Origin of the sequence: Streptomyces sp. NPDC019443, assembly GCF_044389785.1 — a bacterium.
Classification (GTDB): domain Bacteria; phylum Actinomycetota; class Actinomycetes; order Streptomycetales; family Streptomycetaceae; genus Streptomyces.
In genome coordinates, this window is sequence record NZ_JBIRYJ010000007.1 from 210,482 (window position 1) to 323,350 (window position 112,869).

General features: G+C 70.5%; 107 protein-coding genes and 1 pseudogene (1 of these 108 running past the window's edge). 63 read left to right on the plus strand and 45 right to left on the minus strand.

Going from position 1 to position 112,869, the window contains the following annotated elements:
* Positions 1–155 precede the first annotated feature (155 nt).
* Positions 156–827 (minus strand): response regulator transcription factor, encoded by a 672-nt coding sequence (locus ACH492_RS23460; protein WP_307664487.1) that lies wholly within the window; start codon positions 825–827, stop codon positions 156–158.
* Positions 828–841: 14 nt separating this feature from the next.
* Positions 842–1,702 carry a RecB family exonuclease gene (locus tag ACH492_RS23465; protein ID WP_398989526.1) on the minus strand — a complete coding sequence of 287 codons (861 nt, stop codon included), beginning with the start codon at positions 1,700–1,702 and terminating at the stop codon, positions 842–844.
* A 108-nt stretch (positions 1,703–1,810) separates the two neighbouring features.
* Here ACH492_RS23465 and ACH492_RS23470 point away from each other — a divergent pair, with 108 nt between their 5' ends.
* The 3 genes from ACH492_RS23470 to ACH492_RS23480 all read left to right on the plus strand — a co-directional run bounded on the left by ACH492_RS23470 (position 1,811) and on the right by ACH492_RS23480 (position 4,886).
* Entirely contained in the window at positions 1,811–3,061 is a 1,251-nt protein-coding gene (locus ACH492_RS23470; RefSeq protein ID WP_398989528.1) for a site-2 protease family protein, read from the plus strand.
* Between the two features lie 184 nt (positions 3,062–3,245).
* Positions 3,246–4,133, plus strand: coding sequence for a tRNA (adenine-N1)-methyltransferase (locus tag ACH492_RS23475; protein ID WP_142216178.1), 888 nt, complete (start codon positions 3,246–3,248; stop codon positions 4,131–4,133).
* A 183-nt stretch (positions 4,134–4,316) separates the two neighbouring features.
* Positions 4,317–4,886: a hypothetical protein gene (locus ACH492_RS23480; RefSeq protein WP_398989530.1), complete on the plus strand. Its 570-nt coding sequence runs from the start codon at positions 4,317–4,319 to the stop codon at positions 4,884–4,886.
* Positions 4,887–4,890: 4 nt separating this feature from the next.
* Here the strand turns inward: ACH492_RS23480 and ACH492_RS23485 are convergent, their stop codons facing one another.
* The gene (locus ACH492_RS23485; RefSeq protein WP_398989532.1) at positions 4,891–5,202 is read right to left on the minus strand and encodes a ferredoxin; all 312 of its coding nucleotides are present in this window, start codon (positions 5,200–5,202) and stop codon (positions 4,891–4,893) included.
* Positions 5,203–5,455: 253 nt separating this feature from the next.
* On the opposite strand from ACH492_RS23485, the gene arc reads away from it, so the two are divergent.
* The 6 genes from arc to prcA all read left to right on the plus strand — a co-directional run bounded on the left by arc (position 5,456) and on the right by prcA (position 11,584).
* Positions 5,456–7,222 (plus strand): proteasome ATPase, encoded by a 1,767-nt coding sequence (arc, locus tag ACH492_RS23490; RefSeq protein ID WP_307664492.1) that lies wholly within the window; start codon positions 5,456–5,458, stop codon positions 7,220–7,222.
* A 262-nt stretch (positions 7,223–7,484) separates the two neighbouring features.
* Entirely contained in the window at positions 7,485–8,996 is a 1,512-nt protein-coding gene (dop, locus tag ACH492_RS23495) for a depupylase/deamidase Dop (protein ID WP_398989534.1), read from the plus strand.
* Positions 8,997–9,133: 137 nt separating this feature from the next.
* Positions 9,134–9,352 (plus strand): ubiquitin-like protein Pup, encoded by a 219-nt coding sequence (locus ACH492_RS23500; RefSeq protein WP_215091412.1) that lies wholly within the window; start codon positions 9,134–9,136, stop codon positions 9,350–9,352.
* A 243-nt stretch (positions 9,353–9,595) separates the two neighbouring features.
* Positions 9,596–9,949, plus strand: coding sequence for an endonuclease VII domain-containing protein (locus ACH492_RS23505; protein ID WP_398989537.1), 354 nt, complete (start codon positions 9,596–9,598; stop codon positions 9,947–9,949).
* Complete coding sequence (gene prcB, locus ACH492_RS23510) at positions 9,901–10,746, plus strand: proteasome subunit beta (protein ID WP_398989539.1); 846 nt, start codon at positions 9,901–9,903, stop codon at positions 10,744–10,746. Before ACH492_RS23505 ends, prcB begins: the two co-directional genes overlap by 49 nt.
* 64 nt (positions 10,747–10,810) lie before the next feature.
* On the plus strand, positions 10,811–11,584 hold the full coding sequence (prcA, locus tag ACH492_RS23515; protein ID WP_398989541.1) for a proteasome subunit alpha: 774 nt from the start codon (positions 10,811–10,813) through the stop codon (positions 11,582–11,584).
* A gap of 74 nt (positions 11,585–11,658) precedes the next feature.
* Here the strand turns inward: prcA and ACH492_RS23520 are convergent, their stop codons facing one another.
* Together ACH492_RS23520 and ACH492_RS23525 are read right to left on the minus strand one after the other, a co-directional pair.
* Positions 11,659–12,714, minus strand: coding sequence for a hypothetical protein (locus tag ACH492_RS23520; protein WP_398989543.1), 1,056 nt, complete (start codon positions 12,712–12,714; stop codon positions 11,659–11,661).
* A gap of 67 nt (positions 12,715–12,781) precedes the next feature.
* Entirely contained in the window at positions 12,782–13,867 is a 1,086-nt protein-coding gene (locus ACH492_RS23525; RefSeq protein ID WP_398989545.1) for a LacI family DNA-binding transcriptional regulator, read from the minus strand.
* Between the two features lie 135 nt (positions 13,868–14,002).
* Between ACH492_RS23525 and ACH492_RS23530 the strand changes: the two genes are divergently transcribed.
* From ACH492_RS23530 to ACH492_RS23585, 12 genes are all read left to right on the plus strand, one after another.
* Positions 14,003–15,271 (plus strand): MFS transporter, encoded by a 1,269-nt coding sequence (locus ACH492_RS23530; protein ID WP_398989751.1) that lies wholly within the window; start codon positions 14,003–14,005, stop codon positions 15,269–15,271.
* A gap of 9 nt (positions 15,272–15,280) precedes the next feature.
* A complete protein-coding gene (gene pafA, locus ACH492_RS23535) occupies positions 15,281–16,642 on the plus strand; it encodes a Pup--protein ligase (RefSeq protein ID WP_215091400.1) in 1,362 nt (453 codons plus the stop codon).
* Positions 16,643–16,752: 110 nt separating this feature from the next.
* Positions 16,753–17,694, plus strand: coding sequence for an FKBP-type peptidyl-prolyl cis-trans isomerase (locus ACH492_RS23540; RefSeq protein ID WP_398989547.1), 942 nt, complete (start codon positions 16,753–16,755; stop codon positions 17,692–17,694).
* Between the two features lie 86 nt (positions 17,695–17,780).
* Positions 17,781–18,155 carry an FKBP-type peptidyl-prolyl cis-trans isomerase gene (locus ACH492_RS23545; RefSeq protein ID WP_005319531.1) on the plus strand — a complete coding sequence of 125 codons (375 nt, stop codon included), beginning with the start codon at positions 17,781–17,783 and terminating at the stop codon, positions 18,153–18,155.
* A 115-nt stretch (positions 18,156–18,270) separates the two neighbouring features.
* Entirely contained in the window at positions 18,271–19,227 is a 957-nt protein-coding gene (locus tag ACH492_RS23550) for a helix-turn-helix transcriptional regulator (RefSeq protein WP_398989550.1), read from the plus strand.
* A 17-nt stretch (positions 19,228–19,244) separates the two neighbouring features.
* Positions 19,245–20,201 (plus strand): helix-turn-helix transcriptional regulator, encoded by a 957-nt coding sequence (locus tag ACH492_RS23555; protein WP_398989552.1) that lies wholly within the window; start codon positions 19,245–19,247, stop codon positions 20,199–20,201.
* A 15-nt stretch (positions 20,202–20,216) separates the two neighbouring features.
* Positions 20,217–20,471 (plus strand): hypothetical protein, encoded by a 255-nt coding sequence (locus ACH492_RS23560; protein WP_307664502.1) that lies wholly within the window; start codon positions 20,217–20,219, stop codon positions 20,469–20,471.
* An 18-nt stretch (positions 20,472–20,489) separates the two neighbouring features.
* The gene (locus ACH492_RS23565) at positions 20,490–20,687 is read left to right on the plus strand and encodes a hypothetical protein (protein ID WP_398989554.1); all 198 of its coding nucleotides are present in this window, start codon (positions 20,490–20,492) and stop codon (positions 20,685–20,687) included.
* A 215-nt stretch (positions 20,688–20,902) separates the two neighbouring features.
* A complete protein-coding gene (tatA, locus tag ACH492_RS23570) occupies positions 20,903–21,196 on the plus strand; it encodes a Sec-independent protein translocase subunit TatA (RefSeq protein WP_215091382.1) in 294 nt (97 codons plus the stop codon).
* A gap of 101 nt (positions 21,197–21,297) precedes the next feature.
* A complete protein-coding gene (gene tatC, locus ACH492_RS23575; protein ID WP_398989752.1) occupies positions 21,298–22,197 on the plus strand; it encodes a twin-arginine translocase subunit TatC in 900 nt (299 codons plus the stop codon).
* Positions 22,198–22,241: 44 nt separating this feature from the next.
* Positions 22,242–23,156 (plus strand): diacylglycerol kinase, encoded by a 915-nt coding sequence (locus ACH492_RS23580; protein WP_398989556.1) that lies wholly within the window; start codon positions 22,242–22,244, stop codon positions 23,154–23,156.
* An 84-nt stretch (positions 23,157–23,240) separates the two neighbouring features.
* Positions 23,241–26,069: a DEAD/DEAH box helicase gene (locus ACH492_RS23585; RefSeq protein WP_398989753.1), complete on the plus strand. Its 2,829-nt coding sequence runs from the start codon at positions 23,241–23,243 to the stop codon at positions 26,067–26,069.
* A 76-nt stretch (positions 26,070–26,145) separates the two neighbouring features.
* On the opposite strand, the gene ACH492_RS23590 is transcribed toward ACH492_RS23585, so the two are convergent.
* The 6 genes and pseudogenes from ACH492_RS23590 to ACH492_RS23615 form a co-directional block, all read right to left on the minus strand.
* Entirely contained in the window at positions 26,146–26,541 is a 396-nt protein-coding gene (locus ACH492_RS23590; RefSeq protein WP_398989558.1) for a nuclear transport factor 2 family protein, read from the minus strand.
* A gap of 79 nt (positions 26,542–26,620) precedes the next feature.
* Positions 26,621–27,179 (minus strand): annotated as a pseudogene (locus tag ACH492_RS23595) (hypothetical protein).
* Between the two features lie 12 nt (positions 27,180–27,191).
* A complete protein-coding gene (locus ACH492_RS23600) occupies positions 27,192–28,847 on the minus strand; it encodes an allophanate hydrolase (RefSeq protein WP_398989560.1) in 1,656 nt (551 codons plus the stop codon).
* Between the two features lie 287 nt (positions 28,848–29,134).
* Positions 29,135–32,659 carry a 5-oxoprolinase/urea amidolyase family protein gene (locus ACH492_RS23605; protein WP_398989562.1) on the minus strand — a complete coding sequence of 1,175 codons (3,525 nt, stop codon included), beginning with the start codon at positions 32,657–32,659 and terminating at the stop codon, positions 29,135–29,137.
* On the minus strand, positions 32,656–33,249 hold the full coding sequence (locus tag ACH492_RS23610; protein ID WP_398989564.1) for an urea amidolyase associated protein UAAP2: 594 nt from the start codon (positions 33,247–33,249) through the stop codon (positions 32,656–32,658). The genes ACH492_RS23605 and ACH492_RS23610 overlap by 4 nt, the downstream gene beginning before the upstream one ends.
* Entirely contained in the window at positions 33,246–34,076 is an 831-nt protein-coding gene (locus tag ACH492_RS23615; protein WP_398989565.1) for an urea amidolyase associated protein UAAP1, read from the minus strand. The genes ACH492_RS23610 and ACH492_RS23615 overlap by 4 nt, the downstream gene beginning before the upstream one ends.
* Positions 34,077–34,237: 161 nt before the next feature.
* Between ACH492_RS23615 and ACH492_RS23620 the strand changes: the two genes are divergently transcribed.
* Positions 34,238–34,870: a TetR/AcrR family transcriptional regulator gene (locus ACH492_RS23620; protein ID WP_398989567.1), complete on the plus strand. Its 633-nt coding sequence runs from the start codon at positions 34,238–34,240 to the stop codon at positions 34,868–34,870.
* Between the two features lie 108 nt (positions 34,871–34,978).
* Here the strand turns inward: ACH492_RS23620 and ACH492_RS23625 are convergent, their stop codons facing one another.
* Positions 34,979–36,523, minus strand: a complete 1,545-nt coding sequence (locus ACH492_RS23625) for an amino acid permease (protein ID WP_398989569.1) — start codon at positions 36,521–36,523, stop codon at positions 34,979–34,981.
* A 235-nt stretch (positions 36,524–36,758) separates the two neighbouring features.
* Between ACH492_RS23625 and ACH492_RS23630 the strand changes: the two genes are divergently transcribed.
* Positions 36,759–37,991: a class I SAM-dependent methyltransferase gene (locus tag ACH492_RS23630; protein WP_398989571.1), complete on the plus strand. Its 1,233-nt coding sequence runs from the start codon at positions 36,759–36,761 to the stop codon at positions 37,989–37,991.
* Between the two features lie 10 nt (positions 37,992–38,001).
* Here the strand turns inward: ACH492_RS23630 and ACH492_RS23635 are convergent, their stop codons facing one another.
* The 5 genes from ACH492_RS23635 to ACH492_RS23655 all read right to left on the minus strand — a co-directional run bounded on the left by ACH492_RS23635 (position 38,002) and on the right by ACH492_RS23655 (position 42,945).
* The gene (locus ACH492_RS23635) at positions 38,002–39,372 is read right to left on the minus strand and encodes a cryptochrome/photolyase family protein (protein WP_398989573.1); all 1,371 of its coding nucleotides are present in this window, start codon (positions 39,370–39,372) and stop codon (positions 38,002–38,004) included.
* Positions 39,373–39,526: 154 nt separating this feature from the next.
* Positions 39,527–40,273: an anti-sigma factor domain-containing protein gene (locus ACH492_RS23640; RefSeq protein ID WP_398989575.1), complete on the minus strand. Its 747-nt coding sequence runs from the start codon at positions 40,271–40,273 to the stop codon at positions 39,527–39,529.
* Positions 40,270–40,854: a sigma-70 family RNA polymerase sigma factor gene (locus tag ACH492_RS23645; protein ID WP_398989577.1), complete on the minus strand. Its 585-nt coding sequence runs from the start codon at positions 40,852–40,854 to the stop codon at positions 40,270–40,272. The genes ACH492_RS23640 and ACH492_RS23645 overlap by 4 nt, the downstream gene beginning before the upstream one ends.
* Before the next feature lie 291 nt (positions 40,855–41,145).
* Positions 41,146–41,988 carry a siderophore-interacting protein gene (locus tag ACH492_RS23650; protein ID WP_398989579.1) on the minus strand — a complete coding sequence of 281 codons (843 nt, stop codon included), beginning with the start codon at positions 41,986–41,988 and terminating at the stop codon, positions 41,146–41,148.
* A 51-nt stretch (positions 41,989–42,039) separates the two neighbouring features.
* Positions 42,040–42,945, minus strand: coding sequence for a 5'-3' exonuclease H3TH domain-containing protein (locus ACH492_RS23655; RefSeq protein ID WP_398989754.1), 906 nt, complete (start codon positions 42,943–42,945; stop codon positions 42,040–42,042).
* A gap of 414 nt (positions 42,946–43,359) precedes the next feature.
* On the opposite strand from ACH492_RS23655, the gene ACH492_RS23660 reads away from it, so the two are divergent.
* From ACH492_RS23660 to ACH492_RS23670, 3 genes are all read left to right on the plus strand, one after another.
* Entirely contained in the window at positions 43,360–43,950 is a 591-nt protein-coding gene (locus ACH492_RS23660) for a helix-turn-helix domain-containing protein (protein WP_398989755.1), read from the plus strand.
* 11 nt (positions 43,951–43,961) lie between these two features.
* Entirely contained in the window at positions 43,962–44,687 is a 726-nt protein-coding gene (locus ACH492_RS23665; RefSeq protein ID WP_398989581.1) for a helical backbone metal receptor, read from the plus strand.
* 235 nt (positions 44,688–44,922) lie between these two features.
* Positions 44,923–46,185, plus strand: coding sequence for a S8 family serine peptidase (locus ACH492_RS23670; protein ID WP_398989583.1), 1,263 nt, complete (start codon positions 44,923–44,925; stop codon positions 46,183–46,185).
* 33 nt (positions 46,186–46,218) lie between these two features.
* Here the strand turns inward: ACH492_RS23670 and ACH492_RS23675 are convergent, their stop codons facing one another.
* Entirely contained in the window at positions 46,219–47,403 is a 1,185-nt protein-coding gene (locus tag ACH492_RS23675; protein WP_398989585.1) for a TDT family transporter, read from the minus strand.
* Between the two features lie 70 nt (positions 47,404–47,473).
* Here ACH492_RS23675 and ACH492_RS23680 point away from each other — a divergent pair, with 70 nt between their 5' ends.
* Positions 47,474–48,412, plus strand: a complete 939-nt coding sequence (locus ACH492_RS23680; protein ID WP_398989587.1) for a LysR family transcriptional regulator — start codon at positions 47,474–47,476, stop codon at positions 48,410–48,412.
* Between the two features lie 408 nt (positions 48,413–48,820).
* Here ACH492_RS23680 and ACH492_RS23685 read toward each other — a convergent pair whose 3' ends face one another.
* From ACH492_RS23685 to ACH492_RS23695, 3 genes are all read right to left on the minus strand, one after another.
* Positions 48,821–49,501: a gamma-glutamyl-gamma-aminobutyrate hydrolase family protein gene (locus ACH492_RS23685; protein ID WP_398989589.1), complete on the minus strand. Its 681-nt coding sequence runs from the start codon at positions 49,499–49,501 to the stop codon at positions 48,821–48,823.
* Positions 49,502–49,544: 43 nt separating this feature from the next.
* Positions 49,545–50,990, minus strand: coding sequence for an ethanolamine permease (gene eat / locus ACH492_RS23690; RefSeq protein WP_398989591.1), 1,446 nt, complete (start codon positions 50,988–50,990; stop codon positions 49,545–49,547).
* Positions 50,991–51,181: 191 nt separating this feature from the next.
* Positions 51,182–51,931: a FadR/GntR family transcriptional regulator gene (locus ACH492_RS23695; protein WP_398989593.1), complete on the minus strand. Its 750-nt coding sequence runs from the start codon at positions 51,929–51,931 to the stop codon at positions 51,182–51,184.
* Positions 51,932–51,988: 57 nt separating this feature from the next.
* Here ACH492_RS23695 and ACH492_RS23700 point away from each other — a divergent pair, with 57 nt between their 5' ends.
* The 4 genes from ACH492_RS23700 to ACH492_RS23715 are packed head-to-tail and all read left to right on the plus strand — an operon-like array spanning position 51,989 to position 56,502.
* The gene (locus ACH492_RS23700; protein WP_398989595.1) at positions 51,989–53,353 is read left to right on the plus strand and encodes a glutamine synthetase family protein; all 1,365 of its coding nucleotides are present in this window, start codon (positions 51,989–51,991) and stop codon (positions 53,351–53,353) included.
* Positions 53,320–54,729 carry an aldehyde dehydrogenase family protein gene (locus tag ACH492_RS23705; RefSeq protein WP_398989756.1) on the plus strand — a complete coding sequence of 470 codons (1,410 nt, stop codon included), beginning with the start codon at positions 53,320–53,322 and terminating at the stop codon, positions 54,727–54,729. Before ACH492_RS23700 ends, ACH492_RS23705 begins: the two co-directional genes overlap by 34 nt.
* Before the next feature lie 4 nt (positions 54,730–54,733).
* On the plus strand, positions 54,734–55,516 hold the full coding sequence (locus ACH492_RS23710) for a 3-oxoacyl-ACP reductase (RefSeq protein ID WP_307664525.1): 783 nt from the start codon (positions 54,734–54,736) through the stop codon (positions 55,514–55,516).
* 32 nt (positions 55,517–55,548) lie between these two features.
* A complete protein-coding gene (locus tag ACH492_RS23715) occupies positions 55,549–56,502 on the plus strand; it encodes a DUF2510 domain-containing protein (RefSeq protein WP_398989597.1) in 954 nt (317 codons plus the stop codon).
* 88 nt (positions 56,503–56,590) lie between these two features.
* Here the strand turns inward: ACH492_RS23715 and ACH492_RS23720 are convergent, their stop codons facing one another.
* Both ACH492_RS23720 and ACH492_RS23725 read right to left on the minus strand, forming a co-directional pair.
* Positions 56,591–57,793, minus strand: a complete 1,203-nt coding sequence (locus tag ACH492_RS23720) for an amino acid deaminase/aldolase (RefSeq protein ID WP_398989599.1) — start codon at positions 57,791–57,793, stop codon at positions 56,591–56,593.
* 226 nt (positions 57,794–58,019) lie between these two features.
* A complete protein-coding gene (locus ACH492_RS23725; RefSeq protein ID WP_398989601.1) occupies positions 58,020–58,319 on the minus strand; it encodes a hypothetical protein in 300 nt (99 codons plus the stop codon).
* A 631-nt stretch (positions 58,320–58,950) separates the two neighbouring features.
* On the opposite strand from ACH492_RS23725, the gene ACH492_RS23730 reads away from it, so the two are divergent.
* Together ACH492_RS23730 and mycP are read left to right on the plus strand one after the other, a co-directional pair.
* Positions 58,951–59,736, plus strand: a complete 786-nt coding sequence (locus ACH492_RS23730) for a hypothetical protein (RefSeq protein ID WP_398989603.1) — start codon at positions 58,951–58,953, stop codon at positions 59,734–59,736.
* Positions 59,733–60,923 carry a type VII secretion-associated serine protease mycosin gene (gene mycP / locus ACH492_RS23735; protein WP_398989605.1) on the plus strand — a complete coding sequence of 397 codons (1,191 nt, stop codon included), beginning with the start codon at positions 59,733–59,735 and terminating at the stop codon, positions 60,921–60,923. Before ACH492_RS23730 ends, mycP begins: the two co-directional genes overlap by 4 nt.
* Here the strand turns inward: mycP and ACH492_RS23740 are convergent.
* On the minus strand, positions 60,910–61,497 hold the full coding sequence (locus ACH492_RS23740; RefSeq protein WP_398989607.1) for a serine hydrolase: 588 nt from the start codon (positions 61,495–61,497) through the stop codon (positions 60,910–60,912). The genes mycP and ACH492_RS23740 overlap by 14 nt on opposite strands.
* 23 nt (positions 61,498–61,520) lie before the next feature.
* On the opposite strand from ACH492_RS23740, the gene ACH492_RS23745 reads away from it, so the two are divergent.
* Positions 61,521–62,252 carry an SseB family protein gene (locus ACH492_RS23745; protein ID WP_398989609.1) on the plus strand — a complete coding sequence of 244 codons (732 nt, stop codon included), beginning with the start codon at positions 61,521–61,523 and terminating at the stop codon, positions 62,250–62,252.
* 15 nt (positions 62,253–62,267) lie between these two features.
* On the opposite strand, the gene ACH492_RS23750 is transcribed toward ACH492_RS23745, so the two are convergent.
* A complete protein-coding gene (locus tag ACH492_RS23750; RefSeq protein ID WP_307664532.1) occupies positions 62,268–62,630 on the minus strand; it encodes a DUF1844 domain-containing protein in 363 nt (120 codons plus the stop codon).
* Positions 62,631–62,935: 305 nt separating this feature from the next.
* Here ACH492_RS23750 and infC point away from each other — a divergent pair, with 305 nt between their 5' ends.
* The 10 genes from infC to ACH492_RS23800 all read left to right on the plus strand — a co-directional run bounded on the left by infC (position 62,936) and on the right by ACH492_RS23800 (position 74,037).
* Complete coding sequence (gene infC, locus ACH492_RS23755; RefSeq protein WP_398989611.1) at positions 62,936–63,655, plus strand: translation initiation factor IF-3; 720 nt, start codon at positions 62,936–62,938, stop codon at positions 63,653–63,655.
* A 123-nt stretch (positions 63,656–63,778) separates the two neighbouring features.
* Positions 63,779–63,973: a 50S ribosomal protein L35 gene (gene rpmI, locus ACH492_RS23760; protein WP_142216133.1), complete on the plus strand. Its 195-nt coding sequence runs from the start codon at positions 63,779–63,781 to the stop codon at positions 63,971–63,973.
* Between the two features lie 109 nt (positions 63,974–64,082).
* Positions 64,083–64,475, plus strand: coding sequence for a 50S ribosomal protein L20 (gene rplT / locus ACH492_RS23765; RefSeq protein WP_307664534.1), 393 nt, complete (start codon positions 64,083–64,085; stop codon positions 64,473–64,475).
* Between the two features lie 157 nt (positions 64,476–64,632).
* On the plus strand, positions 64,633–65,469 hold the full coding sequence (locus ACH492_RS23770; RefSeq protein ID WP_398989614.1) for a TrmH family RNA methyltransferase: 837 nt from the start codon (positions 64,633–64,635) through the stop codon (positions 65,467–65,469).
* A 100-nt stretch (positions 65,470–65,569) separates the two neighbouring features.
* Positions 65,570–66,691 (plus strand): ATP-binding protein, encoded by a 1,122-nt coding sequence (locus ACH492_RS23775; protein ID WP_398989616.1) that lies wholly within the window; start codon positions 65,570–65,572, stop codon positions 66,689–66,691.
* Between the two features lie 115 nt (positions 66,692–66,806).
* Positions 66,807–67,961, plus strand: coding sequence for a phenylalanine--tRNA ligase subunit alpha (pheS, locus tag ACH492_RS23780; RefSeq protein ID WP_398989618.1), 1,155 nt, complete (start codon positions 66,807–66,809; stop codon positions 67,959–67,961).
* Positions 67,961–70,510: a phenylalanine--tRNA ligase subunit beta gene (pheT, locus tag ACH492_RS23785; protein ID WP_398989620.1), complete on the plus strand. Its 2,550-nt coding sequence runs from the start codon at positions 67,961–67,963 to the stop codon at positions 70,508–70,510. The genes pheS and pheT overlap by 1 nt, the downstream gene beginning before the upstream one ends.
* Positions 70,511–70,705: 195 nt before the next feature.
* Complete coding sequence (locus ACH492_RS23790; protein ID WP_398989622.1) at positions 70,706–71,818, plus strand: PP2C family protein-serine/threonine phosphatase; 1,113 nt, start codon at positions 70,706–70,708, stop codon at positions 71,816–71,818.
* A gap of 296 nt (positions 71,819–72,114) precedes the next feature.
* Positions 72,115–73,455 carry a transcriptional regulator gene (locus ACH492_RS23795; protein WP_398989624.1) on the plus strand — a complete coding sequence of 447 codons (1,341 nt, stop codon included), beginning with the start codon at positions 72,115–72,117 and terminating at the stop codon, positions 73,453–73,455.
* Positions 73,456–73,506: 51 nt separating this feature from the next.
* A complete protein-coding gene (locus tag ACH492_RS23800) occupies positions 73,507–74,037 on the plus strand; it encodes an NUDIX hydrolase (RefSeq protein ID WP_398989626.1) in 531 nt (176 codons plus the stop codon).
* 10 nt (positions 74,038–74,047) lie between these two features.
* Here ACH492_RS23800 and ACH492_RS23805 read toward each other — a convergent pair whose 3' ends face one another.
* Together ACH492_RS23805 and ACH492_RS23810 are read right to left on the minus strand one after the other, a co-directional pair.
* Positions 74,048–74,305 (minus strand): hypothetical protein, encoded by a 258-nt coding sequence (locus ACH492_RS23805; RefSeq protein ID WP_398989628.1) that lies wholly within the window; start codon positions 74,303–74,305, stop codon positions 74,048–74,050.
* 132 nt (positions 74,306–74,437) lie between these two features.
* The gene (locus ACH492_RS23810; RefSeq protein ID WP_398989630.1) at positions 74,438–75,298 is read right to left on the minus strand and encodes a 3-hydroxybutyryl-CoA dehydrogenase; all 861 of its coding nucleotides are present in this window, start codon (positions 75,296–75,298) and stop codon (positions 74,438–74,440) included.
* Positions 75,299–75,469: 171 nt separating this feature from the next.
* Between ACH492_RS23810 and ACH492_RS23815 the strand changes: the two genes are divergently transcribed.
* Positions 75,470–76,729, plus strand: a complete 1,260-nt coding sequence (locus ACH492_RS23815) for a glycoside hydrolase family 10 protein (RefSeq protein WP_398989631.1) — start codon at positions 75,470–75,472, stop codon at positions 76,727–76,729.
* A gap of 39 nt (positions 76,730–76,768) precedes the next feature.
* On the opposite strand, the gene ACH492_RS23820 is transcribed toward ACH492_RS23815, so the two are convergent.
* Both ACH492_RS23820 and ACH492_RS23825 read right to left on the minus strand, forming a co-directional pair.
* A complete protein-coding gene (locus ACH492_RS23820) occupies positions 76,769–76,960 on the minus strand; it encodes a DUF1918 domain-containing protein (protein WP_307664545.1) in 192 nt (63 codons plus the stop codon).
* Between the two features lie 68 nt (positions 76,961–77,028).
* Positions 77,029–77,925, minus strand: a complete 897-nt coding sequence (locus ACH492_RS23825; protein WP_398989633.1) for a DMT family transporter — start codon at positions 77,923–77,925, stop codon at positions 77,029–77,031.
* On the opposite strand from ACH492_RS23825, the gene ACH492_RS23830 reads away from it, so the two are divergent.
* Both ACH492_RS23830 and ACH492_RS23835 read left to right on the plus strand, forming a co-directional pair.
* Complete coding sequence (locus tag ACH492_RS23830) at positions 77,924–79,363, plus strand: PLP-dependent aminotransferase family protein (protein ID WP_398989635.1); 1,440 nt, start codon at positions 77,924–77,926, stop codon at positions 79,361–79,363. The genes ACH492_RS23825 and ACH492_RS23830 overlap by 2 nt on opposite strands.
* A 127-nt stretch (positions 79,364–79,490) precedes the next feature.
* The gene (locus ACH492_RS23835) at positions 79,491–80,066 is read left to right on the plus strand and encodes a histidine phosphatase family protein (protein ID WP_398989757.1); all 576 of its coding nucleotides are present in this window, start codon (positions 79,491–79,493) and stop codon (positions 80,064–80,066) included.
* A gap of 64 nt (positions 80,067–80,130) precedes the next feature.
* On the opposite strand, the gene ACH492_RS23840 is transcribed toward ACH492_RS23835, so the two are convergent.
* Together ACH492_RS23840 and ACH492_RS23845 are read right to left on the minus strand one after the other, a co-directional pair.
* Positions 80,131–81,369 carry an RNA polymerase sigma factor gene (locus ACH492_RS23840; RefSeq protein ID WP_398989758.1) on the minus strand — a complete coding sequence of 413 codons (1,239 nt, stop codon included), beginning with the start codon at positions 81,367–81,369 and terminating at the stop codon, positions 80,131–80,133.
* Between the two features lie 8 nt (positions 81,370–81,377).
* Positions 81,378–81,731, minus strand: coding sequence for a YciI family protein (locus ACH492_RS23845; protein ID WP_398989637.1), 354 nt, complete (start codon positions 81,729–81,731; stop codon positions 81,378–81,380).
* A 228-nt stretch (positions 81,732–81,959) separates the two neighbouring features.
* Between ACH492_RS23845 and ACH492_RS23850 the strand changes: the two genes are divergently transcribed.
* The 3 genes from ACH492_RS23850 (at position 81,960) to ACH492_RS23860 (ending at position 85,335) form a co-directional block, all read left to right on the plus strand.
* Entirely contained in the window at positions 81,960–83,207 is a 1,248-nt protein-coding gene (locus ACH492_RS23850; RefSeq protein WP_398989639.1) for a DUF6745 domain-containing protein, read from the plus strand.
* An 89-nt stretch (positions 83,208–83,296) separates the two neighbouring features.
* Positions 83,297–83,749 carry a hypothetical protein gene (locus ACH492_RS23855; protein ID WP_398989641.1) on the plus strand — a complete coding sequence of 151 codons (453 nt, stop codon included), beginning with the start codon at positions 83,297–83,299 and terminating at the stop codon, positions 83,747–83,749.
* Positions 83,750–83,955: 206 nt separating this feature from the next.
* Positions 83,956–85,335, plus strand: coding sequence for an MFS transporter (locus ACH492_RS23860; protein WP_398989643.1), 1,380 nt, complete (start codon positions 83,956–83,958; stop codon positions 85,333–85,335).
* Positions 85,336–85,366: 31 nt separating this feature from the next.
* Here ACH492_RS23860 and ACH492_RS23865 read toward each other — a convergent pair whose 3' ends face one another.
* The 4 genes from ACH492_RS23865 to ACH492_RS23880 all read right to left on the minus strand — a co-directional run bounded on the left by ACH492_RS23865 (position 85,367) and on the right by ACH492_RS23880 (position 89,265).
* Positions 85,367–86,551 (minus strand): 4-hydroxybenzoate 3-monooxygenase, encoded by a 1,185-nt coding sequence (locus ACH492_RS23865; RefSeq protein WP_398989645.1) that lies wholly within the window; start codon positions 86,549–86,551, stop codon positions 85,367–85,369.
* A 92-nt stretch (positions 86,552–86,643) separates the two neighbouring features.
* Positions 86,644–87,834: a thiolase family protein gene (locus tag ACH492_RS23870; protein ID WP_398989647.1), complete on the minus strand. Its 1,191-nt coding sequence runs from the start codon at positions 87,832–87,834 to the stop codon at positions 86,644–86,646.
* Between the two features lies 1 nt (position 87,835).
* Entirely contained in the window at positions 87,836–88,483 is a 648-nt protein-coding gene (locus ACH492_RS23875) for a CoA transferase subunit B (protein WP_398989649.1), read from the minus strand.
* Positions 88,483–89,265 (minus strand): CoA transferase subunit A, encoded by a 783-nt coding sequence (locus ACH492_RS23880; protein ID WP_398989651.1) that lies wholly within the window; start codon positions 89,263–89,265, stop codon positions 88,483–88,485. The genes ACH492_RS23875 and ACH492_RS23880 overlap by 1 nt, the downstream gene beginning before the upstream one ends.
* Before the next feature lie 157 nt (positions 89,266–89,422).
* Between ACH492_RS23880 and ACH492_RS23885 the strand changes: the two genes are divergently transcribed.
* Positions 89,423–91,081 carry an IclR family transcriptional regulator C-terminal domain-containing protein gene (locus tag ACH492_RS23885; RefSeq protein ID WP_398989759.1) on the plus strand — a complete coding sequence of 553 codons (1,659 nt, stop codon included), beginning with the start codon at positions 89,423–89,425 and terminating at the stop codon, positions 91,079–91,081.
* 142 nt (positions 91,082–91,223) lie between these two features.
* On the opposite strand, the gene ACH492_RS23890 is transcribed toward ACH492_RS23885, so the two are convergent.
* Together ACH492_RS23890 and ACH492_RS23895 are read right to left on the minus strand one after the other, a co-directional pair.
* Complete coding sequence (locus tag ACH492_RS23890) at positions 91,224–93,443, minus strand: NADP-dependent isocitrate dehydrogenase (RefSeq protein ID WP_398989653.1); 2,220 nt, start codon at positions 93,441–93,443, stop codon at positions 91,224–91,226.
* 148 nt (positions 93,444–93,591) lie between these two features.
* Positions 93,592–94,170 carry a YdeI family protein gene (locus ACH492_RS23895; RefSeq protein WP_398989655.1) on the minus strand — a complete coding sequence of 193 codons (579 nt, stop codon included), beginning with the start codon at positions 94,168–94,170 and terminating at the stop codon, positions 93,592–93,594.
* 225 nt (positions 94,171–94,395) lie between these two features.
* On the opposite strand from ACH492_RS23895, the gene ACH492_RS23900 reads away from it, so the two are divergent.
* Together ACH492_RS23900 and ACH492_RS23905 are read left to right on the plus strand one after the other, a co-directional pair.
* The gene (locus tag ACH492_RS23900; RefSeq protein WP_398989657.1) at positions 94,396–95,925 is read left to right on the plus strand and encodes a SpoIIE family protein phosphatase; all 1,530 of its coding nucleotides are present in this window, start codon (positions 94,396–94,398) and stop codon (positions 95,923–95,925) included.
* A 73-nt stretch (positions 95,926–95,998) separates the two neighbouring features.
* On the plus strand, positions 95,999–96,709 hold the full coding sequence (locus ACH492_RS23905) for an AAA family ATPase (RefSeq protein WP_398989659.1): 711 nt from the start codon (positions 95,999–96,001) through the stop codon (positions 96,707–96,709).
* Between the two features lie 158 nt (positions 96,710–96,867).
* Here the strand turns inward: ACH492_RS23905 and ACH492_RS23910 are convergent, their stop codons facing one another.
* Positions 96,868–99,258 carry an ATP-binding cassette domain-containing protein gene (locus ACH492_RS23910; RefSeq protein ID WP_398989661.1) on the minus strand — a complete coding sequence of 797 codons (2,391 nt, stop codon included), beginning with the start codon at positions 99,256–99,258 and terminating at the stop codon, positions 96,868–96,870.
* A 397-nt stretch (positions 99,259–99,655) separates the two neighbouring features.
* Between ACH492_RS23910 and ACH492_RS23915 the strand changes: the two genes are divergently transcribed.
* Positions 99,656–99,898 (plus strand): hypothetical protein, encoded by a 243-nt coding sequence (locus ACH492_RS23915; RefSeq protein WP_398989663.1) that lies wholly within the window; start codon positions 99,656–99,658, stop codon positions 99,896–99,898.
* A gap of 31 nt (positions 99,899–99,929) precedes the next feature.
* On the opposite strand, the gene ACH492_RS23920 is transcribed toward ACH492_RS23915, so the two are convergent.
* Both ACH492_RS23920 and ACH492_RS23925 read right to left on the minus strand, forming a co-directional pair.
* The gene (locus ACH492_RS23920; RefSeq protein WP_398989665.1) at positions 99,930–100,346 is read right to left on the minus strand and encodes a VOC family protein; all 417 of its coding nucleotides are present in this window, start codon (positions 100,344–100,346) and stop codon (positions 99,930–99,932) included.
* A 10-nt stretch (positions 100,347–100,356) separates the two neighbouring features.
* Positions 100,357–100,776, minus strand: a complete 420-nt coding sequence (locus tag ACH492_RS23925) for a helix-turn-helix domain-containing protein (RefSeq protein ID WP_398989667.1) — start codon at positions 100,774–100,776, stop codon at positions 100,357–100,359.
* 73 nt (positions 100,777–100,849) lie between these two features.
* On the opposite strand from ACH492_RS23925, the gene ACH492_RS23930 reads away from it, so the two are divergent.
* On the plus strand, positions 100,850–101,086 hold the full coding sequence (locus ACH492_RS23930; RefSeq protein ID WP_398989668.1) for a hypothetical protein: 237 nt from the start codon (positions 100,850–100,852) through the stop codon (positions 101,084–101,086).
* A gap of 43 nt (positions 101,087–101,129) precedes the next feature.
* On the opposite strand, the gene ACH492_RS23935 is transcribed toward ACH492_RS23930, so the two are convergent.
* Positions 101,130–102,302, minus strand: coding sequence for an epoxide hydrolase family protein (locus ACH492_RS23935; RefSeq protein WP_398989670.1), 1,173 nt, complete (start codon positions 102,300–102,302; stop codon positions 101,130–101,132).
* 82 nt (positions 102,303–102,384) lie between these two features.
* On the opposite strand from ACH492_RS23935, the gene ACH492_RS23940 reads away from it, so the two are divergent.
* The 7 genes from ACH492_RS23940 to ACH492_RS23970 all read left to right on the plus strand — a co-directional run bounded on the left by ACH492_RS23940 (position 102,385) and on the right by ACH492_RS23970 (position 108,085).
* Complete coding sequence (locus ACH492_RS23940) at positions 102,385–102,960, plus strand: CGNR zinc finger domain-containing protein (RefSeq protein WP_398989672.1); 576 nt, start codon at positions 102,385–102,387, stop codon at positions 102,958–102,960.
* Between the two features lie 183 nt (positions 102,961–103,143).
* Entirely contained in the window at positions 103,144–104,172 is a 1,029-nt protein-coding gene (gene argC / locus ACH492_RS23945; protein WP_398989674.1) for an N-acetyl-gamma-glutamyl-phosphate reductase, read from the plus strand.
* A complete protein-coding gene (locus ACH492_RS23950) occupies positions 104,169–104,291 on the plus strand; it encodes a hypothetical protein (protein ID WP_398989676.1) in 123 nt (40 codons plus the stop codon). Before argC ends, ACH492_RS23950 begins: the two co-directional genes overlap by 4 nt.
* Positions 104,288–105,442: a bifunctional glutamate N-acetyltransferase/amino-acid acetyltransferase ArgJ gene (gene argJ, locus ACH492_RS23955; protein WP_398989678.1), complete on the plus strand. Its 1,155-nt coding sequence runs from the start codon at positions 104,288–104,290 to the stop codon at positions 105,440–105,442. Before ACH492_RS23950 ends, argJ begins: the two co-directional genes overlap by 4 nt.
* Positions 105,443–105,448: 6 nt before the next feature.
* Positions 105,449–106,348 (plus strand): acetylglutamate kinase, encoded by a 900-nt coding sequence (gene argB, locus ACH492_RS23960; RefSeq protein ID WP_398989680.1) that lies wholly within the window; start codon positions 105,449–105,451, stop codon positions 106,346–106,348.
* On the plus strand, positions 106,345–107,541 hold the full coding sequence (locus tag ACH492_RS23965) for an acetylornithine transaminase (RefSeq protein ID WP_398989682.1): 1,197 nt from the start codon (positions 106,345–106,347) through the stop codon (positions 107,539–107,541). Before argB ends, ACH492_RS23965 begins: the two co-directional genes overlap by 4 nt.
* Positions 107,542–107,548: 7 nt before the next feature.
* The gene (locus ACH492_RS23970; RefSeq protein WP_398989684.1) at positions 107,549–108,085 is read left to right on the plus strand and encodes an arginine repressor; all 537 of its coding nucleotides are present in this window, start codon (positions 107,549–107,551) and stop codon (positions 108,083–108,085) included.
* Positions 108,086–108,105: 20 nt separating this feature from the next.
* On the opposite strand, the gene ACH492_RS23975 is transcribed toward ACH492_RS23970, so the two are convergent.
* The 4 genes from ACH492_RS23975 to ACH492_RS23990 all read right to left on the minus strand — a co-directional run bounded on the left by ACH492_RS23975 (position 108,106) and on the right by ACH492_RS23990 (position 111,869).
* Entirely contained in the window at positions 108,106–108,882 is a 777-nt protein-coding gene (locus ACH492_RS23975) for an FAD:protein FMN transferase (RefSeq protein ID WP_398989686.1), read from the minus strand.
* Positions 108,882–109,748, minus strand: coding sequence for an FMN-binding protein (locus ACH492_RS23980; protein WP_398989688.1), 867 nt, complete (start codon positions 109,746–109,748; stop codon positions 108,882–108,884). The genes ACH492_RS23975 and ACH492_RS23980 overlap by 1 nt, the downstream gene beginning before the upstream one ends.
* Before the next feature lie 38 nt (positions 109,749–109,786).
* The gene (locus tag ACH492_RS23985) at positions 109,787–111,154 is read right to left on the minus strand and encodes a ferric reductase-like transmembrane domain-containing protein (protein WP_398989760.1); all 1,368 of its coding nucleotides are present in this window, start codon (positions 111,152–111,154) and stop codon (positions 109,787–109,789) included.
* Positions 111,155–111,284: 130 nt separating this feature from the next.
* On the minus strand, positions 111,285–111,869 hold the full coding sequence (locus tag ACH492_RS23990; protein ID WP_398989690.1) for a pyridoxamine 5'-phosphate oxidase family protein: 585 nt from the start codon (positions 111,867–111,869) through the stop codon (positions 111,285–111,287).
* Between the two features lie 519 nt (positions 111,870–112,388).
* Between ACH492_RS23990 and ACH492_RS23995 the strand changes: the two genes are divergently transcribed.
* Positions 112,389–112,869, plus strand: partial view of an argininosuccinate synthase gene (locus tag ACH492_RS23995; protein ID WP_398989692.1) — the 5' end (the start) only. The gene runs 713 nt beyond the window's last position; 481 of the gene's 1,194 nt are visible here — the first part of the coding sequence; it begins with the start codon at positions 112,389–112,391; its stop codon lies beyond the right edge, outside the window.

The following is a 112,869-nucleotide window of genomic DNA, read 5'->3' on the forward strand; positions in this document are numbered from 1 at the left end:
TGCCGGGCGGGGGGCCCTCTCCCCCCCCGGGGCGCCGCGGGGCCCGGGGGGCCCGGGCGGCCCCCCCCCCCCCCCCCCCCCGCGGGGGCCCCCCGGCGGGGGGGGGGGGGCGGCCCCCCCCCCCCCCCCGACTGCGTTTCGTCAGGCCGGTGGGATCACTGAGCGCCGGGGCGCACCAGACCGCTCTCGTACGCGTACACCGCGGCCTGCACCCGGTCGCGCAGGCCCAGTTTCGTCAGCACATGGCCCACATGCGTCTTGACGGTGGTCTCGCTGACGAACAGATCCGCGGCGATCTCGGCATTGGACAGCCCGCGCGCGACCAGCTTGAGCACCTCCACCTCGCGGTCGGTCAGCGTGTGCAGCGTGTCCGGGACCGGCTCCTCGCCGGACGGCAGATGGTCCGCGTACTTGTCGAGCAGCCGGCGCGTGATGCTCGGTGCCAGCATCGCCTCGCCCGCCGCCACCACCCGGATCGCCTGCACCAGCTCATTGGCGGGCGCGTCCTTCAGCAGGAAGCCGCTCGCGCCGGCCCGCAGCGCCTCCACCACGTACTCATCGAGGTCGAAGGTGGTCAGCACCAGCACCTTCGCCGGGCCGTCGCGTCCGGGGCCGGTGATCTGCCGGGTCGCCTCGACGCCGTCCATCCGGGGCATCCGGATGTCCATCAGCACCACATCAGGCTGCAGCGCCCGCACCTGGTCGAGGGCCTGGAGGCCGTCCCCGGCCTCGCCGACGACCGCGAGGTCCTGCTCCGCCTCCAGGATCATCCGGAAGCCGGTGCGCAGCAGCGGTTGGTCGTCGACCAGTAGGACGCGGATAGCCACGGGTACTCCTTCGTTTAGACGGGGCCCATTCTGCCCTGGCCATCCTCGGCCGAAGTGGTCGGGGAAATGCTCAGCGGATACACCGGGGGAGTGCCGCCGAATTCCGGACACACCGCCTGGTGGTCGCACCAGCCGCACAGCTTCGTCGGCCGCGGTCGCCAGTCACCCGACTCGGTGGCCTGTCTGATCGCTTCCCACAGCGCCAGCAGCTTGCGCTCCATACGCTCCAGGTCCTCCGGGACCGGGTCGTACGTCAGCACATCGCCGCTGCCCAGATACACCAGCTGAAGCCGGCGCGGCACAATGCTTTTCAGCCGCCAGATCACCAGCGCATAGAACTTCATCTGGAACAGCGCGCCCTCGCTGTACTCCGGGCGCGGGGCCTTGCCCGTCTTGTAGTCGACGATCCGCACCTCGCCGGTGGGCGCCACATCGACCCGGTCGATGACCCCGCGCAGCCGCAGCCCCGACTCCAGCTCCGTCTCGACGAACATCTCCCGCTCGGCGGGCTCCAGGCGGGTCGGATCCTCCAGCGAGAACCACCGCTCCACCAGCTGCTCCGCCTCGCCCAGCCAGCGCGTCAGCCGCTCGCCCTCGGCGTCCTCTGCGAACAACTCGCCCAACTCCGGCTTGGTCTCGAGCAGCCGGTCCCACTGGCCCGGGATCAGCGCCTTGGCGCGCGGAGCCGTGCGCTCCGCCGCCGGGGCGTCGAAGAGCCGCTCCAGCACCGCATGCACCAGCGTGCCGCGGGTAGCCGCCTCGCTGGGCTTCTCGGGCAGCTTGTCGATCACCCGGAAGCGGTACAGCAGGGGGCACTGCATGAAGTCGCTCGCCCGCGACGGCGACAGCGATGTGGGCTGCTGACTCGTACTCATGACTCAGACCCTACGGCCCGCCACTGACAGCGAGCGGAATACCATCGACCTCAGACCCTCGCGCACTGCATCATCGAGCGAGCGACGTATTCGCAATGAAGGGGACCCGTGAAAGAGGACGACACGAGCGGTGAGCGCAAGCGGCCGCAGTCCGGTACGGGGGGAGCGGACCCCGAGGGCGGCAAGCCGCGGCGCTCCGACGGCCCCGGCGGCGGCATTCTGATGGGCCGTCCCTTCGGCGTGCCGGTCTACGTCGCCCCCAGCTGGTTCATCGTCGCGGCCCTCATCACCTGGGTCTTCGGCGGTCAGCTCGACCGCGTGCTCCCCGAGCTCGGCGGTGCGCGCTATCTCGTCTCCCTCTTCTTCGCGGTCGCCTTCTACGCTTCCGTACTCGTCCACGAACTGGCCCACACCATCGCCGCGCTGCGCTTCAAACTGCCGGTGCGCCGCATCCAGCTGCAGTTCTTCGGCGGCGTCTCCGAGATCGAGAAGGAGTCAGAGACCCCGGGCCGCGAGTTCATCCTCGCCTTCGTCGGCCCGCTGCTCTCGCTCGTGCTGGCAGGCGTCTTCTACTTCGGCATGCAGGCCGTGGAGCCCGGCACGGTCCCGGGTGTGCTGCTGGCCGGCCTGATGATCTCCAACCTCATCGTCGCCGCGTTCAATCTGCTGCCCGGGCTGCCGCTCGACGGCGGCCGGATGCTGCGTGCCGTCGTCTGGAAGATCACCGGCAAGCCGATGGCGGGCACCGTCGCCGCGGCCTGGGTCGGCCGGGCGCTGGCCGTCGCCGTGCTCATCGGTTTGCCGCTGCTCACTCACACCGGCGCCCTCGGCAACGCCACCGAGGACATCGGCGGCATGGAGACGGTCACCGACGCGCTGCTCGCCGCGATTCTGGCCGCGATCATCTGGACCGGTGCGGGCAACAGCCTGCGCATGGCCCGGCTGCGCGAACACCTCCCCGAGCTGGAGGCCCGTACGCTCACCAGGCGCGCCGTCCCCGTCGAGTCCGACACCCCGCTCTCCGAGGCCCTGCGCCGCGCCAACGAGGCGGGCGCCCGCGCACTGGTCGTCGTCGACGGCCACGGCGAGCCGAAGGCCCTGGTCCGCGAGACGGCGATCGTCGGCGTCCCGGAACACCGCCGCCCGTGGGTCGCGGTCAGCGGCCTCGCCCAGGAGTTGACGGAGGGCATGAAGGTCTCGGCCGAACTCGCGGGCGAGGCCCTCCTCGACAAGCTGAGGGCGTCCCCGGCGACGGAGTACCTGGTGGTCGAGAAGACGGGCGAGATCTACGGCGTACTGTCCACGGCGGACGTGGAGCGCGCCTTCGTAGCAGCGATGGCGCGGCCTGCTGCTTCTTAGCGGCCTGCTGCTTCTTAGAGGCACGGTTCTCCCCCTGCCTTCGGCGGGGGATCCCTCACAGGGCGGCTCACTCGCTGCCGAGGCGAGCGCTCAGTCGGCTCAGGGGGCGCTCGCCCGGCGGCCGGGGCGGGGTGCCCAGGTCCTCGTGGTCCCCGGGTCCGACAGGGGCCGGTAGGCTGGTCACATGTCCGAACCGACCGGTGCCGCCCGCCGACGCGGGCCCTTCAAGGTCGGGGACCAGGTCCAGCTCACCGACCCCAAGGGACGCCACTACACGTTCACGCTCGAGGCCGGGAAGAATTTCCACACCCACAAGGGTTCCTTCCCGCACGACGAGCTGATCGGTGCTCCCGAGGGCAGTGTTGTCCGTACCACGGGAAACGTCGCCTACCTTGCGCTGCGCCCCCTGCTCCCCGACTACGTCCTGTCCATGCCCCGCGGCGCCGCCGTGGTCTACCCCAAGGACGCGGGGCAGATCCTGGCCTTCGCCGACATCTTCGCCGGCGCGCGCGTCGTCGAGGCGGGGGTGGGCTCCGGCTCGCTCAGCGCCTTCCTGCTGCGCGCCATCGGCGACCACGGGATGCTGCACTCCTACGAGCGCCGCGAGGACTTCGCCGAGATCGCCCAGCAGAACGTGGAGCGCTACTTCGGCGGCCCGCACCCCGCCTGGCAGCTCACCGTCGGCGACCTCCAGGACAACCTGACCGACGCCGACGTCGACCGCGTGATCCTGGACATGCTCGCCCCCTGGGAGTGCCTGGAGGCCGTCTCCAAGGCGCTCGTGCCCGGCGGCATCCTCTGCTGCTACGTCGCGACCACCACCCAGCTGGCGCGGACCGTGGAATCCATCCGCGAGATCGGCTGCTTCGCCGAACCGCAGCCCTGGGAGTCGATGATCCGCAACTGGCACGTCGAAGGCCTGGCCGTCCGCCCCGACCACCGGATGATCGGCCACACCGGGTTCCTCGTCACCGCCCGCCGTCTCGCCGACGGTGTGGAGCCCCCGATGCGCCGCCGCCGTCCCGCCAAGGGCGCCTACGGCGAGGACTACGAAGGCCCCAACAAGGGCTGAACCCGTACAACGCACGCACGCCGCCGCCGAGTTCCCGCGACATCGCAGGGAACTCGGCGGCGGCGTCCTTACGTTGACCGTTTCTTGACGAGCGCATTCGGACCCCGCTGTTCCGCACCCACTGTGACGTATGGCACGATGCAGGCCACCCCCACCGGACCGCCGTCACAGGAGACATCCCGCGTGCAGACCTCCGCCGTCCCGGACCTCGCGCACACCCACGCCCGCCCGGTGCACTGGCTGGCCACGGCGACGGCGATGGCCGCGGTCGTCGCGGCCGCCGGACTGCTGCAGCCCAGGGCCGCCACCGCGTCCCAGACGGGCGCACCCGGCACGGGCAGCGCCGCCGCCGCGGCCCCCGATCCGGCAGGCGTGCAGCTCCCGCTGGAGTGCGGCGGGGCGAAGACCGTCGTGACCGGCAAGGCTTCGGGCGATCTCGACGGCGACGGCAGCCCCGAGACCGTGGCCGTGGCCCGCTGCGACGCCGGCTCCGGCACTCCGCCGAGCGGCATGTACGTACTGACCCAGGGCAGGGGTACGGATCCACGCGTCGTCGCGACGCTGCTCGAGCCCTCGCAGAAGCAGTCCGTCAAAGACTTCGCCGTACGTGACGGAGCGGTTACGGCGACGTTGCTCGGCTACTCCTCGCCGGAAGTGCCGAGCTGCTGCCCCGACGAGCAGGAGAAGGTCAATTGGCGGTGGCAGGGTGGGAAGTTCGTCCGCAGCGCCCCGGCGCAAGCGCGCAGTATGTGATTTGTCACTCTGCGTCGGGGCCGTAGACCTCGACCTTGTCCGAAACGCGACGCACATGGATGCAGTCGCCCGGGCACTCCTTCGCGGAGTCCACGATGTCCTTCAGGAGCGGCAGTGGTACGGGCGTTGTGGCGCCCGGGTTCTGGAGCAGTTCGTCCTCGCCGCTCTTCACATACGCGAGCCCGTCGATGTCCAGCTCGAATACCTCGGGGGCGTACTGCGCACAGATCCCGTCCCCGGTGCAGAGGTCCTGGTCGATCCAGACCTCCAGGGCCTCCCCGACGCCTTCGGTGGGAGCCTCGTGCTGCACGGTCATATCTCCTGCCGTTTCCTTCGTCGGGTGTAGCAATGTGAAGCAAGTCGCGCCAGCCCTGACGGGTGTTGAACGCTTCGACGATACAACCGCCCGCTTTCCGATGTTGATGGGTGGGTATTCCCCTGGCGTGAGGGAGAGCGCAAGGGTGAAGATCGGACACACCCCTACCGTCTTTGTGATCTAGGGGTTTCAATCACCACCCGCCCAGGTAGGGTCAGGAAGCGTCCAGCTCCCCATGGAGGAGGTGAGGACCGTGGCAGCCCACGACGACGACATCAACCGCGGCATCCGGCCGGGGCGAGGGTCTGAAGACCCCGCCGGTCAGGTTGCCTATCTCGAGCAGGAAATCGCCGTCCTGCGCCGCAAGCTCGCCGACTCTCCGCGTCATACGAGGATTCTCGAAGAGCGGATCGTCGAGTTGCAGACCAACCTGGCCGGCGTCTCCGCACAGAACGAGCGGCTCGCCAACACGCTCCGTGAGGCCCGCGACCAGATCGTGGCCCTCAAGGAGGAGGTCGACCGGCTCGCTCAGCCGCCGGCCGGCTTCGGTGTCTTCCTGCAGGCCAATGAGGACGGCACCTGCGACATCTTCACCGGGGGCCGCAAGCTCCGGGTGAATGTCAGCCCCAGCGTCGAGCTCGACGAGCTCAGGCGGGGCCAGGAAGTCATGCTCAACGAGGCGCTCAACGTGGTCGAGGCCATGGAGTTCGAGCGCGCCGGGGACATCGTCACCCTCAAGGAGATCCTCGAGGACGGCGAGCGCGCCCTGGTGCTCGGGCACACCGACGAGGAACGGGTGGTGCGGCTTGCGGACACGCTGCTGGACACCACCATCCGCCCCGGCGACGCCCTGCTGCTCGAGCCCCGCTCCGGCTACGTCTATGAGGTGATCCCGAAGAGCGAGGTCGAAGAGCTCGTCCTCGAAGAGGTCCCGGACGTCGACTACGACAAGATCGGCGGTCTGGGCGGCCAGATCGAGATGATCCGCGACGCGGTCGAGCTTCCGTACCTCCACCCGGACCTCTTCAAGGAGCACGAACTGCGGCCGCCGAAGGGCATCCTGCTCTATGGCCCGCCCGGATGCGGCAAGACGCTGATCGCGAAGGCCGTCGCCAACTCCCTTGCCAAGAAGGTCGCCGAGGTGACCGGCCAGCCCGCGGGGAAGAGCTACTTCCTCAACATCAAGGGCCCCGAGCTCCTCAACAAGTACGTCGGTGAGACCGAGCGGCACATCCGCCTGGTCTTCCAGCGTGCCCGGGAGAAGGCGAGCGAGGGCACACCCGTCATCGTCTTCTTCGACGAGATGGAATCCCTCTTCCGCACCCGTGGTTCCGGCGTCAGCTCGGACGTGGAGAACACCATCGTCCCGCAGCTGCTCGCCGAGATCGACGGTGTGGAGGGCCTGGAGAACGTCATCGTCATCGGCGCCTCCAACCGCGAGGACATGATCGACCCCGCGATCCTGCGCCCCGGCCGGCTCGATGTGAAGATCAAGATCGAGCGCCCGGACGCGGAGGCCGCAAAGGACATCTTCGCCAAGTACCTGACCGCCTCGCTGCCGCTGCACTCGGACGACCTGTCCGAGCACAATGGCTCCAAGGAAGCCGCGGCGCACGGGATGATCCAGTCCGTCGTCGAGCAGATGTACGCGGAATCCGAGGAGAACCGCTTCCTCGAGGTCACGTACGCCAATGGCGACAAGGAAGTCCTGTACTTCAAGGACTTCAACTCCGGCGCGATGATCCAGAACATCGTCGACCGGGCCAAGAAGATGGCCATCAAGGCCTTCCTCGACCACAACCAGAAGGGCCTTCGGGTCTCCCACCTCCTCCAGGCATGCGTGGACGAGTTCAAGGAGAACGAGGACCTGCCGAACACGACCAACCCGGACGACTGGGCCCGGATCTCCGGAAAGAAGGGCGAGCGGATCGTGTTCATCCGCACCCTTGTCACCGGAAAGCAGGGCGCGGACACCGGACGTTCCATCGACACGGTGGCGAACACCGGTCAGTACCTGTAGAACGCAGACCGGCTGCGGATGCTGGAGGTCCCCTCGCCGCAGGCAGGGGGACGGGGCATCCGCAGCCGAATGCTTTTCCGACAGGTCCAGCCATAGCCGGAGCAATGACGAAATTGATCTCCCCACCAGTGCAGAGGCGTTCTAGGCTCTTCGGTACCACCGAGTCGCGCAGTGCGGGAACGGGCACCGCACAGGCACCGGAGAGACAGCGGTACTTGAGCGCCGTTCCCGGAGGGGAGCGCCGCCGGGCAAGGAGGGCCGCATGACCGTACGGCGAGTAATGGGCATCGAGACGGAGTACGGCATCTCCGTCCCTGGCCACCCGAACGCCAATGCCATGCTCACCTCGTCCCAGATCGTCAACGCCTACGCGGCGGCGATGCACAGGGCGCGGCGCGCCCGCTGGGACTTCGAGGAGGAGAATCCGCTGCGGGACGCCCGCGGCTTCGACCTCGCCCGCGAGGCCGCCGACTCCAGCCAGCTCACCGACGAGGACATCGGCCTGGCCAATGTGATCCTCACCAACGGTGCACGGCTGTACGTCGACCATGCGCACCCCGAGTACAGCTCACCCGAGGTCACCAACCCGCTCGACGCCGTCCTGTGGGACAAGGCGGGCGAGCGGATCATGGCGGAGGCCGCCGAGCGCGCGGCCCAGCTCCCCGGCGCCCAGCCGATCCACCTGTACAAGAACAACACCGACAACAAGGGCGCGTCCTACGGAACGCACGAGAACTACCTGATGAAGCGGGAGACCGCCTTCTCGGACATCGTGCGCCACCTGACGCCGTTCTTCGTGTCCCGGCAGGTCGTCACCGGCGCCGGACGGGTCGGAATTGGCCAGGACGGCCATGAACACGGCTTTCAGCTCAGCCAGCGGGCCGACTATTTCGAGGTCGAGGTCGGGCTCGAGACCACGCTGAAGCGGCCCATCATCAACACCCGTGACGAGCCCCACTCCGACGCCGAGAAGTACCGCCGGCTGCATGTGATCATCGGCGACGCGAACCTGTCCGAGATCTCGACCTACCTCAAGCTGGGCACGACGGCCCTGGTCCTGTCGATGATCGAGGACGGCTTCATCGCTGTTGACCTGGCGGTCGACCAGCCGGTACGCACCCTGCACCAGGTCTCCCACGACCCGACCCTCAAGCGCCTGGTCACGCTGCGCAGCGGCCGGACACTCACCGCAGTCCAGCTCCAGATGGAGTACTTCGAGCTGGCCCGCAAGTACGTCGAGGAGCGCTTCGGCGCCGACGCCGACGACCAGACCAAGGACGTCCTGGTCCGTTGGGAAGACACCCTCAACCGGCTCGAGAACGACCCGATGAGCCTGTCCGGCGAGCTGGACTGGATCGCCAAGAAGGAGCTCATGGAGGGCTACCGGCGGCGGGACAGCCTGGGCTGGGACGCGGCACGGCTGCACCTGGTGGACCTCCAGTACGCCGACGTACGCCCCGAGAAGGGCCTGTACAACCGGCTGGCGGCCCGCGGCAAGATGAAACGACTGCTGGACGAGCCCGACGTCGTACGGGCCGGGACGAAGCCCCCTGAGGACACCCGGGCGTACTTCCGCGGCCGCTGCCTGGAGCAGTACGCCGACGATGTGGCCGCGGCCTCCTGGGACTCGGTCATCTTCGATCTGCCCGGCCGTGACTCGCTGCAGCGGGTGCCGACCCTGGAGCCGCTGCGTGGTACGCGCAACCACGTCAAGGAGCTGCTGGACCGGTGCCGCACCGCGGAAGACCTGGTCCGGGTGCTGTCCGGGGGCTGAAATGGTTCTCGTCCGGGAATCATCGAGGTGGTCCCCGGACGTTGAGGCAAGTGCGGGGCCGATGTCGGACCCTGCTTGTAGGGTCTGATCTTGACCGAACGAACTCACGTCAGGGCAAACCGAGCGGGGTGAGGGATATGGCGACCAAGGACACCGGCGGCGGGCAGCAGAAAGCCACGCGTTCCACTGAGGAGACCGAGGAGCAGACGCAGGAGGCGCAGGCTTCGGAGGACCTCAAGGAGCGCCAGGACAAGCTGTCGGACGACGTCGACTCCGTACTGGACGAGATCGACGACGTCCTCGAGGAGAACGCAGAGGATTTCGTGAGGTCGTTTGTCCAGAAGGGTGGCGAGTAGTCGCTGAATGTCCGAATTGCATCACGCTAAGAAATGCTCGCGATGCAAACGGACTCTGGACCGTGATGCATTCGCCAGCAACAGCTCCACGGCGGACGGCCTCCAGGCGTACTGCCGGGAGTGCTCTGCGGAGTACTACCGGCAGCGCCAGGAGGCCAAGGGGCGCACTGTGCGGGTGAAGGTGCCTGTGCAGCGTGGCCACAAGCGGTGTCCACAGTGCGGCGAGATCAAGCCGCACACGGAATGGGAACGCAACAAGACCTCCTCGGACGGCTGGGCGAGCTACGCGAATGCCGCGCACAGCGCAATCGTGACAGTTACTTCCGCCGCAAATACGGGCTCACTCAGGCTGAGTTGACTCAACTCATCGCCGAGCAAGGCGGTGTCTGCGTGATCTGCCTTGCTGCTCCGGCAGAGCATGTGGATCACGACCACGAGACGGGTAGGGTCCGAGGCGTACTGTGCTTCAGCTGCAATGCCGCACTGGGGCAGTTCAAGGATCGGCCGGATGCCATAAGGCGTGCAGCCGCCTATGTGGAAGGAAACGCGTGGAAGCCAACACTCGTAGCACCGGGCGTCTACCAGCTGCCTTCCTGACGCCGGGCTCCTCTTCGTTCATGGACTTCCTGGGCCAGCACTCCCCGGAGATGCTGCCCGGCAAGCGCATCCTGCCGCCCGTACAGGGCGCCATCGAGGCACCGCACGGCACGACCATCGTCGCGACGACGTTCCCCGGCGGTGTGGTGCTCGCCGGTGACCGGCGGGCGACCATGGGCAACATGATCGCGCAGCGCGACATCGAGAAGGTCTTCCCGGCCGACGAGTACTCGGCCGTGGGCATCGCCGGCACCGCCGGCCTCGCCGTGGAGATGGTCAAGCTCTTCCAGCTGGAGCTGGAGCACTTCGAGAAGGTCGAAGGCGCCCAACTCTCCCTGGAGGGCAAGGCGAACCGGCTCTCCACGATGATCCGCAGCAACCTCGGCATGGCCATGCAGGGCCTGGCCGTGGTGCCGCTCTTCGCGGGGTACGACGTCGACCGCGAGAAGGGCCGGATCTTCTCGTACGACGTCACAGGCGGCCGCTCCGAGGAGCATGGATTCGCGGCCACCGGTTCTGGTTCGATCTTCGCCCGCGGAGCGATGAAGAAGCTCTACCGCGAGGACCTGACGGAGCAGCAGGCCACCACCCTGGTCATCCAGGCGCTGTACGACGCGGCCGACGACGACTCGGCGACCGGCGGGCCCGATGTGGCCCGGCGGATCTATCCGATCGTCACCGTCATCACCGACGAGGGCTTCCGCAGGCTCACCGAGGCCGAGTCCTCCGAGATCGCCCGCTCGATCCTGGAGCGCCGCCTCGAACAGCCCGACGGCCCGCGGGCCGCGCTGCTCTGAGATGCTCCCCCAGCTACCGCTGGGAGGTGCCCCCTCGCTACTGACAGAAAGGGACGGATAGCCGGTGTCGACGCCGTTCTATGTGTCACCCCAGCAGGCCATGGCCGATCGGGCGGAATACGCCCGCAAGGGCATCGCCCGTGGTCGCAGCCTCGTCGTGCTGCAGTACTCCGACGGCATTGTCTTCGTCGGTGAGAACCCGTCCCGTGCACTGCACAAATTCAGTGAGATCTACGACCGGATCGGCTTCGCCGCCGCCGGCAAGTACAACGAGTACGAGAACCTGCGGATCGGCGGCGTGCGCTACGCCGACCTGCGCGGTTACACCTACGACCGTGACGATGTGACGGCCCGCGGTCTCGCCAATGTCTACGCCCAGACGCTGGGCACGATCTTCTCCAGCGCGGCCGAGAAGCCGTACGAGGTGGAGCTGGTCGTCGCCGAGGTCGGGGCCACTCCCGAGGGCGACCAGATCTACCGGCTGCCGCACGACGGATCGATCGTGGACGAGCACGGCTCGGTCGCGGTCGGCGGCAGCGCGGAGCAGATCAGCACCTTCCTCGACCAGCGGCACCGCGACGGGATGTCGTTGGCCGAGGCTCTGAAGCTGGCCGTACAGGCCCTGTCCAACCAGACCAACGGCAGCGAGCGGGAGATCCCCGCGGACCGGCTGGAGGTCGCGGTGCTGGACCGTACGCGACCGCAGGCCCGGAAGTTCAAGCGCATCGTCGGACGGCAGCTGTCCCGGCTGCTGGAGGCCGACGGTGCCGCGTCGACGCCGACGGACGCGCCGTCGGACACCGAGGAGACCGAGGAGACCGAGGGCGGCGAGGAGTAGCCCACGGCCCCGGCCGCTGACCCGGCTGCGCCCCGGACCGCCCGTGCGGACCGGGGCGCAGCCGTATCCCCAGGTCAGGGGAGCGCCCAGCGGTGGAGGCGGGAGCGGTCCCGGGTGAGCCAGGTGCCGTCGCCCAGGGGGGTCACATCGCCGCCGACCGCCACCGGATACCGCACCCGGCCCAGCGGGCGGAGCGTCACCGTGTCGCACAGCCAGTGACGTACCGACACCGGCCGCCCGGGCAGATAGATCCGGCCGGTGACCAGGACATGCGCGCCGTCGATCAGGTGCGCGCCGGTGAACTCGTCGTTGTCGCGGTCGACCGCCAGCTCGCCGAGGTCGAACAGCACGGCCGGGTCGTCGGCGCCCACATCGTGGGACGCGAGCTCGTCGCGGTCGTCGTTGTGCGCGATTCCCTCGGCGCGCCGGATGGTGAGCACCCGGGACGCGGCGGGCAGGAAGTCGATCACCTCGCGCATCGTCGTGCCGCCACGGATGTGCAGCCCGTCGTGGCGCGGCTCGATCCACCAGGTCGACCAGCTGTACCAGGCCGTCCAGCAGGAGAGCGCGAGCAGTGAGCCGTCCGGATGCCACCGCTGCGTCACGTCCGAGGCGACGGCCCCGATCGGGCGGCGGGCCCGGACGTCGCCGGACGCGGCGTCGAGGAGGAGCAGGGTGTCCCGCGCGTAGCGATGCCGTGGCGGGGTGTCCTGGACCAGTATCGCGGCGCGCTCGCCGGTGGCGAGCGTCGGCACCAGGACGCTGACGAGACTGCCGTCAGGGCTCACGGCGGGCGGGCCGGGCGGGCGCGGGTCCCGGTGCCCACCGTGCCAGCCGGCGTGCCGCAGCTCCCAGCGGGTGGCACCGTCGGGGCCGACGACGCGGATCCTGGAGCCCTCGGCGACGACGAGGGCTCCGCCGGGCAGCGGGGTGGCCGCGGCGCACGGAGACAGGCGCAGGGTCTGCGCGGGGGTGAGGGTGCCGGAGAGGAAGGTCTCTGAGTCGTGGATCTCCAGCCGCTCATCGGTTCTGACGATCAGCCGGTCCCTGGAGAGAGGTGTTACGGAGCCTGTTGCGGAGACCGTCCCGATCAGCGTCGCGTCGATCGGGGTCTCGGCCGTACTCGTCATGATCGTGATCGTTCCACGGCGGGTGTCGTGGGCTCAAGGCCGCCGGGTACGGACCATCCGGACGAGTTCAGACGGTCCGTACGGGGGCTGACGAGCCGCGTACGACCAGTTCGACCGGGATGTCGCCCTCCTCGGACGGACGGCCTTCGAGGACCGCGAGCAGGGCGGACATACCGCGCTCGCCAACCCGTTCCGCGGGCAGGCTGACCGTGGTGAGCTCCGGCTCCAGCGCGGTGGCGAGCGCGAGGTCGTCGAAGCCGGTGACGGACACGTCATCGGGGACCCGCAGGCCCAGTCGCCGTACCGCCTTGCAGGCCCCGGCGGCCAGGATGTCGTCGTCGCACACGATCGCGGTGGGCCGCAGCCCCGGACCGGTGAGTGCCCGCTCCGCGGCCTCGCGCGCGCCGGCCACGTCGAGGGGTGCGGGCACGGTCCGTACGACCGCGTCGGGGACGTCGCGCAGCGCCGTGGCGAGTGCCCGGGCCCGTACGTCGAAGGTCCAGGAGGACACGGCGGATGCGAGATGGACGAAGCGGCGATGGCCGAGCCCCAGCAGATGGGCCGACATCTGCCGCATGCCGTCGGCGATGTCGAGATTGACGTGGGCCGCGGCGCCCGGGTCGGCGGGGTCGCTGTCGAGCATCACCAGCGGGAGATCCGTACCGCGGATGGCGGTCAGGGCCTGTGCGGCCATGGAGGACGCGATCACGCCGTCGAGCGCGGCGCGGGCCGAGGCGAAGGGGTCCTTGGCGGGGCCGACGCCCTCGGGGGAGGGGTAGAGCACCACGCCGAATCCGTGCTCGGAAGCGACGGTGGCCGCGCCCGTGTAGACGCGGGCGAAGAACTCGTTGGTGAGGGCGGGCACCACGAGCAGCGCGGTCCTGGTCCGCCCGAGCCGCAGATTGCGCGCGGCGAGGTTGGGCCGGTAGCCGAGCTGGCGCGCGGCATCCCGTACGAGCCCGGCGGTGCGTTCGGAGACCCGGCCGCGCCATTTCTCGCCGAGGACGAGGGACACGGTGGCCTGCGATACACCGGCGAAGCGGGCGACATCCCGGCTGGTGGGCCGGGGGGTGCCGGCGCGGGGTCCGACCGGCGGGGGCGCCGCCCCCTGGCCCGCCGCCGCGGGGTGGTCCTTTGGGGACCCGTGTGCCATCGGTGCCGTCCTCAGCCGCAAGCCACTTGTTCAGGTACGCCTCCGCGGTGGACCCGCGGACTGTCGACATGGTACGTATGACCGAAGACGTTATACGTAAAACCTCGGATCGTGCCGGGGGAGAGGGGCGGCAACATGGCGGCGGGAGCCACCGGCTACGCAGACATCCTCAAGGCGCCGCACGCCGCACGGCTCCTCACCGGGACGCTCGTGGGGCGGCTGCCCAACGCCACAGCCCCCGTGGCCATGGTCCTGTTCACCCGCGCCGAGGGCGGCAGCTACAGCCTCGCCGGCGGGCTCGCCGCCGTGTACGGCATAGCGACCGCGATAGGCCAGCCACTCCTCGGCCGCGCCGTCGACCTGCACGGGCAGCCGCGCGTCCAGTTCCCCGCCGCCGTCGTCTCCGCCATCGGCATGGTGCTCCTCGCCGCGGCCGGCATCGGCGCGCTGCCCGTCGCTTACGCGGCCGCCGCCGTCGCGGGCGTCTTCACGCCGCCTCTCGAGGGCGGACTGCGCGCCTTGTGGCCCAGCGTCCTGGGTGGCGAGGACAGGGTGCACAGGGCCTACGCCATGGACGCCGTCGCGCAGGAGATCATGTTCACCGTCGGTCCGCTGCTGGTCACCCTGCTCGTCTCGCTCTGGTCGGCCGGCGCAGCCCTCCTCGTCATCAACGTCATCGGCGTCCTCGGCGCGCTCTCCGTCGTACTTTCCAAGCCCTCCCGCGGCTGGCGCTCCGCACCCCGCGAGGCCCACTGGCTGGGCGCACTGCGCTCGCCCGGCCTGCTCGCCCTCCTCGGGTCCTTCTTCTTCGTCGGCCTGGCGCTCGGCTCGATCACCGTCGCCGGAGTCGCGTACGCCGACGACCAGGGCCGTGAGTCGGTGTACGGCTGGCTGATGGCGGCGCTCGGCCTCGGCGCGCTCATCGGCGGCATGGCCTACGGCGCCCGCCAGTGGGCAGGCGCCCCGGAACGCCGCCTCCGCGTCATCGTCGGCCTGCTCGCGCTCGGCTATCTGCCGCTGGCGCTCACTCCCGGTGTGGTCGCCATGACCGCGCTCGCCGCCGTCTCCGGCCTCTTCCTCGCGCCCGCGATCGCCTGCGCCTTCATCGTCGTCGACCGGCACGCCCCGAGCGGCACCGTCACCGAGGCGTTCTCCTGGCTCGTCACCACCTTCGGCGTCGGCGCCGCGGTCGGAACCGCTGTCGCAGGTCCGGCGGTCGAGCTCGGCGGCACCGCGTGGAGCTTCGCCGTCGCGGGAGCCGGAGGGATCGCCGCGCTGTTGGTTCTGACGGGCACTCAGCGGGTCCTCGCAGTTCCCGGCCGTACCAAGGACATCGCAGGCTCATCGGAAAATGATCGAAACGGTGCTGCCGAACCCGGTTTCAGCTCAGGCCGTGAGGCGTAATGTTCAGACATGGACCGCCGCATTTTCGGGCTGGAGAACGAGTACGGCGTCACGTGCACGTTCAGGGGACAGCGCCGACTGTCACCTGACGAAGTGGCGCGCTACCTCTTCCGCCGTGTTGTCTCATGGGGCCGCAGCAGCAATGTCTTCCTGCGGAACGGCGCCCGCCTCTACCTCGACGTGGGTTCGCATCCGGAATACGCAACTCCCGAATGCGACAACGTGACCGAACTGGTCACCCACGACAAAGCCGGCGAGCGCATTCTCGAAGGCCTGCTCGTCGACGCCGAACGCCGCCTGCACGAGGAGGGAATCGCGGGCGACGTCTATCTCTTCAAGAACAACACCGACTCGGCGGGAAACTCCTACGGCTGCCACGAGAACTATCTCGTAGCCCGCCACGGAGAGTTCTCCCGGCTGGCGGACATCCTCATTCCGTTCCTGGTCACCCGTCAGCTGCTGTGCGGCGCGGGCAAGGTGCTGCAGACCCCGCGGGGCGCGGTCTACTGCGTCAGTCAGCGCGCCGAGCACATCTGGGAGGGCGTCAGCTCCGCCACCACCCGCTCGCGCCCGATCATCAACACCCGCGACGAGCCGCACGCCGACGCGGAGCGCTACCGCCGCCTCCATGTCATCGTCGGCGACTCGAACATGTCCGAGACGACGATGCTGCTGAAGGTCGGCGCGACCGATCTCGTACTGCGCATGATCGAGGCGGGCACCGTGATGCGCGATCTGACCCTGGAGAACCCCATCCGGGCGATCCGCGAGGTCAGCCACGACATCACCGGCCAGCGCAAGGTGCGCCTGGCCAGCGGCCGCGAGGCCTCCGCCCTCGAAGTCCAGCGCGAGTACTACGAGAAGGCCGTCGACTTCGTCGAGCGGCGCGGGATCCGCACCGGCACGGTCGAGCAGGTCCTGGAGCTCTGGGGCCGCACGCTCGACGCGATCGAGGCCGAGGACCTCGACCGGATCGGCACCGAGATCGACTGGGTCATGAAGTACAAGCTCATCGAGCGCTACCGCGCCAAGCACAACATGACCATGTCGCATCCGCGAGTCGCCCAGATAGACCTCGCCTACCACGACATCCACCGCAGGCGCGGGCTGTACTACCTGCTGGAGCGCAAGGGCCAGGCCGCCCGGATCTGCAACGACCTGAAGATCTTCGAGGGCAAGTCCGTGCCCCCGCAGACCACCCGGGCCCGGCTGCGCGGCGACTTCATCCGCCGGGCGCAGGAGCAGCGGCGGGACTTCACCGTCGACTGGGTGCACCTCAAGCTCAATGACCAGGCGCAGCGCACCGTGCTGTGCAAGGACCCCTTCCGGTCGGTCGACGACCGGGTGGAGAAGCTCATCGCCGGCATGTAGGCCACCAGCCGGTGGAACGCCACTCGGGCCCCGTACGTTCCTCGTGCGGGGCCCTTGGCACGCCCTAGAGTGTCGGGCAACTACTGTGCCGTCTGAGATCTGAGGAACACGTGCGCCGACTTGCCGGCCTTCTCGTCGTCCCCCTGCTGCTGCTGTCCACGGCGGCGTGCGGCAGCGACGACAAGGGCTCCGACTCCATCTCGTCCAAGAACGGACTGCCCGCGATCACCGCCGGAGCCAAGTTCGGCGAGAAGCCGACACTGGCGAAGGGCGAAGGCGATCCGCCCAAGGAGCTGAAGGTCGAGACGATCAGCGAGGGCAAGGGCACGACGCTGAAGAAGGGCGACCCGGTCCAGGTCAACTACCTCGGCCAGAGCTGGGACTCGGACAAGCCCTTCGACAACAGCTTCGACCGCAAGCAGCCGTTCGACCTCACGCTGGGCGCCGGCGGCGTCATCCAGGGCTGGGACAAGGGCCTCGTGGGCCAGAAGGTCGGCAGCCGTATCGAGATGTCGATCCCGCCGGAGCTCGGCTACGGCGCGCAGGGCCAGGGCGACATCAAGCCGAACGCCACCCTCGTCTTCGTCATCGACATCCTGAAGTCCACCCCGGTGCCGCTGTCCGCCAAGGGCACCGAGGTCGCCCAGGACAACATCGACCTGCCGAAGGTGGGCACCAACACCGACGGCAAGGCCCCCTCGGTCACCTTCCCCAAGTCCGCCGACGCGCCGAAGAAGCTCGTCTCCAATTACGTCCTGGAGGGCACGGGCCCCGTGCTGACGGCGAAGGACACCGTCGTCGTGAAGTACGAGGCGTATCTCTGGGACGGCGCCAAGAAGTTCGACAGCACCTATCAGGCGGGAAAGACCCAGACTTTCCCGCTGGCGCAGGTGACGCTCAAGGGCCTCAAGGACGGCATCGTCGGCAAGAAGGTCGGCAGCCGCATCCTGCTCGTCATCCCGCCGGACCAGGCATTCGGGGACAAGGAGCAGCAGGGCATCCCGAAGAACTCGACGCTGGTCTTCGCCGTGGACCTGCTGACCAAGGTCTAAGCACCAACGTGTAAGCACCAATGGGGTCGGCACGAAGGTGTAAGACTGTCCTGGTTGCCCCGTTCATCATTTAGAGGAGCAGTTCAGTGAGCATCGAGAAGCCCGAGATCGACTTCCCGGGTGGCGAGCCGCCGGCCGACCTGGAGATCAAGGACATCTGGGAGGGTGACGGCCCGGTGGCCAAGGCGGGCGACACCGTCTCCGTCCACTACGTTGGCGTGGCTTTCTCCACCGGCGAGGAGTTCGACGCGTCCTGGAACCGCGGCACTCCCCTGCAGTTCCAGCTCGGCGTCGGCCAGGTCATCTCCGGCTGGGACCAGGGCGTGCAGGGCATGAAGGTCGGCGGCCGTCGCCAGCTGATCATCCCCGCGCACCTCGCGTACGGCGACCGCGGCGCCGGTGGCGGCCGTATCGCCCCCGGCGAGACGCTGATCTTCGTCTGCGACCTGGTCGCCGTCTGACCACGTACGGACAGTGAACGAGGGCCCATGCCTTGTGGCATGGGCCCTCGGCTTTTGCCCCGGCGCTCCCGAGCGGTACGGTCAACAATCGGAAGCACTTTGAGGAAGGGCGTCGATGGCCATTGCCAAGGCCGAGCGGCTGATGAATCTGGCGCTGTGCCTGCTGGGGACCCGCCGCCCGCTCAGCAAGCGCGAACTGCGCGGTTCCATCGAGGCCTACCTCGAGGCAGGTTCCGACGACTCCTTCAACCGGATGTTCGAGCGCGACAAGGATGATCTGCGCGAACTCGGCCTGGTCATCGAGACGGTGGAGAATCTCGACGGCGACACCGGCTATCTCGCCCGCCGCGACTCCAACCGGCTGCCCGCCATCACGCTCGACGCCGAGGAGGCGGCCGCGCTCGGCCTCGCCGCCAAGGTCTGGCAGCAGGCGCGGCTCGCCGGAGCCGCCAGCGGCGCCCTGCAGAAGCTGCGCGCGGCCGGCATGCCCGAGGCCGAGGATTCGTACGAGGCGCACCACAGTGCACTCGAACCCCGCATCCCCGTCCATGAGGCCGCCTTCGAGCCTTTGATGCTCGCCTGCCGCGACCGCCGCCCGGTCGTCTTCGACTACCGCAAGGCGAACGCCGCGCGCCCCGAGCCGCGCCATGTCGAGCCATGGACGCTCGAGTGCTGGCGCGGCCACTGGTATCTGGCGGGCTGGGACCGGGACCGCGGCGCCGAGCGGGTCTTCCGGCTCTCCCGCATCACCGGCCGGGTCCGCTCGCGCGCCGGCTCCTTCACCGCGCCCGTGCCCGACGTCGTCACCGTCCGGGAGACCGTCGAGAGCTGGGCGGGGGAGACGGCGACCCGTTCCGCGCGGATCCGGCTGCGCACCGGCTGCGGCTATCCGCTGCGGTCCAGAGCCCAGTCGATACGGGAACTGGGGGAGGGCTGGGACGAGTTGGAGATTCCGTACGGACACGGGCTCGACGCCTGGCTCGTGGAGTTCGGCCCGGACGTCGTCGTACTGGAGCCCGCGGATCTGCGGGCCGATGTGGTGGACCGGCTGCGCGCCGTGGCCAAGGGCTGAGGGGGACTCGTACAACCATGGCCGCCAATGCCATTGACCAGACCCGGCGGATGCTCTCGCTGGTGACCTATCTGCGGGAGCGCCCCGGCGCGCGCGTCGGCGACGTCGCCCGTGCCTTCGGGATCACCGAGGACGAGCTGATCTCCGACCTCGACGTACTGCCGATGTGCGGGACGAGCTTCCGCGGCGGCGATCTGCTGGACATCGACACCGACGGTGAGCGCATCTGGTGGCACAACCCCGACGATGTCGCAGAGCCGCTGCGGCTCGCTGCCGACGAGGCGACCGCGCTGCTGGTCGCCGCGCGCGCCGTGGCCACGCTGCCGGGGCTGCGCGAGAGCGACCGGGAAGCGCTGCTGCGGGCCACCGCCAAGCTGGAGGCCGCGGCGGGCGAGACGGCGGGCGCCAGCTCCCGGCTGTCGGTGACCTTCGAGTCCGAGGGCGGCGTCTTCGCCGACGTCGACCGGGCGATCTCGGAGCGACGGCGCCTGTGGCTGAAGTACTACTCGCCCGCGCGCGACGAGCTCACCGAGCGCGAGGTCGACCCGATCCGGCTCTTCGCCGTGGGACATACGTATATGGAGGCCTGGTGCCGTCTCTCCGAGGCGCGCAGGACCTTCCGCCTCGACCGGGTGGCGGAGATCAGGCTGCTGGACGCGCCCGCGGCCCCGCCCGAGCTGGAGCTGCGCGATCTGTCGGAGGGGCTTGTGCAGCCGTCCGCGGACGACCCCGAGGTCGTGGTCGAGGTCGGCCCCGGTGGACGCTGGGTCGCGGAGTACTACCCGCACGACAGCGCGGAGGAGCTGCCGGACGGCGGTCTGCGGATCACTTTGCGTACGCCTGAGCCTGCCTCGCTGCGCCGGCTGGCGCTGCGGCTGGGGCAGGACGGGCGGATCGTCTCGCCGCAGGACCTGGCGGACAGCGCCCGGCTGGCGGCGCGCGAGGCGCTCGCGGCCTACGACGGTCAGGAATAGGGAGACTCGCGTCATATGTCTGTGATGTCAGGAATCGCGGCCCATGTGGGACCGGTCCTCTTCAAGGCCGCTTGCCCCGACTGCCGCGCCCGCTTCGAGCTCTCGGCGGGTGCCCTGCGACTGGCGATCGGCGCGAGCGCGCGGACCACGTTCTACTCCTTCACCTGCCCGGAGTGCGGGTCCGCGGTCCGCAAGCCGGCGGGGGAGCGCATCGTCGAACTCCTCACCGGCGGCGGCGTGCGGACGCTGCGCCTCCATTCCTCCCTCTGAGACGTCTAGGCTCTGCCCATGCTCTGGCCCATGCTCGCCATCGCCCTCGGCTTCGTCGGGATCGCCGTGCTCGGCGTCCTCGGCATCCGGGTCTTCATCGAGGCCCAGCGCCTGGGCCATGAGGTGGCCCGCACGACGGAGCGGATCAACCGTGCGGCGGAGGATCTGGAGAGGGCGGCGACGGATCTGGCGCGTACCGGCGAGGCCTTGCGGTAAGGCGGGCGCACCCTGATGCGTGGGCGACTCGGGCGGTAGGCTGATAACTGGCGGCAACAGGCAATGAGGCGCCGGCCGCGACGGGAGTATGCAAGGGGATTGCCCTGCGTTTACCCGTGAGAGTTACGATCGCAGCCGGTCGCGGTTCGGACACCAGTCCACCGCGATCAGCAGCTCAGCCCCATGCCGCCTCGGTGAGAAGGTAGACACCAGCTATGTTCCGACAGATCGGTCCCCTCGAGATCAGTCTCATCCTTCTCGTCGTCGTTTTGCTCTTCGGGGCCAAGAAGCTTCCCGAGATGGCCCGTTCGCTGGGTAAGTCCGCCCGCATCCTGAAGAGCGAAGCGAAGGCGATGAAGTCCGAGGGTCAGCCGGCCGCCACTCCGGCCGACCCGCCGCAGGACCCGGCCCAGGGTCAGGCCGCCCCTCGTACGATCCAGGCGTCGCCCGGCGACGTGACGAGCGCTCGCCCCGTGAACGAGCCCACCGACACCACCCCCCAGCGCTGACCCCAAGGCCGCCGATCACGGCCTGCCGCACGAGATGAGGACGTGGGTTGCTCAAGCCTGCCCGCTCGAAACAGAAGCAGGAGAAGGACCCCGAAGGGCGCATGCCACTCGCGGACCATCTGCGTGAGCTGCGCAACCGGCTTGCCAAGGCGATGCTGGCGGTCACGATCGCGTCCATCGTGGCGGCGTTCTACAGCCAGGACCTGATGAGGATACTGGCCTCGCCCGTCCACGCCTGTGAGCAGGGACAGCTCGAGACCGGCGGCAAGTGCGCCACGATCGTGTACACCGACCTGTTGTCGCCCTTCACCACCACCGTGAAGGTCGTCATGATGGCGGGCATCATCGCGGCCTGCCCGGTCTGGCTGTACCAGCTGTGGGCCTTCGTGGCCCCGGGCCTGCACAGGAACGAGAAGAAGTACACCTACTTCTTCGCCGCCGCGGCCGTTCCGCTCTTCGCCGCGGGTGCCTATCTCGCGTTCGTGATCATGCCGGTGAGCATGAGTGTGCTGCTGAGTATCACCCCGGACACCGCCGCGAACTTCCTCGAGGTCGACAAGATCCTGGACTTCGCCGTCCGCATGGTGCTGATCTTCGGGTTCTCCTTCGAGCTGCCGCTGCTGCTGATCATGCTGAACGTGGCCGGCGTCGTGACCGGACGCCGGATGGCGGGCTGGTGGCGCGGTGTCGTCATGGGCATCTTCGTCTTCGGAGCGATCGCCACCCCGTCCACCGACCCCCTGGGCATGATCGCGCTGGCGGGACCGATCATCGTGCTGTACTTCATCGCCGTGGGCGTCTCGCTGCTCAACGACCGGCGGCGACGCCGCAACGACCCCGACGCCGAACTCGACGACGACGAGGCATCCGACCTCGACCTCGCTCCCGAAGCTGTCGGCGAGATCGAGGCCGTATCAGCCTCCAGGGCGCTGCCCGAGCAGGCGAGCGGTGAGGCCGACGGACGTTCCCACCGGCTCAACGGTTACGACGACATCACCTGATCTTGTATGGTCCTGCCCCCAGACTCCGTCCAGGGGGACCCCCAGTGACCAGCGAGATCACCCTTTTCGTCAATCCCACCGCGGGACGCGGCCGGGGCGCTCATGCCGCGCAGCCGGCCGCTCGCGTGCTGCGCGAGGCCGGGTTTTCCGTGCGTACCGTTCTCGGCGAGGACGCCGACGATGCCCTGCGGCGGGCGCGCGAAGCCGTCGGCGGTGGGACCGGGGCTCTCATAGCCGTCGGTGGGGACGGGATGATGTCGCTCGCGCTGCAAGCCGTCGCCGGGACCCGGACGCCGCTCGGTGTCGTCGCCGTCGGGACCGGCAATGACTTCGCCCGTGCGCTCGGGCTGCCCGTGCGGGAGCCTGCCGCCGCCGGGCGGATCGTGGCCGAGGCGCTCAAGGGCGAGCAGATCCGGGAGGTGGACCTCGGACGCGTGGGGCAGAAGTGGTTCGGGACCATCCTCGCCTCCGGGTTCGACTCGCGGGTCAACGACCGCGGGAACCGCATGCGGTGGCCGAGCGGGCGCTTCAAGTACGACCTCGCGATGGTCGCCGAGCTGGCGGCCTTCAAGACCGTCCCGTACCGCATCACCCTCGACGACGGGGAGGTGCGCGAGATCGAGGCCACCCTCGTCGCCGTGGGCAACGGATCCTCCTACGGCGGCGGCATGCGGATCTGCTCCGGCGCGCGCATGGACGACGGGCTGTTCGACGTGACCGTGGTCGGGGACTGTACGCGTACGACCCTGCTCAAGGTCTTTCCGCAGGTCTACAAGGGGACGCACCTCAGCCACCCCAAGGTGACAACCCACCGCGTCCGCACGATCACGCTCCAGGCGGAGGGAGTCACCGGGTATGCCGACGGCGAACCGATGGGAGCGCTGCCGCTGACCGCGGAGTGCGTTTCGGGTGCCGTCCGGGTGCTCGCTCCGGCACGCGCCCCGGCGATCGACCAGTGATCGCACGGTGATTGCCCAGTGATTGCCCCGGTCAATTAAAGACCGGGCTCACTGTCAGAGGTGACGGGTAGGCTCGTGAGCAAGATGACCGAGGACCTCTCTCCCGCTGAGCGCTATGCCGCCGCCCGCATCCGTGCTGTTGAGGAGGCCACTGCGCTGGCCCCCTTCCGCGCGATGTACGAATTCGACCTGGACCCCTTCCAGATCGAGGCCTGTCAGGCCCTGGAGGCGGGCAAGGGCGTGCTCGTCGCCGCGCCCACAGGCTCGGGCAAGACCATCGTCGGCGAATTCGCCGTCCACCTGGCCCTCCAGCAGGGCCGCAAGTGCTTCTACACCACGCCCATCAAGGCCCTGTCCAACCAGAAGTACACCGACTTCGTCAGGCGCTACGGCGCGGACAAGGTCGGTCTGCTCACCGGCGACAACAGCGTCAACTCCGAAGCACCCGTGGTCGTGATGACCACCGAGGTGCTGCGCAACATGCTCTATGCGGGCTCGCAGTCGCTGCTCGGCCTCGGCTATGTGGTGATGGACGAGGTGCACTACCTCTCCGACCGCTTCCGCGGCGCCGTGTGGGAGGAAGTGATCATCCACCTCCCCGAGTCGGTGACGCTGGTGTCACTGTCGGCCACTGTTTCCAACGCGGAGGAGTTCGGCGACTGGCTGGACACCGTCCGCGGAGACACCGAGGTGATCGTCTCCGAGGAGCGGCCCGTCCCGCTGTGGCAGCACGTCTTGGCCGGCCGCCGGATGTACGACCTCTTCGAGGAGGAGACCGACCACGGCGGCCGCGGCTCGGCCCGGCGCGAGGTCAACCCCGATCTCGTACGCCTGGCGCGGATGGAGAACCAGCGCACGTACAACCCCCGCGACCGCCGCCGCGGCAAGATGGTGCGTGAGGCGGACCGAGAGCGGGAGCGGCGCCAGCGCAGCCGGATCTGGACGCCCGGGCGGCCCGAGGTCATCGAGCGGCTCGACTCCGAAGGCCTGCTGCCCGCGATCACCTTCATCTTCAGCCGGGCGGCCTGCGAGGCCGCCGTACAGCAGTGCATGTACGCGGGACTGCGGCTGAACGACGAGAACGCGCGGCTCAGGGTGCGCGAGATCGTCGAGGAGCGGACCGCCGCCATCCCCACAGAGGACCTGCATGTCCTCGGCTACTACGAGTGGTTGGAAGGCCTTGAGCGCGGCATCGCCGCGCACCACGCCGGCATGCTGCCGACGTTCAAGGAAGTCGTCGAAGAGCTCTTCGTGCGCGGTCTGGTGAAGGCCGTCTTCGCCACCGAGACGCTGGCGCTCGGCATCAACATGCCTGCTCGCTCCGTGGTGTTGGAGAAGCTCGTCAAGTGGAACGGCGAGCAGCACGCCGACATCACCCCCGGCGAGTACACCCAACTCACCGGCAGGGCAGGGCGGCGCGGCATCGACGTCGAGGGCCACGCCGTGGTGCTGTGGCAGCGGGCGATGGACCCGGCCGCGCTCGCGGGACTCGCGGGCACCCGCACCTACCCCCTGCGCTCCAGCTTCAAGCCCTCGTACAACATGGCGGTCAACCTTGTGCAGCAGTTCGGGCGGCATCGCTCCCGCGAGCTGCTCGAGACGTCGTTCGCGCAGTTCCAGGCGGACAAGTCGGTCGTCGGCATCTCCCGCCAGGTGCAGAAGAACGAAGAGGGACTCGAGGGCTACCGCGAGGGCATGACCTGCCACTTGGGCGACTTCGAGGAGTACGCGCGGCTGCGCCGCGAGCTCAAGGACCGCGAGACGGAACTGGCCAAGCAGGGCGCGGCCCAGCGGCGGGCCGCCGCGGCCGCCTCGCTGGAGAAGCTGAAGGCCGGCGATGTCATCCACGTTCCCACCGGCAAGTTCGCGGGCCTTGCGCTCGTCATCGACCCGGGCATCCCGGCGGGCCGGACCAACGGCCACCGCGGCGGCTTCGAGTACCACGACGGACCACGGCCGCTCGTGCTGACCGCCGAACGGCAGGTCAAGCGGCTGGCGTCGATGGACTTCCCGGTGCCGGTCGAGACGCTGGAGCGGATGCGGATCCCTAAGTCCTTCAACCCGCGCTCGCCGCAGTCCCGTCGCGATCTGGCCTCCGCGCTGCGGACGAAGGCCGGGCACATCGTGCCCGAGAGGCACCGCAAGCAGCGGGCGGCCGCCGCCGACGACCGCGAGATCGCGCGGCTGCGCACCGAACTGCGCGCGCATCCCTGCCACGGCTGCGACGAGCGCGAGGACCATGCGCGGTGGGCGGAGCGGTACCACCGGCTGCAGCGCGACACCTGGCAGCTGGAGCGGCGCATCGAGGGCCGGACGAACACCATCGCCCGTACCTTCGACCGGATCGTGGCGCTACTGACCGAGCTGGACTATCTGCGCGGCGACGAGGTCACCGAACACGGCAAGCGGCTCGCGCGGCTCTACGGCGAGCTGGATCTGCTGGCCAGCGAGTGCCTGCGCGACGGTATCTGGGAGGGGCTGAGCCCGGCCGAACTGGCCGCGTGCGTCTCGGCGTTGGTGTACGAGGCGCGCCAGGCGGACGACGCGGTCGCGCCCAAGGTCCCGGCGGGCAAGGCGAAGGCCGCGCTCGGCGAGATGGTCCATATATGGGGCCGACTGGACGCCCTGGAGGAAGAGTTCAAGATCAACCAGGCGGAGGGTGTCGGACAGCGCGAACCCGATCTCGGCTTCGCCTGGGCCGCGTACCAGTGGGCATCCGACCGGAGCCTGGACGAGGTGCTGCGCGAGGCCGAGATGCCCGCCGGAGACTTCGTGCGCTGGTGCAAGCAAGTGATCGATGTGCTCGGACAGATCGCGGCGGCGGCACCACGTGAGGGCACAGTCGCCAAGAACGCCCGCAAGGCGGTCGACGCTCTGCTGCGGGGTGTGGTGGCGTACAGCTCGGTGGGCTGAGCGGCGATATGTACGACGGCCCGGTTCACCGCAAGGCGGTGAACCGGGCCGTCAGCGTCCGGTCGGCTCTGGGTGGTCAGCCCCAGAACCTGTCCTCTTCGTCGAGGTCCTCGGAGCACTCGTCGATGTCGGTGATCTTTCCGCCGACGATGGTGAAGAAGAGGCCCTCGCGGATCTCGATGCCGTGGTCGCCCCGGTCGGCCCGCATTGTGTGAAGTGACATGGCGTGCCCGCGCCCGTCGGCCAGCACCGCTTCCAGCTGGATCTGCATCGTGCCGTCGGTCTCCTCGCCGAGCTTGCGGTATAGCTGGAGAACGGCATCGAGGCCCTTGTGGTGGCCGGAGAGCGGGTTGTCGCCCGGCACGTGGTGGACGACGTCCTTCGTCATCAGGGAGCCGAGTGTCTCCATGTCACCCGACACGAACGCTGCGTAACCCTGGCGTACAAGGACGCAGTCCGGGTGTTCAGCCATAGTTGTTCACACCTTTCGTCCCTATGGATGCCCATTTCCTCCATCCTCCGCCGGGTGTGGAGGGCTGTCCACGCAGGCGTCACGCGGCGGACGTGACCGCGTCTCGCTTGGCGACTTCCTCGCGCACGATCGGGATCACGTGGCGGCCGAAGTCGATGGCGTCGTCCAGCAGGTCGTAGCCGCGGGCGGAAAGGATCTCCACGCCCAGGTCGTAGTAGTCGAGCAGCGCCTGGGTGACGGTCTCGGGCGTTCCGGCCAGTGCCGACCAGTGCCGTCGAGTTGCCCGCGCCGCCCGTTTCGGCGGCGGTAGGAGTCCATAGCGCCCTGTCGTGGCGCTCGCCCTGCGCGGCGGCGGCGGCGAGGAGTGATGTCCGCCTCTGCGCCACCTGCCTCGTACGCCGCGGGCGAGGAGCCGCCGAACGAGACGCGCGGACGCGGCTGTTGTACGGGGAAGCGCCGTACGCGAACAGGACGCGGTCCCAGCCGTGGTCCTCATGGGCCCGGGCGAGCTTGAGTGTGTACTCCTTGTCGAAGGACGGGCCGGAGCGGGCCGTGACTTCGGCGCCTTCATTGGTTGCTGCGACGGTCGCGGGTGACCAGCCGCAGCCGAGGGCGCATATGCCCAGTGGGACAGGCATGTTGGGGTCGAGTCAACTGTTCCTGTAGGCCCGCCAGCCGCCGTACTCGGTGATGTCTTCGGCCTCGTCGAGGGCGGCGGGCTCGCAGAGGAAACCGGGGGCGGTGGTGCCGTCGGCGAGCTCTACCCGGCCGATTGCCATGGGGCGGGGGAGGGCGGCGGTGAGCGCGCCGAGGCCTTCGGGGGGCAACTCCCAGATCTCGGCCTCGATTGACTGTCCGTTGTCCGTGCCTACGTGGACGAGGCCCGGCTTGGGCGGTTCGGTGCGCAGGGCGAAGAGCCGGTAGGCGGGGGCGGTGGTGGTCGTGGCCTTGAACGTCGCGCCGAGGGCGAGGAGTTGGGGGTTGAGGGGCTGGCCGGTGAGGTGGGCGCCGACGACGGCGAGGCGGGTGGGCGGGGTGAGGTGTGCCGCGATCCGGGCGAGGCGGTCGTCCGTGCCTGGCGGGCCGACCAGCATGACGCCGAACGGGCGGCCGTCCACGTCGCCGGCCGGGACTGCCACCGCGGCCAGGTCGAAGAGGTTCGTGGAGTTGGTGAACCGGCCGAGGCGGGCGTTGGCGCCGACCGGGTCGGCGGCGACGTCGTCGAGGGTGGGGTGGCCGGGAGCGGTGGGCAGCAGGAGCGCGTCCGCGTCTGTGGCGGCGAGGGCGGCCATGGCCTGGTCGCGGAGGGCGGCGAGGCGGGCCTGGTCGGCGAAGAGCTGGTGGGCGGGGATATCGCGGGCGCGGCGGATGATGGCGGCGACGGTGGGGTCGAGGTCATTTGTCGCCTTGTCGATGAATGCACCCACGGCGGTGTAGCGCTCGGCGACGAACGCGCCTTCGTAGAGCATCGAGGCGGCGTCGGTAAAAGGCGTGAGGTCGATGGCTCCGAGCTGCGCCCCGGCGGCCTCAAGGCGTGCGGCCGCGGCTTCGTACGCCTCCTCCCAGCCGGGGTCCATCGGTCCCAGCTGGGCACTCGGCGGCACGGCGATCCGCCAGGGGCCGGGGGCGCGGGCCGTTTGCTCGCGGACCGGGCCTGTGGAGATGAGTGCAAGGGCGAGCTCGGCGTCCTGGAGCGTACGGGCGAAAACGCTGACGCAGTCGAGGCTCGCGCAGGCCGGGACCACGCCGTCGGTGGGGACGAGGCCGCAGGTGGGCTTCAGCCCGACGATGCCGTTGAACGCCGCGGGGACGCGGCCGGAGCCTGCGGTGTCCGTGCCGAGCGCGATGTCGGCGATGCCGAGGGCGACGGCGACGGCGGATCCGGAACTGGATCCGCCGGCCACGCGGGTGGGGTCGGTGGCGCTGTGCACCGCGCCATAGGGCGAGCGGGTACCGACCAGGCCGGTGGCGAACTGGTCCATGTTCGTGCTGCCGAGCACGACGGCGCCGGCGGCCTTGAGCCGGGCGACGGCGGGGGCGTCGGTGGGCGGGTCGTACGCGTAGGAGGGGCAGCCGGCGGTGGTGGGGAGGCCCTCGACGTCGATGTTGCCCTTGACGGCGAGGGTGCGCCCGGCGAGGGGGAGGTGCACGCCGGCGGCGAGTCGCTCATCGATGTCGCGGGCGTCGGCTTCGGCGTCGGCGCGGGGGCGGAGGGTGATCCAGATGTCGGGGCGGTGGGTGCGGTGGATGAGGTCGTAGGCGGCACGGATGCGGATGCGGGTGAGGGCGGGGGTGGGGGTCGGCATGGGGGGCGGCTCCTTGGGGTGCGGGCGGCTGGGGTGCGGGCTGGGGGATTTGTCCCCCACCCCGCCCCTTCCCTGAACCGGGGGCTCGCCCCCAGACCCCCAGTCCTCAATCGCCGGACGGGCTCAATCTTTCAACCCCGCCGACGATTGAGGTGTGAGGGTCCCCCCACGCCCGCAGGGCGTAGGGGGAGGGTCCGCGGCGGAGCCCCGGTTCAGGGATGGGGGTACCTCCCGGGCGAAGCTCTGCGGGCGGGCGGCGGGCGGGTGGGGGAAGGACTCCGCCCCGGTCAGGAGTTCGTCGGGGTCAGGACGGCCAGCGGGGTGCCTGCCTCCACCTGGGTGCCGGGGGCGACCAGGAAGCGGGTGACACGCGCCGCGTACGGGGCGTGGATGCGGGATTCCATCTTCATGGCCTCCAGGGTCAGCAGCGGCTGGCCCGCTGAGACCTCCGCTCCCGGTTCGGCGTTCAACTGCCAGACCGATGCCGCGAATTCGGCCTCCAGCACCAGGCTCCCCGGTGGGACGTCCGGTTCGGCGGCAGGGGCCGGGAGCGCGGTGGACGTGGCCGCTCGGGCGAATTCGCCAGAGGCCTCCCAGGCGTCGCGTTCCTCGGCGAAGGCGCGTGCCTGGCGGGTGCGGAAGGAGGCGATCGACGGCGCGTTGTCGGCGAGGAAGCGCTGGTAGTCCGCCAGCGAGAAGGTCCCCTCCTCGATACGCGGCGTGAACCGGCCCGCCGCCATGTCGGCCCGAAGCTCGAGGAGTTCCCCCGCATCCACCGCGTACCACTTGATCCGGTCGAAGAAGCGCAGCAGCCAGGGTCGTTCCTGCCAGCGCGACCACACCTGGGTCGTGCGGCCCACGAACTGGTAGCCGCCCGGTCCCTCCATGCCGTACACGCACAGATACGCGCCGCCGATGCCGACCGAGTTCTCCGCGGTCCAGGTCCTCGCCGGGTTGTACTTCGTCGTCACCAGGCGGTGGCGCGGATCCAGCGGAGTGGCGACCGGGGCGCCCAAGTAGACGTCGCCCAGCCCCAGTACGAGGTACTCCGCGTCGAAGACCGTGCGGTACACGTCGTCGACCGACTCGAGGCCGTTGACCCGGCGGATGAACTCGATGTTCCACGGGCACCAGGGCGCGTCGTCCCGTACCCCTGCCATATAGCGGGCGATCGCCTCCCGGGTCGCCGGATCGTCCCAGGACAGCGGGAGATGAACCGTGCGAGAAGAGACGACAAGGGCATCGGTGGGCGGGAGCCTGGACTCGATGCGGGTCAGCACGGACAGCAGCGTCCGCTGGGGGAGGATGTCGGGGTCGGTGTGGATCTGGAGCGAGCGGATGCCCGGGGTCAGGTCCACCACCCCCGGCAGGCCCTCCGCCGCCACTGCCTCTGCCAGCGCGTGGACCCGCATCCGCAGAGCGAGGTCGAGCTGCATCTCGCCGTACTCGACCAGTACGTTGTCGTCTCCGCTGCGGCGGTACGTGACCGACTCGCCCCGCCCCAGAATCCCGCCGTCGACGATGTCCGGGCGCGGAGCGCCGTCGGCCGTCACCGGCAGGAAGGTGACCGTGTCGCCCGGGCGCAGCTGTCCCAGTTTCCAGCGTTCGGCCTTTAGGATCGTCGCCGGGCAGACGAAGCCGCCGAGCGACGGGCCGTCCGGGCCCAGCAGGACCGGCATGTCGCCGGTGTAGTCGACGGCGCCGACCGAGTACGGCGTGTCGTGGATGTTGGAGGGGTGCAGGCCCGCCTCGCCGCCGTCCGTGCGTGCCCAGCGCGGCTTCGGGCCGATCAGCCGTACCCCGGTGCGCGCCGAGTTGAAGTGGACTTTCCACTCGGCGGCGTAGAAGTCGTGGATGTCCTCCTCGGTGAAGAACTCAGGCGCCGCGTGCGGGCCTTCGGCCGCCGCGATGTGCCAGACATCGTTGAAGGAAGGGCGGTCGGAGTGCGGGACGGGCGCGCCCGGCGGTGTGGCCGCGCCGCCGTGGAGGACGTCGCCCGCGCGCAGCTGACGGCCGCCGTGTCCCCCGAAGCGGCCCAGCGTGAACGTGGCCGCACTGCCCAGGAAGTCCGGCACGTCCAGGCCGCCGCCCGCGAAGAGGACATAGGTGCGCAGGCCACGGTCGGCGGGCGCGCCGATCGCCAGCGACGCGCCCGCGGGGACGGTGAACGGCTCCCACTGCGCTGCCGGTTCGCCGTCCACTGTGACCGGCGCGGGCGCGCCCGTCACGCAGACCGTCGTCGCGTGGCTGAAGCGCAGCGTCGGGCCCTGGAGCGTGCACTCCAGGCCGGGCGCGCCTTCGTCGTTGCCGAGCGCCCGGTTCCCGAGACGGAAGGAGAGGTCGTCCATCGGCCCGGACGGTGGGACGCCGACCTGCCAGTAGCCGGTGCGGCCCGGCCAGTCCTGAACGGTGGTGAGGGTGCCCGATGCCACGACCTCGATACGTGGCGTGGGGTCGGCGATGGTCGCCAGGGTCGCGGTGGTGTGTTCGGCGGCCCGTACGGACGCGTCCGCGAGCGCCGCCCGCACCAGGCCCAGGTTCGTCTCGATGCCGTCGACGCGCGTCGCCGCCAGCGCGGAGTCCAGCCGGGCGAGGGCGTCGGCGCGATCGGTTCCGTACGCCACGACCTTGGCCAGCATCGGGTCGTACGCCGTCGTGACCTCCGTCCCCGTCTCGATCCACGCGTCGACGCGAACGCCTGAGGGATCTGAGGGGCTTGGGGGCTCCGGGGGAAAGGCAACCCGGGTCAGCAGCCCGGCGCTTGGGCGGTGGTCGCGGCTGGGGTCCTCGGCGTAGAGGCGCGCCTCCACGGCATGGCCGCGCGGAGCGCCGGGCTCTCGTACGACCGAGGTCTCGCCCTGCGCGAGGCGCAGCATCCACTCGACGAGGTCTACGCCGTAGATCTCCTCGGTCACCGGGTGTTCCACCTGGAGGCGGGTGTTGACCTCCAGGAAGTACGCCTCCTCGCGGGCCGCGTCGTACACGAACTCGACCGTGCCGGCCGAGCGGTAGCCGACCGACGCGCACAACTCCCGTGCGGATGCGGCCAGGTGCGAGCGTACGGAATCGGTCAGGCCAGGCGCCGGGGCCTCCTCGACCACCTTCTGGTTGCGGCGCTGGAGCGAGCAGTCGCGGTCGCCGAGGGTGACGACCCGGCCCTCTCCGTCGCCGAAGACCTGCACCTCGACATGGCGGGCGTGCTCGACGAGTCGCTCGAGGAAGACCCCGGCCGAGGAGAAGGAGGCCGCGGCGACGCGCTGCACGCGCTCCCACGCTTCGGCCAGGCCCTTGGCGTCGTACACCGCTTGCATGCCGATGCCCCCGCCGCCACCCGTGGCCTTGAGCATGACGGGAAAGCCGATCCGGTCCGCGGCCACCAGCGCGGCGTCGAGCCCGGTCAGCAGCCCGGTACCGGGGGCAAGCGGGACTCCGGCAGCCTCGGCTGCGGCCCGTGCGGTGTGCTTCGCGCCGAAGAGCTCCAACTGCTCGGCGGTCGGCCCGACGAACACGATCCCGGCATCCTCGCAGCGGCGTGCGAAGTCCGCGTCCTCGGAGAGGAAGCCGTAGCCGGGATGGATGGCGGCCGCGCCGGTGTCTTTCGCGGCTCTGAGCACGAGATCGGCGTCGAGGTACGACTCCTTGGCGGGCGCAGGCCCGAGCCGTACCGCCTCGTCGGCGAGCCGGACATGGGGCGCGGAGCGGTCGGGGTCGGAGAAGACCGCGACCGTACGCAGCCCGAGGCGGCGGGCGGTGCGGATGATGCGTACGGCGATCTCGCCGCGGTTGGCGACCAGCAGCGTGTCAAAGGTCATGCCGGCGTCCCGATCGTCATCTCCACGGCGGTCGGCTCGAAGCCGTTGCAAGGGTTGTTGATCTGGGGGCAGTTGGAGACGAGGACCAGGACGTCCGTCTCGGCGCGCAAGGTCACCCGCAGCCCCGGGGCGGATATCCCGTCCACGATGCCGAGCGTGCCGTCCTTCTCGACGGGGACGTTCATGTACCAGTTGACGTTGGAGACGAGATCGCGCTTGCCGAGGCCATTACGCGCGCCCTCCGCGAGGAAGTTGTCGACGCACGCGTGCTGCGACCAGGTGTGGTGGCCGTAGCGAAGGGTGTTGGATTCCTTTGAGCAGGCGCCGCCGACCGTGTCGTGGCGGCCGCAGGTGTCGTCGGTGACGGTCATCAGCGGGGTGTGCTCGTTCGACATCAGCACGCTGCCCGTAGTGAGGAAGATGTTGCCCTGGGCGTGGACGGTGTCGGCGGCGCTGTAGCGGACGGCGGTGTCATGGGCGTCGTAGATGAGGAAGTCCACGGCCTGGTTGCCGTGCAGATCGGTGATGGTCAGCTGCTCGCCGGCGCGGACGACGGCGGACCAGGCGGCGCGTGCGGGTACGACTGTCATGACTGGCCCCTTGCGGCAAGGAAATCAGCGGTGTTCGCGTAGGCGCGGCGGCCCTCGGGAGTGGCCTCCCAGAGCGGATCACCGGGCGTGGTGGGGGCGGCGCGCCAGGCCAGCACCTCCAGCGGGGTGCTGACGTACTCCGGGCGCGGGTCCAGCGGGTGCGGGACGTTCGCGATCAGCACGGTCAGATCCTGCTCGGCACGGAGCGTTACGGAGGCGCCGGGGCCCGCGGAGCCGGTGAACTCGAGGGTGCCGTCGTCGCGTACCTCCACGCCCTGGAAGAAGGACAGAGAGGGCGGCAGATCGCGCGGCTCAAGGCCGTTCTTGAGCGCGGCGAGTGTGAGGAGTTCGCGGCCTGCGGGGGACGCGGATTGCGGGGTTCCGTCTCCGTACCGGTGGGTGTTCCGTACGAGGGTGGAGGTGCCGCACAGTGTGTCGTGGCGGCCGGCGGTGTCGGCGATCAGGGTGGCGAGCACTCGCCCCTGGTCGGACAGCAGGAGCCCGCCGGTGCGGAGGTAGGCGTTCCACTGGACCTTGACCGTGTCGGCGGCGTTGAGGCGTTCCCAGGGGCGGCCGTCGACGTACAGGAGCAGATGGGCGCAGGCGTCCCCGCGCAGGTCGGTGAGGCGCAGCTCAGTGCCCCGGGCGAGGACGCGGTGCGTGTAGTTGCCGCCGGCGACGGTCTCCGCCCACACCAGATGTCCGGCCTCGCAGGGCGGCGTGGGCCAGTCGGTGGCAGGGACCACGGGCATGGCCTCGGCGCACGCGCCGTCCTGGGCGCGGGCGTGTTCGCGGGCCCCGTATGTCGTCCTCGTCGCGGTCGCCATGGCGGTGTGCCTCCTCCGGCTCGGCGGTCATTTCTGTCGCGTGACAGAAATTAGGGCGAGAGGGAGTCCGTGCCATTGCCCGTCCGTTGCCGCACGGTTACGGAACGCTCACCGTGATCGCGGCGCAGGGGGTGTTCGGGGCGTGTGCGACGATCGGCAGCATGAGCACCACCAGGGGACGACGGGTCGGCCGGCCGCGCGCGACGCAGCGGCCGGACAGCGGGATGTCCGCGCGGGACGAACTCCTCCTGGCCGCAGCGGAGTTGTTCACCACGAGCGGCTACGCGGCGACCACGACCCGGGCGGTCGCGGAGCGCGCGGGTATGCGGCAGGCGACGATGTACCACTACTTCAGCGGCAAGGAGGACTTGCTCGCTGAGCTCCTCGAGTCGACGGTGGCCCCGTCCCTGATGCTCGCACTCCGGCTGCTCGCGGACGACGCGCGCCCGGCGGAGGAACGCCTGTGGGAGCTGTGCCGCGCGGACGTGGAACTGCTGTGCGGCGGCCCGCACAACCTGGGCGCGCTGTACCTGCTCCCGGAGGTCCGGGGCGAACGCTTCACGAGCTTCCACCGGGTGCGTACGGACCTGAAGGCGGCGTACGGGGAGCTGCTGGGGGCGACGGCGGCGGGGGGTGCGCTGGACAAGGGGGAGCGGGTGCTCCGTACGGACCTGGTGTTCGGACTGATCGAGGGCGTGATCCTGGTCCACAGATCGGACCCGGAGAGGGCGGTGGGGGCGTTTGCGGGGGCGACGGCGGACGCGGCGCTGAGGATTGTGGGCGCGGTTCGGTAACGAGGTGGCGGTTGGGTTTCCCCACCCCACCCCACCCCACCCCTCCCGAAACCGGGCGGTGCCCAGGACCCGTTGCGACGCTGACGGTGTCCGGCCCGCACGCGGCGTTTATGCGCCGCGGCCGTCGTAACGCTGTGCTCCCCGAGGCATCCGCCACCGCCACGCAGCTCCGGCGGCTACCGTGACCACCAGGAAGAGCACCGTGAACCACTGGAAGTACCAGTGGCCGCCCGACGGGTCGTACACCGCGGCCCGCGGCCAGGCGAGGTTGACCGTCATCGCCAGGCCGTAGACGAGGGCCAGTGCATTGACCGGCAGGCCCCAACGCCCCAGTGAGAACAGGGGTTTGCCCGCCTCGTCCAGGCCCGTGTCGCGGCCGTAGGCCCCGCGCAGGCGGCGGACCAGCATCGGGCCCGTCACCATCGCGTACGCCAGGTACAGCATCGCGATGCATGTCGTGCCGATGGCGAGGAATGCCTCCGGCGACGCGAGGTTGAGCATGCCGAGCGCTGCCGCCGCGGCACCCACGACCAGGGCGGGTCCGGCCGGCATTCCGGTGCGCGGGGAGACCTTCGCGAGGCGGGCCGAGCAGGGCAGCACCCCGTCGCGCGCCATCGAGAAGAGCATCCGGGCTCCCGCCGTCTGGATCGCCAGGATTGCCACGGCGATCGCGATCACCACATCGACGAGCAGCGCCTTGCCGACGCCGTCGCCGAGGCTGCTGGTGAGCACGTACGACAGACCCTCGGTCGCGAGCCGCCCGTCCGTCAGGCTCGGCGCGGCCAGTACCCCGCCGAGCAGCAACAGCCCGCCGAGGACACCGGCCGAGGCGAGCGCGAGCAGGATCGTGCGCGGAGCGGTACGGCGGGGGCTGCGGGTCTCCTCGCTCAGCTCGCCCGCGCTGTCGAAGCCGATGAGGACGTACGCCGCGGTGAAGGAGCCGACGAGCAGCGCGCCGATCGCCCCGCCCTGGCCGCCGGTGTGCAGGGTGACGCCCGGGCCGCGCTCGGAGTGGGTGAGAAGGAGTACGACGATCAGTACCGCGCCGATGATCTCGGCGGTCACGCCGATGCGGTTCACCGCCGACATGACGCGGTTGTCGAGGAGGTTCACCAGAGTTGTCAGGGCGAGGAGTACGACCGCCAGCAGCGCGGCGTTCGCGGCGCCCGACGGCGTGATCGGCGACGGGTCGCCGCCGAACAGCTGGAAGCCGGACCAGATCGCCGGGAGTACGACCTGGAGTGCCAGGGCTGCCGCGGCGACCACGACCACCTGGCCGATCACCATGATCCAACCCGCGAACCAGCCGAAGGACGGGGTGCTGAGCCGCGTCGACCACTGATAGATCGCGCCCGACAGCGGGTAGCGGGCGGCGAGTTCGGCGAAGCAGGCCGCGACGAGCAACTGGCCTACGAGCACGGCGGGCCAGGTCCAGAAGAAGGCGGCGCCGCCGAAGGAGTAGCCGAACGCGAAGAACTGGAAGACGGTGGTGAGGACGGAGATGAAGGAGAACCCGGCCGCGAAGGAGGCGTACCGCCCCATGCTGCGGTGCAGCTCCTGCCGGTAGCCGAAGCCGGCCAGCGCGGCTGCGTCGCCGCCCTGGCCCGTCTCCGGAGGATCGGGCCGTACGTCCGTGGTTGCGGTGGCGGTCATGGCAGCCCCTGTCGCTGTTTCCTGTCGGGTGACAGAAATTAGGGACGAGCTGTTTCACCGGCGTCACGCGCCCATGTCCGTAGGGGGCCCAAGTCCTCACGCCCGAAAGATCTCCCACTCGACCAATCCGGGGCCGCCATCGCACCGAATCAACTCCGTCCCCGTCAGCTTTCCTGGAGGGTGTGAAGTGAGCGTGTCCGTGTCTCCGGCGTCCCCCGCGTCCCCCGCGTCCTCGGTGTCTGAGCGAACCGCGTCCGTCGACGCCCGGCGGTGGCCCGATGTGGCCACCCTGCCCCGAGCGCCCCGGATGCGGACGGCCGCCGCCGAACGGCTCGTCCGGCGTGCCGTCGGCAGGCTGCCGCTACGGGTGCGCCTCGCCGGCGGCGCCCCGATCGGCCGGGGCGGACCGCTCATGGTGGTGCACGACCCGCACGCGTTCCTCCGGCGCATCGGCTCCGTCGGCCTCGTCGGCCTCGGCGAGTCGTACATGGCCGGCGAGTGGGAGGCCCACGACCTCGTCGGTGTGCTGACCGTGTTCGCCGAACACGCGGCCACGCTCGTCCCCGGGCCGCGCCGGCGGCAGCGCGGAGCCCGGCCGCCCCGGCAGCCTGCCGAACACCGCACCGGTGACCTGCCCTACGACATGCCCAATGAACTGCTCACCGAACTGTTCGCGCTCTTCCTCGACGAGACCTTCTCCTACTCCTCCGCCCTCTTCCGCGGCTTCCCGGCAGAGCAGCACCTGCTGCCCGCCGCGCAGCACCGCAAGATCGACCGACTGCTCGACCTGGCGGGGGTCGGCGCGGGCACTCAGCTGCTCGAAATCGGGGCCGGCTCCGGTGAGTTGGCGATCCGGGCGGCGCGGCGCGGCGCGCGCGTGCTGACCGTCACGCTCTCGCGGCAGCAGCAGGAACTGGTGCGGCGGCGCGTCCGCGAGGCCGGTCTTGAGCACCGCGTGACCGTCCTGCTGCGCGACTACCGGATGGTGCTCGGCCGTTACGACGCAATCGTCAGCGTGGAGATGATCGAGGCCGTCGGCCAGGAGCACTGGCCGCAGTACTTCATGACCCTGGACCGGCTGCTTGCGCCAGGCGGCCGGGTCGCCCTCCAGACGATCACGATGCCGCACGAGAGGCCGGCGGCCTCCCGCAGCACGTACGCCTGGACGCAGAAGTACATCTTCCCGGGCGGGCCGCTGCCATCGACCGAGGCGATCGGGCAGATCGTCACCCGCTGCACCGGTCTGCGGCCGGCCGAGCGGATCCGCTTCGGCCCGCACTACGCCGAGACGCTGCGGCTGTGGCGTGAACGCTTCACCCAGCGCGCCGCCGATGTCGAAGCTCTCGGCTTCGACGAGACCTTCCGCCGGATGTGGACCTTCTATCTCGCCAACTCGGAGGCCGGTTTCCGCGCGGGCTGTCTGGATGTGCAGCAAGTGCTGCTGACCAAGGAAGAGATGGCCTCCTGAGCCGCGCGGATCAGTCCAGGCCGCGCGCCCGCTCGAACCGCGCCCGCCCCTCCGCCACTTCCACCAACGGGTCCGGATAGTCGAGCCTGGCCCGTTCCAGGCCGTCGAGCTTCCACGGCTCGTGGACGGCGGCCCCGGCCACCTGCGCGAGCTCCGGGACCCAGCGGCGTACGTAATCCCCGTGCGGGTCGAACCGCTTCGCCTGCGCGAGCGGATCGAGGACGCGATTGGGGCGGGCGTCGGTCCCGGTGCCCGCCGCCCACTGCCAGTTGAGCTGGTTGTCGGCGATGTCCCCGTCCACCAGGAGGTCCAGGAAGTGGCGGGCGCCGATGCGCCAGTCCATGTACAGCGTCTTGGTGAGATAGCTCGCCGCCAGCAGCCGCGCGCGGCCCGGAATCCACCCCTCGTGCCGCAGCTGGCGCATCGCCGCGTCCACGATCGGGCAGCCGGTCCTGCCGTTCTTCCAGGCGGCGATCTCCTTCTCGTCCCTTCGCCAGTGGTCGCCGCGGGCACGGTAGTCGGCGTGGGCCGCATCGGGCCGGGCGGCGAGGACCTGGTGGTGGAAGTCCCGCCAGGCCAGCTGCCGTACGAACGCGTCCGCGCCCGGGCCGCCCTTGCCGCGTGCTCTCTGGACGACTTCTGCGGCGGAGAGCGTGCCGAAGTGGAGATGGGGCGAGAGCCTGGAGGTCGCGTCACCCGGCAGATCGTCGTGCCGCCGCTCGTACGCCGCGATGCCGCCGCTCTCGTCGGCCAGCCAGCGGCTCAGCCGCCGTCGGGCCTCCGGCTCGCCGCCCCTGGCGAGCCCGGGCGACACCCCGGCGACCGCGGTGCGCCGCGGGAGCGGATGGCCGGCGAGCTCCGGGACCGGCACGCTGCGCGGCGCGGCCACTGCCGCACGCAGCCCGGCCGCCTCCCACCTGCGGAAGTATGGCGTGAACACCGAGAAGTGGTCGCGGCCTGTGGGCGTCACGCGCCCCGGTGGCAGCGCGGTGACCACCCCCGCATGGACGTGCAGGGCGCACCGGACCGCCTCCAGCGCCTCGCGCAGCCGCGCTTCCCTGCGTACGGCATACGCGCTGACGCCTCCCGCGACATGCACCGAGCGGGCTCCGCTCTCGGCGACCACCCGGCAGACCTGCTCGGTGACTTCGCCGGTACGGATCACCAGTCGGCCGCCGCGCTCGCGCAGCCCGGCGTCCAGCGCGGCCAGGCAGTCGGCAAGAAAGGCACGGCGGTTGGGCACGTCGAAGCCCGCCCGGTGCACGCCCCGGTCGAGCACGAACAGCGGCACCACAGCATCGGCGCCGCGCAGGGCTGCGCGCAGCGCCGGCTGGTCGTGGAGTCGCAGATCGGAAGTGAAGAGCATGACCGCAACGCTCATGAGCCGTCCTTCCTCGGGTGGGAAGTGCAACAGGCGGGGAAATGCAGCAGTCGGCGAAAGGCGTCCAGGGGAACGGGTATCAGGCGGGAACACGCATCAGGCGGGAACGCGCATCAGAACGCGCGTCAGGTGGGGAAGCGCATCAGAACGCGCGTCAGGTGGGGAAGCGCATCAGGGCGAGCGGATCGGTGGTCGGCTCGGGGGAGCCGCCCGCCGGTTCGACAGTCAGGCCCATGCCCGAAGCCGCGCCCACCGGTCCGTCCATCAGTACGGCGTTGTCGGTGACGGCGGGGTCCATCAGACCGGCGGGACGCATCTTTCCCCCGTCCTCGAACCAGAGTTGGTAGACCTTGCCCTGCGGCGGCTTGGGCAGCCCGGAGGTGAGGAAGGCCGCTTTGTTCCTGCTGTGCGAGACGACGACCGTGCCGCGTGCCCCCTCCGGCAGTTTCGTTGCGCTCACCCTGGCGTCGGGCGCGGCGAGCACCGAGGCCAGCTCCTCGGCCTGCCGCTGTGAGCGCTGCGCGTCCTCGCGTGCGTCCCGCGCCTCCTGGTGCTGCCAGGCGGCGACCCCGCCGAAGGCGGCGGCGGCGGCGAGACAGGCCGCCAGCACGAAGCGCGACGCCGCCCGGCCGCGGCGGGCGGCACCTCGGTGGGCCCGCGAGACGCGGGGCGGCTCCTGGCGCTCGGCGGAGATCCGCCGCAGCACGTGCTGCTTGAGCGCAGGCGGCGGCGTCACAGCCATAGCGAGTCCCATCTTGCCGACGGTGGCGGCCAGTTCGCGCACCTCCTGGCCGCAGGCCGGGCAGAGCAGAAGGTGCCGTTCGAACTCGGCGCGCTCGTCGGGCGACAGCGCGTGCAGCACATAGGCGCCGGTCAGCGTGTGCAGATCAGCGGCGTTCATGCGCTCACCCCCAGGCAGTCGCGCAGCCGGATGAGCCCGTCGCGCAGTCGTGTCTTGACCGTGCCGAGCGGCACGGAGAGCAGTTCGGCCACTTCCCGGTAGGCCAGCCCGCGGTAGTACGCGAGTGTCACCGACTGCCGCTGCAGCTCGGTCAGGCCGCGCAGACAGCGCCGTACCTGCTCACGCTCCAGCCGGGCCTCGACCTGTTCGGTGACCTCGTCGTAGGCGGGGGTCTGCTCGAGCAGTGCCGCCCGCCGCTCTCGGTCGGTGGCGGCCTGGGCCGACCGGACCCGGTCCACGGCGCGGCGGTGGGCGAGCGTGAGTATCCAGGTCATCGCCGATCCGCGGGACGGCTGGAAGCGCGCCGCGGTACGCCACACCTCGATCAGCACCTCCTGCGTCACCTCCTCGGACTGGGCCGGGTCGCGCAGTACGGCGCGCACCAGCCCCAGGACCGGACCGCAGACCGCGTCGTACACCCGGGAGAAAGCCTCCTGGTCGCCTTGGGCCACCAGGCCGAGCAGCTGCTGCAGATCGGGCCCCGCCGAGGCGGGTCCGCCGATGTGTACGGCTTGGTTCACGCGGCTTTCCTCCACTGTGCGGGCATGTCGTCCGGACAGATTCCACCAGGCATTCGGAGCCCATGGAGCGGCGGATTGGTCCGGGTCCGCAGATGGTTGCACGTGACCGGATGACGGTCAGCGGCGAGGCAGCTATCCGGGCGTGGGTCGCCAGTTGGGCGCATGGCGTTGGCAAGGGCGGACTTGGGCCCTGGCGGTCGACAGAGCCCCCGCTGCTTGGCGAAAACCCCCACACCTCATCGCGAAAGCCCCCGGCCGCATCGCGCAACCGGGGGCCGAGGGGAGCCAGCGTCAGGCCGCCTTCTCCTGTTCGCGCTCCACCTGTTCGTTCCACTCGCGTTTGACCGCGCGCCACGCCTCGTCCGACTGGCCGAGCCGCCAGTACCCCGAGATCGACAGCCGCTCGCGCGAAATCTGCCGGTCCAGTCGCAGCTGGCGGCGCAGCTCCTTCACGAAGCCCGCCTCGCCGTGGACGAACGCGCAGACGTCGCCCTCGGGGAAGTCCAGCGCGCTCACCGCCGCCACCAACGCCTCGCCCACCGGCCGCGCCCCGCGGTGCAGCCAGTTGATCTCCACTCCGTCCGGCGTGACGATCTTCTGCTCCTCCTCGGGGCCCGCGACCTCGACGAAGGCATGGACGTGCGCGCCCGCCGGCATCCGCTCCAGCGACGCGGCGATGGCGGGCAGCGCGCTCTCGTCGCCCACCAGCAGATGCCAGTCGGCCGCCGGGTCCGGGGCGTAGCCGCCGCCAGGGCCCTGGATCCTGATCGTGTCGCCCACGCGCGCCCGCGCCGCCCACGGGCCCGCCAGGCCCTCGTCGCCGTGGACCACGAAGTCGACCGCGAGCTCACGGTGGGCCGGGTCCCAACTCCGTACCGTGTAGGTGCGGTTGGCGGGCCACTGCTCGCGCGGGAACTCCGCGCGGATCCGCTCGATGTCGAACGGCTCCGGATACCTCACGCCCACGGGCGCGAACAGCAGCTTGATGTAGTGATCGGTGAACCCGTCGAGACCGAATCCCGCCAGCCCTTCACCGCCGAGGACGACACGCACCATGTGCGGGGTGATCCGCTCGGTGCGCACCACCCGCGCCTCGTAGGGCTTCGGTGCCTTGCGGGCCGGTCGTTCTGTCACGGCGGTCTCCCCTGGGCTCGTACGCTGCTTAGGTTAGCCTAAGTTAACACCTCAGTGCTGAAGTGTGGACAGCAGTCGCGTCAGGGCGCCGCCGAGCCCCCACTGGGCGGCCAGCTCGTCGAGCGTCGCCGGATCGCGGGGCTCGGAAGGCAGCGCGGGGTCGAAGTCGGGCAGCGGCACGTCGGACGCGACCCGTACGACCTTCGGCGCGACCGCGACATAATCCCTGGCCTCGTCCAGCCGCTTGCGCTGCGAGGGCGTCAGCTTCGCGGTTCGGTCGTCGACGGCGGCCATGATCCCGGCCAGATCGCCGAAGGTGTCCAGCAGCTTGGCCGCGGTCTTCTCGCCGATCCCGGGCACGCCCGGCAGCCCGTCGCTCGGGTCGCCGCGCAGCAGTGCCAGGTCGATGTACCCCGGGCCGTCGACGCCGTACTTCTCGCGCAGCCATGCCTCGTCCGTCACCTGGAGCGTTCCGACGCCCTTGAGCGGATACAGCACCCGCCGCCGGCGCACGTCGTCGACCAGCTGGAACAGGTCGCGGTCGCCGGTGACGATGTCGACCGGGCCGGTCGCACGCCCGGTGAGGGTGCCGATGACGTCGTCCGCCTCATACCCGTCGGCCCCGACGCGCGCGATGCCGAGCGCGTCGAGCACGTCCATGATCACCGGGACCTGGGGTGTCAGGGTGTCCGGGATCTCCTCCTCGTCAGGACCCGTCGCCGTCTCCACGGCGACGCGATGCGCCTTGTACGAAGGGATCAGCTCCACCCGCCATTGCGGCCGCCAGTCGTTGTCCCAGCAGGCCACAAGGTCGTCGGGGCGATGGTCCTGGACCAGTCGCGCGATGAAGTCGAGCAGCCCGCGCACGGCGTTGACCGGGGTGCCGTCGGGGGCCCGGACCGAATCCGGGACCCCGAAATAGGCGCGAAAGTACAGGGAAGCAGTGTCGAGGAGCATCAGGCGTCGCGTCACAGACCTGATGATGCCGCACCCCACTGACAGCCACCCCGTGCGCTGCCCTTCGTGCGAAGGAGCAGGACGCGGTCCGCGCCTGGCTCGAGGAGGACCCGGGCCTCGCCGACAAGTGGACTCCCCTCGCCAGAGTTCAGCAGTGAAGACCTGGATGAAGCAGAACCCGGCATAGCGGAAAAGATGGCTCCGCAGTAGCCCGCAAAGTAGCCCGCAACATGTACAAGGGGTGGCCCCGCCAGTGGCGGAGCCACCCCTTGTGGCTTTCCGGTCCGCGGGCCGGCCCGCACGGGGATGGACTTGCAGGGAAGCCCGGGCAGGAAGCTGCGTAAGGTGAGACTGGACCAGGGAAGGGGAGCCCGGCAGATGGACGCGAAAGGCGCGAAGGACGCGATGGACGCGATGGATGCGATGGGCCCGAAGGACCCGAAGGAGACCGAACCCCTTCGGGTGGGCGCCGCTGTGCGCAGGCGCCGCCGTGCCCTGGACCTCACTCTCGCCGCGGTCGCGGCGCGCAGCGGCCTCTCCGTGCCCTTCCTCAGCCAGGTCGAGAACGAGCGGGCCCGCCCCAGCATGCGCTCCCTCCAGCGGGTCGCGGACGCCCTGGAGACCACGACCGGCCGACTGCTTGCCGCGTCCGACGCAGCGCGCACCGTCAATGTCGTACGCGCGGCAGCGGAAGGGGCACGGCCGCCGGGCACAAGGCCCCGTCGGCTCGTGCGGGGGCACCACCAACTGCAGGCCCTGGAATTCACCGGGGAGCATGATCCGGGACGCGAATTCCAGCACCGCAACGACGAGCTGATGTACGTCGCCGACGGCGCCGCGGAGGTCGAGGCGGAGGGCCGCGCCTACCGGCTGGCGCGCGGCGACACCCTCTTCCTATCCGGCGGCGTACGGCACCGGTGGCGCGCCACCGCCCCCGACACCCGGATCCTCGTCGTCTCGGTCGCCGACCACATCGACGACGCGGGGCCCGAGCCACGGCGCTGAGGGGCGGCCGCGTGCGCGTCGTGTCGCTGGTGCCCTCGCTGACCGAGGCCGTGGCCGTCAGTGCGCCCGGACGGCTGGTCGGGGCCACCGACTGGTGCAGCCACCCCGCCGAACTCGATGTCGTACGGATCGGGGGCACCAAGAACCCGGACGTGGGGGCGGTGATCGGGCTACGGCCCGATCTGGTGATCGCGAACGAGGAGGAGAACCGGGCGCCCGATCTGGCCGCGCTGCGGGCTGCGGGTATCGAGGTGCTGGAGACGGAGGTACGCGACCTGGAGCAGGCGTTCCGCGAGCTGGAGCGGGTGCTGGCAGCCGTCTGCGGGCAGGCCCGGCCGCGCTGGCTCGACGAGGCGCGGCAGGCGTGGTCCGCGGTCGCGCCGGTGGGGGAGTGGCAGGCGGTCGTGCCGGTCTGGCGGCGGCCGTGGATGGTGCTCGGCCGCGACACCTTCGCCGGCGATCTGCTGGCCCGGCTCGGCGTTCGGAACGTGTACGCGGGGCACGCCGAGCGCTATCCACGCATCCCTGTGGACGAACTGCGGGACAGCGGCGCCCAGCTTGCGGTCCTGCCCGACGAGCCGTACCGCTTCGCGGCGGACGACGGGCCCGAGGCATTTCCGGCGATGCCGGCCGCGCTGGTCAGCGGCAGGCATCTGACCTGGTACGGGCCGTCGCTGGCCCAGGCGCCTTCGGTGCTCGGCGCGGCGCTGCGACGAGCAACCCGGCAGCTGGGCTGAAACCTGCCCGTGCCACCGGCTGGGGGCGGGCGAACCGATCGTCGTATCGGCGGGGGCCGGACGGGACCACATGGTTGACAGGTGGTCAGAGAATCCGGTGACCGCCGGATGTCGGGCTGCCGCACCGCCGCAAACCTGCTAGCTGTGAACGCGGTAGCGAAGCAGACATGCCATGAACTCCCCAGAAACACCGGGTTGAGTCTCGGCTCTCACATGCCCTCAAGAAAGGTCCGGGATGCCCAAAATTTTCGGTATCGCCCTCCTTGCGCTCGTGCTTGCGGCCGCATCACCGACCCCCGCGATGGCCAAGGCGCCCGCACAGTCCGACCAGATCCCCGGCGGGTACATCGTGACCCTCAAGGACACAGCCGCCCCCGAGGGCACCGATATGAACGAGGCTGTGGACGCGTCTGTCGAGCAGGCATCCACCCTGGGTGCCAGGGTGCAGCACGTGTACCGCTACGCCCTTCACGGCTACTCGGCGTCCATGAGCCCCAGCGTCGCAGCCAAGCTCGCCGACGACCCCCGGGTGAGTTCGGTGGAGCCCGACCGGGTGGTGCATGCCACTGCCCAGTCGACCCCGACCGGTGTGGACCGGGTGGAGGCCGACCAGAGCCCCACGGCGGACATCGACGGTGTCGACGACGCCCGGGTGGACGCCGACGTCGCGGTCATCGACACCGGGATCGCCCCGAACCACCCCGACCTGAACGTGTACCGGGCCGGCGGCAAGAGCTGCTGGCTGTCCTTGCTGCCCCCCTACGACTTCCACGGCCACGGCACGCATGTCGCCGGAACCATCGGCGCCGTGGACAACGGCACCGGCGTGGTCGGTACGGCACCGGGCGTCCGGCTCTGGCCGGTGCAGGTGCTCAGCCCCCTCGGCAGCGGCAGCACCTCGAACGTCATCTGCGGCATCGACCACGTCACCGAGCACGCCGACGAGATCGAGGTTGCCAACATGAGCCTGGGCGGATCGGGCACCGACGACGGCAACTGCGGCAAGACCAACAACGACGCCATGCACCAGGCGATCTGCAATTCCGTCGCCGCCGGCGTCACGTACGCGGTGGCGGCCGGCAACGACCACTCCGACGCCGCGAACATGATCCCAGCCGCGTACGACGAGGTGATCACCGTCAGCGCCCTCGCCGACTTCAACGGCAAACCGGGGGGTCTCGGCGCGGCGACGTGCCGCAGCGACGTGGACGACACCTTCGCCAACTTCTCCAACTACGGCCCCGATGTCGACCTGATCGCGCCAGGGGTGTGTATCCGCTCCACCTCCAGCTCCGGCGGCTATACGACGATGTCCGGCACGTCGATGGCCGCGCCCCACGTCGCGGGCGGCGCAGCCCTGTACCTGGCCAAAAACTCCGGTGCATCGCCCCAGACCGTCAAGGCGGCTCTGCAGGCTGCCGGCAGCTTCGACTGGACCTGGCCGTCCCAGGACGGCGACGGCACCAAGGAGCCTTTGCTCAGACTCACGAACTTCTGACGGCGGCCGTCCTTCCGACGGCTGTCACCTGAATCATGATGTGGGCGCGCACCGGCATCGGTGCGCGCCCACACGCGTCGAGCCCGTCTTCACAGGCGCTGCGAGCAGCGCTCCGCCGAACAGGCCGCGCAGCGTACGGACGCCGGTCACCGCCCATGCGGCGACGAGGAACGCGTACAGGCCGACCGCGAGCCATTCGATGGCCGCCAGGCCGGTGTGGCGCGCAAGGCCCTCCGCGCCGGTCACGCAGGTGCCGACCGGGAAAGTGAAGGCCCACCAGGTCAGCGCGAACGGCATGCCGTCGCGCGCGGCCCGAACGACCATCGCACCGGCAAGCGCCAGCCACATCAGGGCGAAGCCCATCACGGGGATGCCGTAGATCACGGCGAAGGCGGCGAGCCCTTCGGCGTACGGTGCCTGGATCGCGCCCGGGGCCACGTCCGCCAGCTTGCTGACCGCGGTGGTCGACTGGCCGAGCGGGCCGAGCACCAGGAAGAGGGTGGGGGTCAGCGCGAGGGGCAGCGGGCCGTGGTGGACCAGCCGGGCGAAGACCATCGGCAGGATGAGCAGCGAGGCCAGCAGGCTGACCCCGAACATCGCGTAGCTCCCCAGCAGCATCGCCTCCCGCCACTGCCCGGCAGGCAGCCGCGGTACCAGGAGAGGGCCGAAGGACGCGGAGACCATCGGGGCGACGACGGGCAGCAGCCACACGGGAGAGGCAGTGCCGGGTGCGACTTTGTGGCGTACGACCATCAGATACGGGACGACCACGGCGGCGGCGAGCCCTGTCAGGGTGCCGGCGCAGAAGAGCGCAATCGCCGTCGCCACGGCCGCGGGTTCGCCGATCACGTCCCGGCCCACGGTCAGGGTGCCGATGCCGACGGCCAGCAGCGCCATCGACAGACAGCCGTAGAAGGGCGCGACCGCCGGGTCGAGAAGGTGGGCGCGGGCCTGGTCACGATGGTGGGCCCAGTGCGCGGCGCGGGCGGCGAGGACGACGGCCAGCAGCGCGGCGGACAGCGTCCACACCGCGGTGCAGGCCGTCCGCAGGCCGGGGATGCCGACGGGCAGGGCAGCGCCGGCGTTCGCGACGATGGCAGTGCCCATGACGGTCGCGTACCAGTTGGGGCCGAGGTGGCGGAGGGCGGGCAGCCGTACGGTGGTGAGGATGGACGCGGCAGTGCGGCGGCGGGGGTGGGGCTGCACGGCGGTGACCATGTCTTCACTCTCACCTGGGCCAGGACTCCCCACCAGGGATCTCTCACCTATGGCCCCATAAGCTGGATTTATGAGCGACGAGGAAGAACAACGGGTGCCGTTGGCGCACCGGGTGCCGGACCTGGGCGCGCTCGAGCTGCTGCTTGCCGTCGCGCGGCACGGCAGCCTGGGGCGGGCGGCGCGCGAGCTCGGCATCACCCAGCCGGCGGCGAGCAGCCGGATCCGCTCGATGGAACGCCAGCTGGGGGTGGCTCTGGTCGACCGCTCTCCGCGCGGGTCCCGGCTGACGGACGCGGGGGCGCTGGTCACGGACTGGGCGCTGCGCGTCGTGGAGGCGGCGGAGGCATTCGACGCGGGGGCGCAGGCGCTGCGAGGGCGGCGCGATTCGCGGCTCAGGGTGGCGGCTTCGATGACCATCGCGGAGTACCTGCTGCCGGGGTGGCTGATCGCGCTCAGGGCCGGGCGCCCCGGCACGGCGGTCTCGCTGCTGGCCGGGAACTCCGCGGTGGTGGCTCAGCGCCTGCTCGCGGGCGAGGCGGACCTGGGCTTCGTGGAGGGCCTGTCCGTGCCGGACGGCCTCGACGGGGCGGTCATCGGCCACGACCGCCTCCTGGTGGTCGTGGCCCCGAGCCATCCATGGGCCCGCCGCCGCGCCCCGCTGACCGCGGCGGAGCTGGCCGCCGCGCCGCTGATCCTGCGCGAACGGGGTTCGGGTACCCGTCAGGTCCTCGACTCGGCCCTGTCCGACTGCGGCGGCCTGGCCGAACCGCTGCTCGAACTCGCCTCCACCACGGCGGTCAAGGCAGCGGCGGTGAGTGGTGCGGGCCCGGCGGTCCTGAGCGAACTGGCGATCACAGAGGAACTGACGGCGCGCCGCCTGACGAGCATCCCGCTGGCCTCGGTCGACCTCCGGCGCGCTCTCCGCGCGGTCTGGCCGACGTCCCACCGGCCGACGGGCCCGGCGCGGGATCTGCTCACGCTGACGAGGAGACGCCCGACGTCCGGCTGACGCCGGATTCCCCGGGGGTGCGGGGGCGCGGATGCGCCTGCGGCGGGCGTTCCCGCGCCCTCCGCCTACGCCCTGGCGGGCGTGGGGGGGACCCCCCCGAACTGGGGCTTCGCCCCAGACCCCGTACGCCCTTCTGGGGGTCCCCCCACGCCCTCAGGGCGTAGGGGAAGTGTCCTCAATCTCCCCCAGACTTCGTCCGGGGGAGACCCCCAACGGGCTGGATTTCCGCCGGGGCGAAAATCCAGCCTCGCCGGCGATTGAGGCGCGGTCCCGGACGCGAAATTTCAGCCCCTCCGGCGATTGAGGAGCGGGGTACGGGGCGGAGCCCCGTCAGGCCGAATGTTCAGCCTCGCCGGCGTTTGCGTCGCGGGGTCCGGGGCGGAGCCCCAGTCGTGGGAAAGGCCTCCGTCAAGGCCTCGCCGCGGCGACCAGCGCCGACATCACCCGCATGTCGTCCCCCGCCTCCGGATGCCACTGGACCCCCAGCGCCCACCCCGCTCCCGACAGCTCCACCGCCTCCACTGTGCCGTCCTCCGCGTGCGCGCTCGCCACGAGGGTGTCGGCCAGGCGGTCCACTGACTGGTGGTGGTACGTCGGGACCGACGACTCCTCCGGGACGATCTCCGCGTACCGCGTCCCCGGGACCGGCTTGACGGTGTGGGCGCCGAAGACGCCCACACCCCCGACGTGCCCCTCCAGGTGCTGGACCAGCGTCCCGCCGAGCGCAACGTTCAGCAGTTGCAGGCCCCGGCAGATCCCCAGCAGCGGCGTCCCGGATGCCAACGCCGCCCGGATCAGGGACAGTTCCCACGCGTCCCGGTCCCGCGCCGGCGGGCCCGTACGCTCCTCGGGCTCGGCCCCGTACCGTACGGGCTCGACATCCGCGCCGCCCGCGATCACCAGGCCGTCCAGCCGGGACACGACCGGCTCGGCCTGGGCCGGGTCGTCGGGCGGGAGGAGCGCCGCGAGGCCGCCGACCGCCTGGATCAGGCGGGGGTATCCGGCCGGCAGCAGCGCCGCGGGCATCTCCCACACGCCCCACACGGCCGGCTCCAGGTACGTGGTGACGCCGATGAGCGGCTTGGACACAGTGACTCCGTTCTGTTCCGTTCCCTTGCATCCTGTTTTGGGCTCAGTCCCGTTCGAGTTCGGCCTCGGCCGCCGCCAGCGCCGCGAACTCCTCCTCCGGAGCCCGCGCCACCAGATGATGGCGACTGTAGATCGCGAAGTAGGCGAGTGCGACGGCGTAGACGCCCAGCGCGATGAAGGCCGCGTCCTTGTCCACGAGGAACGTTGCCACCAGCGCGGACAGCGCAAGGATGAAGGCGACGGACGAGGTGAGCGTGCCGCCGGGTGTGCGGTACGGGCGCGGGAGCTCCGGCTCGCGGCGGCGCAGCACGATGTGCGACAGAGCCATCAGCGCGTAACTGATCGTGGCGCCGAAGACCGCGATGTTCAGCATCCGCGCGCCGTTGCCCGTCCCCGCCGCCAGCGCGAAGCCGATCGCACCGGGGATCAGCAGCCCGAGGTACGGCGACTTGCGCCGGCTGGTGAGGGAGAGGAAGCGGGGGAGATAGCCGGCCCGGGAGAGCGCGAAGAGCTGGCGCGAGCCCGCGTAGATGAGCGAGAAGAAGGACGCAACCAGGCCCGCCAGGCCCGCGTAGTTGACGAAGCGGCTCAGCGGTGTCGGATCGCCGCTCCCCTGCAACGCCACCACCAGCGGATTTCCGGCTTCCTGGATCGCGGCGGAGCCCTGCGCGCCCGTCGAGGCGAAGAACGTCAGCACGGCCAGCAGCACCAGGATCCCCATCGAGATGGCGAGCGCCCGCGGCATCGAGCGCACCGGGTCCTTCGCCTCCTCCGCCGCCAGCGGCACGCCCTCGACACCGAGGAAGAACCACATGCCGAAGGGGAACGCCGCCCAGATGCCGAGCAGGCCGAACGGCAGCCAGGAGCCCGAGCCGAACGCGTCCTTGTCGACGGGGATGTCGTCCAGACCGCCCGCGCTGAACTCCGTGAACGCGCCGACCGCGAAGATCAGCAGCGCCGCGACCGCGATCGCCGTCACCACCAGGCTGAAACGCAGCGCCTCGCCGACGCCCCACAGATGGATGCCGATGAAGATCGCGAAGCAGGCGAGATAGACCGGCCAGCCGGACTCCAGGCCGAACAGGCCGAGCGATTCGACGTAGTCGCCGATGAAGATGGCGATCGCCGCGGGCGCGAGTATGTACTCGATGAGGATCGCGGTGCCGGTCAGGAACCCGCCCCAGGTGCCGAGCGCGCGGCGGGCGAAGCCGTAGCCGCCGCCCGCCGTCGGCAGGATCGCCGACAACTCGGCGAGTGCGAAGACGAGACAGGCGTACATCGCGCCCATCAGGAGGGTGGCGATCGCGAGCCCGCCGAAGCCGCCCTTGGACAGGCCGATGTTCCAGCCGGAGAAGTCGCCGGAGACGACATAGGCGACGCCGAGCCCCGTGAGGAGCAGCCAGCCGGCGCTGCCCCTGCGCAGGGTGCGGCGGTTCAGATAGGCGTCGTCGGCGGGGGACTGTTCGCGTGTGGTGGTGCCTTCGGCCATGAGTCGCTCCTGGCAGAGGTCAATGGTTTGTGCGGACACCTTTGCGGCAGGTATCGGGAATGCGCAAGCCCTGTGCGTAAAGCTGCGGTTACGGTTCGGTCGCCGTCGACGGTCACGAGAGGGTCACGAGAGGGGCGGGCGAGGGTCAGGAGAGGGGCGGGCGAGGAGCAGGCGAGGAGTGCAGGAGAGCGTCAGGAGAGGAAGCCGCGTAGTAGCGCCGCCGTCCCCTCGCAGTGCTCCCGCATCACCTCGCGCGCCGCGTCCGCGTCCCCCTCGAGCACCGCGTCGACCAGCGCCGTGTGCTGGTGCTGCGAGTGTTCGAGGTTTCGTACGAGCAGCGGAATGCAGTCCAGCAGATCGTTCAGCGTGGCGCGCACCGCGGCGTACTGCGCGGTCAGCGTGGGGGAGCCGGAGAGCTCGGCGAGGGTCAGATGCAGCAGCGTGTCCTGGCGCCGGTACTCGGTGAGCGGCGCGTCGTGCGTCGCGGCCAGGGCCGTACGCAGCCGTTCCGCGCCCTCGTCGGACAGGCCGTGCGCGGCGCACAGCCCGGCGGCCCCCACCTCGAGCACCTCGCGGAAGCGCAGGGTGTCCTCGACGTCCACCTCCGCCACGCGTCGGCGCAGCTCGTCCTCGCCGTGGGTGTCGGGGCGGTGCAGTACAAACGTGCCGCCGTAGCGACCGCGTCTGCTCTCCACGAGCCCCTGGTCGGTGAGCACTTTCAGCACCTCGCGCAGCGTGACCCGGCTGATCCCTATCCGCTCCGCGAGCTCGCGCTCCGCGGGCAGCCGCTCCCCGCGGGCGACCAGTCCGAGGCGCAGCAGCTGAAGAATCTGCTCCAGTGCTTCCTCGAAGCCGTTGCCCGCGCGCACAGGGCGCAGCACGGGCGTCAGCGGGTCGGCCGCGTCGTTCTTCTTCGCCACGTCGCTGTTTCCTCTTCCCATGCATTGGTCTTCAGTAATACCTTATGGCTTCCGGCTGACCCAAGGAGGCGTAATCCCGTGGCAGACCGCAAACCCCCGCTCGGGGTCGAGGAGCTTCGCGCCCTCGTCGCGAGCGGTGAGATCGACACAGTCGTCCTGGCCTTCCCCGATATGCAGGGGCGGCTCCAGGGCAAGCGGTTCGCCGCACCCTTCTTCCTGGACGAGGTCCTGGAACACGGCACCGAGGGCTGCAACTACCTCCTCGCCGTCGACACCGAGATGAACACAGTCGACGGCTACGAGATGTCCTCGTGGGAGCGCGGCTACGGCGACTTTGCCATGCACCCCGACCTCACCACACTGCGCCGTGTTCCCTGGAACGAGGGCACCGCGCTGCTCGTCGCCGACCTCGCCTGGAATGACGGCTCACCCGTCGTCGCCGCGCCCCGCCAGGTCCTGCGCCGGCAGCTGGACCGCCTCGCCGAGCACGGCTTCACGGCGCACGTCGGCACGGAGCTCGAATTCATCGTCTTCAAGGACACCTACGAGGAGGCCTGGGACCGCAACTACCGCGATCTCATCCCGGCCAACCAGTACAACATCGACTACTCCGTCCTCGGCACCGGCCGCATCGAGCCGCTGCTGCGCCGGATCCGCAACGAGATGGCGACCGCCGGCCTGGTCGTCGAGTCCGCCAAGGGCGAGTGCAACCCCGGTCAGCACGAGATCGCCTTCAAGTACGACGAAGCCCTGGTCACCTGCGACCAGCACGTCATCTACAAGACCGGCGCGAAGGAGATCGCCTCCCAGGAGGGCGTCTCGCTCACCTTCATGGCCAAGTACAACGAGCGCGAGGGCAACTCCTGTCATATCCACCTCTCGCTCCAGGACGAGACCGGCGCGAACGTCATGGCGGGCGACGGACCCGGCGGAATGTCGCAGGTCATGCGCCACTTCCTGGCCGGACAGCTGGAGGCGCTGCGTGACTTCTCACTGCTGTACGCGCCCAACATCAACTCGTACAAGCGCTTCCAGCCCGGCTCCTTCGCGCCGACCGCCGTCGCCTGGGGCTACGACAACCGCACCTGCGCGCTGCGCGTCGTCGGCCACGGCCGGTCGATGCGGTTCGAGAACCGGCTGCCGGGCGGCGACGTCAACCCCCACCTGGCCGTAGCCGGTCTGGTCGCGGCCGGTCTGTACGGCATCGAGCAGCAGCTGGAACTGCCGGAGGAGTGCACCGGGAACGCGTACACCGCCGGATACGCGCAGGTGCCCACCACGCTGCGCGAAGCCGCCGAACTCTGGGAGAACAGCCCCATCGCCAAGGCCGCATTCGGCGACGAAGTCATCGCGCACTACCGCAACATGGCGCGGGTCGAGCTCGAAGCCTTCGACGCCGCGGTGACCGACTGGGAGCTCCGCCGCTCCTTCGAACGTCTGTGAGGCACGCCTTGCCGTACGCGTACCACGAGGTGCTCAACCCCGCGACCGGGCAGGTCGTCGAGACCGTCCGGGCGACGACGGCCGCCGAGGTCGACGCCGCCGTCGCACGGGCCGCAAAGGCCCAGCAGGGCTGGGCGGCCGCCGCACCCGCCGACCGGGCCAGGCTGCTGCGGCGCTTCGCCGCGGTCGTCGACGAACACCTCGAAGAACTCGCCCGGTTGGAGGTGCGGGAGGCCGGGCACACCATCGGCAACGCCCGCTGGGAAGCGGGCAACGTCCGCGACCTCCTCGACTTCACGGCCGGGGGAGTCGAGCGCCTGAATGGCCGTCAGATTCCCGTCGCGGGCGGCCTCGACATCACCATCCTCGAACCGCTCGGTGTCATCGGCGTGATCGCGCCCTGGAACTTCCCCATGCCGATCGCCGCCTGGGGCACGGCCCCGGCCCTCGCCGCCGGCAACGCCGTCCTCCTCAAGCCCGCGGAGACCACCCCGCTCACCGCGCTGCGGCTGGCCGAACTCGCCCTGGAGGCAGGCCTGCCAGAGCACCTTTTCCAGGTGCTGCCGGGCGCGGGCGACGAAGCGGGCAACGCGCTGGTCGAGCACCCGGGTGTCGCGAAGATCGTGTTCACCGGTTCCACCCGCGTCGGCAAGCAGATCATGGCCAAGTGCGCGGACCGCGTGAAGCGCGTGACCCTCGAACTCGGCGGCAAGAGCCCGAACATCGTCTTCGCCGACTCCGACCTCGAAGCCGCGGTCGCCGCCACCCCCATGTCCTTCCTGGACAACAGTGGCCAGGACTGCTGCGCCCGCACCCGCATCCTGGTGCAGAGCTCGGTGTACGACCGTTTCCTCGACCTTCTCGCCCCGGCGATCGAGTCCGTCGTCGTCGGCGACCCGGCCGACGAGAACACCCAGATGGGCCCGCTGATCTCGCAGGCTCAGCTGGAGCGGGTACGTGCGTACGTCCCCGACGAGCTGAAGGCGATCCGCGGCACCGCCCCACAAGGTCCTGGTTTCTGGTTCCCGCCGACCGTCCTCACCGACCTCGCGCCCAACGCCCCCGCCGCCTGCGAAGAGGTCTTCGGCCCGGTCGCCGTCATCCTCCCCTTCGACGACGAGGCCGAAGCGATCCGGCTCGCCAACGCCACCGAGTACGGCCTGTCCGGCTCCATCTGGACCCGCGACGTGGGCCGCGCGATCCGCGTCTCCCGCGCCGTCGCCGCCGGCAACCTCTCCGTCAACTCCCACTCCAGCGTGCGCTACTCGACGCCGTTCGGCGGCTACCAGCAGTCCGGCCTCGGCCGCGAACTCGGCCCCGACGCCCTCACCGCTTTCACCGAAACCAAGAACGTCTTCATCAGCACGGAGGCCTGAAGCAATGACCGCCCAGAACATCTGCCGCCGCCTCGTCGGCCGTACCGCCGTCATCACCGGCGCCGGCAGCGGCATCGGCCTGGCCACCGCGCGCCGCCTCGCCACCGAGGGTGCCAACGTCGTCTGCGCCGACATCGACGAGACCGCGGGCAAGGCCGCGGCCGACGAGGTCGGCGGCACGTTCGTACGCGTCGACGTCACCGACGCCGAGCAGGTCGAGGCGCTGTTCAAGACCGCGTACGACACCTATGGCAGCGTCGACATCGCCTTCAACAACGCGGGCATCTCGCCGCCCGACGACGACTCGATCCTCACCACGGGCCTGGATGCCTGGAAGCGCGTCCAGGAGGTCAACCTCACCTCCGTCTTCCTGTGTTGCAAGGCTGCCATCCCCTACATGCAACGCCAGGGCCGCGGCTCGATCATCAACACCGCGTCGTTCGTGGCCGTCATGGGCGCGGCGACCTCCCAGATCTCGTACACCGCGTCCAAGGGCGGCGTGCTCGCCATGTCGCGCGAGCTCGGCGTGCAGTTCGCCCGCGAAGGGATCCGGGTGAACGCGTTGTGCCCCGGGCCGGTCAACACCCCGCTGCTGCAGGAGCTGTTCGCCAAGGACCCGGAGCGCGCCGCGCGCCGCCTGGTCCACATCCCGGCCGGACGGTTCGCGGATGCGGACGAGATCGCCGCCGCCGTGGCCTTCCTCGCCAGCGACGACTCCTCGTTCATCAACGCGACCGACTTCCTCGTCGACGGCGGAATCGCGGGCGCGTACGTCACTCCCGTGTAGAAGCACGGAAGCGGCCCGCCTAGGGTGGCCCGATGAGCATGACGACCCCGGCGGGCTGGTACCCGGACCCCAACGTGCCCGGCAGCGAGTGCTGGTGGGACGGGGCCGCCTGGACCGCGCATACACGCGCGGTCCAGGCGCAGGCCCCGTCCCAGGCGCAGGCCCCGTCCCAGGCCGCCGGGTTCGGCCCGCCGACCGTGCCGATGCAGCAGGCGGCACCCGGAGCCGGCGGCAAGGCGCGGCTGGTGGCGCTCGGCACCGCGGGCGTGGTGCTCGTCGCGGCGGTCGCCACCGGCGCGGTGCTGCTCGGAAACGACGACGGGGATGCGAAGCCCGAGTCCGCGCCGATCGTTTCCGAACCGGCCTCGACGACGGCGGACCCGAAGAACAGCCAGGCCGCCACCCCGCCCGCGGGCGACGACTCCGCGCTGCTGACCGACCAGCTCAACGGCATCACCATGGCCGTCCCCGAGGGCTGGGAGAAGTCCGACAGCTCCCTCGACGAGGGCACCACGATGGTGACGGACGAGACCTACGACTGCCCGGGAGGCGGCTCCTCGCTCTGTCGGCACGGCCGGGTGTCGTCGATCACCGCCACCCAGACCGATGTGAACTCGCCCGCGGTGCTCGCCAAACAGGACATCGTGACGGCGGCGGACAAGGCGTACAAGGAAGACACCCTCGGCACCCGCATCCACGGCGGCATCAAGTCCCACGCCGTGCTCAAGTCCCAGTCCATCGCCGTCGCCGGGCGGGCGGGCTATCTGGTGCGCTGGCGGGTCACCACCGGAGCGGGCCCCGGCGGGTATGTCCAGTCGCTGGCCTTTCCCTCGACGGTGGGCACCGGGGCGATAATCGTCGTGCGCTTCGCCTTCGACGCGGGTCCGGACGGGCCGAAGCTCGCCGACATGGACAAGATCGCCGCGAGCATCCGCCCGATCGGCGACTCCACGAGCGGCGGAGTCGGCAGCAGCATCGGCCCGTAACGAGCCCGTCCGGCGATTGAAGACACGAGGACGAACGGCCCCCCTCCGGGCGGTCCGGCGGGGCCGCCTCAGAGGCTGGCGGGCCGCCTCAGAGGAAGGTACGGCCCTCGCCCCGGTACGTGGGCGCGGTCCCCGTCACCCGGTCGCCCTCGATCAGTTGCAGCGTGTCGAAGCGCTCGCACAGCTCCCCGGCCTTGGCGTGCCGGAACCACACCTTGTCGCCGATCAGCAGATCGTCGGCAGCCGAGCCGAGCAGTGGGGTCTGCACCTCGCCGGGCCCCTCCTGCGGGTCGTAGCGCAGCCCCTCCGGGAGATACGGGACGGGCAGCCGATCCGCGCCGGCCGCACCCGATGCCGGGTAGCCGCCGCCGAGCACCGTCACCACGCCCACGCCCGGCCTGCGCACCACTGGCTGTGCGAAGAGCGCGGCGGGACGCCCCGTGAACGAGGTGTAGTTGTCGAACAGCCGCGGGACATACAGCCCGGACCCGGCGGCGATCTCGGTCACCGCGTCCTCGGCCGCGGTGTGCTGGACGCTGCCGGTGCCGCCGCCGTTGACGAACTCCAGGTCCGGCGTCACGGCCCGCACCGCCCGCACCACCGCGGCCCGCCGGGCCGCGAGCTCCTTACGGGCCGCGGACTGCATCAGCCGGACGGCCCGCGAACGCAGCGGACTGCCCGCCACCGCGTCCCCGACACCCGCCACATGTCCCTCGTACGCCATCAGCCCCACCAGCCGGAAGCCCGGGCGGCGCGCGATCGACCGCGCCAGCTCGGCCAGCTGGGCGGGCCCACGCAGCGGCGAACGCAGGGCCCCGATCCGTACCCTGCCGCCCAGCAGGTGCAGCGCGGTGTCGAGTTCCAGACAGACCCGGATCTCCTCCTTGCCGCCGGCCCGCGAGCAGTCGATCAGCTCCAGCTGCGCCGCGTCGTCGACCATCACGGTCACGGCGGCCGCGAGCTTGGGGTCGCCCGCGAGCTCCGCGAACCCGGACCGGTCCGCGGACGGGTAGGCCAGCAGTACGTCGTCGAACCCGGCCCGCGCCAGCCACAGCGACTCGTCCAGCGTGAACGACATGATCCCCGCGAACCCGTCCCGCGCCAGCACCCGTTCAAGGAGTGCCCGGCAGCGCACGGACTTGCTCGCCAGCCGGATGGGCTTGCCGCCCGCTCTGCGCACCAGATCGTCGGCGTTGGCGTCGAACGCGTCGAGATCGACGACTGCGAGCGGCGCATCGAGATGGGCGGTGGCCCTGTCGTAGCGGGCCCGGTCAGCGGCACGGGGAGTCATGGCCTGAGCTTGCCAGACCGAATTACCGCAGGGTAGGGGGACGTTTTGCGCAGATCCCCCCGGACCCCTGGTCTCGTTGCCGCGGCGCGTGTCCCAGCCCGTAGAGTGACGCACACGCGGTGACGAACGGGCCTGCCCCGAGAGGCGATCCGTTGGTGTACGTGGACGAGAATTCAGGGGGCGGGATGAGCACGGAGGCGCAACGTCCTCCCGGCCCGGCCTCGCCTCAGCCCGACGACGGGGAGCCGACGCCGAGCACGTCCCGCATCACGGAGGAGCTGGTCCCGCCGGATACGGCCCCGAGGACGCTGCGGGCATCGAGCATCACGAAACTGGTTTCCCCGGAGCCGGTGCTCCCGCCGCCGGGGCCGAGGGCCCCGCGGCATCCGGAGACACCGGCGGGCGAGCCGTCTGCCGACGCCCAGGCCCGGCCGACCGCTCCTGCGATCCGGCCCGCGTCCGAGTCCGGCGGCTCCGGTCGGACCGAGCCGGCCGCGGCCACCCCTGACATGCGGTCCGCTGACATGCGGTCCGCGTCTTCGGGCAGCGGCTCCGCCGGGCTGCCCGAGCCGGACGCCGTCTACGGGCCTGCTGACGGCGGGCGCCGCCCGTCCTCCTACCCGCTGCCGTCGCAACCGTCGTCCGGTGTCCCGCCGCGTCCGGAGGTAGCGCCCGCCCGCTCCGGCGCCCCCGTGCCCCCGCGTCCGGCCGCCGCCGAGCGCCCCGCCCCAACCCGGCCCGGCGCGTCCCCGAGCGGGCTCCGGTCTGCCGTTCCGCCGCCGAGTGCGCCCGCGTCGCAACCGTCGTCCGGTGTCCCGCCGCGTCCGGAGGTAGCGCCCGCCCGCTCCGGCGCCCCCGCGTCGCCGCGTCCGGCCGCCGCCGAGCGCCCCGTCCCAACCCGGCCCAAGGCGGCCTCCGCACCCCCCGTCCCGCCCGTAGAGACCACCGCCCGGCTGCGACCCATCGCCGCGCCCCCCGGCCCCCGTACCGACTCTGCGCCGCTGCCGCCCGAGGTGCCGCCGCGGCCCGCCGGTCCGCCTTCGCGGCGCAGGGCCGTCGGGTCCGTCGACCTCACGCCCCGGCCCGGCGCACGACCCGCGCACCCCGGCCCCGGAGCCGACGGCCGGTACTGGGCGCTGCCGGAGAGCCCGGCCGAGATGACCACCCGGCTCCGTCCCGTACGGACCCGGCACCCCGCGCGCACCCTCGGCGCCGTCGCCTGTGTCGTCCTCGGGCTCGGCCTGATCGGCGGCGCGGCCACCGGCAGCTGGCTGACCGGCGACTCCAGCGCCGACGCCACCGCTCGTACCTCGTACACCGAGACCCGCACCCTCTGGCACAGCGTCCCCGTCGACACCCTGTTCCCCCGCACCCTCAAGGGCGAGGACGCGGGACCCGGCGGAGCGGACCGGGTCTGGACCCGGATCGCCGTCGCGCCCGACGGCGACTGCGCGAGCGCCCTTGACCCGCTGCTGGTCACGACGTTGCAGCCGGTCGGCTGCGCCCGCGTGCTGCGCGCCACCTACGCCGACGCGACGGCCAGCAGCGTCACCACGGTCGGGCTGATCTTCACCGAGGCCGACGCGGCCGCCATGCACGCGCTGGCCTCCCGCTTCACCGCAGAAGGCCTCGACGAGCGCCCCGATCTGATGCCCCGCACCCTCCCGGCCAAGGGCACCGTCGCCGCCGGCTTCGGCGACCGCCAGCGCGCCAGCTGGACCGTGAACGTCCTCACCGAGGCGCCCGTCGTCGTCTACGCCGTCTCCGGCTTCGCCGACGGCCGTACCGTCACCGACCCGCAGCCCGCCGACGAGGCCAAGGCCAAGGGCGCGACGTCCGCGCCCGCCCAGGCGGGCCTCGGCCATGAGGCCAAGGGCATCGCGGACCGTATGCAGCGCGTACTGCGCAGGACTGTCAGCACGGCCACGGAGAAGCCCGAATGACCCGCCGCCCCGTCACCGGACACCGCCTCCGCCACCGCATCGCCGCCGCCCTCGCGGCCGCCGCCCTCGCGCTCCTGCCGACGACGCCCGCGCACGCGGACGGCATACGGCCCCAGCAGTGGGCGCTCAGCTCCATGAACACCGACCGGGCCTGGCGCACCACCAAGGGCGAGGGCATCACCGTCGCGGTCCTGGACACAGGCGTCGACGACCGCCACCCCGACCTGACGGGCTCCGTCCTGCCCGGCAAGGACTTCATCGGCTTCGGCGCCCGGCGCGGCGAACGCGCCTGGGCACGCCACGGCACCGCCATGGCCGGCATCATCGCCGCCCACGGCCACGGCCCGGGCAGCGAAGACGGCGTCATGGGCATCGCGCCCGACGCGAAGATCCTCCCCGTCCGGGTCATCCTCGAAGGCACCGACAAGGCCCGCGAGAAGGCCCGCAACTCCCGCGGCAACGCTCTCGCCCAGGGCATCCGCTGGGCCGCCGACCAAGGTGCCGACGTCATCAACCTCTCCCTCGGCGACGACAGCGAGTCCGCGCACCCCGAGGCGGCCGAGGACGCCGCCGTGCAGTACGCGCTCGCCAAGGGTTCCGTCGTCGTCGCGTCGGCCGGCAACGGCGGCGAGAAGGGCGACCACATCTCGTACCCCGCCGCCTACCCCGGCGTGATCGCCGTGACAGCCGTCGACCGCTTCGGCACCCACGCGGCCTTCTCCACCCGCCGCTGGTACGCCACCGTCAGCGCCCCCGGCGTCGACATCGTCATGGCCGACCCCGACCAGAAGTACTACCAGGGCTGGGGCACCAGCGCGGCCTCCGCCTTCGTCTCCGGCGCGGTCGCCCTGGTCCGCGCCGCCCACCCGGGCCTGACCCCCGCCCAGATCAAGAAGCTCCTCGCGGACTCCGCCCGCAACGGCCCCAAGGGCGGCCGCGACGACGCCAAGGGCTACGGCATCGTCGACCCGGCCGCCGCGATCAAGGCGGGCGCGAAGCTGCGCCCCGCCGGCCTGAAGGCCGCCTCCTCGGGTTACGACAAGGAGTACTTCGGCCCCGGCCCCGCGGCCGTGAAGAAGGACGTGGAGCCGGCCGGCTGGCTCGCCCCGCTCGCGGGCGGCATCGGCGCGCTCGTGCTGGCGGGCGCGGTCGTGCTCTGGCGCGGCGGCCGGGTCAGAGGCGCCTGACCGCCTCCCGCACCGCCGCCTCGACGCACGCGATGCCCTCCTCCTTCGTCCCATGCCCGTCGGAGAGCACCGCGATGAGCCGGCCGTCGGCCCGCCCCACCGAGTGCACGACCCACAGCCCTGTCCCCCGCATCGGCATCCAGCCGTTCTTGAGCGCCCACGCGCCGCCCGCGGCCGACACCCCCCAGTCCTGCCCCTGGGCCACCTGGCCCATGAGGGCCCAGAGATACGCGTACGGGCCGTCGAACACGGCCCGCATCAGCGCGAGTTGATCCGCCGCGGTGGTCCGCGTCAGCCCCCACGCCGTCTCGGCCCGCGTCTGTGTGAGCCCGAGCCGCGCATGCGCGGCGTCCAGCCCCGGCGCGCCGCCGATCGTCTCCCACAGCGCGGTCGCCGCGTCGTTGTCGCTCCGTACGATCATGGCCTGCGCCAACTCCCGCTCCCGCGCGGTCAGCGGACGCCCCTCCAGCAGCAGCGCGGCCAGGATCGAGACCTTCACGATGCTCGCCGAGGGATACGCCCGCTGCTCGCCGTACGACAGGCCGGGCACGGCGACCGAGACACTGGCACTCATACCAGGGAGGTTAGGCTCGTCGCGTGGCGCTCAAGAACATCCCTGACCCCGGTTTCTCCGACGACGACGGCACCGCCGATCCCCGGCTGACGGCGGCCCTCGCGGCCTGGTCCGCGGACCGCACGGCTCAGCAGCCGGTGCTCGAAGCCCTCAAGGACGCCCGGCTGCTGGTCCCGGTCGTCGCCTTGCTCGGCGAGGTCGAGGAGGACGAGAACGGCCTGCGCCGCGAGAAGACCAGCGACATGGCGATCCCCACGCTGACGGCGGGCGACCGCCGTGCGCTGCCCGCGTTCACCTCGATCGACTCGCTGGCCCGCTGGGACCCGCACGCGCGCCCCGTGGCCGTACCGCTGCACCAGGCATTGCAGGCCGTCGCCCACGAGCAGGCCGACACGCTGCTGCTCGACGTCGCGGGCCCCGTCCCCTACCAGCTGACCGGCAGCGCGCTGCTCGCCCTCTCCGAGGGCCGCACCAGCGCCGACCCGCTCGACGACCCAGCGGTCACCACGGCGGTACGGGACGCGGTCGCCGCCGAGCCCGCGGTGCTCCGCGCCCACCTCGGCCCCGGCCGCGCGGACGGCATCCTCGCCCTGGTCCTCGCCGCGGACGCGGTCCCGGCCCAGGCGGCCCGCCGCGTCGCCGAGACGCTGGCCGCCGACGACGTACTGAGGGCCCGCCTGGTGCGGGGCCTCGACCTGGCACTGCTCCCGGCCGAGGCCACCCCGCCGGGCGAGCCCCTCTTCGTACGCGGTTGAAGGAAGGATTCAGGCTCAGCCGTACACCGGGCCGGTGTACTTCTCGCCCGGTCCCTGGCCCGGCTCGTCCGGGACCAGCGACGCCTCGCGGAACGCCAGCTGCAGCGACTTCAGCCCGTCGCGCAGCGGCGCCGCGTGGAAAGAACTGATCTCGGTCGCGCTCGCGTCCATCAGACCCGCCAGCGCGTGCACCAGCTTCCGCGCCTCGTCCAGGTCCTTGTGCTCGGCGCCGTCCTCGGTCAGACCGAGCTTCACGGCGGCCGCGCTCATCAGATTCACCGCGACCGTGACGATCACCTCGACGGCGGGGACCTCCGCGATGTCGCGGGTCATGTCGTCGAAGCCGGGGGACTCATTGGGGGTGGTCGCGTCACTCATGACGCACACGATATGCCCCGCCGCAGACGGCCGGGCTCCGGCCACCGGTTAGCCGCTTCCGGCCCGAGCTGCTAACCTTGTGTAACGACCGGCCGGACACCTGTGTGCCCGGCCCACAAGTGGAGGCTCCGATCTCCCACCTGGCTGTCCTCCGGGACGGCGGGTCACCGGTCAGGCGGCGCCCATCGTTCCGTACGGACGATGGAGCCGCCCGATAAGCCCCGCGGTAGCACGCGGCGGTGTTCCGGTATTCGAGGAGCTCCCGCCTGTGTACCGTCCGGGGCATTTTTCACGTTCCGGTGCGGTTGGTCTCACGAAACAGACGTTACGCGGCTGCCTGCCAGACATCCGCGTGGTGCTACTTAGGAGGATCCATCAGCGCCGAGCCCCGCATCAACGACCGGATTCGCGTTCCCGAAGTGCGACTTGTCGGTCCCAGCGGCGAGCAGGTCGGGATTGTTCCGCTTGCCAAGGCCCTCGAGCTTGCGCAGGAGTACGACCTTGACCTGGTCGAGGTCGCGGCGAACGCCCGTCCGCCTGTGTGCAAGCTCATGGACTACGGGAAGTTCAAGTACGAGTCGGCCATGAAGGCCCGTGAGGCGCGCAAGAACCAGGCGCACACGGTCATCAAGGAGATGAAGCTCCGGCCGAAGATCGACCCGCACGACTATGACACCAAGAAGGGTCACGTCGTCCGGTTCCTCAAGCAGGGTGACAAGGTCAAGATCACGATCATGTTCCGTGGTCGTGAGCAGTCCCGCCCCGAGCTTGGGTTCCGCCTGCTGCAGCGGCTCGCTTCCGATGTCGAGGACCTCGGATTCATCGAGTCGAACCCGAAGCAGGACGGCCGGAACATGATCATGGTTCTTGGCCCGCACAAGAAGAAGACCGAGGCCATGGCCGAGGCGCGTGAGGCCCAGGCCGCCCGCAAGGCGGAGCGTCAGGGCTACGCGCACGAGGAGTCCACGGACGAGGCCGCCCAGGCCCCGGCCGAGGCCCCTTCCGAGACGCCCTCCGAGGCGTGACCTGATGGGGCTGCCACCCAGGCAGCCCCGGGTCCCGCCCGGAACCCACAAACCAAGATCTGACGCTCCTGTGGTCCGGTGTCCGCACCGGGGGAGCGCCACTGACGAGGAGATAACGGCGCTATGCCGAAGAACAAGACGCACAGCGGTGCCAAGAAGCGCTTCAAGATCACCGGCTCCGGCAAGGTGCTCCGTGAGCGCGCCGGCAAGCGCCACCTGCTGGAGCACAAGTCGTCCAAGCTGACGCGTCGCCTCACCGGCAACGCCGAGATGGCCCCGGGTGACTCGAAGACCATCAAGAAGCTTCTCGGCAAGTGACGTATGTGTCCCCGGTGACCGGGGACACGCGCCGAGACCGGGACCAATTCGTTTCCGGGCCGGGGTGAGTCGAACTCTCAATCCCAGCCCCGCTACAAGGAGTTAACAAGTGGCACGCGTCAAGCGGGCAGTCAACGCCCACAAGAAGCGCCGGGCGATTCTCGAGCAGGCCAGCGGCTACCGCGGTCAGCGTTCGCGCCTGTACCGCAAGGCCAAGGAGCAGGTCACCCACTCCCTGGTCTACAACTACAACGACCGTAAGAAGCGCAAGGGCGACTTCCGTCAGCTGTGGATCCAGCGCATCAACGCCGCTGCCCGCCAGAACGGCATGACGTACAACCGCCTCATCCAGGGTCTGAAGGCCGCCAACATCGAGGTGGACCGCAAGATCCTGGCCGAGCTCGCGGTCAACGACGCCGGCGCGTTCGCCGCGCTCGTCGAGGTTGCCCAGAAGGCGCTTCCGAGCGACGTCAACGCCCCGAAGGCCGCGTCGGCGGCCTGACGGCCGCGTCCAGCCGGACCGCTTTTGGACCCGCAGGCCTTCGGCCTGCGGGTCCGGTGCGTTCTGCGCTGTATCCGGGGACGCCCCCGCCCCACCGCCCCCCGTGCAGGCCCCTTTCGGGGCCGGCCCCGGACCCGAATCAGAGAGCCGCAGGCACATGGCCCCCGAGCTGATCTCCCCGCGTTCCCCGCGCGTCACCGCCGCCCGGCGGCTTGCCAAGCGCGCCTTCCGGGGCAAGGAGCGCCTGTTCATCGCCGAGGGGCCGCAGGCCGTGCGGGAAGCGGTCGCCCATCGCGGCCCCAGCGGTGAGCCCACCCTGGTCGAGCTCTTCACCACCGTCGAGGCCGCCGAGCGGTACGCGGACATCGTCGACGCCGCCCGTGCCGCCGGAGCCCGGGTGCACCACGCCTCCGACGCGGTGCTCGCCGAGATCTCCCAGACCGTCACCCCGCAGGGCCTGGTCGGCGTCTGCCGGTTCCTCGACTCGCCGTTCGAGGAGATCCTGGCGGCGCGGCCGAAGCTCGTCGCCGTACTCGCGCATGTACGCGACCCAGGGAACGCCGGCACGGTGCTGCGCTGCGCCGACGCCGCGGGCGCCGACGCCGTCGTCCTCACCGACGCCTCCGTCGACCTCTACAACCCCAAGTCGGTGCGCGCATCGGTCGGTTCGCACTTCCATCTGCCGGTCGCCGTCGGCGTCCCCGTCGAGCAGGCGGTGCGGGGGCTGCGCGACGCCGGAGTGCGCGTCCTGGCCGCCGACGGCGCCGGCGACGACGACCTGGACGACGAACTCGACGCCGGGACCATGGGCGGACCCACCGCATGGATCTTCGGCAATGAGGCCTGGGGGCTGCCCGAGGAGACCCGCGCGCTCGCGGACGCCGTCGTGCGCGTACCGATCCACGGAAAAGCCGAAAGTCTGAACCTCGCGACCGCCGCAGCCGTATGCCTCTATGCCTCGGCGCGTGCCCAGCGCGCAGTGGGTACTCACTGAGTGGGGAGTACTCGCTCAGGGGGTCCGCTCCGTCACTTCCAGCTAGTAGTGTGACGGGCTCGGGGGCCCACTGCGGCGGCGGGAGAGGTGGGGTACGGGGATGGCTGTCGGGACGAGCAGGCTCGCGGAGACACACGGGGCGTTGCTGTGCCAGTCCGGCGGCCTCGAAGAGTTCGGGATCGACCCCGACGACCTCCCCGACGGACTTGTCGTCGCCGACGAGACCGGCCGCGTGATCTGCTTCAACGACGCGGCCGTACGGATCACCGCGGTGTCCAAGGGCGAAGCGCTCGGCCTGCCGCTGGAGCGCGCGCTGCCGCTGGAGGACCTCAAGGGCTGCCGCTGGTGGACGCTGACCGATCCGTACGGCGGACTCGCCACCCGCGTCGGCCAGCCCGAGCGCAATCTGCTGCTGCCCGGCGGCCGCGAGGTCCTCGTCGCCGTCCGCTATGTGCGCGAGCGCCCCACCGGGCCGGTACGCCGCCTCGTCATCAGCCTGCGCGGCACCGAGGCCCGGCGCCGTACCGAACGCAGTCACGCCGAGCTGATAGCGACGGTCGCCCATGAGCTGCGTTCCCCGCTCACTTCAGTGAAGGGCTTCACGGCGACGCTGCTCGCCAAATGGGAGCGTTTCACCGACGACCAGAAGCGGCTGATGCTGGAGACGGTCGACGCCGACGCCAACCGCGTCACCCGGCTCATCGCCGAGCTCCTCGACATCTCCCGTATCGACTCCGGACGGCTCGAAGTGCGCCGCCAGCCGATCGACATCGCGGCCGCCGTCGGACGCCACATCCAGGCGCACATAGCCAGTGGCCAGTCTCCCGACCGCTTCTTCGCCCGCATCCAGCGCCGGCTGCCCGATCTGTGGGCCGACCCGGACAAGATCGACCAGGTGCTCGGCAACCTGCTGGAAAATGCGGTGCGCCACGGCGCCGGAACGGTCACCATCGAGGTGGCGCCGGCATCGGCGAAGGACGACGAGAAGGGTACGGCCGTCACCGTGAGCGACGAAGGCCCCGGTATCCCCGAGGAGTCGATGGGCCGTGTCTTCACCCGCTTCTGGCGGGGGAGCAAGCGCGGCGGCACCGGCCTGGGCCTCTACATCGTCAAGGGCATCGTCGAGGCGCACGGCGGGACGATCACTGTCGGCCGCGGACCCGGCGGCGGCGCCGAGTTCCGATTTATTCTGCCCGTCGGCGCCCCGGCCTACCTGGCTTAGGCGGCCCGCGGGCTCATTCGCCTCTCCACACCCCGTTAGACTCGACCCTTGGCACCTTTGCGTCCTCGGTCGACGAGCGGGGGCCCCAGCCAGCCCATCGGAAGTACGGGAAGAGATGTCCGCACCCAATAAGTCGTACGACCCTGTTGAGGTCGAGGCACTGAAACCGGAAGAGATCGAGCGCATGCGGGACGAGGCGCTCGCCGCCTTCGCCGCCGCCGACGACCTCGACGAGCTCGCCCACGCGAAGGTCGCGCACACCGGCGGCGGCTCGCCCCTCGCGCTCGCCAACCGGGAGATCGGCGCACTGCCGCCGCAGGCCAAGGCCGAGGCCGGCAAGCGCGTCGGCCAGGCCCGCGGCGCCGTGAGCAAGGCGCTCGCCGTCCGCCAGGCCGAGCTGGAGGCCGAGCGCGACGCCCGGGTGCTGGTCGAGGAGGCAGTGGACGTCACGCTGCCCTACGACCGCGTTCCGGCCGGCGCCCGCCACCCGCTGACCACGCTCTCCGAGCGCATCGAGGACATCTTCACGGCCATGGGCTACGAGGTGGCCGAAGGCCCCGAGGTCGAGACCGAGTGGCTGAACTTCGACGCGCTGAACATCGCCGCGGACCACCCCGCCCGCGGTGAGCACGACACCTTCTTCGTCGAGGGCGCGGACGGTGGTGGGGGCACCACCCAGGCCGAAGGGTCTGGGGGAAATTCCGGCGTCGTACTGCGCACGCACACCTCGCCCGTGCAGGTCCGCTCGATGCTCGACCGCGAGCCGCCGGTGTATGTCATCTGCCCCGGCCGCGTCTACCGCACCGACGATCTGGACGCCACCCACACCCCGGTCTTCCACCAGGTCGAGCTGCTCGCCGTGGACGAGGGCCTGACCATGGCGGACCTCAAGGGCACCCTCGACCACATGGTCCGGGCGCTCTTCGGCGGCGAGGGCATGAAGACCCGGCTCCGGCCGAACTTCTTCCCCTTCACCGAGCCGTCGGCCGAGATGGACATGGTCTGCTACGTGTGCCGCGGCGAGTCCGTCGGCAACCCGGACCGGCCCTGCCGCACCTGCGGCAGCGAGGGCTGGATCGAGCTCGGCGGCTGCGGCATGGTCAACCCGAAGGTGCTCATCGCCTGCGGCGTCGACCCCAACAAGTACAGCGGATTCGCCTTCGGGTTCGGCATCGAGCGGATGCTGATGTTCCGCCACAACGTCGAAGACATGCGAGACATGGTCGAGGGTGACGTCCGGTTCACCCGGCCGTTCGGGATGGAGATCTGATGCGGGTCCCGCTTTCTTGGCTGCGGGAGTACGTCGACCTGCCGGCCACGGAGACCGGCCGCGACGTACAGACCAAGCTCATCGCGGCAGGTCTCGAGGTCGAGACGGTCGAGCAGCTCGGCGGCGGCCTCAAGGGCCCGCTCGTCGTCGGCAAGGTGTTGACCATCGAGGAGCTGACGGAGTTCAAGAAGCCCATCCGCTTCTGCACCGTCGACGTCGGCATGGCCAACGGCACCGGCGAGCCGCAGGAGATCGTCTGCGGCGCGCGCAACTTCTCCGTCGGCGACAAGGTTGTCGTGGTCCTGCCCGGCGCCGTGCTGCCCGGTGACTTCGCGATCGCCGCGCGCAAGACGTACGGCAGGACCTCGCACGGCATGATCTGCTCCGGCGACGAGCTCGGCATGGGCGACGACGGCCGCGGCGGCATCATCGTGCTGCCGCCGGAGCACGAGGTCGGCACCGACGCCATCGAGCTGCTCGAGCTCGTCGACGAGGTCCTCGACATCGCCGTCACGCCCGACCGCGGCTACTGCCTCTCGATGCGCGGCGTCGCCCGCGAGACCGCCATCGCGTACGGCCTGCCGCTGCGCGACCCGGCACTGCTGGACGTGCCCGCACCGAACTCCTTCGGCTACGTGGTCAAGGTCTCCGACCCGATCGGCTGCGACCGCTTCACCGCGCGCACGGTCGTCGGCCTGGAGCCCGAGGCCCGCTCCCCGATCTGGCTGCAGCGCCGGCTGCAGAAGGCCGGGATGCGCCCGATCTCGCTCGCCGTCGACGTCACCAACTACGTGATGCTCGAAGTCGGCCAGCCGCTGCACGCCTACGACCGGACCCGTCTCGACGGGCCGATCGGGGTCCGCCGCGCCGAGCCCGGCGAGAAGCTCACCACCCTGGATGGCGTGCAGCGGGTGCTGGACGCCGAGGACCTGGTGATCACCGACGACCGCGGGCCGATCGGCCTCGCGGGCGTCATGGGCGGCGCCAACACCGAGATCGCTGACCTTCCCCAAGCTCTCGACTCCGCTCGAGCGGGGGAGACCCCAACCACCGCCGGTGCCACCACCGAGGTCGTCATCGAGGCCGCGCACTTCGACGCCGTTTCCATCGCCCGTACGGCCCGGCGCCACAAGCTCGCCTCCGAGGCGTCCAAGCGCTTCGAGCGCGGCGTCGACCCGCAGGCCGCCTCTGCCGCCGCGCAGCGGACCGTCGACCTGCTGGTGCTGCTCGCGGGCGGCACCGCGGAGGCCGGCGTCACCGAGATCACCGCGCCGTCCGCGCCGCGTACGGTCTCGATGCCCGCCGACCACCCCGACCGTGTCGCGGGCGTCCACTACGGCCGCGAGACCGTCGTACGCCGCCTCCAGGAGGTCGGCTGCGACGTGTACGGGCAGGACGAACTGGTCGTCACCGTCCCGTCCTGGCGTCCCGACCTCGCCGAGCCGAACGACCTCGCCGAAGAGGTCATCCGGCTGGAGGGGTACGAGAACCTGCCCTCCACGCTGCCCAAGCCGCCGGCCGGCCGCGGGCTCACCGGCCGTCAGCGGCTGCACCGCCGCATCGGCCGCGCACTGGCCGGTGCCGGCTATGTCGAGGCGCCGAACTACCCGTTCATCGGCGAGGCCGTGTTCGACCAGCTCGGCCTGGCAGCGGATGACCCGCGACGCACCGTCGTCAAGCTGGTCAACCCGCTCTCCGACGAGGAGCCGGCGCTGCGCACCACGCTGCTGCCGGGCCTGCTCGGCGCGCTGCGGCGCAACGACGGCCGTGGCTCGCACGACCTGGCCCTCTTCGAGACGGGTCTGGTCTTCCGGCCGACCGGCGAGGAGACGGTCCCGGGCCCGCTGCCCGTCGACCGCCGTCCCACCGATGAGGAGATCGCCGCGCTGAACGCGGCGCTGCCGCACCAGCCGCGCCGCGTCGCCACCGTTCTGACCGGAGCGCGCGAGCAGGCCGGATGGTGGGGCAAGGGGCGCCCGGCCGACTGGGCCGACGCGGTCGAGTCCGCCCGTACGGTCGCCCGCGAGGCCGGCGTCGAACTCATCGTCCGCGCCGACCAGCACGCCCCGTGGCACCCGGGCCGCTGCGCCGCGCTGTACGCCACCGTGAACGGCGAGGAGACCCTCGTCGGCCACGCCGGCGAACTGCACCCGCGCGTCATCAAGGCGCTCGGACTGCCGGAGCGCACCTGCGCCATGGAGGTCGAGCTCGACCTTCTTCAACAGGCCGGTGAGGGCACCCTCCGGGCCCCGCGGATCTCCACCTTCCCGGTGGCGACCCAGGACGTCGCGCTGGTCGTGTCCCAGGACGTGCCGACCGCCGAGGTCGAGAAGGTGCTGACCGAGGGCGCGGGTGAACTGCTGGAATCCATCCGGCTTTTCGATGTGTTCGTCGGGTCGCAGATCGGCGAGGGCAAGAAGTCCCTGGCGTACGCCCTGCGGTTCCGCGCCCCGGACCGGACGCTGACCGTCGAGGAGGCGTCGGCCGCCCGCGACGCCGCCGTCGCGCTCGCCGCCGAGCGCACCGGGGCGGTGCTGCGCGGGGCCTGACCGTTCCCGATCCCTGAGGGGCGTGCCCGGACTCCGGGTGCGCCCCTTACGCATTCGCCGGGCCTGGGGCGCCTGCTCACTCATTCGGGTGAGAACGTGGGGCGTCGTTCCTTTCGGGCCCGGTCGATCGACAGAATCGTCCCAGCCGTAGGGGCGGGCCTGCGCGCCGGACAGGTCTACGAGGGGACCATCCGCATGATCCGTATCAGGTCTCGGGGTCCCTTTCCCGTCTCGCGGTGGGCGAGGGCAGCGCGCGCGCAGGATTCACGGGCAGGGCGGTTGCTCCCCTTGCTGCTTCCCACCGCCTGGGGCGTCGCGGCCCTGACCTGGAAGATCGCCTGCCCGGCCGACGAGCCCGAGAGCCTGGGCCAGCGGATCGTCACCGGCGTCGTGTTCTTCACGGTCGGCACCGCGCTTGTGCTCGGCATCAGGCGGCAGTTGAGCCGCGAACTCAGACGTGTCCGCGCGGTCGCCCACGCCGCCCAGCGGGTGCTGCTGCGTCCACCGCCGCCGCGCCTGGACGGCCTCGCTCTCGCCGCGGGCCAGCTTTCGGTGAGCCGCGGTGCCGCGATCGGCGGTGATCTGTACGAGGCGGTGGCCACCCCGTACGGCGTCCGCATCGTCATCGGCGATGTCCGCGGCCATGGCCTCGCCGCGATCGGGGCGGTCGCGGCGGTGCTCGGCAGTTTCCGGGAGGCAGCCCACGACGAGCCCGAACTGGGCGGTGTCCTTGGGCGGTTGGACCGGGCGATGCAGCGGTATCTGCGGGAGCGGGCCAGGGACGAGCATCCGGCGGCCCGAGGGGGAGAGCCGCACTGCCCGTCGGCGGAGGAGTTCGTCACCGTACTACTGCTGGAGATCGGGACGGACGGGAGCGTGGTGGCTCTCAACTGCGGTCATCCATGGCCGTATCGGCTCGGTCGCCATGGGGCGGAGCCGCTCGCCTGCGGAGATCCGCTGCCGCCGCTCGGCATGTTTCCGCTCCCCGCCGAACTGCCGCTGCACCGGTGCGCGCGGCTGCTGTCCGGCGAGGCGCTGTTCCTGCACACGGACGGGGCGGCGGACGCCCGAGACGCGTCGGGGAAGTTCTTCGGTCTGGAAGCCGTGCTCGCCGATGCCGCGCTCGGCTCACCGGTCTCGCCCGCCGCCGTGATCACCACCGTTCACTCGGAGTTGCTGCGGCACACCGGTGGGCGGCTCGCCGACGATGTGGCGCTGCTGGTGCTGCGCAATGACCGCTCGCGGGTGCCGGCGCAGTGCGGGGACACCGCCCTGCGCCGTACCCGGCCGGAACCCTCCAATCGCTAGCTGTCATCTGCAGCCATGTGCAGCGATCGGCAACCAAGGGATTGCCGTGCGGCCGGCGCCGCCCGCCCTGCCGCGGAGTGTCGGGCAGATCAGCAGGGCAGACGACGCGATCGAGGGCCGCCGCACTGTACGAGGGGGAGCCGGCGGCCCGGCCGCCTCCATGAGAGGCATTTCAGTCAACCGGCGCGAACGGTACGGCGGCAGAGCGCGCGAGGCACAGATCGGGGCACTCCAATCACACCCCGTGCGAATCCCCCTCTACTACGCTGAGCGGACCGAGCCAACGGAGGGCCCACATGCAGCCCAATACCCTGCTCGACGCCCTGCTCGACGAGGCAGGCATCTCCAACGCGGGCCTCGCCGCCCGTGTCAATCAGGCGGGCCGGGCCAGAGGCCTGTCACTGCGGTACGAACACACGGCCGTGGCACGGTGGTTGAAGGGCCAGCGCCCGCGCGGCCAGGTGCCCGACCTCATCTGCGAGGTTCTCGCGAACCGGTTGCACCGGGCCATAACGCTGGGCGACATCGGCCTGGGCGTGCCCGGCGAGTCGGTCACGCCGCCCGGCTCGCCGCTCTCCGGTTTCGTGGAGCGCGCCACCGCGCTGTGGCGCTCCGACGAACAGCAACGGCCGCACATCATCGGGGCGCCCGCGGTCACCGGCACGCCCGCGGTGATGCCCGTATGGGAGTGGGAGAACCCTCCGGAGGACTCCGATGTCTCCCGCGCCGGACAGACGCGCGTCAGCATGGCCGACATCAAAATGCTGCGTGCCGCCCGGGCGCACTACGAGCTGATGTACCGCAAGGCGGGCGGCATCGCCACCCGCGCCCGGATAGTCGGCTTCCTCAACGCCGAGACGGCACCTCTGCTGCGCGGCGCCTACAGCGACGCGCTGGGCCGCCAACTGCACCGTGCGACAGGCGGTCTGGTGGCGGTCGCCGGCATCTGCGCGTACGACTCCGATGCGCACGGCCTCGCCCAGCGTTACTTCCATCAGGCGCTGCGGCTCGCAAAGGCCAGTGGCGACCGGGGGCTTGGCGCGTATGTCATCGCGCTGCTGGTCAACCAGTCGCTGTTCATGGCCGAGCACCGGCAGGCGGTGGCCTTCGCGGAGGCGGCTCTGCGGGCGGCCGGGCGCCAGCTCACCCCGGCGCTGGCTGCCGATCTGTACGCGATGCAGGCGAAGGCGTACGCACATCTCGGCGACGGCGGCAGCGCGCTGCGGTGCATCCGGCGCGCGGAGTCGGAGGCGGAGCGGATCCGTCCCGGGGCCGAGCCGGACGAGACCGGCTATGTCCAGCCGGGGCTGGTGAACGTCCAGGTCGCGGAGGCCCTGCTCAGCCTCGGTGATCTGCCGGGGGCACGTGAGCACGCCACGGCGGCCGTCGACACTCCGGCGCACGACCGCGGCCGGGTCCACCGGCTCGCCATGCTCAGCCAGATCGAGCTGCGTCAGGGCGAGGTGGACCGGGCGGCGCGGACGGCTGCGGAGATGGTGGAGCGGGCGAGGGGGATGGAGTCGCAGCGGCTCAGGGACCGGCTGCGCGCGGTGCGCGAGCATCTGGTGGCGAGCGGTTGCAGCAATGCCGACGAGGCGGCCGAACTCATCGACGGGGCACTGCGCGTTCCCCTCTGACCGAGCTCCTGCTGCGATATTGCCATCTACTTGTCGGAAGGTGGCAGAAAAGTGCAGTGGACGAACTTAAGCGAACAAACTGTCTATGAAAACCGCTGGTTCAGGGTCAACCTCGCGGACGTCGTGCTCCCCGACGGCCGGCACCTGGACCATTTCCTCATCCGGCTCCGCCCGGTCGCCGTAGCGACGGCGGTCAACAGGGCCAACGAGGTGCTGATGCTCTGGCGGCACCGTTTCATCACCAACAGCTGGGGTTGGGAGCTCGCGGCGGGAGTCGTCGAGGACGGCGAAGACGTAGAGGCCGCCGCGGCCCGGGAGATGGAGGAGGAGACAGGCTGGCGCCCCGGCCCCCTCCAGCACCTCCTGACCGTCGAACCGTCCAACGGCCTGACCGATGCCCGGCACCATCTCTACTGGGCCGAGGACGCCACGTACATCGGGCACCCCGAGGACGACTTCGAGTCGTCGCGCCGCGAGTGGATACCGCTCAAGCTGGTGCCCGACATGATCGCCCGCGGTGAGGTCCCGGCCGCCAACATGGCGGCCGGGCTGCTGATGCTCCACCATCTGCGGCTGGGCTGACCCCCGGCGGCTAGCGGCCCAGCGCCTGCCACACGGTGACGGCCAGCGCTCCCAGCGCAGTGAGCGCGGCGACGGCGGGCAGCGGCCACCTGGCGTGCTCGAGTGCCCCGACGCGCGCGGCCAGATCGGTGAGATCCCGGTCGATCTGGTCGTTGCGCTGTGCGAGCAGTGCCAGATGCCCGTCGATCCGGGCAAGGCCGACGTCGAGGCTGCGGCGTAACTCAGCGAACTCTTCGACGACCACTAAATGATCAGCGTCGGTGGTCACGGATTGGCTCCTCTTCGACAAAGTTGTACTGCGGACCCTTGACTGAGCGGAACCGAGTCAACTCGCCCTGGTCGGAGGGCGGGAGCGTGTGCGCACGGCATATGCGGGCACGCCCGGCACACTCCGTGTGAATCAGGAGTACGGGTAGAACCCGGAACCCGTCTTGCGGCCGAGGCGGCCCGCGTCCACCATCCGCTGCAGCAGCGGGGGAGCGGCGTACAGCGGCTCCTTGAACTCCGCGTACATCGAGTCGGCGACCGAGGCGACGGTGTCGAGGCCGATCAGGTCGGAGAGCTTCAGCGGACCCATCGGGTGGGCGCAGCCCAGCTCCATGCCGTTGTCGATGTCCTCGCGGCTGGCGATGCCCGACTCGAACATCCGGATCGCGGAGAGCAGATACGGGATGAGCAGGGCGTTCACCACGAAGCCCGAGCGGTCCTGGGCGCGGATCGGGTGCTTGTCCAGCACGTTCTGCACCACGGCCTCGGAGCGCTTGATCGTCTCCTCGGAGGTGGTCAGCGCCGGGATCAGCTCGACGAGCTTCTGCACCGGGGCGGGGTTGAAGAAGTGGATGCCGATGACCTGGTCGGGCCGGGAGGTCGCGACGGCCAGCTTCACCAGGGGGATGGAGGAGGTGTTGGAGGCGAGGATCGCGTCCTGGCGGGTCACCACCTGGTCGAGCACCTGGAAGATCTCGGTCTTGACCTGCTCGTTCTCCACGACGGCCTCAATGACGAGATCGCGGTCGGCGAACTCCCCGAGATCGGTGGTGAAGCTGAGCCGGTCCAGCGTCGCGTCGCGCTCCTCCTCGGTGATCTTGCCGCGTTCGGCGGCCTTCGAGAGGGAGTTGTAGAGCCGGGTGCGACCGATCTCCAGAGCCTCGCCCGTGGTTTCGGCGACCTTCACCTCGAGGCCGCTGCGGGCGCACACCTCCGCGATGCCTGCGCCCATCTGGCCGCAACCCACGATTCCGACGCGTGCAATGTCGGCCATTGAGTCCGTCACCTCGTGCCTTTCGCTGATCTCTGCGGCAGGCGCTCCCGTATGGTTCCGGTGCCCGCCTCGACCCCACGACGTTACTCCGGGTGCATCTGTGCGCGGTGGCCAGGGGCGGGCATGCTGTGCGGATACGGTGACCGGCACCGAGCGAGAACGGGGTGAGATATGGGGCGTATCGGTAGAAGAGGGTTCGTGCTGACGGCGGCCGGAGTGCTGGCCGTGCTGGCAACGGGCGGCGACGCAGCCGCCCGGCCCCTCGGCTCGTCGGCCGGCGGCGCGCGGCGCCGGCACAAGCCGCTCACGGAGTTCCGCGGCATGTGGCTCGCGACCGTCGCCAATCGCGACTGGCCGTCCCTGCCCGGCCTCACCGCAGACGGGCAGCGCTGCGAACTCCTCGACCACCTCGACACCGCCGTCGCCCGCAAGCTGAACGCCGTCGTCCTCCAGGTCCGGCCCACCGCGGACGCCCTGTGGCCCTCGCCGCACGAGCCCTGGTCGCAGTACCTCACCGGCGTACAGGGGCAGCACCCCGGCTGGGACCCGCTGGGCACCGCCGTGCGCGAGGCCCATCTGCGCGGTCTTGAACTGCATGCCTGGTTCAACCCGTACCGCGTCGCGACCCACATCGACCCGTCCCGTCTGGTCGAGAACCACCCGGCCCGGGTGCACCCCGAGTGGGTTCTGCCGTACGGCGGGAAGCTGTACTACAACCCCGGCATCCCCGAGGTCCGGGCCTTCGTCCAGGACGCGATGATGGACGCCGTCAGCCGCTACGACATCGACGCCGTCCATTTCGACGACTACTTCTATCCGTATCCGGTGGCCGGCCAGGTCTTCGACGACGACGAGACCTATGCCCGGTACGGCGCGGGCTTCCCGGACAAGGCCGCCTGGCGGCGGGACAACATCGACCGGCTGATCAGAGAGATGGCCGACCGGATCAAGAAGGCCAAGAAGGACATCAAGTTCGGAATCAGCCCGTTCGGCGTGTGGCGCAATGCCGCCACCGATCCGCTGGGCTCGGACACCACGGCGGGCGTGCAGACCTACGACAATCTGCACGCCGACACCCGTAAGTGGATCAAGCAGGGCTGGATCGACTACGTCGTACCGCAGCTGTACTGGCACATCGGCTTCGGCCCGGCCGACTACGCCAAGCTGCTGCCCTGGTGGAGCGACGTCGTACGGGGCACGTGCGTCCGTCTCTACGCCGGTGAGGCCCTCTACAAGGCGGGCGACCCTGCCCAGCCCGCTCCCTGGCAGGACCCCGCCGAGCTCTCCCGGCATCTCACGCTGGCGCGCACGTACGCCGAAGTGAGCGGCCACTGCTTCTTCTCGGCCAAAGAGGTCATGACGGACCCGGTCGGGGCGATGGCCAGGGTGGTGGCCGACCACTATCCGACCAGGGTGCTGCCGCCCGCCTGAGGGGCGAGCCGGGTCAGGGGGCTGGTCGAGGGGTCCGGGTCAGGTCTGCTCGTGGTGGCGTACGACAGTGTCGGGGCCGGGAGACAGCAGCGCCTCATGCCCGTCGTCGAAGCGCACGCGGTACGGGGGATTGCCCTTCTGCCCCAGCACCTCGACGACTTCGGCGGTCTTGTCGTGCTGTCCCACGGTCCTGCCGTGTACCAGCAGCGTGTCGCCCACGTTTGCTTGCATCGGGAGTGACCTCCTCGAAGGCGGTGGTCCGTGCTTCGAGTCTACGGCCGGGGCCGGGAGTTGCACCCTCAGCTTCTGGCCCGCTGTGTCACCGCGATGCACACCAGGACGGCCACGGCCGCAACCGGGGCGGCGGGGGAGAGCCGCTCGTGCAGCAGGGACACCGACCAGACGAGGGTGAGCAGCGGCTGAGCGAGCTGGAGCTGGCTGGCCTTGGCGATGCCGATGGAGGCCATGCCCCGGTACCAGACGTACAGACCGAAGAAGGTTGAACCGGCCGCGACCCAAAGCAGTCCGATCACGCCGTGCGCCGTCAGCCGGACCGGCTCGAAGGCCAGGGCGACGGCCGATCCCGCCAGCGCGAGCGGCAGGCAGAGGATCAGTGCCCAGCCGATCACCTGCCAGCCCGGCATATGGCGGGCCAGCCTGCCGCCCTCGGTGTAACCGGCCGCGCAGACCAGCAGTGCGCCGAAGAGATACAGGTCACCGGTCTGGAGCGCGCCGCCGCTCTGCTGCACGGTGAAGGCGATCACCACGGCTGCGCCGGCGAGCGCGGCCAGCCAGAAGGTGCGCGAGGGGCGGCGGCCGGTGCGGACGGCCGCGAAGGCGGCGGTGGTCAGCGGCAGCAGCCCCACCACCACGGCGGCGTGCGAGGTGGTGGAGGTCTGCAGCGCGAGCGTCGTCAGCAGCGGAAAGCCCACCACCACACCGCCGGCCACCACGACGAGGCCCGCCCAGTGCCGGCGGTCGGGGAGCGGTATGCGCATCACCAGCAGAAAACCGCCGGCGATCAGGGCGGCGAGGGTGCTCCGTACGGCGACCAGGGACCAGGGGCCGAAGCTCTCCAGGCCCCAGACGGTGGACGGAAAGGTGAGCGAGAACGCGATGACGCCGAGTGCGGCGAGGAGGGTGCCGCTGCTGACCGCTATCGAGCTGGTATGGGTAGCGCTATCCTGTGCTGTCATGCAAGAGCGTAGCAGTGTGGCGGAATTGGCAAATGCCCTGAAGCGAGAGCTGGACCGCTACTCACCTGGTGGGAAGCTGCCGTCGAGCCGGGCGCTGGTCGAGCGGTACCGGGTCTCGCCGGTGACCGTCTCCCGCGCGCTCGCCCGGCTCGCCGCCGAGGGCCTGGTCGTCACCCGCCCCGGCGCCGGTGCGTACCGGGCGCAGCCCCCTACCGACACCGCCCGGGCGCCAGGGGACACCTCCTGGCAGGAGGTCACCCTCAGCGCGGACACGGCCACCGAGCTGGCGCCGCGCGCCGTGGACGCCTCCGGGGTCCTGGCCACGCTGGCCGCGCCGCCGCCGGGTGTCGTGGAGTTCAACGGCGGCTATCTGCACTCCTCGCTCCAGCCGGAGCGGGCGATGGCCGCCGCGCTGGCCCGGGCGGGACGGCGGCCCGGGGCCTGGGGGCGGCCGCCCACCGAAGGGCTGCTCGAACTGCGCGAGTGGTTCGCCCGCGGCCTCGGCGACAGCATCGGCGCGGCCGACGTACTGATCACGGCGGGCGGCCAGTCCGCGCTGACCACCGCCCTGCGCGCACTCGCACCGCCCGGCGCACCCGTCCTCGTCGAGTCCCCCACCTACCCGGGCATGCTGGCCATCGCCCGCGCCGCCGGGCTGCGTCCTGTGCCGGTCCCGGTGGACCCCCAGGGAGTCCGTACGGAACTGCTCGCCGCCGCCTTCAAGGCCACCGGCGCCCGGGTCTTCGTCTGCCAGCCGCTCTTCCAGAACCCCACCGGCGCGGTGCTCTCGCCCGATCGCCGCCCCGACGTGTTGCGTATCGCGCGCGAGGCCGGAGCCTTCGTCGTCGAGGACGACTTCGCCCGCCGCATGGTCCACGAGGACGCGGGCCCCCTGCCGCGCCCGCTCGCCGCGGACGACAACGACGGCGTCGTCGTGCACGTCAGCTCGCTCACCAAAGCGACCTCGCCCAGCTTGCGGGTGGGCATGCTGGCGGCTCGCGGCCCGGTGCTTGAACGGCTGCGCGCCATCCATGTCGTCGACACCTTCTTCGTCCCCCGTCCCCTCCAGGAAGCGGCTCTGGAACTGGTGGGATCACCGGCCTGGAACCGTCATCTGCGCACCGTGGCGGCCGAGTTGAAGGCCCGTCGCGACACCATGACCGCGGCGCTGCACCTCGGACTGCCCGAGCTGTCCCTCCCCTACATCCCCTCCGGCGGCTACCACCTCTGGCTGCGCCTCCCCGACGGTGCGGACGAGACCACCCTGCTCGCCGCGGCACTGCGCGCGGGCGTGGCACTGGCCCCCGGCCGCCCCTACTTCTGCGCCGAACCTCCGGCCGGACACGTCCGGCTGAGCTTCGCGGGAGTGGCGGGCCCCGCCGAGATCGCCGAGGGTGTACGACGGCTGCGAAAGGCCTGCGACGAGGTGCTGGGCTGAGCGCCGTCAGCCGTCAGCCGTCCGGGACCGGGCGATCATGAGCAACTCGGCCACCATCCCCAGCATCCCGGCCAGGATGGACAAATCCCCCCTTGACCTGCGGGGCTTTCGCATCCACGATCTCGCCATGAGTGTCCGGATCACGCTGGTCGCCGCCGCGCGCAGTTCCTCCCTGCTCACCGAGCGGTTCGATGACGACCGGCCGCTCGACCAGGCCGGCTGGCACGAGGTGCAGCTCAACGCGTACCGGCTGGTGCCGCTCAGTGCCGCCGAGTTGCGCTACTGCTCGCCGACCGCCCGCAGCCGGGCGACCGGCGACGCACTCGGCTTCGCTCCGCTCGCCCAGCCCGCGCTGCGCGACTGCGACATGGGCCGCTGGCGCGGCCTCACGCTCGCGGAGGTCACGGCCCGTGAACCGGCGGCCGTCGACGCCTGGCTCGCCGACCCGCGCTCCGCGCCGCACGGCGGCGAGCCGCTGCTGGCGTTCATCTCGCGCATAGGGGGCTGGCTGGACACGAGGCCCGCCGACGACGGTGCTTCCCTCGTCGCGGTCGCCGAACCCGCCGTCGTACGGGCGGCACTGGTGTACGCCCTCAAAGCGCCGCCCTCGTCGTACTGGAACGTGGACGTCCGCCCGTTGTCGACCGTCTCCCTGACCGGTCAGGCGGGCCGCTGGAGCCTGCGCCTGGAGACGGCCGCCTGATCCCGCGCCTGTGGGTCCACGGCCGAGGGCTGGAGCCGCTCGCCGGGGACGGCCGGCAGGGGGTTTACGGCGCGCAGTCACCTCCGCCGAGCACCTCGAGTCTGCGTCGCAGAAACGCGCGCTCGGCCTCGTTCGCGGTGCGTGCGAGCGCCGCCTCGTACGCCCGGGCCGCCTCCTCGTCGCGGCCCAGCCTGCGGAGCAGGTCGGCGCGGATGGCGTGGAACAGGTGGTGTCCGTCGAGGTCGATGTCGTCGACCAGGGCCAGTGCCGCGGCCGGGCCGTCGTGCTCGGCCACCGCGACCGCGCGGTTGAGGGCCACGACCGGGTTCGGGGCGAGGGCGAGCAGCTGGTCGTACAGCCGGAGGATCTGGCCCCAGTCGGTGCCCGCCGCGATCGGCGCGTCGCTGTGGACCGCGTTGATCGCCGCCTGGATCTGGTACGGGCCGGGCTGATCGCGCCTCAGACACTGGCGGACCAGCGCCTGGCCCTCGGCGATGAGCGCGTGGTCCCACCGGGCACGGTCCTGGTCGGCCAGCAGAACGAGTTCGCCGTCGGGCGTGGTGCGGGCGGCCCGGCGTGAGTCGGTGAGCAGCATCAGCGCGAGCAGGCCCTTGACCTCCGGTTCGTCGGGCATCAGCTCAGCCAGCAGCCGACCGAGGCGAATGGCCTCCGCGCAGAGGTCCTCGCGGACGAGGCGCTCGCCCGAACTGGCTTTGTAGCCCTCGTTGAAGATGAGGTAGACGACGGCGAGCACGTCCCGCAGGCGGTCCGGGAGGTCGGCCTCGCGCGGGACCCGGTAGGGGATGCGCGCATCGCGGATCTTGCCCTTGGCGCGGACCAGCCGCTGGGCCATGGCGGGCTCGGCGACCAGAAATGCGGAGGCGATCTCCGTGGTGGTGAGCCCGCCGAGGAGCCGCAGGGTCAGGGCGACCCGGGATGCGGTGGCGAGCGCGGGGTGGCAGCAGGTGAAGATCAGGCGCAGCCGGTCGTCGTGCACGGGATCCTCCTCCTGGGCCGGCGCGTCGCGGGCGTGCAGCAGCTCGGCCTGGGCATGCCGGTCCTGACGCGATGCCTCCCGGCGCAGGCGGTCGATCGCCCGGTTGCGCGCGGTGGTGATGATCCACCCGGCCGGGCTCGGCGGCACCCCCGCCGTCGGCCACCGTTGCAGCGCCGTGGTGAACGCGTCCTGGACCGCCTCTTCGGCGATGTCGATGTCACCGAAGACGCGGACCAGGACGGCGACCGCGCGACCGTACTCCTCGCGGAACACGCGCTCCGTCACCGACGCGGGCACCTCCGGCATGCCGGATGTCACCCACAGGTTCCGTGCTGCAGCGGCCTGACCTCGATCGGGAGCGTGATCGCCCGGGCGAGCTTGCCGCCCCACTCGAGCGCGGCGTCGAGATCGGGCGCCTGGATGACGGTGAACCCGCCGATGTGCTCCTTGCCCTCGATGTACGGGCCGTCGGTGGTGAGCAGCTCACTGTCCTTCAGCCGCACCACGGTGGCCGTGCTCGGCGGGTACAGGCCGCCCGAGAACACCCAGGCGCCGGCCGCCCTGATCTCGGCATTCACGGCCTCCAGGTCCCGCATGATCGGTTCCAGAACCTCGGGCGGCGGCGGGTCTCCGTCGGGCTGGTAGATGCTGAGCAGGTACTGCTGCATGGCGTCTCTCCTCGGTGTGGTGGCTGGCCTCGTGCCCGCCTCTCACCCTCTATACGAACGGCTTCCGTCCGGATCGACACCGGACACGGCCGGGCCGGAAGATTTCTTCGCGTGGTGGTGGGCGGGGCGGGCGGCGCCGGAAACTGGCTTGCGGGCCTCGGCCGCGCCTGCCACGATCCACGGCATGACTAACGGAAAGGCGGACACCGCCACCCTCCGGTGAGCGCCGTGACGACTCCGCGCGGGACAGTGTTCCGCAGCACGAAACCCCTTCCTCTCGATGAACGCGTGCTGTTGGCGTGCGCCGTACGTGACGAGTGGCTGAGGCACGGCACATCCACACATCCGGCCGACCGGGCGAGAGCCGAGGCCGCTGTCACCGAGCTGTACCGCTTGATCGACGAACCGCGGCCACGGTTCATCTGGGTGTCCTCTCCAACTGCCGCGTTGGCAAGGGTGCTTGACGATCCGGGCAGCTTCACCCCCTCCCGGTTGCGTGCCGGTTCTGCGCCCACGCACGGGGTCGACTGGCCACTCGCCGCCCGGCTGGCGTCCCAGCTGTCGGATCTGCGGACCCGCATGGACGCGCGGATCGGCCGTTCGCCGTCGAGCTGGAGCTGGAGTTCCTCCGGGCTCCGGAGGGCACAGGCCATGTCTCCTGAGGACGCCCTCGAAGCCGACATCCCGCTGGACAGCGTGCTCGATGCCGTAGTGCACGAATCGCTGGGCGCATCGCTGCGCGACGCGTTCCGCAATCGGGTCCGGGCGGCATTGCTGCCCGCGGCAGGCGACTTGCTCGGGCTCACCTGGTACGGCCAGCACGACGCCTACTGGGTCGCCCACTACGACGTGCACGCCCGCATCGGGTCGGCCACCTACCGCGGCGGCGACGCGCACCAACTCGGCCTCTGGGCGGAACTGGCCCGGTCGGCCGGCTGGTGGTGGCCCCACAAGGGGCTGTGCGTCATGGCTGAGCGGCCGACCGAGGTGCACACCGAACCACTGCCCAACGGTCGTCACGGCGAGCTGCGGCTGCACCACGAGGACAGCCCCGCCGTCCGGTTCGCGGACGGCGCGCAGCTGCACGTCCTGCACGGAACCCACGTGCCGGCCTGGGTGCTCACGGACCCGACCGTCGAACGGATCCACCGTGAGACGAACGTGGAAGTGCGCCGCTGCGCCATCGAACGCATCGGCTGGGACTCCTACATCGAACAAGCCGGCCTGCAACTTGTCGCCACGGCCGGCGACCCCGGAAACCCCGGCTCGGACCTGCATCTCTTTCACGTACCTCGTCAGGTTTGGGGCACGCCCGCGCGCGTACTGCTTGTCGTCAACGGCTCCGTCGAACCCGACGGGCGGCGCCGTCGCTACGGCCTGAGCGTCCCCGCGAACATCGACGACCCCGTCACGGCCGCCGGATGGTCCTACGGCCTGACCGGCGCCCAGTACTCCCAGCTTGTCCGGCGCACCTGATCCGCGCCTGCCCGAGCAACTTTCCAGCACTCATCCAGCACTCATCCAGCACCTTTTCCAGCACTCTTCGAGCACCCAAGGTGATGCAAATGACCACGACCATGACCCTTGCCGATCTCACCACCCGGACCGGCCTCGATGTCCTCGACCACCTGGAGCGCGAGGTGACGATCCCCGTCGTCGACGGGCTCCAGGCCCAGGGCGACCTGATCGTCATCCCGCACGCGCTTCTCGAAGGCGTCACGGTGTCGGAGCACGCGCGCCGGCGGGAGGTCCCCTCCGCCGGCATCGAGCTGCTGCGCAGCGCCGCGGGCGGCAACCCGCACACGGTCGCGGCCGACCCCGGCACCTGCTACTGGACCGCCAGGGTCGTCGATCCCCAGGGCCTGGCTCTCGGGATGATCGAGACCACGGCGATCGCCTATCTGATCCACCCGGAACACGGCGGTACGGGTATCGCACCAGGCCGGTATGTGATCCGCCGGCAGCGCGAACGCGGCGAGGGGACAAGCCGGACCAGCGACCGCCTGGTCGCCGACTGATCCGTATCCGTATCCGGTTCCGGCACCGGCACCGGCACGGTCTGGCCGGGCGCGTCGACCACCGCGCCCGGCCGGACTGCCGGCTCCTGGGAAAACTCCGCGCGCAGGCTCATTGACACCCCGCCCACCCCGCCGGACACTCATGCGACTCCGATAGTGAATTGAAGTTCACCAGACGAACCAGCCGCTCGTATCCAGGGACTGATATGACTTCCACCGGCGCGGCGGGCGCACCATCCCCGCTCTCCCACCCTTCTCCGCACACCTTCCGCACAGTGCTTCCCGTCCTCGCTCTGTGCTGGCTGGCCGTCTTCTTCGACGGCATGGACGTCAACATCTACGGCGCCGTCATGCCGCACATGCTCGACGACCCGGGACTCGGCCTGACGCCGTCGAGCGCGGGCACCATCGGCAGCTGGACCACCTTCGGCATGTTGATTGGCGCACTCACCGCCGGGAACATCACCGACTGGCTCGGCCGCCGCCCCATGCTGGTCGGCAGCGTCACCGTGTTTTCCCTCGGGTCCGCGCTCTGTGCGACGGCCGGGTCTCCGGCGCTATTCGGGGCCGGCCGGTTCGTCGCCGGGCTCGGGCTCGGCGGGCTCATGCCGCTGTGTCTGGCCATGGTGATGGAGTTCGCGCCCCCGCGCCGCGCCGCGCTGACCACCGGCCTGCTGATGACCTCGTACCACGCGGGCGGCATGGTGGCCACGGCCCTCGGCCTGACGCTGGCGCCGTCCGCCGGCTGGCGCTGGGTGTTCTGGGCAGGTGTGCTACCCGCGGTGATCGCCGTGCCGCTCCTGCTGATGCTGCTTCCCGAATCGCCGGGCGTCCTGCTCGCGCGCGGCGACCAGGCGGAGGCGGACGCCGTCGCCGACCGGTACGGGCTGCCGCGGCCCACCCTGGTCGAGGCCCCGGCCGCCGGGGCCAAGGGGCGGTTCGACGCGGTACTCGCCCTCTTCAGGCCCGAGGCGCGCTGGGCGACCCCGCTGCTGTGGCTCGCGTCCTTCTGCGGTCTGCTCCTCGTCTACGGCGTGAGCACCTGGCTGCCGCAGATGATGCGCGCCTCCGGCTACGGCCTGTCCTCCTCCGTCAGTTTCCTGCTGGTCATCAACGCGGGCGGCATCGTAGGCATGCTCATCGCGGGCCGCACCGCCGACCGCTTCGGCGCGGTCAGGGTCTCGGCCATCTGGTTCGTCCTCACCGCGGTGGGCGCACTGTTGCTGAAGGGGCACCTGCCGCTGGCGGCGACGTATGTCGTGGTCGCTGTCACCGGCATCTGGCTGTTCAGTGCCCAGGTGATGGTCTACGCGGCCACCAACACCGTCTACCCGGGCAGCGAACGCGCCGCCGGGCTCGGCTGGGTGACCGGCGTCGGCCGGACCGGTGCGGTCGTCGGCCCCTGGCTGGGGGGCGTCTTCGCGGCGGGCGGCCACGAGAGCTGGGGGTTCACGACGTTCGCCCTGACGGGACTGCTCGGCGCCACCGCCATCGCCTTCGTTCCACTCGCGGCCCGGCTCGGCGGACGCCGAAGCACCTCTGCCGGGGCCTCTACGGTGAGCGCGTCGCCCGCCACCGGCCGGTGAGGTTCACGGGGTGAGCCTCACCCGGTGAGGCTCACCCCGGGAGCGGCAACCCCGTGTAGTTCTCCGCCAGTTCGGCCGCGGCGTGCGGCGAGGCCGCCACGCGGTCGAGCTGGGAGAGCTGCAGACGGGTCTCGAACGCGGACTGGGCCGGATCGGTGTGCAGCATCGTGGTCATGAAGTACGAGAAGTGCTCGGCCCGCCAGACGCGGCGCAGGCACGTGTCGGAGTAGGCGTCGAGCAGTTCGGTGGAGCCGGCGTCCCGCTCGTTGATCAGCGCGCGGGCGAGGACGATCACATCGGCGGCGGCCAGGTTGAGACCCTTGGCACCGGTCGGCGGGACGATGTGCGCCGCGTCGCCCGCCAGGAACATCCTCCCGTACCGCATCGGCTCGGTCACATGGCTGCGCATCGGCAGGACCGCTTTGCCGGTGACCGGGCCACGCTCCAGCTTCCAGCCGGGATCGGCGTCGGTGGCGAAGCGGGCGTCCAGCTCGTCCCAGATCCGCTCGTCGGACCAGTCGGCCGGGTCGGTGCCGCCCGGGACCTGCAGGTAGAGCCGGCTGACGGACGGGGAGCGCATGGTCGCCAGCGCGAAGCCGCGCCTGGAATGCGCGTAGATCAACTCGTCGTACACGGGCGGGGCTTCGGCGAGGATGCCCAGCCACGAGTACGGATAGACCCGCTCGTACGTCGTCCGTACGGACTCGGGGACGGCGCCTTTGGCCACCCCGTGGAAGCCGTCGCACCCGACGACGTAATCACAGGTCAGAGTCTGCTCGCGGCCTTCGTGTACGTACCGGACGGAGGGCCTGTCGGTGTCGGCGCCGTCCACGCCCCGCACTTCGGCGTCGAACAGCAGCGGCCCGCCGTCGGCGAGCTGGAGCGCTATGAGGTCCTTGACCACCTCGGTCTGCGCGTAGACCATCACGCTCCGGCCGCCGGTGAGGGCGGGGAAGTCGATGCGGTGGGAGCGGCGGTCGAAGCGCAGCTCGATGCCGTCATGGGGCATGCCCTCGCGGTCCATGCGTTCCCCGGCGCCCGCGGCGCGCAGCGCGTCGACGGTGGCCTGTTCCAGGATGCCCGCCCGCTGCCGCCGCTCGACGTAGCCGCGGTCGCGGCGCTCCAGGACCACGCTGTCGATACCGGCGTTGTGCAGCAGCCGGGCCAGCAGCAGGCCCGCGGGGCCGCCGCCTATGATGCCGACGGTGGTGTGCATCAGTGTCCTCCAGGTGTGTCGGCAGGTGGTGACTCGGCCGCGGTGCCGGCCCGGACGGGTGCGAACGAACCGGCGTCGTCCGGGTCTTGGCATTACCTCTCCAGTACGAGAGCCAGGCCCTGCCCGACGCCGATGCACAGCGCCGCGAGGCCTGTCCCGGAGCCCGCTGCGGCGAGCTGGTGGGCGACGGCTCCCGTGATCCGGGCGCCCGAGGCGCCGAGCGGATGGCCGATGGCGATGGCGCCACCGCGCGGATTGACGATCTCCGGGTCCAGTCCGGGCCACTGGCTGAGACAGGCGAGCGCCTGGGCGGCGAAGGCCTCATTGAGTTCGACGGTGTGCAGCCCGCCGAGGCCGCGCCCGGCCTTCTTCAGCGCGCGCTGTACGGCTTCCACCGGTCCCGCGCCGAAGTACTGGGGCTCGATGCCGGTGACGGCCGAGGCACCGATCCGCGCGAGCGGCTCGCGGCCGGTGGCGCGCAGCCCGTCCTCGTCCACGAGCAGGAGGGCTGCGGCGCCGTCGTTGAGCGGGGACGAGTTGCCCGCCGTGACCGTGCCGTCTGCCCGGAACACGGGCTTCAGCTTGGCCAGCGCCTCTGGCGAAGTGGCGTCCCTGATGCACTCGTCCCGTGCCAGTTCCACGCCGTCGACGGGGACGACCTCGCCGTCGTACAGCCCTTCCTGCCAGGCGCGTGCCGCCTTCCGGTGGCTGGCCAGGGCGAAGGCGTCCTGCGCCGCGCGGTCGATTCCGTAGCGCTCGGCGACCAGTTCGGCGCCCTCGCCGAGGGGGACCGTCCACTCCTCGGGCATGCGCGGGTTGACCATCCGCCAGCCGAGGGTGGTCGAGTACATCTGCTGATGCCCGGCGGGGAAGCCCCGTTCGGGCTTCTGCACCACCCAGGGGGAGCGGCTCATCGACTCGACGCCGCCCGCGACGGCGATGGACGCGTCGCCGGCCGCTATGGCGCGGGCCGCCTGGATCACGGCCTCCATGCCGGAGCCGCAGAGCCGATTGACGGTGCTGCCCGGCACGGTGACGGGGAGCCCGGCGAGCAGCACGGCCATGCGGGCGACATCGCGGTTGTCCTCGCCCGCGCCGTTGGCGTTGCCGAAGAAGACGTCGTCGATCCGGGCCGGGTCGAGGTCGGGCGTACGGGAGACGAGCGCGCCCAGCACACCGGCGGCGAGGTCGTCGGGGCGTACACGGGACAGGGCTCCGCCGTACTTCCCGATCGGCGTACGGACGGCGTCGACGACGTAGACGTCACGCGGGCGGCCGGTCATGTCAGCTCCTTGCACGGGTGGTGTCGGTCAGGGGTGCGGCTGTCTTTTGCCGTACGTCGTCCGGGGTGACTCCGGGAGCCGTCTCGACGAGTACCAGTCCCGTGTCGGTGATGTCGAGGACGCCGAGGTCGGTGATGACGCGGTGCACGCACGCGGTGCCGGTCAGCGGGAGGGTGCACTCCTGGACGATCTTCGGGGAGCCGTCCTTGGCCACATGGTCGGTGAGGACGATCACCCGGCGGGCGCCGTGGACCAGATCCATCGCCCCGCCCATACCCTTGATCATCTTTCCGGGGACGGACCAGTTGGCGAGATCGCCGGTGGCGGACACCTGCATCGCGCCCAGGATCGCGGCATCGATATGGCCGCCGCGGATCATGCCGAAGGAGAGCGCGGAGTCGAAGTACGCGGAGCCGGGCAGGACGGTGACGGTCTCCTTGCCCGCGTTGATCAGGTCCGGGTCGACCTCGTCCTCGTAGGGGTACGGGCCGACGCCCAGGATGCCGTTCTCCGAGTGGAGCACCACATCCACGCCGCGTGGCAGGAAGCCCGGTACCCGGGTGGGCAGCCCGATCCCGAGGTTGACGTAGGAGCCGTCGGTCAGTTCGGCGGCCGCGCGGGCGGCCATCTGGTCGCGCGTCCAGGCCATCAGGTTCGCACCGTCTTCCTCTCGATGCCCTTGGCCGCGGCCTGTTCGGGGGTGAGCGCCACCACGTGCTGGATGAAGACGCCGGGCAACTGGACGGAGTCCGGGTCCAGCTCGCCGGGCTCGACCAGTTCCTCGACCTCTGCGATCGTGATCCGCCCGGCCATCGCGGCGAGCGGGTTGAAGTTGCGGGCGGCCTTGTTGAAGACGAGATTGCCGTGCCGGTCGCCCCTGGCCGCCCGTACGAGCGCGAAGTCGGTGGTGATGCCGTACTCCAGGACATGCTCGCGCCCGCCGAAGACGCGGATCTCCTTGGTCGGGGATGACAGCGCCACCGCGGCTGCCCCGGCCTCCGGCCGGGAGGAGCCGCCGGGGGTGTAGCGCCAGGGCAGTCCGCCGTCGGCGACCTGGGTGCCGACACCGGCCGGGGTGTAGAAGGCGGGTATGCCGCAGCCTCCCGCGCGCAGCCGTTCGGCGAGCGTGCCCTGGGGTACCAGCTCGACCTCCAGCTCGCCACCGAGGTACTGGCGGGCGAACTCCTTGTTCTCGCCGATGTACGAACAGGTGACGCGGGCGATCCGGCCTTCGGCGAGCAGAACGCCGAGCCCTGCGCCGTCCACGCCGCAGTTGTTGGAGACCACGCTCAGTCCGCCGGCCCCCCGCGCGTGCACCGCCTCGATCAGTGTGCTCGGCACTCCGCTGAGGCCGAAGCCGCCGACGGCGAGCGACGCATGGTCCGCGATGTCACCGACTGCCTCGGCCGCGCTCTGTTTGACTTTGTCCATGGAGGGATTCCTTGTCGCACACCGACGGGGGTACGGAGTGTTCCGCTCGTTCGTCAGATGAACTAGAGTTCATTAACTGCCCTGAGTGTGCGTTCACCCGCCACGTGTGTCAACGCCCATGCTGTGCGAGTACCGCGAGATCCGTACCGGAGAGCCGATGACAGCCATGACGTTGACCGATGCCTCGCCGCCGGCCGAGGCCGTCGGCCCGCTGATGCGCGGGATCGCCGTACTGCGTGAAATCAGCGACGCGGGCGGCCGGACGAGCCTCAGCGACCTCGTCCGCACGACCGGCCTCGCCCGCTCCACGGTGGACCGCATCGCCGCCACCTTCGCGCGCATGGGGTACCTCCGGCTGGACAGCCACTCCGCCGCCCTCACCCCACGCCTGATGGAACTGGGCAACGCCTATCTGGCGAGCCTCCAGCTGCCCCGGCTGCTCGGCCCGCTCGCCGAACAGCTCGCGGAGGAACTCGACGAGTCGGTGTCGCTGGCCGTGCCCGACGGCGACGGCATCCGCTTCGTGCACCAGACCACCCGCCGCCGAGCGATGTCGCTCACCTTCCGCATCGGCGACCTGCTGCCCGCCGAACGCACCGCGCCAGGGCCGCTGTTCGCGGCAGGCTGGAGTGAGCAGGAGTGGGTACGGTGGCGCGAGCGCCGGGCGGCCGACCCCGAGGACCGCGGCTTCCCCGCAGTACCGCCGCGGACCGCAACCGATGGCGGGCCCGGCCTGGAAGAGCGTGCGGCCCGGGCGGGCAAGCAGGGCTGGGCCCTGGACGACCAGTTGATCGAGCCCGGCCTGATCGCACTCGCCGTGCCCGTGCACAGCCCTGACGGCCAGGTCGTATGCGCCGTGAGCGCGGTCAGCCACACCAGCCGGCACAGCGTCGGCTCACTGCGGCAGTCACTGCTGCCCCGGGTGCGCAAGGCCGTGGCCGCCATGGAACGGGAGCTGCGGCAGGCCCGCCCCGCACCGTCGGCGCCCCCGGCGGGACTCGCGGCCTGGACCACCGCCTCCAAGCAGGAGCTCGGCGCGGAGTTCGTGGAGTCCCTGGCCCGTGGCCTGACCGTACTGACCGCCTTCGGCGAAGGCAGGCCGGAACTGTCGCTCACCGCCGTCGCCGAGGCCACCGGACTCGCCAGAGCCACCGCCCGGCGTGCCCTCATCACCCTCGAGCACCTCGGCTACGTCGCCTCATGGGACCGGACCTTCCGTCTCACCCCACAGGTACTGGCGCTCGGCTGTCCGCCGCTGTCCAGTACGACACTCCCCGACATCGCCACACCGCATCTGGCCGCGCTGGTCCAGACTGTGCATGATTCCGCGTCCCTGGCGGTGCTCACCGGCGACGACATCCAGTACACGGCGCGTGTCGCCACAGGCCGCATCATGAGCGTCAACATCACGATCGGCACCCGCTTCCCCGCCTACGCGGCCTCGATGGGACGGGTGCTGCTGGCGGACCTGCCGCCCAAGGACCGGGCCGCCTGGCTGGCCCGTACCGAACTGCGGGCCCTGACCCCGCGCACGGTCACCGCCCCGGCGGAGCTCGCCATGCTCCTGGACCGTGTGGGGCAGGAGGGGTACGCCCTGGTCGACGAGGAACTGGAAGAGGGTCTGTGCTCCCTCGCCGTACCGGTGCGCGACCGTGCGGGGCGGGCGGTGGCCGCCGTCAACGTCGCCATGCACAGCAGCCGGCGCACCGCCGCGCAGTGTCTGACCGAGGTGCTCCCGGAGCTGCGGGCCACCGCCGCGAGGATCGAGGCAGACCTCCATGTCGCCGGGCGCTTCACGCATATCCCGTCTGCCTGATGTCCGGGAACGAACCTGACGTCCGGGAACGAAGACGGAACCGCCCCGGCCGGGCGTGATGCCGGCCGGGGCGGAACAGGTACAGGTGCGGGTGCGGAAGGAGGGCGGTCGTCTGCACCCTCCCCCTTCCGCAGCTGTCGCGTCAGCCGAGGGTCGCGATGGCCTGGTTGAAGGTCGTCGACGGGCGCATGACGGCCGAGGCCTTCGAAGCGTCGGGCCGGTAGTAGCCGCCGATGTCGGCCGGTGAGCCCTGCACCGCGAGCAGCTCGTCGAGGATCGTCTGCTCCTGCTCGGTCAGCGACTTGGCGAGGGCGGCGAACGCCTCCGCGAGCTGTGCATCCTCGGTCTGCTTCGCCAGCTCCTGCGCCCAGTAGAGCGCCAGGTAGAAGTGGCTGCCGCGGTTGTCGATGCCACCTACCCGGCGGCTGGGCGACTTGTTCTCGTTGAGGAAGCTGCCGGTCGCGCGGTCGAGCGTGTCGGCGAGAACCTGAGCGCGTGCGTTGCCCGTGGTCTGCGCGAGGTGCTCGAAGCTGACCGCGAGCGCGAGGAACTCGCCCAGGCTGTCCCAGCGCAGGTAGTTCTCCTTGACGAGCTGCTGGACGTGCTTGGGCGCGGAGCCGCCCGCGCCGGTCTCGAACAGTCCGCCACCATTCATGAGCGGGACGACCGAGAGCATCTTCGCGCTCGTGCCGAGCTCGAGGATCGGGAACAGGTCGGTCAGGTAGTCGCGCAGCACGTTGCCGGTGACCGAGATCGTGTCCTCGCCCCGGCGGATGCGCTCCAGGGAGAAGGCGGTCGCTTCGACCGGCGACATGATCTCGATCTGCAGGCCCTCGGTGTCGTGCTCGGCGAGGTAGGTCTTGACCTTCTCGATGAGGGTCGCGTCGTGCGCGCGGCCCTCGTCCAGCCAGAACACCGCCGGCTCGCCGGTCGCACGGGCGCGGGTGACGGCGAGCTTGACCCAGTCCTGGATCGGCAGGTCCTTGGTCTGGCACATGCGGAAGATGTCGCCGGCGCCCACCACCTGCTCGAGCACGACGTTGCCGCCCTCGTCGACGACCCGCACCGCGCCCGGGGCAGGGATCTCGAAGGTCTTGTCGTGGCTGCCGTACTCCTCGGCCTTCTGCGCCATGAGGCCGACGTTGGGCACCGAGCCCATCGTCGACGGGTCGAAGGCGCCGTTCGCGCGGCAGTCGTCGATGACGACCTGGTAGATCCCGGCGTAGCTGCTGTCGGGGAGGACCGCGAGAGTGTCGGCCTCCTGGCCGTCCGGGCCCCACATGTGACCGGAGGTGCGGATCATGGCCGGCATGGAGGCGTCGACGATGACATCGCTCGGTACGTGCAGGTTGGTGATGCCGCGGTCGGAGTCGACCATTGCCAGTGTGGGGCCGTCGGCGATCTCGGCCTCGAAGGACGCCTTGATCTCCGCGCCCTCGGGCAGCGACTCCAGGCCCTTGAGGATGGCGCCGAGTCCGTCGTTCGGGCTCAGGCCGGCGGCGGCGAGCGCCTCGCCGTGCCCGGCGAACGTCTTGGGGAAGAAGGTCCGCACCACGTGTCCGAAGATGATCGGGTCGGAGACCTTCATCATCGTGGCCTTCAGGTGCACCGAGAACAGCACGCCCTCGGCCTTGGCGCGTGCGACCTGCTCGTCAAGGAACGCGCGTAGGGCCGCCACGCGCATGACGGACGCGTCCACGACCTCGCCCGCGAGCACGGGAACCGACTCACGCAGAACGGTGGTGCTGCCGTCGTCCCCCACGTGCTCGATGCGCAGCGAGCCGGCCTCGGCGATGACCGCGGACTTCTCGGTGGAGCGGAAGTCGTCGGCGTCCATGTGCGCGACGTTCGTCTTTGAGTCGGACACCCACGCGCCCATCCTGTGCGGGTGCGCCTTCGCATAGTTCTTCACCGACGCCGGCGCACGGCGGTCGGAGTTGCCCTCGCGCAGCACCGGGTTGACGGCACTGCCCTTGATCTTGTCGTAGCGCGCACGGACGTCCCGGTCCTCGTCGGACTTCGGGTCGTCCGGGTAGTCCGGCAGCGCATAGCCCTGCTGCTGCAGCTCAGCGATCGCAGCCTTCAGCTGCGGAATCGAAGCCGAGATGTTCGGCAGCTTGATGATGTTCGCCCCGGGAGTCTTGGCCAGCTCGCCGAGCTCGGCCAGTGCGTCATCGACGCGCTGGCTCTCCTCAAGACGCTCAGGGAAGCTGGCGATGATCCGCCCCGCCAGAGAGATGTCACGGGTCTCGACACTGACCCCGGCGGTCGAGGCGTACGCCTGGACGACAGGCAGGAACGAATGCGTCGCCAGGGCGGGCGCCTCGTCAGTGTGTGTATAGATGATGGTCGAGTCAGTCACCGGGTGCTCCGCTCCACGTCTGCAACATTGCTCGACATCAAGATATCTCGTGACCCACCCCCTCTGGACAGGGCCCTGCCCCACCGTGGCGGGCGGCACGGAGGTCGGGCCGCCCCGTGGTGGCATGGATGTCGGCGGAATGACTGGCTTAGCCCGGCCTTTCGTCATTCAGTAGCATTTGCAGGGATTTATCGAGCCGAATCTGCCTGGTCTCCGGCGTGAGCGCCTGAAGTAACCGCAGGATGACCAGGTAGCGCCCTGTCTTGTCGAGCGCCTCGAACGCCTTCTTGGCCTCAAGGTTCGCATCGAGCGCCGCCGCGAGGTCGGGTGGCACCGTCGCCGTCCTCTGCGACTCGTAGGCCCCTGACCATCGCCCGTCCTCCTGCGCCCTGCGCACCTCGGCCAGCCCGGGTTCGCGCATCCGCCCCGTGGCCGTCAGCATCGCGACCTTGTCCACATTCACCTGCGACCACAGGCTTTTGGGCCGGCGTGGCACGTACTTCTGCAGGTAGTACTGCTCGTCGAAAGACCGCCGTTGCCCGGAGATCCAGCCGTAGCACAGCCCGATGTCGACAACCTCGTCGTCAGTGACCGTCGGAATGCCGGACTTCTTCTTGGCCATCTTGATCCACACACCCTCGTGGCGCGTGTAATGCCCGGCCAGCCAGTTCTCGAACGCCTCGGCGTCCGGGAAGGCGATGATCTCCACTCCGTCGAGCTCATCCATGCGGCTCAGGCTATCGCCCGCATGGTCGGCGCCGGCTGAGTGCCGCAGGCCGACGAGGCCCGGCAACCGGCGCGCCGGATGCCGGGCCGACGACGGCCACGGCTGCGCGAGCGGGACCCTGGAGGGAGACGATGGGGGAGGCAGAGCCACGCAAGCCGAGCCGCGGGCTCGGGTCGGCGCCCTGACACCACAGGGTGGCGGCGCGTGCAGTGAGGAGGGCCTGGGATGTGTGCAGCCGAGTCCTTCCGGGGCGGTCCAGACACGGTGAGCGTCGCTCCGACCGCGTCTGGCGGCCTCCTCGATGTGCTGAGCGTGGCGGCCGTTCTCCTCGATGCCGAGGGCAGGATCGATCTCTGGAGCCCGCAGGCCGAGGACCTGTTCGGCTACAGCGCCGAGGAGGCCCTCGGCGAGTTCGCAGGCCACTTGCTGATCCATGAGGAGCACCAGGAGGCCGTGCTGAACCTGTTCGCCCACGTCATGGAAGGTGGCGGCAGCTGGGCCGGAGTCTTCCCCGTCCGGCACAAGAACGGCAGCACCCGGCTGGTGGAGTTCCGCAACATGCGGCTGCAGGACGACCAGGGGGACCACTACGCCCTGGGTCTGGCCGCGGACCAGGCGACGCTACGGCAGGTCGAACGGGACCTGGCACTGTCCGCCCGACTGGTGTCCCAGTCGCCGATCGGACTGGGTGTACTGGACACCGACCTTCGGTACGTCTCGGTCAACCCGGCGGAGGAGCGGATGAACGGCGTGCCTGCCGCCGAGCATGTGGGCAGGCACGTCCATGAGGTGCTGCCCTTCTTGGACGAGTCCTTCGAAGCGACGATGCGCAAGGTTTTGGCTACCGGCACCCCGGTCTCTGACCAGTACACCGTCGGCCGCACCCCGGCCGACCCGGACAACGAGCATGCCTGGTCGATCTCTTTCCACCGGCTCGAAGCTCCCAACGGAAAGGTGCTGGGGGTGGTGACCTCCAGCGTGGACGTCACCGAGCGGCACCGTGCCGTCCAGCAGCAACGCCGCATCGTTCTCACCCTCCAGCGCAGCCTGCTGCCCCACCCGCCACCGCAACGGCCGGGGCTGGTTGTCGCGTCCCGGTACCTGCCCGCCCAGGCAGCCAGCGAGATCGGCGGCGACTGGTTCGACGTCATTGCGCTCGGGGGCGACAAGACCGCCCTCGTCGTCGGAGACGTCATGGGCAGCGGCGTCAGCGCCGCCGCCACCATGGGCCAGCTCCGCACCGCCACCCGCACCCTGGCCGGCCTCGACCTCGACCCCGTCCAGGTTCTCCAGCACCTCGACCACATCACCGAGGACCTGGAGCAGGACACCATCGCCACGTGCGTCTACGCCGTCTACGACCCGCACGGCGCGCAGTGCCGCATCTCCCTCGCCGGCCACCTGCCCCCAGCCCTTCTTCGCCTTGACGGAAAGCACGAACTGCTCGAGCTGCCCACCGGAACCCCGCTGGGCGTCGGCGAGGGCGACTTCCACACCACCACACTCCCCCTGCACCCGGGCGACCAGCTCGTCCTGTACACCGATGGGCTGGTCGAGAGGCGCGACCGGCCCATCGACGCATGCCTGGCCAACCTGCTCGCCCTCCTGGACGACCCCCACCGCTCCCTGGACGAAACCTGCGAGTTGCTCCTGCACACCCTGCGCCACCCCGGCGACCACGACGACGTCGCGCTGCTCATCGCGCGAGTCCTGCCCTCCGTGCTCAGCCGCACGCCCCGGTCGGAAGACACGTAGCAGTTCTTCATCAGTGCCGGTGCCGGCCGCTGGGGAGCCGTACGGCTTCCAAGTCCTGGGCGACACTGGGCGGGTGATTGTCGAACGCGCGTATGCCCATCTCTCCTCGTACGACGACGACTCCTGGCCCTGGTCGGTGCCGTGCGTCCGGCAGCTGCTCGACGAAGGGCTGCGCTTCACCGCGCCGGTGACCTTTCTGGTCGGTGAGAACGGCTCGGGGAAGTCGACTTTGGTCGAGGCGCTGGCGGAGGGGTTCGGTCTGGACTCCTACGGCGGCTCCCACGACTGGCCGTACGCCTCCCCGCGTGGCAAGTCGGCGCTCGGCGAGCGGATGAGGTTCGACGCGGCCGCGCGCGGGCGCCGCATGGTGACCAGCTGGTCGGCCCGCAAGGGCTTCTTCCTGCGGGCCGAGACCGCGCTGGACGCCCTGGACAGGGAGGGGTTCTCGCCGGACTCGGTCAGCCATGGTGAGGGCTTTCTCGCGGCGTTCCGGAGGAAGTTCCTCCATGCCGGGCTCTATGTCCTGGACGAGCCGGAGGCGGCGCTCTCGTTCTCCTCGTGCCTCGAACTGATCGGGCACATCGACCGGTTGACCAAGGAGGGCGGCCAGGTCATCTGTGCCACGCACTCCCCACTGCTGACCGCCCTGCCGGGCGCGGACATCATCGAGGTCGGCGAGCACGGTATGCGGAGGGTCGCCTGGCGGGAGCTCGGTGTCGTGGACCACTGGCGCCGCTATCTCGCCGACCCGCACGCCTATCTGCGGCACATCGTCGAGCCGTAGGCGGGTGACTGAGCGCTTCGCTTGGCGGGTTTCGCCAAGCGAAGCGCTCAGCTTCAAAAGACCGGGTGTGGCCGTCTGCGAGGCGACTCGCCGTGTCGAGCGGCTCGGACGAAGCGGACCCCGGCGGCGACATCCGCCGGGGTCCGCGAGAGCCTCGGTCAGGTGCCGACGTAGGCCGCGAGGTGCTCGCCGGTGAGGGTGGAGCGGGCGGCGACGAGGTCGGCGGGTGTGCCCTCGAAGACGATCCGGCCGCCGTCGTGGCCGGCGCCGGGGCCGAGGTCGATGATCCAGTCGGCGTGCGCCATGACCGCCTGGTGGTGCTCGACGACGATGACCGACTTGCCGGAGTCGACGAGCCGGTCGAGCAGGCCGAGCAGCTGCTCGACGTCGGCGAGATGCAGGCCGGCGGTCGGCTCGTCCAGGACGTAGACGCCGCCCTTCTCGGCCATGTGGGTGGCCAGCTTGAGCCGCTGCCGCTCGCCGCCGGACAGCGTGGTGAGCGGCTGGCCGAGGCTGAGGTAGCCGAGCCCGACGTCGGCGAGCCGGCCGAGAATGCGCTGCGCGGCAGGCGTGCTCGCCTCGCCGGAGCCGAAGAACTCCTCGGCCTCGGTCACCGACATCGCGAGCACCTCGCTGATGTCGCGGCCGCCGAGGTGGTACTCCAACACCGCTGGCTGGAACCGCTTCCCCTCGCACTCCTCGCAGGTGGTGGCGACGCCGGCCATCATCGCCAGGTCGGTGTAGATGACGCCGGCGCCGTTGCAATTGGGGCAGGCGCCCTCGGAGTTGGCGCTGAACAGCGCCGGCTTCACGCCGTTGACCTTCGCGAACGCCTTGCGGATCGGGTCGAGCAGTCCGGTGTACGTCGCCGGGTTACTGCGCCGCGAGCCCTTGATCGCCGCCTGGTCGACCGAGACCACACCCTCGCCGGCGGGGATCGACCCGTGCACGAGCGAGCTCTTGCCGGAGCCGGCGACGCCGGTGACGACGGCAAGCACCCCGAGCGGGATGCCGACGTCGACGCCCTGCAGGTTGTGCGTCGTCGCGCCCCTGATCTCCAGGGTGCCGGTGGGCTTCCGCACCGTCTCCTTGAGGGCGGCCCGGTCGTCGAAATGGCGGCCGGTGATGGTGCCGCCGGCCCGCAGCCCCTCGACGGTGCCCTCGAAGCAGACGGTGCCGCCCGCCGTACCGGCGCCGGGGCCGAGGTCGACGACGTGGTCGGCGATCGCGATCGTCTCCGGCTTGTGCTCCACGACGAGCACCGTGTTGCCCTTGTCCCGCAGCCGCAGCAGCAGGGCGTTCATCCGCTGGATGTCATGGGGATGCAGGCCGATGGTGGGCTCGTCGAAGACGTACGTGACGTCGGTGAGCGAGGAGCCGAGGTGGCGGATCATCTTGACGCGCTGTGCCTCGCCGCCCGACAGCGTGCCCGACGGCCGGTCGAGCGCGAGGTAGCCGAGGCCGATCTCCACGAACGAGTCGAGGGTCTGCTGCAGCGCGGTGAGCAGAGGCGCCACCGACGGCTCGTCGAGGCCGCGGACCCATTCGGCCAGGTCGCTGATCTGCATCGCGCAGGCGTCGGCGATGCTGATCCGCTTGATCTTCGACGACCGGGCCTCCTCGGTGAGCCGGGTGCCGTCGCACTCGGGGCAGGTGGTGAAGGTGACGGCCCGCTCCACGAACGCCCGGATGTGCGGCTGCATCGCCTCCTTGTCCTTGGACAGGAACGACTTCTGGATCTTGGGGATCAGCCCCTCGTAGGTGAGGTTGACGCCGTTGACCTTCACCTTTGTCGGCTCGCCGTGGAGGAAGTCCTGCATCTCCTGCTTGGTGAACTTGCGGATCGGCTTGTTCGGGTCGAGGAAGCCCGACTGGGCGTAGAGCCCCACGGTCCACTGGCTGTCCGACTTCCAGCCGGGAATGGTGAACGCGCCCTCGGCGAGCGACTTGGAGTCGTCGTAGAGCTGGGTGAGGTCGATGTCGGAGACCGTGCCGCGGCCCTCGCAGCGCGTGCACATGCCGCCGGTGCGGTTGAAGGTCGCTTTCACGGCCTTCTTGGCACCGCGCTCGACGGTGATCGCACCGCTCGCCCGGACCGAGGGGACGTTGAAGGCGTACGCCCCGGGCGGGCCGATGTGCGGTTTGCCGAGTCTGCTGAAGAGGATGCGCAGCATCGCGTTGGCGTCGGTGGCGGTGCCGACCGTGGAGCGGGGGTCGGCGCCCATCCGCTGCTGGTCGACCGTGATCGCGGTGGTCAGCCCTTCGAGTACGTCGACCTCGGGCCGCGCCAGCGTCGGCATGAAGCCCTGCACGAAGGCGCTGTACGTCTCGTTGATCATCCGCTGCGACTCCGCGGCGATCGTGTTGAACACCAGCGAGCTCTTGCCCGAGCCGGAAACGCCGGTGAACACCGTCAGCCGGCGCTTCGGGATCTCGATGCTGACGTCCTTGAGGTTGTTCTCGCGCGCGCCGTGCACGCGGATCAGTTCGTGGCTGTCGGCAGCGTGCAGCGCAGGCGACTGCGTGTCCGGCCTCGGGGCCATGCTCATCGTGTCTCCATCTGTTGGGCGGGGCCGCCTTCGCGGTCTCCGTCGGCGTCGCCTGGCTAGATCTGCCCAGCTGCGGGCAGTACGTCTGGTTCTACTTCGTCGGCGCGGTCGCTGCAACGGTCCGCTGTCCACCTGATCGGCGGTGCCGGCCGGGGTGGCGCGACGTCCGTCCGGCTGACGCCGGCCGGGGTCGCTCTCGGCGCCAGAACCAAGGCATCCACGCCTCTTCGGCCCGTGGCGCCGCTGGGCCCCCACGCGGCGCGCCCGGCCGAGGCGTCAGACCAACCAGCGGCCGTCGCACATCAGTTCGCGGTCGGTCGGGCGGCGCAGACGGCGCCCGACCGCCGCCGACGTCGCCCCGGTCCCGGCGCCGGTGACGGTCCACTCGGGGGACCGGATGCGGCTCCGCGCGGAGCTGGTCGAAGATCTCGTCGGCTATCTTCGACCCTTCGGCCGCGCAGAGCGCCCTGTCGGCGTCGGCGAAGTAGTCGAGGAAGTGGCCGCCGAGCCGCTCGGCAGGCGCGCGGGCCTCCTCCTGCACCGCGTCGGGCGGCCCCTCGTCCACCTGCCACCGCCCGCCCTCCCCCTCTATCCCGGCCAGCGTCTCCGCCGGGCGTCTTCGCCGGTACGACCGCGGTGAACGCGGGCCGCGACCCTACCGCAGGCGGTCCCTACCGCTTGCGGGGCTGGGTGAAGCGGAGCATGTTGCCGGCGGGGTCGCGGAAGGCGCAGTCGCGGACGCCGTACGGCTGGTCGATCGGCTCTTGCAACACCTCCCCGCCGGCGGCCCGGATGCGTTCGAAGGTCGCGTCGCAGTCGTCGGTGGAGAAGATCACGCCGCGCAGCATGCCCTTGGCCAGCAGTTCCGCCATCGCCTGCTTGTCGGCCGGCGAGGCGTTGGGGTCGGCGAGCGGCGGCTCGAGGACGATCTCCACGTCCGGCTGCGCGGGTGAGCCGACGGTCACCCAGCGCATCCCCTCGAACGCGACGTCGTTGCGTATCTCCAGGCCGAGGACGTCGCGATAGAAGGCGAGCGCCTTGTCATGGTCGTCGACTGCGATGAAGCACTGTGCGAGCTTGATATTCATGCCCTCGACGCTACGAGGCGGCGGCGGATTCCGCTTCTCCATTCCTGACCGGTCGTGTGAGGATCTTGGCGACGCACGCCGGGATCGCGGCGCCGGCCTCGTGGCGGCGGGCCCGGTAGGCGCTGGGGCTCTCGCCGACCAGCTCGGTGAAGCGCGAGCTGAACGACCCCAGCGAGGAGCATCCGACCGCGAAGCAGACTTCCGTCACGCTCATGTCGCCCCGCCGTAGCAGCGCCTTCGCCCGCTCGACACGGCGGGTCATCAGATAGCTGTAGGGCGTCTCCCCGAAGGCGGCGCGGAAGCTGCGGGAGAAGTGCCCGGGCGACATGAGGGCGACGTTCGCCAGCGCCGGAACGTCCAGCGGCCGCGCGTAGTCGCGGTCCATCACGTCCCGGGCGCGGCGCAGCCGTACAAGGTCCTCCAGGGTCACGCGCACCAGCATCGCACGGCGGCCGTGGCCCGCCCCCGCGAACAGTGCTCTTGGGCCGTCGGGCGCAATGAGAGTGCTGGGCCGTCTCGACCGCGCCGATGCCAACTCCGGCAAGAATGAACGGGATTGCGAGCACGACAATCTCCCGGCCCAAGAACGCCAAAGGCTCGGCTGGATCATGCACGCACGCCGCAACTGCCGCGACTACGAGCGCCTGCCCGAGGTGAGCGAAGCACACCTGACCTGGGCACTCATCACCTTGATGACCCGGCGCCCGACCCACGGGGGAAGCCGTCGGGCAACGCCTTGAGCCGGATCAGGCGGTGATCGAGTGCCGGGTCGCCGAGCCGCGTTCACCGATTAGCGGCCAGCACTGCCGCGAGGCCCTCTTGTAGATCTTTGACGAAATACTCGGGAACCTCCAGCGACGGGAAATGTCCCCCGATTTCGGGCGACCTCCATCGGACGATCTGTCGGTACCGCTCCTGTGCCCAGGGGCGCGGACACTTCTCGATGTCGCGGGGATACATACTGATTGCTGACGGGACGTCGACCCGAAGTTCGGGATTGAGCGAGTTGTGGCTTTCGTAGTAAATGCGGGCCGACGATGCGCCGGTCCGCGTCAGCCAATACAGGGTGACGTCGTCAAGAACGCGGTCTCTGGAAATCGTCTCGAACGGGCTATCTTCGGTGTCTGACCACTCGGCGAACTTGTCAAGGATCCAGGCAAGAAGCCCGACCGGTGAGTCGACGAGCGAGTAGCCGATGGTCTGCGGTCGGGTCGCCTGCTGCTTCGCGTACGCCGCGTGGTGGCGCCAGAAATCGCGGGTTTCCTCGGTCCACTTGCGCTCGACCGCCGTCAGCCCGTCCGTTGTCAACCCGGGTGGTGCCTCCGCGAACGTTGTGTGGATGCCGAGAACGTGCGCCGGGAACCTGCCGCCGAGAACCGTGGTGATATTACCTCCCCAGTCGCCGCCGTGGGCTGCGAACTTGCTGTAGCCGAGCCTTCCCATCAGTTCCACCCATGCGGCCGCGATCCTCTCGGTTCCCCACCCGGTGGTAGCCGGCTTGTCGCTGTAACCAAAGCCTGGTAGCGACGGGACCACGACGTGGAACGCCGGCGCGTCTGCATCTTTCGGATCTGCCAGCTCGTCTACTACATCGATGAACTCAGCAATGCTGCCTGGCCAGCCATGCGTCAAGATCAGAGGAGTGGCATCTGCGCGCGCGGATCGGCGGTGCAGGAAGTGGATTCCCAGATCATCAATGGTCGTGCGGAACTGGCCGATCCTGTTAAGGCGCTCTTCGAACGACCGCCAGTTGTACCCGGTGCGCCAGTAGTTCACGACATCGACGAGGTCGGCGAGAGGAACGCCCTGTTCCCATCGGCGAGGGTCGGGCGCGGCGCGATAGACCGTCTCGGCCTCCGGTAGCCGCGCCGCGGCCAGTCGCGCGCGCAGATCGTCGAGGTCAGCGTCAGTTGCGTGGGCTTCAAATGCTTGCACGTCGCTGGTTAGACGGGGCATGAGACCTCCTGGCCATCGTGGAACCGGCTAAGACGGTTCTAGCAGTGCTCCGAGCCACGCTGCAACCCGCTAAGGTGGTTCCATGCGTGCTCGGTTCCCTGACTTCCGCCTCGGTAACGTGCTAGCGACCAGCTTCACGGGGACTCTGTCGGAGCGTCATGGCGACGCTGTGGAGCGCATTCCCGCGCCGCACCGACTCGTCGACTGGCTGGCAGTGAACGGCCTCGCCGTGGACTCCTGCACCACTGCCCAGCTCGACCTCGCTCGGGAACTGAGGGAGTCGATTCACGCCGCCGCGACAGCGGCCGCGATCCAGGACGCTCTCCCTGCGTCTGCCGTCCAAGTCATCAATGACTGCAGCGCTCAGGGTCGGGCCGCGGCGATTCTGACGCCCGAGGGCAAGCGGCGCTGGCGGCTCAGCTCGGCTTCCTGCGTGGAAGATGCCCTCGGCGTGATCGCCGCCGACGCGATCAGCATCATCGCAGGCGAACGAGACGGAAAATTGGCCTTGTGTGCATCACCAACCTGCCAAGCCGCCTTCTTCGACACCAGTCAAAGTCGCACTCGCAAATGGTGCGACATGAACACGTGTGGGAATCGTCAGAAGAAAGCGCGCTTCAATGCCAACCAGCGCAAAAACCCCAGATCAGCGGAGTGATCGTTACCTCGTGGTGCGCGACACGGTCGCGCGGCGGCTGGCGCATGAGCCGTTCGGGCACCGCCCCAAACGACCTTCACCCGCCAACCAAAGCTCACGGTCACACCGGACGGCCTGGCCCGGGGTGCGATTGCATAAATCTACGGGTCTGCGTATAGTCATGCCTTCGACGAGGAGGGTTCGATGGCGGTACGAGCAGCAGTGGCAGGAGCGAGCGGTTACGCAGGTGGGGAACTGCTCCGGCTGCTTCTTGCCCACCCCGGCGTCGAGATCGGCGCCCTCACCGGCAGCTCCAATGCCGGGCAGCGCCTCGGCGGCCTGCAGCCCCATCTGATGCCGCTCGCCGACCGGGTGCTCCAGCCGACCACCGCCGAGGTGCTCGCCGGGCACGACGTCGTCTTTCTCGCCCTCCCTCACGGGCAGTCCGCCGGTGTCGCCGAGCAGCTCGGCGACGAGGTGCTCGTCGTCGACATGGGCGCCGACTTCCGGCTGAAGGACGCCGCCGACTGGGAGGCGTTCTACGGCTCGCCGCACGCCGGGACCTGGCCCTACGGCCTCCCCGAACTGCCGGGTGCCCGCGCCGCCCTGGCGGGGGCCAAGCGCATCGCGGTGCCCGGCTGCTATCCCACCGCCGTCTCGCTCGCGCTCTTCCCCGCGTACGCGGACGGGCTCGCCGAGCCCGAGGCCGTCATCACCGCCGCGTCCGGCACCTCCGGTGCGGGCAAGGCGCCCAAGCCGCATCTGCTCGGCTCCGAGGTCATGGGCTCCATGACCCCCTACGGCGTCGGCGGCGGCCACCGGCACACCCCCGAGATGATCCAGAACCTCAGCGCGGCGGCGGGGGAGCGGGTCAGCGTCTCCTTCACGCCGACCCTCGCGCCGATGCCCCGGGGCATCCTCGCCACGTGCAGCGCGAAAGCGAAAAAGGGCGTGACGGCCGATTCCGTACGGGCGGCGTACGAGAAGGCCTTCCAGGACGAGCCGTTCATCTGCCTGCTGCCCGAAGGGCGGTGGCCCTCCACGGCATCCGTGTACGGATCCAACGCCGTCCACATCCAGATCGCGTACGACGAGGCAGCCGACCGCATCATCGCGATCAGCGCCATCGACAACCTCACCAAGGGCACCGCAGGCGGCGCGGTGCAGAGCATGAACCTCGCCCTCGGGCTCCCCGAGGACACCGGACTTTCCACGATTGGAGTCGCTCCGTGAGCGACGCACGCGCAGCCGCCGGGCTGCAGACAACCCCGAAAGCCGCGCCGCTGCTCCCCCTGCCTTCGGCGGGCGGTATCCCCGGCGCGGGCGGAGAAGCGATCAAGGAGATGCAGTGAGCGTCACGGCAGCCAAGGGATTCTCGGCGGCGGGCATCGCCGCCGGGATCAAGGAGAACGGCAATCCGGATCTGGCCCTCGTGGTCAACAACGGTCCGCGCCGCGCCGCCGCGGGCGTCTTCACCTCCAACCGTGTCAAGGCCGCCCCCGTCCTCTGGTCCGAGCAGGTCCTGCGCGGCGGCGAAGTCACCGCCGTCGTCCTCAACTCCGGCGGCGCCAACGCCTGTACGGGCCCCAAGGGCTTCCAGGACACCCACGCCACCGCCGAGAAGGCCGCCGAGGTCCTGGCCGGGCACAGTGCCGGCGAGGTCGCCGTCGCGTCGACCGGGCTCATCGGCGTACTGCTGCCCATGGACAAGCTGCTGCCCGGCATCGAGCAGGCCGCCGCCGAGCTCTCCCCGCACGGCGGTGAGAAGGCCGCCATCGCCATCAAGACCACCGACTCCGTGCACAAGACCGCCGTAGTCGACGGCGAGGGCTGGACCGTCGGCGGGATGGCCAAGGGCGCGGGCATGCTCGCCCCCGGCCTCGCCACCATGCTCGTCGTCCTCACCACCGACGCCGACCTGGGAGCCGCGACCCTCGACAAGGCCCTGCGCGACGCCACCCGGCTGACCTTCGACCGCATCGACTCCGACGGCTGCATGTCCACCAACGACACCGTGCTGCTGCTCGCCTCCGGAGCCAGCGAGATCACGCCCCGGTACGAGGAGTTCGCCGAGGCCGTCAAGAGGGTCTGCGACGATCTCGCCCGCCAGCTGATCGGCGATGCCGAAGGCGCGTCCAAGGACATCCTCATCGAGGTGATCAACGCCGCGACCGAGGACGACGCCGTCGAGGTGGGCCGCTCCATCGCCCGTAACAACCTCCTCAAGTGCGCCATCCACGGCGAGGACCCCAACTGGGGCCGGGTGCTGTCCGCCATCGGCACCACGAAGGCCGTCTTCGAGCCCGACCGGCTCAACGTCGCCATCAACGACGTATGGGTCTGCAAGAACGGCGGCGTAGGTGAGGACCGTGAGCTCGTCGATATGCGCTACCGCGAGGTGAAGATCACCGCCGACCTTGCCGCCGGGTCCGAGTCCGCCGTCATCTGGGCCAACGACCTCACCGCCGACTACGTCCACGAGAACAGCGCGTACTCCTCCTGAGGACTCATGAGCACTCGTAAGCACACCGCACTGCCCAAAGCCCAGATCCTCATCGAGGCGCTGCCCTGGCTGACCCGGCACAACGGCAAGACCGTCGTCATCAAATTCGGCGGCAACGCCATGATCGACGAGGACCTCAAGGCGGCCTTCGCCCAGGACGTCGTCTTTCTGCGCCAGGCCGGGCTCAAGCCGGTCGTCGTGCACGGCGGCGGCCCGCAGATCAGCGCCCAGCTCGACAAGCAGGGCCTGGTCAGCGAGTTCAAGGCGGGCCTGCGGGTCACCACACCCGAAGCCATGGACGTCGTACGGATGGTGCTGGCCGGCCAGGTCCAGCGCGAGCTCGTCGGCCTGCTCAACCAGCACGGTCCGCTCGCCGTCGGCATGACCGGCGAGGACGCCCACACCATCACCGCCACCAAGCATCAGCCGCAGATCGACGGCGAACTGGTCGACATCGGCCGGGTCGGCGAGATCACCAGAATCGACCCGGGTGCCATCGAGGCGCTGCTGGACGACGGCCGTATCCCGGTCATCTCCTCCATCGCCCGCTCCGCCGACGACCACCACGTCTACAACGTCAACGCCGACACCGCCGCGGCCGCGCTCGCCGCCGCGCTTGGCGCCGAGACGCTGATGGTGCTCACCGATGTGGAGGGGCTCTACGAGGACTGGCCGAGCAGCGACGAGGTGATCAGCAAGCTCACCGCGAGCCAGCTGGAGAAGCTGCTGCCCGACCTCTCCAGCGGCATGGTCCCCAAGATGGAGGGGTGCCTGTTCGCCGTACGCAACGGGGTCAACACAGCCCGCGTGCTCGACGGCCGCGTCCCGCACTCGATCCTGCTGGAGATCTTCACCGACGAGGGTATCGGCACCATGGTCGTGCCCGACGGACAGGGGGAATCATGAGTAACCAGGAATTCGCGCAGCGCTGGCAGGGCGTGATGACCGACAACTACGGCACGCCGAAGCTGTCGCTCGTCCGCGGCGAGGGCGCCAAGGTCTGGGACGCGGACGGCGTCGAGTACACCGACTTCGTCGGCGGCATCGCCGTGAACGCGCTGGGCCACGCCCACCCCGCCGTCGTCGAGGCCGTCTGCCGGCAGATTGCGTCCCTCGGCCATGTCTCCAACCTCTACGTCGCGGAGCCGCCCGTCGCACTGGCGGAGCGCCTCATCCAGCTCTTCGGCCGCCCCGGACGCGTCTTCTTCTGCAACTCGGGTGCCGAGGCCAACGAAGCCGCCTTCAAGATGGGCCGGCTGACGGGCCGTAAGCACATGGTCGCCACCGTCGGCGGCTTTCACGGCCGCACCATGGGGTCGCTGGCGCTCACCGGCCAGCCGGGAAAGCAGGAGCCGTTCCTGCCGCTGCCCGGGGACGTCACGCACGTCGAGTACGGAGACGCCGAAGCGCTGCGGGCCGTGGTCACCGAAGAGACCGCGCTTGTGATCATCGAACCGATCCAGGGCGAGATCGGCGTGGTCGTCCCGCCCAAGGGCTATCTGGAGGCCGCCCGGGAGATCACCCGGGCCACCGGCACGCTGCTCGTGCTCGACGAGGTCCAGACGGGCATCGGCCGGACAGGACACTGGTTCGAGCACCAGGCCCACCAGGGCGTCGAGCCCGATCTGGTCACCCTCGCCAAGGGGCTCGGCGGCGGGCTCCCCATCGGCGCGACCGTCGCCTTCGGCGAGGCCGCCGAGCTGCTGAAGCCCGGCCAGCACGGCACCACCTTCGGCGGGAACCCGGTCGCCTGCGCCGCCGGACTCGCCGTACTCGACACCCTCGCGGCCGGTGGAACCCTCGACGAGGTCAAGCGACTCGGCGAAAAACTGCGGGACGGAATCGAATCCCTGGGCCACCCGCTGGTCTCCCATGTCCGTGGCGCGGGCCTGCTGCTGGGTATCGTGCTCACCGAGCCCCTCGCGCCCCAGGCGCAGCAGGCGGCTCAGAGCGCCGGCTTCCTGGTGAACGCGCCTGCCCCCGATGTCGTACGGCTGATGCCTCCACTGGTCATCGGCGAGGCCGAGGTGGACGCGTTCCTCGGGGCCCTGCCCGGCGTTCTCGACGCAGCAAGCGGGGATGGACGATCCGGAGAATGAGACGACGATGACCGAGGCGCAGGACACCGAGCACGGCGGGCCCGCCGTTCCGCAGACCCGTACGGCCCGCCACCGCCGGATCGTGGACATCCTCAACCGGCAGCCGGTGCGCTCGCAGAGCCAGCTCGCCAAGCTCCTTGCGGACAACGGACTGAGCGTCACCCAGGCGACGCTCTCCCGCGACCTCGACGAGCTGGGCGCGGTGAAGATCCGCAACACCGGCGGCGAGCTGATCTACGCGGTGCCCAGCGAGGGCGGCTTCCGCACCCCGCATGCCCCGCTCGGCGAGTCGGCGAAGGAGGAGCGTATGCGTCGCCTCTCCGGCGAACTGCTGATCTCGGCCGAGGCATCGGCCAACCTCGTGGTGCTGCGTACGCCGCCGGGCGCGGCCCAGTTCCTCGCCTCGGCCATCGACCAGGCCGAACTGCACGGCATCCTCGGCACCATCGCGGGCGACGACACGCTGCTGCTCATCAGCCGCGACCCGGTCGGCGGCCAGGCACTCGCGGACCATCTGCTGCGCCTGGCCCAGAACGACCGCTGAGGCCGTCGGCGGTCCGGTCGTCAGGCAGTCAACTTCGCGGTGTGGCGGGCGAATCCGCTGGTCCGCCAGGTGCTGCCGTCGGCATTGACCGCAAAGCCCTCGGTATCGGGCAGCTCCTCCAGCCAGTCGCGGGCCCGCCCGCCCATGGCGTACGCGGCGGTCGCCCGGGCGTCCGCGTGGGTCAGCCCCGGGCAGACGACGGTCATCGACGCCAGGACCTCGGCGGGTGGCCGGCGCGTGTGCGGATCGAGAATGTGGCAGCCGCGCTCGGCCGGGCCCGAGGTGGCGACGGCGAGGCCCTCGTCGGCCTCGATCACCGTGACCAGCTCGCCCGGGTGCAGCGGGTCACTGACGCCGACCCGCCAGGGGCCGCCGTACAGCTGGATGTCGCCGCCTCCGTTGAGGCAGACCGAATCCGCACCGGACGAGGCGAGCATGCGGACCGCGCACTCCACCGCCCAGCCCTTGACCAGACCGGTCGGATCCAGCTCGCCGGCGTACCGGGCGGTGAACCAGCCGTCGCTCTCGCGCTCCGCGTCCGCGCACAGATCGAGTACTTCGGCAACCTCGGTGACACAGTCTCCGAGGGAGATTTCGCCGCGGGCGAGCCGGCTGAGCTGGCTGTCCCGACGGTACGTCGAGAAGGTCTCGTCCACGCGGTGCAGACCGGCCACGGCGGCGGCGAGTCCGGCGCGCACCCTGGGAGAGTCGCTGCCGTCGGCGATACGGATGTCGAACGAGAAGACCGTGCCCATGGAGTGCTCGACATGGCGCACGCGCTCTCGGCCACCGGGCATCACAGACCCGCCTTGTCGAGCGCGCTCTGCAGGGACTTGATGTAGCCCTCGCTGGTGTAGCTGGCCCCGGAGACCGAGTCGATCTGCGCGCTCTGTGCACTGACCGCTGCCTGGTTCAGTTTGGGCACAGCGTTGGCGGCGATCTGCCGACTGTTGGCGTCGGAGTAGGGTGCCTTGACGGCGTCGGCCGCGGTGACCTTGCCGCCGCTGACCGTGATCCGGACCTGCACCGGTCCGTACTGGGTGTCGGCCACGTCGCCGAGGACGGTCTTCGCCGCCGGGGCGCCACCGGAGCCGGAGCCCGAGCCCGCACCGGAGCCCGAGGCCGCACCGGAGCTCGAGTCCCCTCCGGGCTGCGTCCCTGCTCCGGGTTGTGCCCCGGCCTGCGCGCCGGACCCGTCGGTGCCGGAATTCCCGGCCCCGGAGCCCACCGCCCCCGCGGCCCCGGCCTTGTCGAGTGCGCTCTGCAGGGACTTGATGTAGCCCTCGCTGGTGTAGCTGGCCCCGGAGACCGCGTCGATCTGCGCGCTCTGCGCCGTCAGCGCGGCCTGGTTGAGCTTGGGGATCGCGTCGGCGGCGATCTCCCGGCTGTTGGCGTCGGCGCTGGGCGCCTTCACCGCCTGCGCCCCGGTGATTCTGCCGCCGCTGAGGGTGAGCTGGACCTGGACGTCGCCGTACTGCGTGCCGGCGACGTCACCGAGCACCGTCTGTCCTCCCGCGGCCACGGCGCCGTTCCCGGCGGACGCCGAGCCGGCGGGCGGCACCTGAGAGCCTGCCTGCGACGACGCCTCGGCCACGGTGTTGCCAGGCTGCTTCAGTGCGAGCAGCAGGACGACACTGGACGCGGTGGCGGCGACGCCGATCATGATCCGGCGAAGCGGATGTTTCCTCTTCAAGGACGGCCTCACATCTCGAAGGACTCGTGGTGGATCCGGCGGGACGGCACTCCTGCCTCGCGCAGTGCCTGGTACGACTCCTCGGCGAGACCGGGCGGCCCGCAGAGATAGACGTCGTGCGCGTCGATGTCCGGCAGCACTTCCTTCAGCCGCTCGGCGGTGATCTCGGGCCGTGCCCCGTCCGGGCCGTTCACCGCGTACATCAGCTGTGCGTCCCGGTGCTCAGCGATCTGCTGCAGCTCGTCCCAGAGCGCCAGGTCCTGCTTCTTGCTGGCCCGGTAGAGCAGCGTCAGGTCGCCAGGGCCGCCGGGCAGCGTCTCGAACAGTGCCCGCAGCGGGGTGATTCCGGCGCCGCCCGCGATCAGCAGCACCTTGTTGCGGCTCCGGCGGCCGGCGGTCATGGCTCCGTACGGGCCCTCCGCCCAGACCCGCGTCCCCGGCTCCAGCCGGGAGAGGGCCGTGCTGTGCTTGCCGACCGCCTTGACGGTGATCCGCATCAGATTGGGGCGGGGCGGGGCGGAGAGCGAGTACGGGTTGGCGCTCCAGCGCAGCCCCTTGGTGAGGAACCGCCAGCGGAAGAACTGACCGGCCTCGGCGCCGAGCCGGTGCAGCCGTCGCCCGGTGATCAGCACGGAGACCACACCGGGTGCTTCGTCCACGGTCGACTCGACCCGCATCCGGTGCCAGAGATTGAGCCGCACGGGGGAGAGGACGCGGTACCAGAGCAACAGCGCGCCGACCGCTCCGTACAGCACGTACCAGACGGTGCGCACCGTCGGGTTCGCCACGAACTCGGCACCCGTCGCCAGCTGGTGCCAGAACGTGAGATACACCGCGACATAGGTGAGAAGGTGCAGGTAGTACCACGTCTCGTAGGACATCCGCCGGCGTACCGCCCCGGCCGAGACGAAGCCGATGAGCAGCAGGAGTCCGGTTCCGATCGCCGCCTTGATCATTTCAGGGAAGTCGACGACGACGGTGACCGTCTGCTCCACGAGGCCGGTACGGGCCTGGACGGCGTACCCCCAGACGGTCAGCACGACATGCGTGACGATCAGACTGATCGCGTAGCGGCCGCTCATCGCGTGCCAGCGGGTCACCCGGTCGGAACCCACCCGCCGTTCCAGAGCCGGGACGCGTGCCATCAGCAGCACCACCAGCGCGATCATGTATCCGCCCAGCAGACCGGTGATCCTGCCGGCACCGATCAGCCACTCGGCGGTGGTCATGTGCACCACCGCCGTGTTCTGCCACCACAGGGACAGCACGGCCACCGCCCCTGCCCAGGCGACGGCCAGCAGCGCCACCGCCGGGTCACGCCGGGGGCGGATCGCCCGCATGGTCTGGCGTCTTGCGGCCCGACCGCTCTGCAACATCGCCACGACTGCTCCTCGGCTGTACCACTTTCGCGTACGGGGATACGCATGGGAGGCGCGTGGAGTTCAATGCGAAGGGCGCTTGTGCAATCTGTGAGTCGCCGGCCCGGTCAGTAGAGCGTGATACGGCTCAGGGTGTGGGCGGCAGCGGAAGCGGCAGCCCCGGGAGCCCGTCGATGCTGCTTGCGATGTGCTCCTTCTTGTGGAAGTAGCTGTCGAGACTCTCGTCGTCCTCGCGCTCGAACCGCCTGGCGTGCAGATCCCGGTCTTCGTCGTACGTCATGAAGGGCACTGCGTATCCGCAGGTGTCGCGGACGAGTTCGGCTGTCACCACGATGATCGCGCGCAGCCCGTGCCTGTTCGGATCGATGTCGGGGAAGCGGGCGAGGAGTTCCTTGAAGCGCGGGTCGTCACGGAAGACGGGCTCACCGCGGCCGTGTACGCGCACGATGTTCGGCGGCCCCTGGAAGGCGCACCACATCAGGGTGATGCGGCCGTTCTCCCGGAGGTGGGCGATGGTCTCGGCGTTGCTGCCGGCGAAATCGAGGTAGGCGACGGTCTGCTCGTCGAGGACCGCGAAGGAGCCGGTGAGGCCCTTGGGAGACAAGTTGATCGTGCCGTCACCGCCGAGTGGTGCGGTGGCGGTGAAGAACATCTGCTGCTCTTCGATGAAGGTGCGCAGTCGGCCGTCTATCCGCTCATAGATCTTTCCCATGCCATGGATTATTGGTGATCGGGGGCGTCCGCCGCGTTCGATTTCACCCGGTGATGTCCAACTCCCGCCGCAGCCGTGCCAATACGTAGTCGCTGAGCAGATGCGTGCAGCGGTCCACGGCACCAGCAGTACGGCGTCCGTGCGCGAGCCGCACTCGGCCGGCCCCAGCGGCGCGGCGGGCGGCAGGTCCCGGTCCCGTCGATCCGGGCGCGGGAGGGAAGGAGGGCCGGTTGCGGCTGTGCCCGCTCGCGTATGCCGATGTCGAGGGCTGTCCAGGCGGCGGCGTCGGCCGTTTCGGTGACCGTGTCGACCGGCTCGCCGTCCATGAGTCTGCCGGCGATCGCCCACCTGGTCAGAAATCCCTGATCACTGCCGCTCGTGCGTGCGAAGCGCCGATCGTAGGCGCGGTGCATGGCCCGGCGCCGCCGACATATGTGCACTCCCACAGAGCGCGTTGACAAAACATACGGAGGTCTGCATAGTTATACCCATCACCGACTGCACCGTAAGGAGAAACCAGTGACCGAGCGCGTCGTACTCGCCTACTCGGGCGGTCTGGACACCTCCGTCGCCATCGGCTGGATCGCCGAGGAGACGGGCGCCGAGGTCATCGCCGTTGCCGTGGACGTCGGCCAGGGTGGCGAGGACCTGGACGTCATCCGCAAGCGCGCGCTCGCATGCGGTGCCGTCGAGGCCGAGGTGGCGGACGCCAAGGACGAGTTCGCCGACGAGTACTGCCTTCCGGCGATCAAGGCCAACGCCCTTTACATGGACCGCTACCCGTTGGTCTCCGCCCTCTCCCGGCCGACGATCGTCAAGCACCTCGTCGCCGCCGCCAAGAAGCACAACGCGGGCATCGTCGCCCACGGCTGCACCGGCAAGGGCAACGACCAGGTCCGCTTCGAGGCCGGTATCTCCGCGCTCGGCCCGGACCTGAAGTGCATCGCCCCGGTCCGTGACTACGCGATGACCCGGGACAAGGCGATCGCCTTCTGCGAGG

Bases quoted from the DNA above. Each gene is read 5' to 3' on its own strand.
- ACH492_RS23790 (WP_398989622.1), top strand. From the start codon at position 70,706: ATGATCCGTATCAGGTCTCGGGGTCCCTTTCCCGTCTCGCGGTGGGCG.
- ACH492_RS23985 (WP_398989760.1), bottom strand. From the start codon at position 111,154: ATGTTGCAGAGCGGTCGGGCCGCAAGACGCCAGACCATGCGGGCGATC.
- ACH492_RS23670 (WP_398989583.1), top strand. From the start codon at position 44,923: ATGCCCAAAATTTTCGGTATCGCCCTCCTTGCGCTCGTGCTTGCGGCC.
- ACH492_RS23625 (WP_398989569.1), bottom strand. From the start codon at position 36,523: ATGACCGCCACCGCAACCACGGACGTACGGCCCGATCCTCCGGAGACG.
- ACH492_RS23695 (WP_398989593.1), bottom strand. From the start codon at position 51,931: ATGGGAAGAGGAAACAGCGACGTGGCGAAGAAGAACGACGCGGCCGAC.
- ACH492_RS23505 (WP_398989537.1), top strand. From the start codon at position 9,596: ATGGGAACGCAACAAGACCTCCTCGGACGGCTGGGCGAGCTACGCGAA.
- ACH492_RS23940 (WP_398989672.1), top strand. From the start codon at position 102,385: ATGCGTGCTCGGTTCCCTGACTTCCGCCTCGGTAACGTGCTAGCGACC.
- ACH492_RS23975 (WP_398989686.1), bottom strand. From the start codon at position 108,882: ATGCCCGGTGGCCGAGAGCGCGTGCGCCATGTCGAGCACTCCATGGGC.
- ACH492_RS23970 (WP_398989684.1), top strand. From the start codon at position 107,549: ATGACCGAGGCGCAGGACACCGAGCACGGCGGGCCCGCCGTTCCGCAG.
- argB (WP_398989680.1), top strand. From the start codon at position 105,449: ATGAGCACTCGTAAGCACACCGCACTGCCCAAAGCCCAGATCCTCATC.
- ACH492_RS23835 (WP_398989757.1), top strand. From the start codon at position 79,491: ATGAGTGTCCGGATCACGCTGGTCGCCGCCGCGCGCAGTTCCTCCCTG.
- ACH492_RS23550 (WP_398989550.1), top strand. From the start codon at position 18,271: ATGGCCATTGCCAAGGCCGAGCGGCTGATGAATCTGGCGCTGTGCCTG.
- ACH492_RS23825 (WP_398989633.1), bottom strand. From the start codon at position 77,925: ATGACAGCACAGGATAGCGCTACCCATACCAGCTCGATAGCGGTCAGC.
- ACH492_RS23605 (WP_398989562.1), bottom strand. From the start codon at position 32,659: ATGACCTTTGACACGCTGCTGGTCGCCAACCGCGGCGAGATCGCCGTA.
- ACH492_RS23965 (WP_398989682.1), top strand. From the start codon at position 106,345: ATGAGTAACCAGGAATTCGCGCAGCGCTGGCAGGGCGTGATGACCGAC.
- ACH492_RS23750 (WP_307664532.1), bottom strand. From the start codon at position 62,630: ATGAGTGACGCGACCACCCCCAATGAGTCCCCCGGCTTCGACGACATG.
- ACH492_RS23590 (WP_398989558.1), bottom strand. From the start codon at position 26,541: ATGGCTGAACACCCGGACTGCGTCCTTGTACGCCAGGGTTACGCAGCG.
- rpmI (WP_142216133.1), top strand. From the start codon at position 63,779: ATGCCGAAGAACAAGACGCACAGCGGTGCCAAGAAGCGCTTCAAGATC.
- ACH492_RS23830 (WP_398989635.1), top strand. From the start codon at position 77,924: ATGCAAGAGCGTAGCAGTGTGGCGGAATTGGCAAATGCCCTGAAGCGA.
- ACH492_RS23915 (WP_398989663.1), top strand. From the start codon at position 99,656: ATGCGGCTCCGCGCGGAGCTGGTCGAAGATCTCGTCGGCTATCTTCGA.
- ACH492_RS23855 (WP_398989641.1), top strand. From the start codon at position 83,297: ATGACCACGACCATGACCCTTGCCGATCTCACCACCCGGACCGGCCTC.
- ACH492_RS23880 (WP_398989651.1), bottom strand. From the start codon at position 89,265: ATGGACAAAGTCAAACAGAGCGCGGCCGAGGCAGTCGGTGACATCGCG.
- ACH492_RS23610 (WP_398989564.1), bottom strand. From the start codon at position 33,249: ATGACAGTCGTACCCGCACGCGCCGCCTGGTCCGCCGTCGTCCGCGCC.
- ACH492_RS23885 (WP_398989759.1), top strand. From the start codon at position 89,423: ATGACAGCCATGACGTTGACCGATGCCTCGCCGCCGGCCGAGGCCGTC.
- ACH492_RS23715 (WP_398989597.1), top strand. From the start codon at position 55,549: ATGAGCATGACGACCCCGGCGGGCTGGTACCCGGACCCCAACGTGCCC.
- ACH492_RS23860 (WP_398989643.1), top strand. From the start codon at position 83,956: ATGACTTCCACCGGCGCGGCGGGCGCACCATCCCCGCTCTCCCACCCT.
- ACH492_RS23530 (WP_398989751.1), top strand. From the start codon at position 14,003: ATGGCGGCGGGAGCCACCGGCTACGCAGACATCCTCAAGGCGCCGCAC.
- ACH492_RS23660 (WP_398989755.1), top strand. From the start codon at position 43,360: ATGGATGCGATGGGCCCGAAGGACCCGAAGGAGACCGAACCCCTTCGG.
- ACH492_RS23720 (WP_398989599.1), bottom strand. From the start codon at position 57,793: ATGACTCCCCGTGCCGCTGACCGGGCCCGCTACGACAGGGCCACCGCC.
- ACH492_RS23600 (WP_398989560.1), bottom strand. From the start codon at position 28,847: ATGCCGACCCCCACCCCCGCCCTCACCCGCATCCGCATCCGTGCCGCC.
- ACH492_RS23655 (WP_398989754.1), bottom strand. From the start codon at position 42,945: ATGCTCCTCGACACTGCTTCCCTGTACTTTCGCGCCTATTTCGGGGTC.
- ACH492_RS23500 (WP_215091412.1), top strand. From the start codon at position 9,134: ATGGCGACCAAGGACACCGGCGGCGGGCAGCAGAAAGCCACGCGTTCC.
- ACH492_RS23990 (WP_398989690.1), bottom strand. From the start codon at position 111,869: ATGGGAAAGATCTATGAGCGGATAGACGGCCGACTGCGCACCTTCATC.
- ACH492_RS23775 (WP_398989616.1), top strand. From the start codon at position 65,570: ATGGCTGTCGGGACGAGCAGGCTCGCGGAGACACACGGGGCGTTGCTG.
- ACH492_RS23865 (WP_398989645.1), bottom strand. From the start codon at position 86,551: ATGCACACCACCGTCGGCATCATAGGCGGCGGCCCCGCGGGCCTGCTG.
- ACH492_RS23640 (WP_398989575.1), bottom strand. From the start codon at position 40,273: ATGAACGCCGCTGATCTGCACACGCTGACCGGCGCCTATGTGCTGCAC.
- ACH492_RS23980 (WP_398989688.1), bottom strand. From the start codon at position 109,748: ATGATCGGCGTCGCCGCCACCGCGTCCAGTGTCGTCCTGCTGCTCGCA.
- ACH492_RS23845 (WP_398989637.1), bottom strand. From the start codon at position 81,731: ATGCAGCAGTACCTGCTCAGCATCTACCAGCCCGACGGAGACCCGCCG.
- mycP (WP_398989605.1), top strand. From the start codon at position 59,733: ATGACCCGCCGCCCCGTCACCGGACACCGCCTCCGCCACCGCATCGCC.
- ACH492_RS23730 (WP_398989603.1), top strand. From the start codon at position 58,951: ATGACCACCCGGCTCCGTCCCGTACGGACCCGGCACCCCGCGCGCACC.
- pafA (WP_215091400.1), top strand. From the start codon at position 15,281: ATGGACCGCCGCATTTTCGGGCTGGAGAACGAGTACGGCGTCACGTGC.
- ACH492_RS23465 (WP_398989526.1), bottom strand. From the start codon at position 1,702: ATGAGTACGAGTCAGCAGCCCACATCGCTGTCGCCGTCGCGGGCGAGC.
- ACH492_RS23620 (WP_398989567.1), top strand. From the start codon at position 34,238: ATGAGCACCACCAGGGGACGACGGGTCGGCCGGCCGCGCGCGACGCAG.
- ACH492_RS23475 (WP_142216178.1), top strand. From the start codon at position 3,246: ATGTCCGAACCGACCGGTGCCGCCCGCCGACGCGGGCCCTTCAAGGTC.
- ACH492_RS23910 (WP_398989661.1), bottom strand. From the start codon at position 99,258: ATGAGCATGGCCCCGAGGCCGGACACGCAGTCGCCTGCGCTGCACGCT.
- ACH492_RS23710 (WP_307664525.1), top strand. From the start codon at position 54,734: ATGACCGCCCAGAACATCTGCCGCCGCCTCGTCGGCCGTACCGCCGTC.
- ACH492_RS23875 (WP_398989649.1), bottom strand. From the start codon at position 88,483: ATGGCCTGGACGCGCGACCAGATGGCCGCCCGCGCGGCCGCCGAACTG.
- tatA (WP_215091382.1), top strand. From the start codon at position 20,903: ATGTTCCGACAGATCGGTCCCCTCGAGATCAGTCTCATCCTTCTCGTC.
- ACH492_RS23740 (WP_398989607.1), bottom strand. From the start codon at position 61,497: ATGAGTGCCAGTGTCTCGGTCGCCGTGCCCGGCCTGTCGTACGGCGAG.
- ACH492_RS23920 (WP_398989665.1), bottom strand. From the start codon at position 100,346: ATGAATATCAAGCTCGCACAGTGCTTCATCGCAGTCGACGACCATGAC.
- ACH492_RS23840 (WP_398989758.1), bottom strand. From the start codon at position 81,369: ATGCCGGAGGTGCCCGCGTCGGTGACGGAGCGCGTGTTCCGCGAGGAG.
- ACH492_RS23795 (WP_398989624.1), top strand. From the start codon at position 72,115: ATGCAGCCCAATACCCTGCTCGACGCCCTGCTCGACGAGGCAGGCATC.
- ACH492_RS23560 (WP_307664502.1), top strand. From the start codon at position 20,217: ATGTCTGTGATGTCAGGAATCGCGGCCCATGTGGGACCGGTCCTCTTC.
- ACH492_RS23810 (WP_398989630.1), bottom strand. From the start codon at position 75,298: ATGGCCGACATTGCACGCGTCGGAATCGTGGGTTGCGGCCAGATGGGC.
- ACH492_RS23935 (WP_398989670.1), bottom strand. From the start codon at position 102,302: ATGCCCCGTCTAACCAGCGACGTGCAAGCATTTGAAGCCCACGCAACT.
- ACH492_RS23770 (WP_398989614.1), top strand. From the start codon at position 64,633: ATGGCCCCCGAGCTGATCTCCCCGCGTTCCCCGCGCGTCACCGCCGCC.
- ACH492_RS23525 (WP_398989545.1), bottom strand. From the start codon at position 13,867: ATGGCACACGGGTCCCCAAAGGACCACCCCGCGGCGGCGGGCCAGGGG.
- ACH492_RS23565 (WP_398989554.1), top strand. From the start codon at position 20,490: ATGCTCTGGCCCATGCTCGCCATCGCCCTCGGCTTCGTCGGGATCGCC.
- tatC (WP_398989752.1), top strand. From the start codon at position 21,298: ATGCCACTCGCGGACCATCTGCGTGAGCTGCGCAACCGGCTTGCCAAG.
- argC (WP_398989674.1), top strand. From the start codon at position 103,144: ATGGCGGTACGAGCAGCAGTGGCAGGAGCGAGCGGTTACGCAGGTGGG.
- ACH492_RS23725 (WP_398989601.1), bottom strand. From the start codon at position 58,319: ATGTCAGCGGACCGCATGTCAGGGGTGGCCGCGGCCGGCTCGGTCCGA.
- ACH492_RS23900 (WP_398989657.1), top strand. From the start codon at position 94,396: ATGTGTGCAGCCGAGTCCTTCCGGGGCGGTCCAGACACGGTGAGCGTC.
- ACH492_RS23635 (WP_398989573.1), bottom strand. From the start codon at position 39,372: ATGAGCGTTGCGGTCATGCTCTTCACTTCCGATCTGCGACTCCACGAC.
- ACH492_RS23680 (WP_398989587.1), top strand. From the start codon at position 47,474: ATGAGCGACGAGGAAGAACAACGGGTGCCGTTGGCGCACCGGGTGCCG.
- dop (WP_398989534.1), top strand. From the start codon at position 7,485: ATGACCGTACGGCGAGTAATGGGCATCGAGACGGAGTACGGCATCTCC.
- ACH492_RS23555 (WP_398989552.1), top strand. From the start codon at position 19,245: ATGGCCGCCAATGCCATTGACCAGACCCGGCGGATGCTCTCGCTGGTG.
- eat (WP_398989591.1), bottom strand. From the start codon at position 50,990: ATGGCCGAAGGCACCACCACACGCGAACAGTCCCCCGCCGACGACGCC.
- ACH492_RS23585 (WP_398989753.1), top strand. From the start codon at position 23,241: ATGACCGAGGACCTCTCTCCCGCTGAGCGCTATGCCGCCGCCCGCATC.
- pheT (WP_398989620.1), top strand. From the start codon at position 67,961: ATGCGGGTCCCGCTTTCTTGGCTGCGGGAGTACGTCGACCTGCCGGCC.
- ACH492_RS23675 (WP_398989585.1), bottom strand. From the start codon at position 47,403: ATGGTCACCGCCGTGCAGCCCCACCCCCGCCGCCGCACTGCCGCGTCC.
- ACH492_RS23615 (WP_398989565.1), bottom strand. From the start codon at position 34,076: ATGGCGACCGCGACGAGGACGACATACGGGGCCCGCGAACACGCCCGC.
- ACH492_RS23520 (WP_398989543.1), bottom strand. From the start codon at position 12,714: ATGACGAGTACGGCCGAGACCCCGATCGACGCGACGCTGATCGGGACG.
- pheS (WP_398989618.1), top strand. From the start codon at position 66,807: ATGTCCGCACCCAATAAGTCGTACGACCCTGTTGAGGTCGAGGCACTG.
- ACH492_RS23820 (WP_307664545.1), bottom strand. From the start codon at position 76,960: ATGCAAGCAAACGTGGGCGACACGCTGCTGGTACACGGCAGGACCGTG.
- ACH492_RS23895 (WP_398989655.1), bottom strand. From the start codon at position 94,170: ATGGATGAGCTCGACGGAGTGGAGATCATCGCCTTCCCGGACGCCGAG.
- ACH492_RS23870 (WP_398989647.1), bottom strand. From the start codon at position 87,834: ATGACCGGCCGCCCGCGTGACGTCTACGTCGTCGACGCCGTCCGTACG.
- ACH492_RS23815 (WP_398989631.1), top strand. From the start codon at position 75,470: ATGGGGCGTATCGGTAGAAGAGGGTTCGTGCTGACGGCGGCCGGAGTG.
- ACH492_RS23485 (WP_398989532.1), bottom strand. From the start codon at position 5,202: ATGACCGTGCAGCACGAGGCTCCCACCGAAGGCGTCGGGGAGGCCCTG.